General features: G+C 70.6%; 97 protein-coding genes, 1 tRNA gene and 2 pseudogenes. 47 read left to right on the top strand and 53 right to left on the bottom strand.

Annotated elements, in window-relative coordinates; all coding sequences use genetic code 11:
- Positions 1-536: 536 nt before the first annotated feature.
- A complete protein-coding gene (gene dapF / locus VEA62_RS02915; protein ID WP_324818161.1) occupies positions 537-1,379 on the bottom strand; it encodes a diaminopimelate epimerase in 843 nt (280 codons plus the stop codon).
- Positions 1,380-1,437: 58 nt separating this feature from the next.
- Here dapF and VEA62_RS02910 point away from each other — a divergent pair, with 58 nt between their 5' ends.
- The 3 genes from VEA62_RS02910 (at position 1,438) to VEA62_RS02900 (ending at position 7,001) form a co-directional block, all read left to right on the top strand.
- Positions 1,438-2,253, top strand: a complete 816-nt coding sequence (locus VEA62_RS02910) for a potassium channel family protein (protein WP_324818158.1) — start codon at positions 1,438-1,440, stop codon at positions 2,251-2,253.
- A 173-nt stretch (positions 2,254-2,426) separates the two neighbouring features.
- Positions 2,427-4,601 carry a prolyl oligopeptidase family serine peptidase gene (locus VEA62_RS02905; protein WP_324818156.1) on the top strand — a complete coding sequence of 725 codons (2,175 nt, stop codon included), beginning with the start codon at positions 2,427-2,429 and terminating at the stop codon, positions 4,599-4,601.
- A gap of 150 nt (positions 4,602-4,751) precedes the next feature.
- On the top strand, positions 4,752-7,001 hold the full coding sequence (locus VEA62_RS02900) for a prolyl oligopeptidase family serine peptidase (RefSeq protein ID WP_324818153.1): 2,250 nt from the start codon (positions 4,752-4,754) through the stop codon (positions 6,999-7,001).
- Between the two features lie 38 nt (positions 7,002-7,039).
- Here VEA62_RS02900 and VEA62_RS02895 read toward each other — a convergent pair whose 3' ends face one another.
- From VEA62_RS02895 to ftsY, 3 genes are all read right to left on the bottom strand, one after another.
- On the bottom strand, positions 7,040-7,612 hold the full coding sequence (locus VEA62_RS02895; RefSeq protein ID WP_324818150.1) for a MarR family transcriptional regulator: 573 nt from the start codon (positions 7,610-7,612) through the stop codon (positions 7,040-7,042).
- Between the two features lie 88 nt (positions 7,613-7,700).
- Complete coding sequence (locus VEA62_RS02890) at positions 7,701-8,396, bottom strand: inner membrane-spanning protein YciB (RefSeq protein ID WP_324818148.1); 696 nt, start codon at positions 8,394-8,396, stop codon at positions 7,701-7,703.
- 3 nt (positions 8,397-8,399) lie between these two features.
- Entirely contained in the window at positions 8,400-9,335 is a 936-nt protein-coding gene (gene ftsY, locus VEA62_RS02885) for a signal recognition particle-docking protein FtsY (protein WP_324818145.1), read from the bottom strand.
- Positions 9,336-9,603: 268 nt separating this feature from the next.
- Here ftsY and VEA62_RS02880 point away from each other — a divergent pair, with 268 nt between their 5' ends.
- Positions 9,604-11,658 carry an NAD(+) synthase gene (locus VEA62_RS02880; protein ID WP_324818143.1) on the top strand — a complete coding sequence of 685 codons (2,055 nt, stop codon included), beginning with the start codon at positions 9,604-9,606 and terminating at the stop codon, positions 11,656-11,658.
- 71 nt (positions 11,659-11,729) lie between these two features.
- On the opposite strand, the gene VEA62_RS02875 is transcribed toward VEA62_RS02880, so the two are convergent.
- Positions 11,730-12,605, bottom strand: coding sequence for an alpha/beta hydrolase (locus tag VEA62_RS02875; RefSeq protein WP_324818140.1), 876 nt, complete (start codon positions 12,603-12,605; stop codon positions 11,730-11,732).
- Positions 12,606-12,654: 49 nt separating this feature from the next.
- The gene (locus VEA62_RS02870; RefSeq protein WP_324818137.1) at positions 12,655-13,167 is read right to left on the bottom strand and encodes an HAD family hydrolase; all 513 of its coding nucleotides are present in this window, start codon (positions 13,165-13,167) and stop codon (positions 12,655-12,657) included.
- A 140-nt stretch (positions 13,168-13,307) separates the two neighbouring features.
- On the opposite strand from VEA62_RS02870, the gene VEA62_RS02865 reads away from it, so the two are divergent.
- The 4 genes from VEA62_RS02865 (at position 13,308) to VEA62_RS02850 (ending at position 17,318) form a co-directional block, all read left to right on the top strand.
- Complete coding sequence (locus VEA62_RS02865) at positions 13,308-14,468, top strand: DegT/DnrJ/EryC1/StrS aminotransferase family protein (RefSeq protein ID WP_324818134.1); 1,161 nt, start codon at positions 13,308-13,310, stop codon at positions 14,466-14,468.
- Between the two features lie 4 nt (positions 14,469-14,472).
- Positions 14,473-15,408 (top strand): Gfo/Idh/MocA family oxidoreductase, encoded by a 936-nt coding sequence (locus VEA62_RS02860; RefSeq protein WP_324818132.1) that lies wholly within the window; start codon positions 14,473-14,475, stop codon positions 15,406-15,408.
- A 540-nt stretch (positions 15,409-15,948) separates the two neighbouring features.
- Entirely contained in the window at positions 15,949-16,119 is a 171-nt protein-coding gene (locus VEA62_RS02855) for a hypothetical protein (RefSeq protein ID WP_324818130.1), read from the top strand.
- Positions 16,116-17,318: a cytochrome P450 gene (locus VEA62_RS02850; RefSeq protein ID WP_324818127.1), complete on the top strand. Its 1,203-nt coding sequence runs from the start codon at positions 16,116-16,118 to the stop codon at positions 17,316-17,318. Before VEA62_RS02855 ends, VEA62_RS02850 begins: the two co-directional genes overlap by 4 nt.
- 3 nt (positions 17,319-17,321) lie before the next feature.
- Here VEA62_RS02850 and VEA62_RS02845 read toward each other — a convergent pair whose 3' ends face one another.
- Both VEA62_RS02845 and VEA62_RS02840 read right to left on the bottom strand, forming a co-directional pair.
- Positions 17,322-17,801 (bottom strand): MaoC family dehydratase, encoded by a 480-nt coding sequence (locus VEA62_RS02845; protein ID WP_324818124.1) that lies wholly within the window; start codon positions 17,799-17,801, stop codon positions 17,322-17,324.
- Positions 17,798-18,802 carry a threonine/serine dehydratase gene (locus VEA62_RS02840; protein ID WP_324818121.1) on the bottom strand — a complete coding sequence of 335 codons (1,005 nt, stop codon included), beginning with the start codon at positions 18,800-18,802 and terminating at the stop codon, positions 17,798-17,800. Before VEA62_RS02840 ends, VEA62_RS02845 begins: the two co-directional genes overlap by 4 nt.
- A 45-nt stretch (positions 18,803-18,847) precedes the next feature.
- Between VEA62_RS02840 and glpK the strand changes: the two genes are divergently transcribed.
- Together glpK and VEA62_RS02830 are read left to right on the top strand one after the other, a co-directional pair.
- Positions 18,848-20,341 carry a glycerol kinase GlpK gene (glpK, locus tag VEA62_RS02835; protein ID WP_324818118.1) on the top strand — a complete coding sequence of 498 codons (1,494 nt, stop codon included), beginning with the start codon at positions 18,848-18,850 and terminating at the stop codon, positions 20,339-20,341.
- Positions 20,338-21,426: a phosphotransferase family protein gene (locus VEA62_RS02830; protein ID WP_324818116.1), complete on the top strand. Its 1,089-nt coding sequence runs from the start codon at positions 20,338-20,340 to the stop codon at positions 21,424-21,426. The genes glpK and VEA62_RS02830 overlap by 4 nt, the downstream gene beginning before the upstream one ends.
- Positions 21,427-21,429: 3 nt before the next feature.
- On the opposite strand, the gene VEA62_RS02825 is transcribed toward VEA62_RS02830, so the two are convergent.
- The 6 genes from VEA62_RS02825 to ccmC all read right to left on the bottom strand — a co-directional run bounded on the left by VEA62_RS02825 (position 21,430) and on the right by ccmC (position 25,008).
- Positions 21,430-22,320, bottom strand: a complete 891-nt coding sequence (locus tag VEA62_RS02825; protein WP_324818113.1) for a hypothetical protein — start codon at positions 22,318-22,320, stop codon at positions 21,430-21,432.
- A 91-nt stretch (positions 22,321-22,411) separates the two neighbouring features.
- The gene (locus VEA62_RS02820; RefSeq protein ID WP_324818111.1) at positions 22,412-23,164 is read right to left on the bottom strand and encodes a DUF1223 domain-containing protein; all 753 of its coding nucleotides are present in this window, start codon (positions 23,162-23,164) and stop codon (positions 22,412-22,414) included.
- A 56-nt stretch (positions 23,165-23,220) separates the two neighbouring features.
- Positions 23,221-23,466: a hypothetical protein gene (locus VEA62_RS02815; protein WP_324818108.1), complete on the bottom strand. Its 246-nt coding sequence runs from the start codon at positions 23,464-23,466 to the stop codon at positions 23,221-23,223.
- A 48-nt stretch (positions 23,467-23,514) separates the two neighbouring features.
- Positions 23,515-24,108, bottom strand: coding sequence for a DsbE family thiol:disulfide interchange protein (locus VEA62_RS02810; protein ID WP_324818105.1), 594 nt, complete (start codon positions 24,106-24,108; stop codon positions 23,515-23,517).
- Between the two features lie 3 nt (positions 24,109-24,111).
- Positions 24,112-24,273 (bottom strand): heme exporter protein CcmD, encoded by a 162-nt coding sequence (gene ccmD / locus VEA62_RS02805; protein ID WP_324818103.1) that lies wholly within the window; start codon positions 24,271-24,273, stop codon positions 24,112-24,114.
- Positions 24,274-24,285: 12 nt separating this feature from the next.
- Complete coding sequence (gene ccmC, locus VEA62_RS02800; protein WP_324818102.1) at positions 24,286-25,008, bottom strand: heme ABC transporter permease CcmC; 723 nt, start codon at positions 25,006-25,008, stop codon at positions 24,286-24,288.
- A gap of 134 nt (positions 25,009-25,142) precedes the next feature.
- On the opposite strand from ccmC, the gene VEA62_RS02795 reads away from it, so the two are divergent.
- Both VEA62_RS02795 and VEA62_RS02790 read left to right on the top strand, forming a co-directional pair.
- Positions 25,143-26,648, top strand: coding sequence for a S41 family peptidase (locus VEA62_RS02795; RefSeq protein WP_324818100.1), 1,506 nt, complete (start codon positions 25,143-25,145; stop codon positions 26,646-26,648).
- Positions 26,649-26,657: 9 nt separating this feature from the next.
- Positions 26,658-26,882: an alkylphosphonate utilization protein gene (locus tag VEA62_RS02790; protein ID WP_324818098.1), complete on the top strand. Its 225-nt coding sequence runs from the start codon at positions 26,658-26,660 to the stop codon at positions 26,880-26,882.
- A 155-nt stretch (positions 26,883-27,037) separates the two neighbouring features.
- On the opposite strand, the gene ccmB is transcribed toward VEA62_RS02790, so the two are convergent.
- Both ccmB and ccmA read right to left on the bottom strand, forming a co-directional pair.
- A complete protein-coding gene (gene ccmB, locus VEA62_RS02785) occupies positions 27,038-27,703 on the bottom strand; it encodes a heme exporter protein CcmB (RefSeq protein WP_324818096.1) in 666 nt (221 codons plus the stop codon).
- Positions 27,700-28,299, bottom strand: coding sequence for a heme ABC exporter ATP-binding protein CcmA (gene ccmA / locus VEA62_RS02780; protein WP_324818093.1), 600 nt, complete (start codon positions 28,297-28,299; stop codon positions 27,700-27,702). The genes ccmB and ccmA overlap by 4 nt, the downstream gene beginning before the upstream one ends.
- 201 nt (positions 28,300-28,500) lie before the next feature.
- Here ccmA and acnA point away from each other — a divergent pair, with 201 nt between their 5' ends.
- A complete protein-coding gene (gene acnA, locus VEA62_RS02775; RefSeq protein WP_324818091.1) occupies positions 28,501-31,218 on the top strand; it encodes an aconitate hydratase AcnA in 2,718 nt (905 codons plus the stop codon).
- A gap of 64 nt (positions 31,219-31,282) precedes the next feature.
- On the opposite strand, the gene VEA62_RS02770 is transcribed toward acnA, so the two are convergent.
- From VEA62_RS02770 to VEA62_RS02760, 3 genes are all read right to left on the bottom strand, one after another.
- Entirely contained in the window at positions 31,283-31,618 is a 336-nt protein-coding gene (locus tag VEA62_RS02770) for a hypothetical protein (RefSeq protein WP_324818088.1), read from the bottom strand.
- Between the two features lie 143 nt (positions 31,619-31,761).
- Entirely contained in the window at positions 31,762-32,292 is a 531-nt protein-coding gene (locus VEA62_RS02765; protein ID WP_324818086.1) for a hypothetical protein, read from the bottom strand.
- A 92-nt stretch (positions 32,293-32,384) separates the two neighbouring features.
- The gene (locus VEA62_RS02760) at positions 32,385-33,257 is read right to left on the bottom strand and encodes an isoaspartyl peptidase/L-asparaginase family protein (protein ID WP_324818082.1); all 873 of its coding nucleotides are present in this window, start codon (positions 33,255-33,257) and stop codon (positions 32,385-32,387) included.
- Positions 33,258-33,362: 105 nt separating this feature from the next.
- Here VEA62_RS02760 and VEA62_RS02755 point away from each other — a divergent pair, with 105 nt between their 5' ends.
- Entirely contained in the window at positions 33,363-34,364 is a 1,002-nt protein-coding gene (locus VEA62_RS02755) for an NADPH:quinone oxidoreductase family protein (RefSeq protein ID WP_324818079.1), read from the top strand.
- On the opposite strand, the gene VEA62_RS02750 is transcribed toward VEA62_RS02755, so the two are convergent.
- On the bottom strand, positions 34,361-34,759 hold the full coding sequence (locus tag VEA62_RS02750; RefSeq protein ID WP_324818076.1) for a YkvA family protein: 399 nt from the start codon (positions 34,757-34,759) through the stop codon (positions 34,361-34,363). The genes VEA62_RS02755 and VEA62_RS02750 overlap by 4 nt on opposite strands.
- Before the next feature lie 54 nt (positions 34,760-34,813).
- On the opposite strand from VEA62_RS02750, the gene VEA62_RS02745 reads away from it, so the two are divergent.
- From VEA62_RS02745 to lpdA, 5 genes are all read left to right on the top strand, one after another.
- A complete protein-coding gene (locus tag VEA62_RS02745) occupies positions 34,814-35,596 on the top strand; it encodes an SDR family NAD(P)-dependent oxidoreductase (protein WP_324818073.1) in 783 nt (260 codons plus the stop codon).
- 130 nt (positions 35,597-35,726) lie between these two features.
- A tRNA-Gly gene (locus VEA62_RS02740) sits at positions 35,727-35,801 on the top strand.
- 163 nt (positions 35,802-35,964) lie between these two features.
- Complete coding sequence (locus VEA62_RS02735; protein ID WP_324818071.1) at positions 35,965-37,794, top strand: PAS domain-containing sensor histidine kinase; 1,830 nt, start codon at positions 35,965-35,967, stop codon at positions 37,792-37,794.
- A 72-nt stretch (positions 37,795-37,866) separates the two neighbouring features.
- Entirely contained in the window at positions 37,867-38,349 is a 483-nt protein-coding gene (locus VEA62_RS02730; RefSeq protein ID WP_324818069.1) for a hypothetical protein, read from the top strand.
- A gap of 99 nt (positions 38,350-38,448) precedes the next feature.
- On the top strand, positions 38,449-39,867 hold the full coding sequence (lpdA, locus tag VEA62_RS02725; protein WP_324818066.1) for a dihydrolipoyl dehydrogenase: 1,419 nt from the start codon (positions 38,449-38,451) through the stop codon (positions 39,865-39,867).
- Here lpdA and VEA62_RS02720 read toward each other — a convergent pair.
- The 4 genes from VEA62_RS02720 to fsa all read right to left on the bottom strand — a co-directional run bounded on the left by VEA62_RS02720 (position 39,864) and on the right by fsa (position 43,139).
- A complete protein-coding gene (locus VEA62_RS02720) occupies positions 39,864-40,781 on the bottom strand; it encodes a retroviral-like aspartic protease family protein (RefSeq protein ID WP_324818062.1) in 918 nt (305 codons plus the stop codon). The genes lpdA and VEA62_RS02720 overlap by 4 nt on opposite strands.
- 69 nt (positions 40,782-40,850) lie before the next feature.
- Positions 40,851-41,780, bottom strand: a complete 930-nt coding sequence (locus tag VEA62_RS02715) for a tyrosine recombinase XerC (protein WP_324818060.1) — start codon at positions 41,778-41,780, stop codon at positions 40,851-40,853.
- Positions 41,762-42,463 (bottom strand): DUF484 family protein, encoded by a 702-nt coding sequence (locus VEA62_RS02710; protein WP_324818057.1) that lies wholly within the window; start codon positions 42,461-42,463, stop codon positions 41,762-41,764. The genes VEA62_RS02715 and VEA62_RS02710 overlap by 19 nt, the downstream gene beginning before the upstream one ends.
- A gap of 22 nt (positions 42,464-42,485) precedes the next feature.
- Complete coding sequence (gene fsa, locus VEA62_RS02705) at positions 42,486-43,139, bottom strand: fructose-6-phosphate aldolase (RefSeq protein ID WP_324818055.1); 654 nt, start codon at positions 43,137-43,139, stop codon at positions 42,486-42,488.
- 120 nt (positions 43,140-43,259) lie between these two features.
- Between fsa and VEA62_RS02700 the strand changes: the two genes are divergently transcribed.
- The gene (locus VEA62_RS02700) at positions 43,260-45,422 is read left to right on the top strand and encodes a primosomal protein N' (RefSeq protein WP_324818053.1); all 2,163 of its coding nucleotides are present in this window, start codon (positions 43,260-43,262) and stop codon (positions 45,420-45,422) included.
- Between the two features lie 330 nt (positions 45,423-45,752).
- Here VEA62_RS02700 and VEA62_RS02695 read toward each other — a convergent pair whose 3' ends face one another.
- The 3 genes from VEA62_RS02695 to VEA62_RS02685 all read right to left on the bottom strand — a co-directional run bounded on the left by VEA62_RS02695 (position 45,753) and on the right by VEA62_RS02685 (position 48,398).
- Positions 45,753-46,592 (bottom strand): glutaminyl-peptide cyclotransferase, encoded by an 840-nt coding sequence (locus VEA62_RS02695; protein WP_324818165.1) that lies wholly within the window; start codon positions 46,590-46,592, stop codon positions 45,753-45,755.
- Between the two features lie 2 nt (positions 46,593-46,594).
- Positions 46,595-47,437, bottom strand: a complete 843-nt coding sequence (locus VEA62_RS02690; RefSeq protein WP_324818052.1) for a TerC family protein — start codon at positions 47,435-47,437, stop codon at positions 46,595-46,597.
- Positions 47,438-47,531: 94 nt separating this feature from the next.
- Complete coding sequence (locus VEA62_RS02685) at positions 47,532-48,398, bottom strand: endonuclease/exonuclease/phosphatase family protein (protein WP_324818050.1); 867 nt, start codon at positions 48,396-48,398, stop codon at positions 47,532-47,534.
- A gap of 254 nt (positions 48,399-48,652) precedes the next feature.
- Here VEA62_RS02685 and VEA62_RS02680 point away from each other — a divergent pair, with 254 nt between their 5' ends.
- From VEA62_RS02680 to VEA62_RS02650, 7 genes are all read left to right on the top strand, one after another.
- Positions 48,653-49,207, top strand: a complete 555-nt coding sequence (locus VEA62_RS02680; protein ID WP_324818048.1) for a F0F1 ATP synthase subunit delta — start codon at positions 48,653-48,655, stop codon at positions 49,205-49,207.
- A gap of 59 nt (positions 49,208-49,266) precedes the next feature.
- On the top strand, positions 49,267-50,802 hold the full coding sequence (atpA, locus tag VEA62_RS02675; RefSeq protein WP_324818045.1) for a F0F1 ATP synthase subunit alpha: 1,536 nt from the start codon (positions 49,267-49,269) through the stop codon (positions 50,800-50,802).
- Positions 50,803-50,835: 33 nt separating this feature from the next.
- Positions 50,836-51,714: a F0F1 ATP synthase subunit gamma gene (locus VEA62_RS02670; protein ID WP_324818042.1), complete on the top strand. Its 879-nt coding sequence runs from the start codon at positions 50,836-50,838 to the stop codon at positions 51,712-51,714.
- A gap of 40 nt (positions 51,715-51,754) precedes the next feature.
- Positions 51,755-53,308 (top strand): F0F1 ATP synthase subunit beta, encoded by a 1,554-nt coding sequence (atpD, locus tag VEA62_RS02665; protein WP_324818039.1) that lies wholly within the window; start codon positions 51,755-51,757, stop codon positions 53,306-53,308.
- 2 nt (positions 53,309-53,310) lie between these two features.
- Positions 53,311-53,580, top strand: coding sequence for an ATP synthase F1 subunit epsilon (locus VEA62_RS02660; protein WP_324774559.1), 270 nt, complete (start codon positions 53,311-53,313; stop codon positions 53,578-53,580).
- A 203-nt stretch (positions 53,581-53,783) separates the two neighbouring features.
- A complete protein-coding gene (locus tag VEA62_RS02655) occupies positions 53,784-54,104 on the top strand; it encodes a multidrug efflux SMR transporter (protein ID WP_324818035.1) in 321 nt (106 codons plus the stop codon).
- A 28-nt stretch (positions 54,105-54,132) separates the two neighbouring features.
- Positions 54,133-54,378, top strand: coding sequence for a DUF1272 domain-containing protein (locus VEA62_RS02650; RefSeq protein ID WP_324818032.1), 246 nt, complete (start codon positions 54,133-54,135; stop codon positions 54,376-54,378).
- A gap of 181 nt (positions 54,379-54,559) precedes the next feature.
- On the opposite strand, the gene VEA62_RS02645 is transcribed toward VEA62_RS02650, so the two are convergent.
- The 10 genes from VEA62_RS02645 to ald all read right to left on the bottom strand — a co-directional run bounded on the left by VEA62_RS02645 (position 54,560) and on the right by ald (position 63,769).
- Positions 54,560-55,033, bottom strand: coding sequence for an RNA pyrophosphohydrolase (locus tag VEA62_RS02645; RefSeq protein WP_324818029.1), 474 nt, complete (start codon positions 55,031-55,033; stop codon positions 54,560-54,562).
- 97 nt (positions 55,034-55,130) lie between these two features.
- Positions 55,131-56,321 carry a divergent polysaccharide deacetylase family protein gene (locus VEA62_RS02640; protein WP_324818026.1) on the bottom strand — a complete coding sequence of 397 codons (1,191 nt, stop codon included), beginning with the start codon at positions 56,319-56,321 and terminating at the stop codon, positions 55,131-55,133.
- Between the two features lie 247 nt (positions 56,322-56,568).
- The gene (locus VEA62_RS02635) at positions 56,569-57,939 is read right to left on the bottom strand and encodes a S41 family peptidase (RefSeq protein ID WP_324818024.1); all 1,371 of its coding nucleotides are present in this window, start codon (positions 57,937-57,939) and stop codon (positions 56,569-56,571) included.
- Between the two features lie 295 nt (positions 57,940-58,234).
- Positions 58,235-59,320: a murein hydrolase activator EnvC family protein gene (locus VEA62_RS02630; protein ID WP_324818021.1), complete on the bottom strand. Its 1,086-nt coding sequence runs from the start codon at positions 59,318-59,320 to the stop codon at positions 58,235-58,237.
- A complete protein-coding gene (gene rlmH / locus VEA62_RS02625; RefSeq protein WP_324818017.1) occupies positions 59,320-59,784 on the bottom strand; it encodes a 23S rRNA (pseudouridine(1915)-N(3))-methyltransferase RlmH in 465 nt (154 codons plus the stop codon). Before rlmH ends, VEA62_RS02630 begins: the two co-directional genes overlap by 1 nt.
- 23 nt (positions 59,785-59,807) lie before the next feature.
- On the bottom strand, positions 59,808-60,227 hold the full coding sequence (gene rsfS / locus VEA62_RS02620) for a ribosome silencing factor (protein WP_324818014.1): 420 nt from the start codon (positions 60,225-60,227) through the stop codon (positions 59,808-59,810).
- Between the two features lie 116 nt (positions 60,228-60,343).
- Positions 60,344-61,036 (bottom strand): nicotinate-nucleotide adenylyltransferase, encoded by a 693-nt coding sequence (locus VEA62_RS02615; protein WP_324818012.1) that lies wholly within the window; start codon positions 61,034-61,036, stop codon positions 60,344-60,346.
- A 67-nt stretch (positions 61,037-61,103) separates the two neighbouring features.
- The gene (locus VEA62_RS02610; RefSeq protein WP_324818010.1) at positions 61,104-61,292 is read right to left on the bottom strand and encodes a hypothetical protein; all 189 of its coding nucleotides are present in this window, start codon (positions 61,290-61,292) and stop codon (positions 61,104-61,106) included.
- A gap of 45 nt (positions 61,293-61,337) precedes the next feature.
- A complete protein-coding gene (gene obgE, locus VEA62_RS02605; protein ID WP_324818009.1) occupies positions 61,338-62,396 on the bottom strand; it encodes a GTPase ObgE in 1,059 nt (352 codons plus the stop codon).
- A gap of 254 nt (positions 62,397-62,650) precedes the next feature.
- Positions 62,651-63,769 carry an alanine dehydrogenase gene (gene ald, locus VEA62_RS02600; protein WP_324818007.1) on the bottom strand — a complete coding sequence of 373 codons (1,119 nt, stop codon included), beginning with the start codon at positions 63,767-63,769 and terminating at the stop codon, positions 62,651-62,653.
- 146 nt (positions 63,770-63,915) lie between these two features.
- Between ald and VEA62_RS02595 the strand changes: the two genes are divergently transcribed.
- A complete protein-coding gene (locus VEA62_RS02595) occupies positions 63,916-64,392 on the top strand; it encodes an Lrp/AsnC family transcriptional regulator (RefSeq protein ID WP_324818004.1) in 477 nt (158 codons plus the stop codon).
- An 84-nt stretch (positions 64,393-64,476) separates the two neighbouring features.
- Positions 64,477-64,878, top strand: coding sequence for a hypothetical protein (locus VEA62_RS02590; protein WP_324818002.1), 402 nt, complete (start codon positions 64,477-64,479; stop codon positions 64,876-64,878).
- Positions 64,879-64,897: 19 nt separating this feature from the next.
- Here the strand turns inward: VEA62_RS02590 and VEA62_RS02585 are convergent, their stop codons facing one another.
- The gene (locus VEA62_RS02585; RefSeq protein WP_324818000.1) at positions 64,898-65,374 is read right to left on the bottom strand and encodes an SRPBCC family protein; all 477 of its coding nucleotides are present in this window, start codon (positions 65,372-65,374) and stop codon (positions 64,898-64,900) included.
- A 46-nt stretch (positions 65,375-65,420) separates the two neighbouring features.
- On the opposite strand from VEA62_RS02585, the gene VEA62_RS02580 reads away from it, so the two are divergent.
- Positions 65,421-65,744, top strand: coding sequence for an ArsR/SmtB family transcription factor (locus VEA62_RS02580; protein ID WP_324817998.1), 324 nt, complete (start codon positions 65,421-65,423; stop codon positions 65,742-65,744).
- A 3-nt stretch (positions 65,745-65,747) separates the two neighbouring features.
- On the opposite strand, the gene VEA62_RS02575 is transcribed toward VEA62_RS02580, so the two are convergent.
- The 6 genes from VEA62_RS02575 to VEA62_RS02550 all read right to left on the bottom strand — a co-directional run bounded on the left by VEA62_RS02575 (position 65,748) and on the right by VEA62_RS02550 (position 71,825).
- A complete protein-coding gene (locus tag VEA62_RS02575; RefSeq protein WP_324817995.1) occupies positions 65,748-67,202 on the bottom strand; it encodes an NAD-dependent succinate-semialdehyde dehydrogenase in 1,455 nt (484 codons plus the stop codon).
- Positions 67,203-67,239: 37 nt separating this feature from the next.
- Positions 67,240-68,901, bottom strand: a complete 1,662-nt coding sequence (locus VEA62_RS02570; protein ID WP_324817992.1) for an MFS transporter — start codon at positions 68,899-68,901, stop codon at positions 67,240-67,242.
- A 166-nt stretch (positions 68,902-69,067) separates the two neighbouring features.
- Positions 69,068-69,205 (bottom strand): entericidin EcnA/B family protein, encoded by a 138-nt coding sequence (locus VEA62_RS02565; RefSeq protein ID WP_324817989.1) that lies wholly within the window; start codon positions 69,203-69,205, stop codon positions 69,068-69,070.
- Positions 69,206-69,242: 37 nt separating this feature from the next.
- Positions 69,243-71,018 carry a sensor histidine kinase gene (locus VEA62_RS02560; protein WP_324817987.1) on the bottom strand — a complete coding sequence of 592 codons (1,776 nt, stop codon included), beginning with the start codon at positions 71,016-71,018 and terminating at the stop codon, positions 69,243-69,245.
- A 1-nt stretch (position 71,019) separates the two neighbouring features.
- Complete coding sequence (locus VEA62_RS02555; protein WP_324774601.1) at positions 71,020-71,628, bottom strand: sigma-70 family RNA polymerase sigma factor; 609 nt, start codon at positions 71,626-71,628, stop codon at positions 71,020-71,022.
- On the bottom strand, positions 71,625-71,825 hold the full coding sequence (locus VEA62_RS02550; RefSeq protein ID WP_324818164.1) for a NepR family anti-sigma factor: 201 nt from the start codon (positions 71,823-71,825) through the stop codon (positions 71,625-71,627). Before VEA62_RS02550 ends, VEA62_RS02555 begins: the two co-directional genes overlap by 4 nt.
- Positions 71,826-72,025: 200 nt before the next feature.
- Between VEA62_RS02550 and VEA62_RS02545 the strand changes: the two genes are divergently transcribed.
- Positions 72,026-72,820, top strand: a complete 795-nt coding sequence (locus tag VEA62_RS02545; RefSeq protein WP_324817984.1) for a response regulator — start codon at positions 72,026-72,028, stop codon at positions 72,818-72,820.
- Between the two features lie 61 nt (positions 72,821-72,881).
- On the opposite strand, the gene VEA62_RS02540 is transcribed toward VEA62_RS02545, so the two are convergent.
- Positions 72,882-73,247, bottom strand: coding sequence for a hypothetical protein (locus VEA62_RS02540; protein ID WP_324817982.1), 366 nt, complete (start codon positions 73,245-73,247; stop codon positions 72,882-72,884).
- Positions 73,248-73,603: 356 nt separating this feature from the next.
- Here VEA62_RS02540 and VEA62_RS02535 point away from each other — a divergent pair, with 356 nt between their 5' ends.
- Together VEA62_RS02535 and VEA62_RS02530 are read left to right on the top strand one after the other, a co-directional pair.
- Positions 73,604-74,626: an NADP-dependent oxidoreductase gene (locus VEA62_RS02535; RefSeq protein WP_324817979.1), complete on the top strand. Its 1,023-nt coding sequence runs from the start codon at positions 73,604-73,606 to the stop codon at positions 74,624-74,626.
- Between the two features lie 10 nt (positions 74,627-74,636).
- The gene (locus VEA62_RS02530) at positions 74,637-75,044 is read left to right on the top strand and encodes an acyl dehydratase (protein ID WP_324817976.1); all 408 of its coding nucleotides are present in this window, start codon (positions 74,637-74,639) and stop codon (positions 75,042-75,044) included.
- Between the two features lie 98 nt (positions 75,045-75,142).
- Here VEA62_RS02530 and VEA62_RS02525 read toward each other — a convergent pair whose 3' ends face one another.
- On the bottom strand, positions 75,143-75,937 hold the full coding sequence (locus VEA62_RS02525; protein ID WP_324817974.1) for a SapC family protein: 795 nt from the start codon (positions 75,935-75,937) through the stop codon (positions 75,143-75,145).
- Positions 75,938-76,034: 97 nt separating this feature from the next.
- A complete protein-coding gene (locus VEA62_RS02520) occupies positions 76,035-78,074 on the bottom strand; it encodes a TonB-dependent receptor domain-containing protein (protein WP_324817971.1) in 2,040 nt (679 codons plus the stop codon).
- An 80-nt stretch (positions 78,075-78,154) separates the two neighbouring features.
- On the opposite strand from VEA62_RS02520, the gene VEA62_RS02515 reads away from it, so the two are divergent.
- The 4 genes from VEA62_RS02515 to VEA62_RS02500 all read left to right on the top strand — a co-directional run bounded on the left by VEA62_RS02515 (position 78,155) and on the right by VEA62_RS02500 (position 82,138).
- On the top strand, positions 78,155-78,631 hold the full coding sequence (locus VEA62_RS02515; RefSeq protein WP_324817969.1) for a Fur family transcriptional regulator: 477 nt from the start codon (positions 78,155-78,157) through the stop codon (positions 78,629-78,631).
- Positions 78,632-78,671: 40 nt separating this feature from the next.
- Positions 78,672-79,562, top strand: coding sequence for an alpha/beta hydrolase (locus VEA62_RS02510; protein ID WP_324817966.1), 891 nt, complete (start codon positions 78,672-78,674; stop codon positions 79,560-79,562).
- A 95-nt stretch (positions 79,563-79,657) separates the two neighbouring features.
- Positions 79,658-81,160 carry a CoA-acylating methylmalonate-semialdehyde dehydrogenase gene (locus VEA62_RS02505; protein ID WP_324817964.1) on the top strand — a complete coding sequence of 501 codons (1,503 nt, stop codon included), beginning with the start codon at positions 79,658-79,660 and terminating at the stop codon, positions 81,158-81,160.
- A gap of 84 nt (positions 81,161-81,244) precedes the next feature.
- Positions 81,245-82,138 carry a hypothetical protein gene (locus VEA62_RS02500; RefSeq protein ID WP_324817962.1) on the top strand — a complete coding sequence of 298 codons (894 nt, stop codon included), beginning with the start codon at positions 81,245-81,247 and terminating at the stop codon, positions 82,136-82,138.
- 6 nt (positions 82,139-82,144) lie between these two features.
- Here VEA62_RS02500 and VEA62_RS02495 read toward each other — a convergent pair whose 3' ends face one another.
- Both VEA62_RS02495 and secA read right to left on the bottom strand, forming a co-directional pair.
- Entirely contained in the window at positions 82,145-83,323 is a 1,179-nt protein-coding gene (locus VEA62_RS02495) for an aminotransferase class V-fold PLP-dependent enzyme (RefSeq protein ID WP_324817959.1), read from the bottom strand.
- A gap of 114 nt (positions 83,324-83,437) precedes the next feature.
- On the bottom strand, positions 83,438-86,332 hold the full coding sequence (gene secA, locus VEA62_RS02490) for a preprotein translocase subunit SecA (protein ID WP_324817957.1): 2,895 nt from the start codon (positions 86,330-86,332) through the stop codon (positions 83,438-83,440).
- Positions 86,333-86,574: 242 nt separating this feature from the next.
- On the opposite strand from secA, the gene VEA62_RS02485 reads away from it, so the two are divergent.
- From VEA62_RS02485 to VEA62_RS02470, 4 genes are read left to right on the top strand one after another with little or no spacing between them, the layout of a single operon-like run.
- Positions 86,575-87,582: a peptidylprolyl isomerase gene (locus VEA62_RS02485; RefSeq protein ID WP_324817954.1), complete on the top strand. Its 1,008-nt coding sequence runs from the start codon at positions 86,575-86,577 to the stop codon at positions 87,580-87,582.
- On the top strand, positions 87,579-88,958 hold the full coding sequence (gene argJ, locus VEA62_RS02480) for a bifunctional glutamate N-acetyltransferase/amino-acid acetyltransferase ArgJ (protein ID WP_324817951.1): 1,380 nt from the start codon (positions 87,579-87,581) through the stop codon (positions 88,956-88,958). The genes VEA62_RS02485 and argJ overlap by 4 nt, the downstream gene beginning before the upstream one ends.
- A gap of 8 nt (positions 88,959-88,966) precedes the next feature.
- Positions 88,967-89,365 (top strand): (deoxy)nucleoside triphosphate pyrophosphohydrolase, encoded by a 399-nt coding sequence (locus VEA62_RS02475; RefSeq protein WP_324817948.1) that lies wholly within the window; start codon positions 88,967-88,969, stop codon positions 89,363-89,365.
- 19 nt (positions 89,366-89,384) lie between these two features.
- On the top strand, positions 89,385-89,567 hold the full coding sequence (locus VEA62_RS02470) for a Flp family type IVb pilin (RefSeq protein WP_324817945.1): 183 nt from the start codon (positions 89,385-89,387) through the stop codon (positions 89,565-89,567).
- 15 nt (positions 89,568-89,582) lie between these two features.
- Here VEA62_RS02470 and VEA62_RS02465 read toward each other — a convergent pair whose 3' ends face one another.
- Positions 89,583-90,470, bottom strand: coding sequence for a methyltransferase domain-containing protein (locus VEA62_RS02465; protein ID WP_324817943.1), 888 nt, complete (start codon positions 90,468-90,470; stop codon positions 89,583-89,585).
- Between VEA62_RS02465 and VEA62_RS02460 the strand changes: the two genes are divergently transcribed.
- Genes VEA62_RS02460 through VEA62_RS02440 form a run of 5 tightly spaced genes read left to right on the top strand, consistent with a single transcriptional unit; the run spans position 90,469 to position 93,353 of the window.
- Positions 90,469-91,275, top strand: a complete 807-nt coding sequence (locus VEA62_RS02460) for a ComF family protein (protein ID WP_324817940.1) — start codon at positions 90,469-90,471, stop codon at positions 91,273-91,275. The genes VEA62_RS02465 and VEA62_RS02460 overlap by 2 nt on opposite strands.
- Positions 91,276-91,298: 23 nt before the next feature.
- Entirely contained in the window at positions 91,299-91,556 is a 258-nt protein-coding gene (gene grxC / locus VEA62_RS02455; RefSeq protein ID WP_324817937.1) for a glutaredoxin 3, read from the top strand.
- Positions 91,556-92,404 (top strand): carbon-nitrogen hydrolase family protein, encoded by an 849-nt coding sequence (locus VEA62_RS02450; RefSeq protein WP_324817934.1) that lies wholly within the window; start codon positions 91,556-91,558, stop codon positions 92,402-92,404. Before grxC ends, VEA62_RS02450 begins: the two co-directional genes overlap by 1 nt.
- The gene (locus tag VEA62_RS02445; protein ID WP_324817932.1) at positions 92,401-92,832 is read left to right on the top strand and encodes a DUF1178 family protein; all 432 of its coding nucleotides are present in this window, start codon (positions 92,401-92,403) and stop codon (positions 92,830-92,832) included. Before VEA62_RS02450 ends, VEA62_RS02445 begins: the two co-directional genes overlap by 4 nt.
- 11 nt (positions 92,833-92,843) lie before the next feature.
- On the top strand, positions 92,844-93,353 hold the full coding sequence (locus tag VEA62_RS02440; protein WP_324817929.1) for a GNAT family N-acetyltransferase: 510 nt from the start codon (positions 92,844-92,846) through the stop codon (positions 93,351-93,353).
- On the opposite strand, the gene VEA62_RS02435 is transcribed toward VEA62_RS02440, so the two are convergent.
- A complete protein-coding gene (locus VEA62_RS02435) occupies positions 93,350-93,577 on the bottom strand; it encodes a hypothetical protein (protein ID WP_324817927.1) in 228 nt (75 codons plus the stop codon). The two genes, VEA62_RS02440 and VEA62_RS02435, sit on opposite strands and share 4 nt — an antisense overlap.
- Before the next feature lie 107 nt (positions 93,578-93,684).
- Positions 93,685-94,488 (bottom strand): bifunctional 2-polyprenyl-6-hydroxyphenol methylase/3-demethylubiquinol 3-O-methyltransferase UbiG, encoded by an 804-nt coding sequence (ubiG, locus tag VEA62_RS02430; RefSeq protein ID WP_324817924.1) that lies wholly within the window; start codon positions 94,486-94,488, stop codon positions 93,685-93,687.
- 55 nt (positions 94,489-94,543) lie between these two features.
- Here ubiG and VEA62_RS02425 point away from each other — a divergent pair.
- Positions 94,544-95,425, top strand: a pseudogene (locus tag VEA62_RS02425) (aspartate kinase); the annotation flags it as partial.
- Here VEA62_RS02425 and VEA62_RS02420 read toward each other — a convergent pair.
- A pseudogene (locus tag VEA62_RS02420) lies at positions 95,422-96,324 on the bottom strand (aspartate kinase); the annotation flags it as partial. The pseudogenes VEA62_RS02425 and VEA62_RS02420 sit on opposite strands and share 4 nt — an antisense overlap.
- Positions 96,325-96,497 lie beyond the last annotated feature (173 nt).

Here is a 96,497-nt window from a genome sequence, read left to right as displayed (position 1 = left end):
TTCGGGCCTTGCCGGATCACCGTCGGGGCCATTGCTGACCCCGACGCGGGGCGGACATGACGGCATGAAGCTGACGTCAGCAGTCCGCACTCCAACAGCGCGCGGCGAGCAAGCGGGCAGGATCCATCCCCGCCCTCGAGGCCCCCCGGACTTTCCGTCGTCCGGGCTTCATCGCTCGACCACAGCCCGCCGTCGTCGAGGAGCGTGGATCCGACGCCCTCCCCATCGACGGGATGGCCAATAGTATGGGCCGGGTTTTCACCAGGGCGGGTTCGTGACGCTGGCGCGGGGAGGATGCGCCGGGGAATCAGCGGGTTGGCTGTTCGAAGTATGGAGACAGAGGCGGGATTTGCAGCGCAGCAATTCCCGCTTTCGTCATCCCGGGGTCTGCGCGGCTGCGCCGCCTGCCCCGGGATGATGGAAGGAAAGGAGACCGGCGCTTCGCGCGGTCCCGTCGTCCGCCCGCCTCCGGCGACCGCTTCTCCACCCCGTCTGCGATGGCGAGGTGAGGGTGGGGTCACGGGGCGAGTACGGCCTCAGACCGGCGTCACGCCCGTCCCTTCCACCTCCACCGGCCCGGTCATGAACACGTGGCCGGTGGCCTCGTCCCAGTCGATGACCAGCTCGCCGCCGTCGGCTTCGATCACCGCCTGCCGGCCGGTCAGGCCGCGGCGGGCGGCGGCGACGAGGGCGGCGCAGGCGCCGGTGCCGCAGGCCTTCGTCAGGCCGGCGCCGCGTTCCCACACCCGCAGCCGGATGCGATCGGGGGCGAGGACATTGGCGAAGCCGACGTTGACGCCTTGCGGAAACAGCGGGTGGTGCTCGACCAGCGAACCGGAGCCGCGCACGAAGGCGTCGTCCTGGCGGTCGGTGAAGAAGACCACGTGCGGATTGCCCATCGAGACCGCGCCGGGGGTGTGCAGGAGGGGGGCGTCGATGGGGCCGACCTGAAGCTCGATGCCGCGGGTGTCCATCTCTTCGGCCAGCGGCACCTGCGTCCAGTCGAGGCCGGGCGCCCCCATGTCGACCCTGACGCGGCGGTGGCCGGCCCGCGTCGCCGTGGTCTGGCCGCCGAGGGTGTCGATGACGACGGAGTCCTTGCCGGTCGATTCCATCAGCAGCCAGCCGACGCAGCGCAGGGCGTTGCCGCAGGTCTCGACCTGGCCGCCGTCGGCGTTCCAGACGCGCATGAAGGCGTCGGCCCGGGGGCCGTCGGGTCGCGGCGGCTCGATGGCGATGAGCTGGTCGCAGCCCTGGCCCGCGTCGCGCCCGGCGATGGCGCGCACCTCCGCGGCCGTGGGCGCGAACGGCGTCTCCAGCGCATTGACCACGACGAAGTCGTTGCCGGCGCCGTTCATGCGGACATAGGGGCGGCTCATCACCGGCATATAGCGTTTGCCGGTTCCTTGCGCGAGCGACGCGCGTTATCGCTTGGGCATGAGCCGCGCCGACGCCGAGTCCGGAGACGAGCCGAACCGCCACGGCTGGCGGCTGCGGGCGCGGATGCGCTACCTCTATCACGGCTCCTCGCCGGCCGCGGTGCGCTTCCGGCTGGCGGTCATCGTGGTCGATTTCGCCATCATCGGCTTCTTCCTGGCCGCCCCGATCCTGCGCGAGGCGGGCTGGGCCTTCTACGTCGCCGACATCGTCGTGGCCCTGGTGCTGGCGGCCGACATGACCGCCCGGGCCCTGGCCTATACCGACATCAAGGACTGGCTGAAGAAGCCGTCGACGTGGATCGACCTGTTCATCCTGGCGACCCTCATGTTGCCGTACTGGCTCTACAATTTCGGCTTCCTGCGGATGCTGCGGCTGTGGACCCTGCTGAGCTCCGACTTCTTCTGGCGAACCGTGGGGCGCAGGTTCGACGACACGCGGGTGGAGGAGGTGACGCGGGCGCTGGCGGCGCTGGCCACCTTCGTCTTCGTGGCCACGGGCTTCGTCTACGCCACCTTCCGCGCCCGGCACGAGGACCTGCACGGCTATCTCGACGCCCTGTATTTCACCGTCGCCACCCTGACCACGACCGGCTTCGGCGACATCACCCTCCCGGGAAACTGGGGCCGGGTGCTGTCGATCATCATCATGCTGACCGGCATCACCCTGTTCCTGCGCCTGGCCCAGACCATCGTGCGGCCGCACAAGGTCAGATTCCCCTGCCCCGTCTGCGGCCTGCAGAAGCACGATCCGGACGCGGTGCACTGCAAGGCCTGCGGCGAGACGCTGTGCATTCCGGACGAGGGGAATCACTGAAGAGAGGCGACAGGCAGCAGGCAGCCGGCGCCTGACGCGACCGCCGGAGCGTCACGCCTGTCCTGTCGCCGGTCGCCTGCGAATGACAAAACCGTAACCTCGCCGCGCGCCGCCTTGTGACCCGGCCGCCGCCCGGTAAGGTGCCGCCCGACCAATGTCGGGGAACGACCACCATGATACGCACCGCCGCGCTCGCCGCGCTTCTCGTCTCCACCACCCTTTCGAGCGCCGCCATGGCCCAGACCACTCCCGTCCACGCGCCGAACGCGGCGTCCGGCGCCGGCTTCGCCACCTCGGACGCGACCGATCCGTATCTGTGGCTGGAGGAGGTCGAGGGCGAGCGGGCCATGGCCTGGGTCGAGGAACACAATGCGCGCTCGCTGGGCGTGCTGCGCGGCGACCCGCGCTTCGAGACCCTGCATCAGCAGGCGCTGGAGATCGTCCAGTCGCGCGACCGCATCCCCTCGCCGGGCTTCAACCACGACGGCACGGTCGACAATTTCTGGCAGGACGCGGAGCATGTGCGCGGCGTCTGGCGGACCACGACGCTGGACAGCTACCGCTCGGCCGAGCCGCAATGGGAGACGGTGCTGGACATCGACGCCCTGTCGGCGGCCGAGGGCAAGAACTGGGTCTGGAAGGGCGCCACCTGCCTGCCGCCGGAGGAGACGCGCTGCCTCGTCTCGCTGTCGGACGGCGGCAAGGACGCGGTGACGGTGCGCGAGTTCGACCGGGCGACGAAGACCTTCGTCGAGGGCGGCTTCGTGCTGCCGGAATCGAAGGGCGGGGCGTCGTGGGTCGACGCCGACACCCTGCTGGTGGCGCGCGACTTCGGACCCGGCTCGATGACCAGCTCGGGCTATCCGATGATCGTCAAGGTGCTGAAGCGGGGCCAGACGCTGGACCAGGCGCAGACGGTGTTCGCCGGCCAGCCGACCGATGTCTCGGTGTCGGGATATACGCTGCGTGACGCCGACGGGGCGATCCAGGCGACCCTGATCAACCGCGGCGTCAGCTTCTACGAAGGCGAGACGCACCGGCTGAACGCCGACGGCACGACGACGAAGCTGGAACTGCCGGCCAAGTCGAACATCAACGCCCTGGTGCAGGGGCAGCTGGTGGTGACGACGGACCAGGACTGGACCGCGCCGTCGGGGCAGGAATTCCGCACCGGCGACGTCATCGCCTGGGACCTCGACCGCTGGCTGGCCGATCCGGCGACGCCGGCTCAGCTGGTCATCCGGCCGGGCGAGCGCGAGGCCATCGAGGGCATCTCCAACACCCGCAACAAGCTGGTCGTGGCCCTGTACGAGAACGTGCGCGGCTCGGTCTATGTCTATGAGCCCAATCCGGCGGGCGAGTGGAGCCGCACCCGGCTGGGCCTGCCGCAGAACGTCACCGTCGGGGTGGGTTCGGCCAGCGAGCGCGACGACCAGGTCTTCGTCAGCGTGGCCGGCTATCTGAACCCTTCGAGCCTGTACCTGGCGGACGCCTCGGCGGGTTCGGCGGAGGTGGTCAAGTCGCTGCCGGCCAAGTTCGACGCCGAGGGCATGGTGGTCGAGCAGTTCGAGGCGACCTCGGCCGACGGCACGAGGATTCCGTATTTCGTGGTCCACAACGGCGACATGCCGATGGACGGGTCGAACCCGACGCTGTTGTACGGCTACGGCGGCTTCCAGTCGTCGCTGCTGCCCGGCTATTCGGCCACGGTCGGCAAGCTGTGGCTGGAGCGGGGCGGCGTCTATGTGGTGGCCAATACGCGCGGCGGCGGCGAGTTCGGGCCGCGCTGGCACCAGGCGGCGCTGCAGGAGAACCGGCAGCGGGCGCACGAGGACTTCCAGGCGGTGGCCCAGGATCTGATCGCGCGCAACATCACCAGCCAGCCGAAGCTGGGCATCATGGGCGGCTCGCAGGGCGGGCTGTTCATGGGGGCGATGCTGACCCAGCGGCCGGACCTGATCAACGCGGCGGTCATCCAGGTGCCGCTGTTCGACATGCTGCGCTTCCACAAACTGCTGGCGGGGGCCTCGTGGATGGCGGAGTACGGCAATCCGGACGTGCCGGAAGAGCGGGCCTGGATCGAGCGCTATTCGCCGTACCAGAACCTGCGCGCGGGCCAGCCCTACCCGGAGGTGTTCATCCACACCTCGACCAAGGACGACCGGGTGCATCCGGGCCATGCGCGCAAGGCGGCGGCGCGGCTTGAGGAGCTGGGCTATCCGGTGCTGTTCTACGAGAACACCGACGGGGGCCACGCGGCGGGCGCCAACCTGCGCGAGACGGCGCGGCGGATCGCGCTGGAATACACCTATCTGACCCGGCGGCTGATGGATCAGCCGGCGGACTGACTGCAACATTCCGCTCATCCCGGCAAAAGCCGGGACCCAGCGTGTTCGTTGAAGCGCCGGTGGTCGGGATGAGCGGATCGTGAACCCGGGCGGCGCCGGTCGTCCAAAGAACTGGGTCCCGGCTTTCGCCGGGATGAGCGGAGTTTATTGATGCGTCATCTGCTTCTGACCGCCGCCATTCCGGCGCTGCTTCTGGCGACCACGCCCGCCGCTGCTCAACAGGCCAACTCGCAGGAAGAGCGCCTCGCCACCGGGGTCACGACCGCCTGTGAAGACTGCGACGGGGCCGCGAACCCGCACTTCCCGGCGGACCTGAGCCCGGCCGGGGTGCGGGCCGCGGACGATCACCTGGCGCTGGAAGAGGTGAACGGGGCCGAGGCCATGGCGTTCGTCGCGTCGGAGAACGAGAAGAGCCTCGCGGCCCTGACCGGCGACCGGCGCTACGAGACCTTCCGTCAGCAGGCGTTCGACATCCTGTCGGCGACCGACCGGATTCCGGGGCCGAGCTTCCTCGGCGAAGGGATCGGCAATTTCTGGCAGGACGCCCGGAACCCGAAGGGGATCTGGCGGCGGACGACGCTGGACTCGTACCGGTCGGATAGCACGCAGTGGGAGACGCTGCTCGACATCGACGCCCTGGCGCGGGCCGAGGGCAAGGACTGGGTGTGGAAGGGCGCGGACTGCCTCGCGCCGGACGAGACGCGCTGTCTGGTGTCGCTGTCGGACGGCGGCAAGGACGCGGTGGTGGTGCGCGAGTTCGACACCGCGACGGGGCTGTGGGTCGAGGACGGCTTCGTGCTGCCGGAGGGCAAGCACCGCATCGAATGGCTGGACCGCGACACCCTGCTGGTGGCCACCGACTTCGGACCGGATACGCTGACGGAGAGCGGCTATCCCTTCATCGTCAAGGCGCTGAAGCGCGGCCAGACGCTGGCGGAGGCGACCGAGGTCTATCGCGGCGACATCGGCGACGGCGGATACGGGGTGAGCCCGGGCGTGTACCGGGACGGGGATGGCGAGATCCTAGCGGTGCTGATCAACCGGCCGCTGGACACCTTCCGCAGCGAGACGTGGTTGCTCAAGGATGGGCAGCCGGTGAAGCTGAATTTGCCGGAACGGGTCGGCGTTCAGGGCGTGCTCGGCGACCGGCTCATTCTCTCCAACGACGAGCCGTGGACCTTCCGCGGACGGGACTTCAGGCCGGGCTCCCTGCTTTCGATCGATCTGGCCCAGCTCGACGGTTCGGGCCCGTCGACCATATCGGTCGACAGCGACCAGGAACTGGTTTTCGAGCCGAACGATCGCCAGTCCCTTCAGCAGGTGGCCGTGCTCGGAGACTCGATCGTCGCCGCGATCTCGGACAACGTCGTCGGCAAGCTGGTCAGGTTCACGTTCGGCCCGGCCCCTTCGGCTCGTCTCGGCGCTTGGCATGCGACGGACATCCCGGTGGCCGCCAACAGCGATGTCGGGCTTGGGGATTCATCGAAGAAATCCGGCCGGGTGTTCGTCTCGTCGCAAGGCTTCCTGACGCCGATGACGCTGAGCCTTCTGGAGCCGACCGCATCGGCCCCGGAAACCCTGCGAACCGCCCCCGCCCGGTTCGACGCCTCGACCCATGTGGTCGAGCAGTTCGAGGCGACGTCGTCGGACGGGACGAAGATCCCGTATTTCGTCGTCCGGCCGCGCGATCTGGTCATGGACGGGCATGCGCCGACGATCATCTACGGCTATGGCGGGTTCCAGGTGTCGAAGCCGCCGGCCTACATCCCCGAGATGGGCAAGCTGTGGCTCGAGAACGGCGGCGTCTACGTCAACGCCAACATCCGCGGCGGCGGCGAATTCGGGCCGGAGTGGCATCAGTCGGTGCTGAAGGAGAACCGGCAGCTGGCCTTCGACGACTATGCGGCGGTCGCCCGCGACCTGCATGAGCGGGGCATCACCAGCCCGCGCCGCACCGGCATATACGGCCGCTCGAACGGCGGGGTGCTGACCTCGGTGGCGGTGACCCAGCATCCGGAGCTGATCAATGCGGCGGTGATCGAGAGCCCGCTGATCGACATGCTGCGCTATCACGAACTGCCGGCGGGGGCGTCGTGGATCGGCGAGTACGGCGATCCGCGCATCCCGGAGGAGGCGGCCTTCATCGCCCGCTACTCGGCCTATCAGAATCTTCGTCCGGATGCGGACTATCCGCGCGTCTACATCACCACCAACACGCGCGACGACCGGGTGCATCCGGGCCATGCCCGCAAATTCGCGGCGCGGCTGGGCGATATGGGCCACGACCACCTGTATTACGAAGAGACGTCGGGCGGGCATTCCAACGACGCCGACCCGGTGGCCAATGCGCGGCGCTGGGCGCGGCACTATGTGTACCTGGCGCAGCAGCTGATGGATTGATCGAGGGTTCCTTCTCCCCTGCGGGGGAAAAGGAAATCCTAGGCCGGTTCGACCAGCTTGAGCTTCGGGGCCTTCTTCGGCTTGTCGGCCCTGGCCGCCTTCTTCGCCAGCTTGGCGGCCTTCTTCGCGGCCTTGAGCTCGGCTCTGGCCTTCTCCGGCGCCGCGTCGGCCTCTCCGGCGAGATCGGCGAGAAGGGCGAGGAAGCCGTCGCGCTTGCCCTTGGGCAGCAGGGCGAGGATGCGCTTGTCGGCGGCCTCGACCCGCGGGCGGGCGGCCTCGAGCGCCGCGGCGCCGGCCTCGGAGAGGCGGACGGCCTTGGCGCGGGCGTCGACGACCGAGCGCTCCCGCGCCAGCAACCCCTTCGTGGTCATGCGTGCGACGAGGTCCGCCAGCGTCGACCGGTCGATGCCGGTGGCGCGGACGAGATCGGTCTGGGTCAGGCCGGACTTGTGCGACACGGCCTCGAGCACGGCGAACTGGCGCTGGGTCAGGCCGTCGGGGCCCGCCTCCTCGGCATAGATGTCGAGCGCCAGCTGCAGCACCCGGTGCATGAGGTGGCTGGGCGAGGCGGCGAGGCCGCCGCGTTTGGCTTTCGAACCCGACTTGACCATCGACCGTGTCCCCTCGACTGCACCGCATAGGTAGCAGCCGCGCTTTACGGTTTGACGACGGACGATCCGCAGGCGTCCGGAAGGCGGATCAGGGGGCGCGGTCGGGCTCGGCCGGGGCCATCGGATCGACCGGCTTGTCCGTCGAGGTCAGGTTGCGCAGGATCAGCGGCACCTGCGACAGGCCGAAGACCGACGAGGCGATCCACAGCACGCCGCGGAAGCTGACCCAGACGTCGGCCGGATCGACGTCGCCACGGCCCATGCCTTCGGCGGCCCAGACGACCAGCGCCTCGTTGCGCACCAGTTCGTTGACGATGGCGACGCAGAGGAAGAACAGGCCGTAACGGAAGGTCAGGATGCGCCAGGCCCGGTCGTTGATGGGGATGACCGAGCCGAGCAGGGCCCGCAAGGGCTGTTTGCCCAGCGCCAGTCCGCCCCACAGGGCGACGGCGAGGCAGCCGTTCAGGATGGTGACCTTCAGCTTGACCCACAGGCCGTCGCCGGTGAACAGGGTCAGCAGGCCGAAGACGAGCGCGAACCCGCCGACGATCAGGGGCAGCAGCGCCAGCCGCTTCTCGACGACGAGGCCGACTGCCACGGCGACCACGGAGCCGGCCACCAGGGCCCAGGTGGCCTGGACCAGCGCCTCGTCCCCGCTCACGCCGCGCAGCCGCAGAACGAGGAAGGCGAGGCCGAAGGCCAGCAGGCCGCCGAAATCGACCAGCTGACGCAGGTTCGACTCCCTTGGCGCGGCGGGCGGCGTCGGGGTTTGCGGCTCACTCATGCGTCAGTCCTCGAGTCCCACCAGCGAGCGTGAAAAGGCCCGGGCGTCGAAGGGTTGCAGGTCCTCGACCCCCTCGCCGACGCCGATCAGCTTTATCGGCGCGTCGGAGGCCTGGGCCACCGGCACCAGGACGCCGCCGCGGGCCGTGCCGTCCAGCTTGGTCATGACGATGCCGGAGACATAGGCGGTGCGGCCGAAGATCTTCTCCTGCTCCAGGGCGTTGCGACCGACGGTGGCGTCAAGCACCAGCAGGGTCTCGTGCGGGGCCTCGGGGTCGATCTTCTTCAGCACCCGGACGATCTTGAGCAGTTCGTCCATCAGGGCGGACTTGTTCTGCAGACGGCCGGCGGTGTCGATCAGGACCACGTCGAACCCTTCCGCCTTCGCGCGGCTGTAAGCGTCGAAGGCGAGGCCGGCGGGGTCGGCGCCGTCGCGGCGGCTCTCGAAGGTCGCCCCGGCGCGTTCGGCCCAGACCTTGAGCTGTTCGCGGGCGGCGGCGCGGAAGGTGTCGCAGGCCACGATCATCACCTTGGCGCCCTGGCCGGTCAGGTCGGCGGCGATCTTGCCGAGAGTGGTGGTCTTGCCCGAGCCATTGACCCCGACGAACAGGGTGACGAAGGGGCGGGGGCCGTCCAGCGGTTCGTAGCGTGCCTCGTGGTTGACCAGCTCCGAGGCCACCGCCTCGGCCAGCGCTTCCTTGACCTCGCGCTCGTTCGCGCCGGCCCCGAAGCGCAGCTCGCGGAAGCGGGCCACGATGCGGTCGGTGGCGGCGGGGCCGAGGTCGGATTCGAGCAGATGCTCCTCCAGCCCCTCGAGGGCCGCCTCGGACAGGGGCTCCTTGACGAAGGCGGCGACGACCTGCTCGGTCATCTGTTTGGAGGAGCGGGACAGACCCTGCGTCAGGCGGGACAGCCAGCCCTTTTTCGGCGCGTCGTTCATGGGTTGGCTTTAGCGGGGCGAAGCGGGCCAGTCACGCGCTGTCGCTTAAACCGTCATCCCCGGGCTTGACCCGAGGATCAGAGGGCGAGGCGGGCTGTGCGCTTTGGACGGCCTCGCGAGCGCTCCCGTGCATTCGTCGACGGAGCACCGGACGGTCTCGCCCTCGGGTCAAGCCCGAGGGTGACGACCGGGGAGGACGGTTCGGCAGCACCATCCGTGACCGCCGCGCGTTGTCACGCTAGAACGCCTTGAGCCAGGAACAACGCCTTTGCCCACGAGAGCCTTCCACTCCCCCACCACCCACGGCTTCGTCCGCGTCGCGGCGGCCACGCCGGTGGCGTACACGGCCGATCCGGCGGCCAACGCCGAAGAGCATATGGCCCTGATCCGGCAGGCCGGCGACCGCGGCGTCGACCTGCTGGTGTTCCCCGAACTGTCCCTGAGCGCCTACGCCATCGACGATCTGGTCATGCAGGGGGCCCTGCTCGACGAGGTGGAGCGGCAGGTGGCGCGGCTGGCGCCCCTGACCGCGGAGGGCGGCGTCGTGACGGTGGTCGGGGCCCCGCTGCGGCGCGAGGACCGGCTCTACAACTGCGCCGTGGTGCTGGGGAACGGCCGCATCCTCGGGGTCATCCCCAAGACCTATCTGCCCAACTACCGGGAATATTACGAGAAGCGCTGGTTCTCGGCGGGCGGCGACGTATCGAGCCGCGACGGGGACCTGACGCTGGCGGGCGAGGAGGTTCCGTTCGGAACCGATCTGGTGTTCGAGGCTCCCAACCGGCCCGGCTTCGTGTTCGGGGTGGAAATCTGCGAGGACTACTGGGCCCCGCTGCCGCCCTCGACGCGGCAGGCGATGTCGGGCGCGCGCATCCTGCTGAACCTGTCGGCGTCGAACATCGTCATCGGCAAGGCCGACGAGCGGGCCCTGCTGTGCGCCAGCCAGTCGGCGCGGGCCATGGCGGCCTATGTGTTCGCCGCCTCCGGATGGGGCGAGAGCACCACCGATCTGGCCTGGGACGGTCAGGCGACCATTCACGAACTCGGCGTGCGGCTGGCGGACGGCGAGCGGTTCGCCCTGGAAAGCCACCTGACGGTGGCCGACGTCGATGTGGAGCGGATCGGGCTGGACCGGCTGCGCAACGGCACCTTCGCCGACTGCGCCCGCGACGAGCTGGACGGCTATCTGTTCGAGCGGGTCCTGTTCGAGGCGCGCGAGGCGGCCGTCAGCGGCGACCTGATCCGACCCCTGGACCGGTTCCCGTTCGTGCCCGACGACGCGCGGCGACTGGACCAGGACTGCTTCGAGGCCTTCAACATCCAGGTTCAGGGGCTGATGCGGCGGCTGAAGGCGACAAATGGCGAGCGGATCGTCATCGGCGTCTCGGGCGGACTGGATTCGACCCACGCCCTGCTGGTGGCGTGCCGCGCCTTCGACCGGCTGGGCCTGCCGAGGTCGGGCATCCTCGGCTACACCATGCCCGGGTTCGCCACCTCGGAAGGGACGAAGTCGAACGCCTGGGCGCTGATGAAGGCGCTGGGCGTCACCGGGGCCGAAATCGACATACGGCCGACGGCGATGACCATGCTGGAGGGCATCGGCCATCCGTTCGCCCGCGGCGAACCGGTGCACGACATCACCTTCGAGAACGTGCAGGCGGGCCTGCGCACCGACTATCTGTTCCGGCTGGCCAACCAGAACGGCGCCTTCGTGCTGGGCACCGGCGACCTGTCGGAACTGGCGCTGGGCTGGGCCACCTATGGCGTCGGCGACCACATGAGCCACTACAATGTCAACGGCGGGGTGGCGAAGACGCTGATGCGCCATCTGATCCGCTGGGTCGCGGACCGGGCGGTGGTCGGCGAGGCGGTGGTTCCGATCCTGCGCGGCATCCTCGGAACGGAGATCTCGCCGGAGCTGGTGCCGGCGAAGGACGGACAGCTCCAGTCGACCGAGGGGACGGTCGGGCCCTATGCGCTGAACGACTTCTTCCTGTTCTACATCACCCGTTTCGGCCTGAAGCCGTCGAAGGTGGCGTATCTGGCGCATCAGGCGTGGAAGGACGCCTCGGTGGGAGAGTGGCCGGCCGGGACGCCGGAGGCCGAGAAGATCGAATACGACCTGGCGACGATCAAACACTGGCTGCGCAAGTTTCTGGTGCGGTTCTTCCAGACGGCGCAATTCAAGCGCTCGGCCCTGCCGAACGGGCCGAAGGTGGTCACCGGCGGTTCGCTGTCGCCACGCGGGGACTGGCGGGCGCCGTCCGACAGCACGGCGCGGGTGTGGCTGGACGAGCTTGAGGCGAACGTGCCGGACGCCTGATCAGGGCCAGCATTTTCTTTTCGTCATCCTCGGTCGCGGCGCTGAAGCGCCTTGCCGGAGGGTGACGAAAGTCAGGGAAGCTCCCCCAGGAACGGGAAGATCGCCGCCTTGGCCTCGGGCTCGTCGAGCATGGGGGCGTGGCCGACGCCGGGGACCTCGACGAAATCCATCTTCGGGGCGCGCTTGCGCATCTTCGCGGCGATGGCCTCGCTGAGCAGGTCCGAGGATTCACCGCGCACCAGCAGGACCGGCCGCGCCTTCGTCAGACGGGTGAACATGGGCCACAGATTCGGGACGAGGGCCCTGGCGCCGGCGGCGCGGATCGGGACGGCGATGTCGGGGTCGTAGTCGAGCACCGGCGACCCCTCCGTGCCGATGCGGAAGACGCGGCGGGCGAAGGCGTCCCAGTCGGCGTCGGTGTAGTGGGGGAAGGCGACGGCGTTGTGCTGCTTCACATAGGCGGCGGCCTCGGCCCAGCCGGGCGTGTCGACGGGCTGGCCGGAATAGGCGGCGATGCGGGCGAGGCCCTCCTTCGCCACCTCGGGGCCGACGTCGTTGATGATGGCGGCGGCGATGACCTTCGAGCGGATGGCGGCCAGGGCCATGGTGATCAGCCCGCCCATGGAGGTGCCGAGGAAGACGGCGCGGGCGATCCCGGCCTGATCCAGCAGGGCGAGGACGTCGTGGGCGTAGTTGACCGGCTGGTAGGTCATCGGGTCGGGGGCGCGGTCCGACTGGCCGCGGCCGCGCACATCGATGGCCAGCACGCGCCGGCCGCTCTGGGCGATCAGGGGGGCGATGGCCCCGAAGTCGGCGGAGTTGCGGGTCAGGCCGTGGATTGCGATGACCGGCAGCCTGGCCGGGCCGGAGGCGGCGGGGTAGTCGCGGGCGTAGAGGGAAAGCCCGTCGGGACTGGTCCAGCGGCGTTCGGCGAAAGTCTGGGTCATGGAGGGCTCCGGAGTCAGGCCGGAGTAATTCACCGCCGGACGAATTCCTTCAATGGCCGAGGAGGTCTTTTACGAAATGATCGAGGTTGCCGCCCTCGAAGCGGAAGCCCGGGATGCCGGCGCGGCGGGCCGCCTCGAGGTCCGAGGCCTGGTCGCCGATCAGGAAGGACCGGGCCGGATCGATGTGGTGGTCGGCGATGGCGCGCAGGATCATGCCGGGGTTGGGCTTGCGGTCGGGATGGTCGGGGTGGCGGTAGCGCTCGTCGAGGGCCTCGGCGTGGAAGGGGCAGGCGTAGACGGCGCCGATAACCGCCTGCTTCGCCGCCATGCGCCGCACCAGCAGGGCGTTGAAGGCCTTCATCCGGTCTTCGCTGAACAGGCCGCGGGCGACGCCGGACTGGTTGGTGACGACGACGCAGAGATAGCCGAGCTGGTTAAGGCGGCGCACGGCCTCGCAGGCGCCGGGGGTGAAGCGCAGATGCTCTTCCAGATGGGGGTAGCCGGAGTCCTCGATCAGGACGCCGTCGCGATCGAGGAAGACGGCGGGAACGCCGGATGTCATGATCCGCGCATACGGCGCCGTACGCGGTCGTTGCAACCCGTCACGGGAAGTGACTCGCCGCGATTTGGCGTGGCGGCGGACGATTTGGTAGGGAGCGCCACCCCGGCGCGGCCGAAACCGCGCGATCGGAGAGCTTCGGCATGACCATTCCGTTCATCGACCTTCAGGCCCAGCGGCTGCGGCTGGGCGGCGCCATCGAGGCCGCGGTGCAGCAGGCCGTGGTCGGCGGCGCCTGGGTGATGGGGCCGCAGGTGCGCCAGTTCGAGGCCGACCTGGCCGCCTTCGGCAAGGCGAAGCACGCCCTGGGCTGCGCCAACGGCACCGACGCCCTGGCCCTGCCGCTGATGGCCTGGGGGATCGGGCGCGGCGACGCGGTGTTCGTGCCGAGCTTCACCTTCGCGGCCACCGCCGAGATCGTGCCTTGGTTCGACGCCGAGCCGGTGTTCGTCGACGTCAACGCGACGACCTACAACATGGACCCGGGCCATCTGGAGGCGGCCATCGAGGCGACGCTGAAGGAAGGCCGGCTGAAGCCGCGCGTGGTCATCGCCGTCGACCTGTTCGGCCAGCCGGCGGACTATCCGGCCATCAGGGCGATCTGCGACCGGTACGGGCTGAAGCTGATCGCCGATTCGGCCCAGGGCTTCGGCTGCACCCTGAACGGCGAGCATCCGCTGAAGTGGGCCGACATCACCACCACCAGCTTCTTCCCGGCCAAGCCGCTGGGCTGCTACGGCGACGGCGGGGCGGTGCTGACCAATGACGACGACCTGGCCCAGCTGATCGACTCGATCCGGGTGCACGGCAAGGCGGTGGCGCTGGACCTGAAGGACCGCTCCTTCGACCACGACCCCAAATATCTGAACATGCGCATCGGGCTGAACAGCCGGCTGGACACCATCCAGGCGGCGGTGCTGATCGAGAAGCTGAAGGTGTTCGGTGAGGAGATCGAATGGCGCAACCGCATCGCCGCCCGCTACAACGAGGGCCTGCGCCCGCATGTGGCGGCGGTCCCGGACGTGCCGGAAGGCAATGTCTCCAACTGGGCCCAGTACACGATCGAGCACGAGGACCGGGACGGTCTGGCGGCGCACCTGAAAGAGCAGGGGGTGCCGACGGCGGTCTATTATCCGATCCCGCTGCACCTGCAGCCGGCCTACGACATGTATCCGCGCGGGCCGCAGGGGCTGCCGGTCACCGAACGGCTCAAGGACCGGGTCATCAGCCTGCCGATGCATTCCGACCTGGACGAGGCGACCCAGGACCGCATCATCGCCGCCGTCGCCAGCTTCAGGGCCTGATCCGATGACCACACACGAGCCTGTCCTGAAGTTCGGCGTCGCCGGCGCCGGCGTCATGGGGCGCAACCACGCCCGGGTGCTGACCGACATCCGCGACGTCGAGCTGACCCATGTCTTCGATCCCGACGCCGTGACCGCCGAGGGCGTGGCGGCCGCCTATGGCGCGGCGGCGATGACGACGGCCGAGGCCTTCGTCGGCGCGGGGCTGGACGCGGCCGTGGTGGCGACGCCGAACCGGCACCACGCCGACCTGTCGGTGGCCCTGCTGGAGAAGGGCGTCCATGTGCTGGTCGAGAAGCCGATCGCGGCGACCCTGGCGGACGCCCAGCGGATGATCGATGCGGCGAAGGCCAACGGCCGGGTGCTGATGGTCGGGCAGGTCGAGCGCTTCAACCCGGCGGTGGACGCGGTCAAGCGGGCCATCGACGGCGACGACATCATCTCGATCCAGATCACCCGGGTCGGCCCCTTCCCGCCGCGCATGGGAGAGGTCGGGGTGGTCATCGACCTGGCGGTGCACGACATCGACATCATCCGCCACCTGACCGACAGCGAGATCGTCGAGGTCCAGCCGCAGCTGGCCCGCACCCGGGCCGAGCGCGAGGACACCGCCCTGCTGCAGTTCCGGCTTGAGAACGGGGTCATCGCCCACATCACCACCAACTGGGTGACCCCCTACAAGGTGCGCACACTGCAGGTGGCGACGCGCAACAAATTCGTGGTCGCCGACCTGATCACCCGCCAGGTGACGGAGTATTTCGGCCAGCAGGCCGACGGCTCCTATCAGACCCGCGCCGTGAACAGCTGGCCCGCCGAGCCGCTGAAGAAGGAGCTGGAAGCCTTCGCCCACGCCATCCGCACCGGCGAGCCGGCGGCGGTGACGGGCGAGGACGGACTGCGCAATCTGGAAGTGGCGCTGAGGTGCCTCGGGGAGGGGTGACTGCGGCTGGCGGTCACATGTCGGCAGCCGAAGCGCGGCCTTAGGTTCCGGACTTGGGCGATCGCTCTGTCACAGGCCAGTTCGTCGGCACCGTCGGGGTTTTCAGCCTGCTGGGGCCTCTAGTCGGGACCGGGGTCGCGTGGATCGGACTGGCTTGGGTGCTGGTGACAGCCAGCAGTAACGTCGGCGCGTCCTTCGCAGACTATGTTCCGGAACTCCCCTTCGCAATACTTCTGTCAGTTGTCGTCGGCTACGTCGTGGGCGTCGTCCCCGCGGCCGTAACAGGCGTTGTCTGCCACCTATTCGCGCGCTCGATCCAGCCGAACTGGTTGTGGGTCAGCGCCTGCACACTTGTCGGTGCCTTATGCGGAGGCATGGCTCCGCTGGTGCTGGGACTAGTCGATCTCTGGACGAGTTTGACGTTTGGAGTTTGTGGAGCTGCAGGCGGAGCTGCTTGCGCCTGGAAGCTCCGTCGCGACCGCTGGCCTGCGCGCGCGGGGAAGCCCTGAACCTTGTCAGCGCCCGGTGCGTTACCGGCACATGACCGAGGTTCCCCTCACCCCCGCTCCCGGCGACGAGGCCGTGCCCGGCACGCCCGGGACCGGCGAGACTGTCTGCCCCGGCTGCAACGGCGCCGGCTATATCGGCGACCGGCCGTGCCCGACGTGCGAGGGCTCCGGCCGCGTCATCGAGGGCATCGGCGGGGAATGAGGGACCGAACGGCCGGCTATCTGAGCGACGGCTACGAATTCCTGACGCGGCGGATTCCGGCGTCCGGCTGGCTGGAGCTGCGGCTGGGCGGATTGCCCGCCGTGGCCATCGGCGGCGGGGATGCGCCAGAGGCCTTCTATACGCCGGGGCGGTTCACGCGGGCCGGGGCGATGCCGCCGACGACGCTGCGGCTGCTGCAGGACAAGGGCAGCGTCCAGAGCCTGGACGGCGAGGCGCACCGGCGGCGCAAGGGACAGTTCCTGGCGTTGATGACGTCGGCGTCCATCGCGCGCCTGACAAGCCTGTTCGAGGCGGCGTGGCGACGGCGGGTGGAGGACTGGCCCCGGGACGAGCCGTTCGTATTGCTGCGGCAGTCGGAGCGGATCCTGTGCGACGCGGTCTGCGCATGGGCGGGCGCGCCGCTCGACGGTCGCGCGGCGGCGATGCGGACGCACGAGTTCTCCGCCATGGTCGGACGGGCTGGCTCCATCGGGCCGGACGTCGCGGGCGCCCTGTTGCTGCGCAAGAGGAACGAGCGATGGGCGCGGCGCATGATCCGCGAGCAGCGCAGTGGGCGAGCCGGCGCTGCTTTTGGGGAACCCCTGGCCGAGGTGGCGTCGTGGACCGACGAGGCCGGCGACCGGTTGCCGGTCAAGGTGGCGGCGGTCGAGCTGATCAACCTGCTGCGGCCGACGGTGGCGGTGGCGCGGTTTATCGTCTTGGCCGCTATGGCGCTGCACCGGCGGCCGCGCTGGCGCGAGCGGCTGAGGGACGGCGATGATGCGGCGCTGGAGGCGTTCGCGCAGGAGGTGCGGCGCTATTTTCCGTTCTTCCCGGCCATCGCCGGGCGCGTGCTGCAGCCGTTCGAATGGCGCGGCCGCGGCTTCCGCACGGGCGAATGGGTGCTGGCTGATCTGCACGGCGCCAACCACGACCCGGCGCGCTGGGCGGATCCGATGCGGTTCGATCCGGAGCGGTTCCTGGGCGGAGCGTCGCCGGACCGGATCGCGGCGCAGGGCGCGGGCGACGCAGCGTTGGACCATCGCTGTCCGGGCGAACGGATCACGGTCGAATTGATCAAGCGGGCCGCGGCTCTGCTGGTCGGCATGGACCATGACGTGCCGCCACAGGATTTGAGGATGCGCATCAACCGGATGCCGACGGCGCCAGAGAGCGGGTTCGTGATGCGGCTGAGGTGAGGCTCAGCCCACCACCTGCATGCCCAGCCATTCGGCGATCAGGGCGGGCTTTTCGGCGCCGTCGATCTCGATCGTGACCTCGTGCTTGAGCAGCCAGCGGCCGCCGCCCTTGTCCTCGGCGGAGAGGAGTTTGAAGCGGCCGCGGACCTGCGAGCCGGACATCACCGGGGCGAGGAAGCGCAGTTTGTCGAAGCCGTAGTTGACGCCCATCACCACCCCCTCAAGCGGCGGCACGGCGTCATAGGTCATGGCCGAGAGCAGGCTGAGGGTCAGGAAGCCGTGGGCGATGGTCCCGCCGAACGGCGTCGCCTTCGCCGCCTCCGGATCGATGTGGATGAACTGGCGGTCCTCGGTGATATCGGCGAAGGCGTCTATGCGGGCCTGGTCGACGGTGATCCAGCGGCTGACGCCGACCTCCTGCCCCACCAGTCCGGGCAGGTCGGCGACGGGGGTGGGCGCGCCCCTGCGTTCGGTGCGGCTCATGCGGTCTTCCCCCAGGTTTCCGGATCGAAGCGATCCTCGATGATGGCCGCGTACAGGGCCGGGTCGACGTTGCCGCCGGACAGGACAAGGGCCGTGACGCGGCCCTTCGTCTGGACCTTGCCCGCCAGCAGGGCGGCCAGCGACACGGCGCCGCCGGGCTCGACCACCAGTTTGAGGACGCGGAAGGCGTAGCGCACGGCCTCGGCGACCTCGGCGTCGGAGACGGTTTCGACCCGGTCGACGCGGCGGTTGATCGGGAAGGTCAGCTCGCCCGGGCGATCGGTCATCAGGGCGTCGCAGATCGTGCCGGGGGCGGGCGGATGGGTGAGCCGCTCGCCGGCGGCGATCGACAGCTGCATGTCGTTGTAGTGTTTCGGCTCGACGGCGATCACCGGCGTGTGCGGCGACAGGGCCGCCATCGACAGGTTGATTCCGGCGATCAGTCCGCCGCCCGAGGCGCCGCACAACAGTTGATCGATGTGGGCGCCGGCGGCCTTGGCCTGGTCGATCATCTCCAGCCCGACGGTGCCCTGGCCCTCGATGACGAAGGGGTCGTCGAAGGGGCGAACCAGCACCGAGCCCCTCGAGGCCGAGATCTCCTCGCCGATGGCCTCGCGGCTCTCGCTGTAGCGGTCGTACATGCGGACCTCGCCGCCGAAGGACCGGACGCCCTCGACCTTCACCGAAGGGCTGTCGGCGGGCATGACGATGATGGCGCTGGTCCCCATCATCCGCGCCGCCGCCGCCACGGCCTGGGCGTGGTTGCCGGAGGAATAGGCGACGACGCCGCGCTTCAGCTCGTCGGGGGCCAGGCGGCTGATTCGATTCCAGGCGCCGCGAAATTTGAAGGCGCCCGCGACCTGCAGGGTCTCGGCCTTGAGCAGGACGCGACCGCCGACATGGGCGTTCAGGGCCGGACTCTCGATCAGCGGCGTGCGCACGGCGTGGCCGGCGATCTGGCGGGCGGCGTCCTGGACGCCGGCGAAGGAGGCGGTGTGCATGGAAGGCACTTAACCGCATCGCTTTGGCCTGCGTAAGATGGGGCGATGCAAAGTCTGATCCTCGCCATCGACCAGGGCACGACCTCGACCCGGGCCATCGCCTTCGAGTGCGCGCCGGAGGGGGGCTTGCGGCCCGTGGCGGTCAGCCAGATCGAGCTGGCGCAGCATTTTCCGAGGCCGGGCTGGGTCGAGCACGATGCGGCGGAGATCTGGACGGCGACGCTGCAGACCTGCCGCGAGGTCATCCGCAAGGCGGGGGGCGTGGGGCGGTTCGCGGCCATCGGCATCACCAACCAGCGCGAGACGTCGGTGATCTGGGACGCGGCGACGGGCGAGCCGCTGCACCGGGCCATCGTCTGGCAGGACCGGCGCACGGCGGACGCGACCGGGCGGCTGGCGGCGGCCGGGCATGAGCCGGCGGTGCAGGCGGCGACGGGACTGATCCTCGATCCCTATTTCTCGGCCTCGAAATTCGCCTGGCTGCTCGACGCCGTTCCGGGGGCGCGAGAACGGGCGGAGCGGGGCGAGGTCAAGCTGGGGACGATCGAGACCTGGCTGATCTGGAAGCTGACCGGCGGGACCAGCCACTTCACCGACGCGACCAACGCCAGCCGGACCTCGCTGATGGATCTGGCGACGCGCCAGTGGCGGCCGGACCTGGCGGCGCTGTTCAATGTCCCTATGGCGGGACTGCCTGAAATCCGGGGCTGCGCCGACCATATGGGCGACTGCGAGCCGACGCTGTTCGGCGCGGCTCTGCCGATCCACGGGGCGGCGGGGGATCAGCAGGCCGCGCTGGTGGGACATGGGGCGCTCAAGGCCGGGGACGCCAAGATCACCTATGGCACCGGAGCCTTTCTGGTCGCCAACGTCGGCCCGGCGCCGGTGGCCTCGACCAGCCGGCTGCTGGGCACGCTGGGCTATGCGGCCGACGGACAGGTCGCCTGGGCGCTGGAGGGCTCGATCTTCTCGGCCGGGTCGGCGATCCAGTGGCTGCGCGACGGGCTGAAGGTGATCAGCGAGTCGCGCCATTCGGAGGCCATGGCGCAGGGGCTGAGCGACAACGGCGGCGTCTATCTGGTGCCCGGCTTCACCGGCCTGGGCGCGCCGTGGTGGGAGCCGGAGGCGCGCGGGACGATCGTCGGCCTGACGCGGGACAGCGGTCCGGCGCAGATGGTGCGCGCGGCGCTGGAGGCGCTCGCCTACCAGACCCGGGACCTGCTCGACGCCCTGGCCAGGGACGGGGCGCCGAGGCTGAAGGTGCTCAAGGTCGACGGCGGGGTGACGGCCAACGCTTTCGCCATGCAGTTCGTCGCCGACATCTGCGAGGTGGTGGTCGAGCGGCCGGCCTTCCAGGAGATGACGGCGCTGGGGGCGGCCAAGCTGGCGGCGCTGGGCGTCGGCCTGATCGGCGATCTCGACGACCATCCGGTCGAGGCCCCGGCGCGGTGGGAGCCCCGGATGGACGTGGCCGGGCGCGAGCGGCTGCTGAAGGGCTGGCGCGGCGCGGTCAGGGCCGCCATCATCGCCGCGCAATGAGCCAGACCGACACCGCCGATCCGCAAGCCGACCCCCAGGCCACCTTTTCGGGCACGCGCGAGGTCGATCCCCGCCATGCCCTCGATGAGGCGCGGCTGGGCGAATGGCTGGCCGCCCATGTCGAGGGCTATGCCGGGCCGCTGACGATCCGCCAGTTCAGGGGCGGCCAGTCGAACCCGACCTATGAGTTGACCACGCCGGGCCGGGTCTATGTGCTGCGCCGCAAGCCGCCGGGGGCGCTGCTGGCCTCGGCCCACGCCGTCGACCGCGAGTTCACGGTGATCTCGGCCCTGCACGCCCAGGGCTATCCGGTGGCGCGGCCATGGGCCCTGTGCACCGACGAGACCGTGATCGGCTCGATGTTCTACGTCATGGACAAGGTCGAGGGCCGGGTGCTGTGGGACCTGAAGCTGCCGGGCATGACGCCGGACCAGCGGCGGGCGATCTACGACGCCCAGGTGGATGCGCTGGCGGCGCTGCACGCCTTCGATCCGGCGGCCATCGGCCTCGGCGACTACGGCCGGCCGGGCAACTATTTCGAACGCCAGGTCGGGCGCTGGACCAAACAGTATCGCGCCTCCGAGATCGAGCCGATCCCGGCCATGGACCGGCTGATCGAATTCCTGCCGGCGACCCTGCCGCCGGAGGGACCGACCAGGATCGTCCATGGCGATTTCCGGCTCGACAACCTGATCCTCGCCCCCGACGCACCCGAGGTGCGGGCGGTGCTGGACTGGGAGCTGTCGACCCTGGGCGATCCGATGGCCGACTTCTCCTACCTGCTGATCGCCTGGGTCATTCCGGCCACGGCGCGGAACGGACTGGCGGGGGCCGACATCGAGGCGCTGGGCATCCCATCGGTGGAGCAGATGGTGGAGCGCTACGCCAGGCTGACCGGGGCGCGGCCGGCCGATCTGGACTGGCTGTTCGCCTACAATCTGTTCCGGCTGGCCGCCATCTGCCAGGGCATCGCCGGGCGGGTGCGCGACGGCACCGCCGCCTCGAGCCATGCGAAGACGATGGCGGCGCAGGTTCCGATGCTGGCGGCGGGGGCCCTGTCGTTCGCCACGAAGGCCGGCGCCTGACCGCTAGTTGGTCAGGACCTGGACGCGGGTCCACAGGGCGCCGCGATTGACCACGTCGACGCGCAGCCGCGCCGGCGCGCCGGGGGCGAGGGTGCAGACGGGATAGTGGTCGCCGAGGCCGTCGGCGCACAGCACCTTGCCCGACGAGTCGCGGACGGTCAGGTCGACGTCGGTGTCGCCGTCGCCGATCGCGGCCACGCGCAGGATCTCGGCCCCGCGCGCATCGATCAGGAAGCTCCAGCTCTCGCGCGAGCCCAGCCGCTTGACGGTCGAGACCGGCCCCTCGCCGAACGGCGATGAGCGGACTCCGACCATGGGCGGCGGCGGCGGCGGCGGTGGCGGTGGCGGTGGCGGAGGGGGAGGCGGAGGCGGAGGGGGCGGAGCCGGCTGATAGGGCGGGGCCGGCTGGCGCTGGGCCGTCGCGGGCCGGGCGGCCGGGGGCGGAGGGGGAGGTGGGGGGGCCGTCAGGCCCTCCCGCCCGACCTCGACCCGGGGCGTCGGGCTCTCGACGTCGTCCCGGCGGATCCGCGAGCCGGTCACCACGATCTCGTCGACGGACGAACGGTCCTGCTCCAGCTCGGCCGCCTCCTGACGCAGTCCGGCCGCGGTGAGGACCGGAGCGGCGCCCGGATCGCCGCCGGAGCCGGCCCGCAGCGGCACCTCGTCGAGCATGCGGGCGGCGACCAGCAGGGCCTCGGCGTCGCCCCGCTCGCGCCCCCAGGCGGCGAGTTCGGCGGCGGTGACCATCTGGGCGACGGCGCGCGCCTCCGGGGTCTCGGCGACGGTCGGAACGGCTGACTGCGGGGACGGCTGCCGGGCGGCCGCGCACGCCGCAGGAGCGGCGCCGGCGAGCGCGAGGCAAAGGGTCGCGAGGAGACGGAGCGCCGGTTTCATGCGGTCACCTGTGTCGCCGCCCGGTCGCAGGCGGTCAAGCTCACTGTCCGCGCGGGGCGCGCCGGCAGGCCAGTGACGAAAGCTGACGGGATCAGCGCGGCGGCAGGACGGCGGCGTTGAGGATGCGCCGGTCGGCGCGGGCCTGGACCAGCACGGCGACGGCCTCGTCCGGCGCCAGGCCGGCGGGCAGGGCGTAGAGGGCGGGGCGGCCGGTCCAGGCGCCGAGGCTGCGGACCGAGCGGACCACATTGACGTGGCGCACCGTGCGGCCGCGATTGTCTCCGCTCGCGATCTCGACCGTCTGGGGACCGGGCCGATAGACGACCGCGACCACTTCGGCCCCGCCGGCGGGGGCGCGGCCCGAGCCGACGCCGACGCGGTCGCCGGTTTCGCGGAATTCGATCTCCGGCGGGAAGACGCGGCGGGCGGCCTCCTCCTCGACGGCGGTCTTGAGCGCGGCCTCCTGGGCGCCGGGAACCTGGCGGCGGCCGTCTATGACCACCTGCGGCGTACCGACGGCCCGCAGCTTGAGCGGCCGGCGGTAGGCGCGCTGGCGCTGGGCGAACTCGGGGCGGGCGAAGGTGTCCTCCCAGCCGAGATAGTCCCAGTAGTCGACGGCGTAGGTCAGGGCGATGACGCCCGGCTCGTCGGCCAGGGCCTCGACGCGGGCGTTGGCCTCGGGACAGCCGGCGCAGCCCTGGGCGGTGAACAGCTCGATGACCACCGGCTCGGGCGGGGCCTCGCCGCGCGGGGCGCGGGGCGCCGCCGGCTGGGCGCTGGACCCCGCCGCCATGGAGGCGGCCGCAAGGGCCGCCGCAGGGATGATCCAGCCCCTCGTGCGCATGGCGCGCACCTTAATCACGCCGGCGGGCGTGGCGCGCCTCATTTTCGCGTGAGCGCTCAGACCCGGATGTCGAGCAGGGATCCGGGCCGCTGCGGACGATCCCCGCCGTGGAAGGCTTCGGCCGGAGGGGCGGTCCGGAGGGAGGGCGCGGCCGCGGCGGACGCCGTTGCGGACGAGGCCGCGACCCCGTCCAGGGCGGCCCGGAAGAAGTCGGAGCGCGAGGCGCGGGCGGGCGAGAGGGGAATCCCCGGCGACTGGGTCGGGAACAGGGGCGAGGGTATGGGAGGACGAATCGCGCTCATGCCGACAGGGTTAACGAAATCCGTCGGAAAAGGGTTAATGCGGCGCGGTCACCGGCTTGTGGCGGTCGGAAGCGGGCGCGGCGGGGCCTGGATGGCGGCGACCAGGCGGTCGATCTCGTCCTGGTTGACGAGCGGGCCGGAGGCCTTGGCCACCACCCGGCCCATGGCGTCGACGGCGAAGGTCTCCGGCGCGCCGGTGATGCCCAGGTCGAGGCCGGCGCGGCCTTCGCGGTCGACCAGCACCATGGAATAGGGGTCGCCCAGCTCGTCGAGGAAGGCGCGGGTGTCGGCGGGGTCGTCCTTCCAGGCCACGCCGACGACGGCGACGCCACGCGCCTTCAGCGCCATCAGATTGGGGTGTTCGATGCGGCAGGGCGCGCACCAGCTGGCGAAGACGTTGATCAGCATCGGCTTGCCGACGCCGGCGGTCTTCAGATCGAGCACGCCCGGGCCCGCGGTCGCGCCGGTGAGCATGGGCAGCACGGTCTCGGGCACCGGCTGGCCGATCAGGGCGTCGGGCCGGTACTCGCTGGTCCGACCCTCGGCGACCGAGCGGCTGGTGAAATCGCCCAGGCGGATGGCGGCGAAGGCGACCAGGGCCACCAGGGCGACGAGGGGAATGACGGCGAACCAGCGGTTCATGGCTCAGTCCTTGGCGGGGCGTTCGGCTTCGAGCCGCCTGAGCTCGGCCGACCAGCGGCGGGCGGCGAGCAGGGCGCGGGCGGCGAGGGCGGCGAGCACCACGGCGCTGATCGCCCAGGCCGGCCAGACGAAGGCGGCGTAGCGGCCCATATCGAGGTCGAGCATACCGGGCCTCCCCTATGCTTCCAGGGCGCGGCGGGCGCGGATCGACAGCACGCGCCGGCGCACGATCTCGGTGCGGATGGCGGTCAACCAGACGGCGAGGAAGAGCAGACCCCAGGCCGCCATCATGGTCAGCAGGGGGGTCAGGAACACCGCCGGCATGGCCGGCCCGCCCGCCCGCAGCAACGAGGCGGGCTGGTGCAGGGTGTTCCACCAGTCGACCGAGAATTTGACGATGGGCAGGTTCACCAGGCCGACGAGGCCGAGCACGGCGGCGGCGCGGGCGGCCCTCGTCTCGTCGTCGATCGAGGCGCGCAGGGCCAGGTAGCCGACGTAGAACAGGAACAGGATCAGCACGGACATCAGGCGCGCGTCGCCCCAGGCCCACCAGGCGCCCCACATCGGCTTGCCCCACAGGCTGCCGGTGATCAGGGCCAGGGCGGTGAAGGCGGCGCCTGGCAGGGCGGCGGCGCGGGCGGCGGCGTCGGCCAGCGGATGGCGGAACACCAGGGCGAAGAAGCTGGAGACGCCCAGCGCGGCGTAGGCGGCGAGGCCGATCGAGGCGGCGGGCACATGGACGAACATGATCCGCACCGTGTCGCCCTGCTGGTAGTCCTCGGGCGCGGCGAAGGCGAACCAGGTCGCCACCGCCAGCAGCACGACGGCCAGCCCCCACACCACCGGCGTCAGCGGTCGGGTGAAGCGCAGGAAGCGGTCGGGGTTGGCGAGGCCGAACATGCCGCGCCGATTACGCTCCAGCCAGGCGCACGGCAAGCGGCGCACGGTCGCGGGCGCATTACCAAGGCTTAAGTGGCGCCGCGGCCAGCGTCGCCGTAGAGGCGATCATCCACTCGCCCCAACCCTGTCCCGCCATGTCACGCACCCTCGCCGCGGCCTCCGCCGCCGTCCTCGCCCTCGCCGCCGTCGCCGGCCCCGTCCTGGCCCAGGACGCCCCGCCCACGCCCGCGCCGGACGACTGGGGCGCCGCCCTGGGGCAGGACGCCAGGGCCTTCCATGACGTCATCGTCGACGGTCATCCGGGCCCGGTTGACGCCGAAAACCCGGGCTTCAATCCGCATCTGGAGGCCGGCCTCGCCCTGGCGCTGGAGCGGGCGCGGACCGCGGACAGCTACGAAGCCTGGTATTTCGCCCTGCAGGAATACGCCGCCTCCTTCGACGATGGGCATCTGGGGCTGAAGGACTGGGCCGGCATGGGGCACGCCTGGACCGCCCACTGGCCGGGTTTCCTGACCGGCCTGCGCACCGGACCGGACGGGGAACGCCACGAGGTGGTGTTCAGCCGCGATCCCGCCGCTCCGCCCGAGGGCGCGATCCTGGTCGGCTGCGACGGCCGCCCCGCCGCGGCGCTGGCCGCCGAGGTCGTCGGCCGCGGCGCGGGGCGCTGGTCGCTGCCGTCGCGCCGCGCGATCTACGCCTCCACCCTGTTCGTGGATCAGCACAATCCGTGGGTCCGCCGCGCCGAACAGTGCGAGTTCCGCGTCGGTAACGAAGTCCGCCGCTACGACCTGACGTGGCGCGAGCTGCCGGACGCCGTCCGCGACGAGGGCTTCGCCGCGGCGCGCAGCCCCCGCTTCAAGGCCCCCATCGAGCTCCGCCGGTGGAGCGGCGGCCAGTGGATCGGGCTCGGCGGCTTCGACGGCGATCCGGCCAGCGAGGACGGCGTCGCCCTGACGGCCCTGCAGGCCGCTGTCGAGGCCCGGGCTGACGAGATCCGCCAGGCCCCGGCGGTGGTCTTCGACCTGCGCGGCAACGGCGGCGGGTCTTCGGCCTGGATCAACGCCCTGGCGGCGGCCCTGTGGGGCGAGGCCGAGGTCAGGGCCCGGGCCCCCCGGTCCGGGGCGGTGGACTGGCGTACGTCCGAAAAGAACATCGCCCTGATCGAGGAGTACAAGGGCCTGCTGGGGTCGAACCCCGAGGTGCTGGCCTGGCTGACCACGGCCGCCGACGGCATGCGCGCCGCGCGCGCCGAAGGCCGGCCGCTCTGGCGCGAGCCCGAGGAAGAGGCCGTGACGGCCGCCGCCCTCGCCGGAGCGGCCCCGATGAAGGCCCGGACCTGGGTGCTGACCGACGCCGGCTGCGCCTCGGCCTGCCTCGACGCCGTCGATCTGCTGAAGGCGCTCGGCGCGATCCAGGTTGGCCAGGAGACCTCGGGCGACACGGCCTATATGGAAATCCGCGAGGAGCCGCTGCCGGGCGGCCGGGTCGTCGCCCGTATCCCGATGAAGGTCTATCGCGACCGGCCGCGCGGCGACAACGAGACTCATGTCCCCGTCCACGAATGGACCGGCGCCCTCGGCGACACCGCCGGGATCGAGGCCTGGCTGGCCGGACTCGACGCGGCGGCGGCCAGGCGTTAGGCGGGTTCCATGACCGACGATCCGACAAAAGACAGCAACGGCAACCTCCTCGCCGACGGCGACAGCGTGACCCTGATCAAGGACCTCAAGGTCAAGGGCTCGGGCGGGGTGACGCTGAAGCGCGGGACCCTGGTCAAGAACATCCGCCTGACCGGCGATCCGGACGAGATCGAGGCCAATGTCGAGAAGGTGCGCGGGCTGGTGCTCCGGACCGAGTTCGTCAAGAAGGCCTGAGACCCCAAAGTCCGCTCATCCCGGCGAAAGCCGGGACCCCAGGCTGTCCAGCTTGACGCCGGCGCTTCAGGATCGGGAGCGCGGGGACTTGCCGCAAGCCATCTTCCAAAGCACTGGGTCCCGGCTTTCGCCGGGATGAGCGGAGGGGTTGTGCCTCAGCCCTGAGCATTGCGGATCGCCGCCGCGCCGGCGAAGGGCGTGACGACGGCGGCGAAGAGGACGTAGGCCAGAAGGAAGGCCAGGGCGGGCGCCGGCGACAGGCCGTTGACCGACCGCTCCAGGGCGCCGGCGCCGAACACCACCGGGGGTATGAACAGCGGCAGGACGACGACGGCGATCAGCAGGCCGCCGCGCTTCGATCCCAGGGCCAGCGCCGCGCCGAGCGCCCCGGTCAGGGCGAAGCCGAGGGCGCCGATCAGGGCGGAGAAGGCGACCAGCGGGGCCTGCGCGGGCGGCAGACCGAGGGTGATGGCGGCGACCGGGGCGGTGACGGCCAGCGGGACGCCGACGGCGAGCCACTGGGCCTTGGCCTTGGCCAGCACGGTCAGCTCGAGCGGAACCGGGCCGAGGGCGATCAGATCGAGGGCGCCGTCCTCGAGGTCGCGCTCGAACAGCCGCTCCAGCGACAGGATCGAGGACAGGGCCAGCGCCAGCCAGGCGATTCCGCCCGCCACGGGCCTGAGCCCCGCCGGATCGCCGCCGGCCGCCAGCGGCACGAGCACCGTCAGACAGAGGAAGAAGCCGCAGGCCAGCAGGGGACCGCCGCCGCCGGCCCAGGCCAGGGCCAGTTCGCGCCGCCAAAGGATCAGCAGGGCCTTCACCGTCCGGCTCCGATGTCGATGGCGCGCGCGGCGACCGGCAGCGGGTCGTGGACGGCGGCGAGAATGGCGCCGCCCTTGTCGATGTGGGCCTGCATCAGCAGGCCCAGGGCCGCGCGCCAGCGCGCGTCGAGCGGGGCGAAAGGCTCGTCGAGCAGCCAGATCGGCCGCGGCGCGGCGATCAGCCGGGCGAAGGCGAGGCGGCGGCGCTGGCCCGCCGACAGCTGGCGCACCTCGAGGTCGAGCAGCGGCTCCAGCGCCAGCACATCGACGGCGGCGGCGACGCCTTCCGGCGCGGCGCCCAGCCACCGGCACTGGAAATCGAGTTCGTCGCGGGCCCGCCGGGCGCCCTTCAGGCCGTCCAGATGGCCCAGCCAATGAAGGTGGCGGCGCCGCGCCTCGGCGGGGTCCACGTCGGCGAAGGCGATACTGCCGGCGTCGGGCCGCAGGAAGCCCGCGAGCGCCCGCAGCAGGCTGGTCTTGCCCGCGCCGTTGGCTCCGGTCAGGGCCACCGCCTCGCCGGAGGCGAGCGACAGCGACAGGTCGCGGAACAGCACGCGCTCGCCGCGGGAGAGGGTGAGGCCGGCGACGGTCAGCATCCGCAGCCGCTCCAGTTGCGAACACCTATCAATACCCGCGTCGGGGTCGTGGATACATGGACGCCCGTCGGAACCACCGCTATATCCGGCCTCGCCGCAGCAGGCGTTCGCCGCGCGCGGCGGGGACCTGTGCGCCCCGCCGTCTGTCGCGCGATCGCGCAACCGGATGTCCGGGCGGCTTGAACCAGAGGAACCTCTCCCATGCCGTCGATCGACAGCTTCAAGACCCGTCAGGATCTCTCCGTCGGGCGCAAGAAATACGCCTATTACAGCCTTCCGGCCGCCGAGGAAGCGGGCCTGGCCGGGATTTCCCGCCTGCCGCGCTCGATGAAGGTGCTGCTGGAGAACCTGCTGCGCAACGAGGACGGCGTCTCGGTCACCGAGGCCGACCTGCGCGCCGTCGCCGCCTGGATCGACAACAAGGGCTCGGTCGAGCACGAGATCGCCTTCCGCCCGGCCCGCGTGCTGATGCAGGACTTCACCGGCGTGCCGGCGGTGGTCGACCTGGCCGCCATGCGCGACGCCATGTCGAAGCTCGGCGCCGATCCGTCGAAGATCAACCCGCTGAACCCGGTCGACCTGGTCATCGACCACTCGGTCATGGTCGACCATTTCGGCGACGGCAAGTCGTTCGAGCGCAATGTCGAGCGCGAATACGAGCGCAACATCGAGCGCTACAACTTCCTGCGCTGGGGCTCGTCGGCCTTCAACAACTTCCGCGTCGTGCCCCCGGGCACCGGCATCTGCCACCAGGTCAACCTTGAGAACCTGGCCCAGACCGTCTGGACCGCGGCCGAGGGCAAGGCCACCCTGGCCTACCCCGACACCGTGGTCGGCACCGACAGCCACACGACCATGATCAACGGCCTGGCCGTTCTCGGTTGGGGCGTCGGCGGCATCGAGGCCGAGGCGGCCATGCTGGGCCAGCCGATCCCGATGCTGATTCCGGAAGTCATCGGCTTCCGTCTGACCGGCGCCCTGCCGGAAGGCGCCACCGCCACCGACCTGGTGCTGACCGTCACCCAGATGCTGCGCAAGAAGGGCGTGGTCGGGAAATTCGTCGAGTTCTTCGGCCCGGGCGTGACCAGCCTGACCATCGAGGACCAGGCCACCATCGCCAACATGGCCCCGGAATACGGCGCCACCTGCGGCTTCTTCCCGGTCTCGGCGGCGACGATCTCGTATCTGACCGCCACGGGCCGGGACAAGGCGCGGGTCGCCCTCGTCGAGGCCTATGCGAAGGCGCAGGGTCTGTGGATCGACGAGAGCTCGGAAGACCCGGTCTTCACCGACGTGCTCGAGCTGGACATGGCCGCCGTCGTGCCGTCGCTGGCCGGTCCCAAGCGACCGCAGGACAAGGTCGAGCTGACCGTCGCCGCGCCATCGTTCGAGACGGCCCTCACCGAGGTGTTCAACCGTCCGGTCGACGCCCCCCGCGTCGCCGTGGAAGGCGAAACGTTCGATCTCGGCGACGGCGACGTGGTCATCGCGGCCATCACCAGCTGCACCAACACCTCCAACCCGTCGGTGCTGATCGCCGCCGGCCTGGTGGCGCGCAAGGCCCACAAGCTGGGCATGAAGGTCAAGCCGTGGGTCAAGACCTCGCTGGCCCCCGGCTCGCAGGTGGTCACCGACTATCTGACCGCCGCCGGCCTGCAGGACGACCTGGACGCCCTGGGCTTCAACCTGGTCGGCTACGGCTGCACCACCTGCATCGGCAACTCGGGCCCGCTGGCCGAGACCATTTCGAAGGCGATCAACGACAACGGCCTGGTCGCCACCAGCGTGCTTTCGGGCAACCGCAATTTCGAGGGCCGGGTGAATCCGGACGTCCAGGCCAACTATCTGGCCTCGCCGCCGCTGGTCGTGGCCTACGCCCTGGCCGGTTCGATGCGGATCGACATCTCCAGGGATCCGGTCGGCAAGGACAAGAAGGGCAAGGACGTCTTCCTGAAGGACATCTGGCCGACCTCGGCCGAGATCGCCGCCATCCAGAAGAAGTCGGTCACCCCGGCCATGTTCGCCAAGCGCTACGCCGACGTCTTCAAGGGCGACAAGCACTGGCAGGGCATCAAGGTCGAAGGCGGCCAGACCTACGCCTGGGACGACGCCTCGACCTATGTGCAGAACCCGCCGTACTTCGAAGGCATGTCGATGGAGCCGGCCCCGGTCGCCGACATCGTCGAGGCCCGGGTGCTGGCCATCTTCGGCGACTCGATCACCACCGACCACATCAGCCCGGCCGGTTCGATCAAGAAGACCTCTCCTGCGGGCCATTATCTGACCGAACACGGCGTCGATGCGCTGGACTTCAACTCCTACGGCGCGCGTCGCGGGAACCACGAAGTGATGATGCGCGGCACCTTCGCCAATATCCGCATCCGCAACCGGATCACGCCGGACATCGAGGGCGGGGTGACGAAACATTTCCCGTCGCAGGACGTCATGTCGATCTACGATGCCGCGATGAGGTACCAGTCCGAGGGCCGGCCGCTGGTGGTGTTCGCGGGCAAGGAATACGGCACCGGCTCGTCGCGCGACTGGGCGGCCAAGGGCACCCGCCTGCTGGGCGTCCGCGCGGTCATCGCCGAGAGCTACGAGCGCATCCACCGCTCCAACCTGGTCGGGATGGGCGTCGTGCCGCTGCAGTTCAAGGCCGAGGGCTGGACCCGGCTGGGCCTGACCGGCGAGGAGATCGTCACCATCCGCGGCCTGTCGGACGCCAATGTCGGCCGGCTGCGTCCGCGTCAGGACCTGTGGGTCGAGCTGTTCCGCCCGTCGGACGGCAAGATGGCCCGCTTCCCGGTCCGGTGCCGCATCGATAACGCCACAGAGATGGACTACTTCAAGGCCGGCGGCGTCATGCCCTATGTGCTGCGCAACCTGGCCCGCGGGCCGGAGGCGATCGCCGCGGAGTAGGACTGTCGCGGGACGAGACGATTGGGGCCGGCGGAGCGATCCGCCGGCCCTTTTCATGGCGCGGTCAGCGGGCCGCGATCACCCGATCGCACAGCCGTTCGCCGAAGGTCTCGGCGGCCGCGGTGCGGCGGTCGGTCAGGTCGTCGCCGGTCAAGGGCAGGTCGGCGCGGATGGGGTAGCGGGCGATGACCCGGCCGCGAGCGTCGTGCAGGTCGACGGAGCCAGGCAGGCGCACCCGGCCGTCGTCGGCGATCAGGTCGCCGTTGCGGTCGAGGGCGTGGATGAAGACGACGGCCTTGACCGGCCGGCGCCCGTCGAAGCATGCGGCCGCGCCGTTGCGGAAGGCGGGGACGAAGGCGTCGGAGAAGGCGTCCGGCGGATTGTAGAAGGCGCTGCGCACCTCCACCGCGTCGATGAAAAGATCACCGGCGAGGGCGGGATCGAGGGCGATCTCCGTCGGCGGATCCCCAGAAGTCGGCGGCGCAGGCGGTCAGGCCGAAGCCCGACAGGATCGCGGCGAGGGCGAGCAGACGGGCCTTCAACTCAGCCCTCCGTCGCGTTGTGCGGGCCCCGGTCGCGCGGGTTGCGGCCGAAGGCCTGTTCGCAGACCGAGCGGCCAAACTCCTCCGACGCCATCATCTGCCGGTCGCCGAACAGGCCGGCGATGCGGCCGCCGGCGGTGGTCGCCACGGTGATCGGGAAGCGGCCGACGACGAGATTGCCGCGGCCCGGATCGACGAATTCGACGGTACCCTCAAGCGTGTGCATGCCCTGGCCGTTCAGCAGCATCTCGACGCGGCCGGCGCGGTCGAGGCGGTCGACGTGAATGCGAACGTCGATCGGGGCCGTGCCGTACATGCAGCGGCTGAGTTCCTCGCGGACCTCCTCGGAGAAGGTGTCGGAGAAGTCCTCTTCCGCGTCCAGCCAGCCGCTCGACACGGTAATCGAGCCGACCTGGGCGGTTTCCTGCAGGCCCGGCGGCAGATCGATCGGGGGACCGCCCTCGATGACCGGAGCGCAGGCCGAGACGGCGACCAGGGCGGCGGCGGCCGCGGCGGCGAATAGCGACTTCATCGGCGGGTTCCCTCTTGTTCCCGTGACGCTTAAGCCAGCGCCGCCGTGAACGCTGGATGAACCAGGTTCTCCCGAAGATTAATTCGGCGCAATCAGCGGCCGAACACCTCGACCCCGATGTCGCCGGCGGGGGTGAGCCAGGCGCGCTTCATGCCCTGGCTGTTGTAGGGCTGGGCGATGTTTCCCTCGCGGTCGAGCGCGATCAGCCCGCCGTCGCCGCCCATGCCGCCGATATCGTCGATGACCGCCTGCGCCGCCTCCGCCAGCGATTGTCCGGCCTCCACCCGCCACGCGACGCGGGCGCAAGCCACGGCGCGGATGAAGTATTCGCCGGTGCCGGTGGCCGACGCCGCGACCCGTCCATCGGCCCAGCAGCCCGCGCCCGGGAGGGGCGTGTCGCCGACCCGGCCGGGCATCTTGCCGAACACGCCGGCGGTCGAGGTGGCGGCGGCCAGCCGGCCCTGGCTGTCGAGGGCGCAGCAGCCGACGGTGCCGTGCGACAGCCTGCCCTTCGGCGGGTGATTGTCGTCGCTCTGGCCGGCATGGGTGAACCAGGCCGGTTCGTCGCCGATGGCGTCCATGCCCTGGTCGGCGGCGAACAGGGCCGCGCCCTCGCCGGCCAGCATGACGTGCGGGGTGTGCTCCATCACCGCCCGCGCCACCCGGACCGGATTGCGGAAGCCCTGCAGGGCGGCGACGGCGCCGGCGGCGCGCGTCGTCCCGTCCATCAGGCTGGCGTCCAGCTCATAGGCGCCGGCCAGATTGGGGCTGGCGCCGCGCCCGGCGACATAGAGGCCCGAGTCCTCAAGCATGACGGTCGCCTCGACCACGACGTCGAGGGCGGAGGCGCCCGCGTCGAGCCGGGCCTTCATCGCCTCCACCACCTCGCGCATGTGCGCGGCCTCGCGGCTGTAGTCCGTGCCGCGACGGGCGCCGGCGCCGCCGTGAAGGATGAGGGCCGTCATGCGTGGTTGGTCTCCGGATCACCCTTCCAAAGGGGCGTGGGGCTGATTAGCGTCAGACACGAACGCGCGCCACGGGGGCGGCGGTCCCGACGGAAAGAAGTTTTCATGCGCGCAGTCCTGTCCAGGGCCCCCGGCGGCCCCGAAACCCTGGTGGTCGAGGAGGTGCTCGATCCGCGCCCGATGAAGGGCGAGGTGGTCATCGAGGTGAAGGCCGTGGGGGTCAACTTCCCCGACACCCTGATCATCGAGGACAAATATCAGTTCAGGCCGCAGCGCCCCTTCTCGCCCGGCGGCGAGGTGGCCGGCGTGGTCGAGGCGCTGGGCGAGGGCGTCACCAACCTCCGCAAGGGCGACCGCGTCATCGCCGTGCCCGGCTGGGGCGGCATGGTCGAGCGGCTGGCGGTTCCGGCCAACTCCGCGATGAAGATTCCCGACGAGATGGATTTCAACACCGCCGCTGCCCTCGTCATGACCTATGGCACCTCCTACTACGCGCTGAAGGACCGGGCCCAGCTGAAGGCGGGCGAGAGCCTGCTGGTGCTGGGCGCGGCGGGCGGCGTGGGCGTCGCCGCGGTCGAGCTGGGCAAGGCCATGGGGGCGCATGTGATCGCCGCCGCCTCGACCAACGACAAGGTCCAGTTCGCGCTGGAGGCCGGGGCCGACAACGGTCTGATCTATCCGTCCGGCAAGATGGACAGGGCGGCGCAGAAGGAGCTGTCGGGCGAGTTCAAGCTGGCCTCGGGCCGCGACGGCCCCGATGTGGTCTATGACGCGGTCGGTGGCGACTATTGCGAGCCGGCGCTCCGGGCGATGGACTGGAACGGCCGCTATCTGGTGGTCGGCTTCCCGGCCGGCATTCCGTCGTTGCCGCTGAACCTGACCCTGCTGAAGTCGGTGTCGGTGATCGGGGTGTTCTGGGGCGCGGCGGTGATGCGCGATCCGGCCGCCCACGCCGCCAACATGGCCGACCTGTTCCGCTTCTGGAGCGAGGGGAAGATCAAACCCCGCGTCAGCCGCACCTTCCCGCTGGAGCGCGCCCACGAGGCCATCCAGGCGCTGGGCGACCGGGCGGTGATGGGCAAGGTGGTGGTGACCGTCGAGAGCTAGTCCTGGCGCAGCCGTTCCAGAGCCTGCGCCGCCTGATCCTTGTGGCGGCGCTTGATGTTGGCCCCGAGGGTGGCGATGAGGGCGGTGATGACGGCGGCGTCGTCGGTGAAGCCGATGCCGGCGAAGATGTCGGGGATGGCGTCGATGGGCAGGACGAAATAGGCCAGCGCCCCCAGCATGACGCCCTTGGCCGCGGCGGGGGTCTCCGGATCGCGGGCGGCGAACCACACGGACAGGGCTTGTCCCGCGAACGGTATCCGCGACGCCGTACGCCGTATTTTGGGCCAGAAGCCCTTCTGGACGCGCACCTCGTTGACCTTCTGAACCGACGGCACGACGGCGCGCGAGGGGTCGAGGGCCTCGTCGGGCGTGATCGGTTTGGCTTTGACGGACATGGCGGCTAAACCCCCGGCCGAAACTCAGGTTCAGACAAGATAGGGGCTCGCGCCATGAAACTCGACAGCAGCATCGCCGCAGTGGTCACCGGCGGCGCCTCCGGCCTCGGCGAAGGCACGGCGCGGGCGATCGCGGCCACCGGCGCCAAGGTGGCCCTGTTCGACCTCAACGAGGAGGCCGGCGAGCGCATCGCGGCCGAGATCGGCGGCGTCTTCTGCAAGGTCGACGTCACCGACGACGCCTCCGTCGCGGCCGGTTTCGAGAGGGCCCGCGCCGCGCACGGCCAGGAGCGGCTGACCGTCAACTGCGCCGGCATCGCCACGGGCCAGAAAACCGTCTCGCGCAAGAAGGACACCGGCGAGATCCGCGCCCACGACATGGCCGCCTTCGAGCGCACCGTGCGGGTCAACCTGTTCGGCACCTTCCGCGTTCTGTCGCAGTCGGCGGCGGGCATGGTCACGCTGGAGCCCATGGCCGACGGCGAGCGCGGCCTGATCGTCAACACCGCCTCGGTGGCGGCCCAGGACGGCCAGATCGGCCAGGCCGCCTATTCGGCCTCCAAGGGCGGCGTCTACGCCATGACCCTGCCGATCGCCCGCGATCTCGCCCAGGAGGGCGTCCGCTGCAACACCATCCTGCCCGGCATCATGTGGACGCCGATGATGGCCGGCATGGACCAGAAGATCCAGGACGCCCTGGCCGCCGCCATCCCGTTCCCGAGCCGCCTCGGCACGCCCGCCGACTACGCCTCGCTGGTGCTGGAGCTGGTCCGCAACGTCTACATCAATGGCGAATGCATCCGGCTTGACGGCGCGATCAGACTGGCGCCGCGCTGACGCGCGGGTGGGCTGCGCGCAGGCGCTATGGCTCGCGACGCGGTCGCTCGCCGCCTGAGCGCCGATTTTTGCGACGGGGGGCTTGCGAGGGATCGGGCCTTCCCGCTATACGCCCGCCTCCGACTGAAGTGCGGGCGTAGCTCAGTGGTAGAGCACAACCTTGCCAAGGTTGGGGTCGAGAGTTCGAATCTCTTCGCCCGCTCCAGTCGACCCAGGAAGCCCGGTCCCCGCGACCGGGCTTTCTTGCTTTCCGGCCCCTTCCGTTCCGCCAGTCGCCTTGCCGGGGAAAGGGGGCTGTTCCGGTTCGCCGTTTGCAGGGTATCCGGAGAACGGCGCCACGGGGCGCCAGAACGGGACAGTCGGGGCGCATGTTTCTGGAAGGCCAGGTCAACTGGGTGTGGGTTCTGGGCGGTCTGGCGGCCGTCGGATGGGTCGTCGGCCTGATCGGCCTGTGGCTGGCCGCAACCAACCGCTCGCGGCACGTCAACGCCTCGGACCAGCTGGATCTGGTGCAGCGCGTGGCCGAGGATTCGCAGAAGCGGCTGTTCGAAACGCTCAACGCCATTCCGGTGGCCCTCGTCGAGACCGACCGGCAGGGCAAGTTCGTCTTCGCCAACCGCGCCGCCCACCAGCTGCTGGGCCGCCGCGACGCCGAGCTGATCGGCCTGCGTTTCCATTCCGCGACCTGGGGCATCACCTTTCCCGACGGCCGGCCGATCCCGCCCGACCTGCTGCCCAGCGCCCGCGCCCTGCGCGGCCAGACGGTGAAGGGGTTCCAGCACCTGCTGGCCAACCCGGCCTCGCGCCGCAAGATGCTGGTCTCGGTCACGGCCATGCCGATCGAGAACGAACTGGGCCAGATCACCGGCTCGACCGCCGCCATCGTCGAGACCGAGGGGCTGATGACGCCGGAGCCGGCGGCGCCCGAGCCCGCCTCGCCGGGCGACGAGCTGACCCGCCGGGTGTTCGACGCCGCCTCCAGCGCCCTGGTCGTGGTCGGCGCCGACGGGCGCGTGCGCGAGGCCAACCGGACGGCCCTGCTGGTGCTGGGCCGGGAGACGGCGGACGGCGACTTCGCCGATCTGTTCCTGGACGAGGACGAGCGGTCCGAAGGCCGCCAGGCCCTGCGCGCGGGCCTCGCCGCGCCCGCCGGAGAAGCCGAACCGATCGTGTCGCGCCGCGGCGCCGCCGAAGGCATCCGCTGGTCGATGCTGCCGCTGACGGACGCCGACGGACGGATCGACGCCCTGCTGCTGGCCGGCGAGCGCGCCGATTCCGCGCCCGCCGTGGTCGAGGTCGCGGACCCGGCGGCGATCCACGCCGCTGAGGGCCGGGCCCCTGACGCGGCGCCCCCCAACGCCGTGACGCCCGACGCCGTGACCGACGACTCCCTGCGCGAGGAGGCGGAGGCCGCCCGCGCCGCGGCCGCCGAGGCGCTGGCCGCCGCGGCCGCCGCCCGCGCCGAGGCCGAACAGGCCCGCGCCGCCGCCGAACGCGTCCGCGCCGAGGCCGAGGCCGAACTCCAGGGCGGGCGGCGGATGGAGAGCGTCGGCCGGCTCACCGGCGGGCTGGCGCACGATTTCAACGCCGTGCTGGGCGTGATGACCGGGGCGCTGGACATGATGCTGAGGCAGGCCGACGACCCCGCGCGGGTGCGGCGCATCGGCCAGGCGGCCCTGGCGGCGGGGCAGAAGGGCGAACTGCTGACGCGGCGCCTGACCGCCTTCTCGCAGGGCGACGACGAGCCGGTGCTGCGGATCATGGACGCGGGCGTGCTGCTGCGCGGCCTGGAGAGCCGCCTGCGCGAGCTGGCCGGGCCCGGCGTCGACCTGATGATCGAGGGGCCGGCCGAGGCGGCGCCGGCGCGCCTCGATCCCGTGGCGTTCGAGGGCGCGGTCAAGGCGCTGACCCGCAACGCGGTCGAGGCCGTCGAGGGCCAGGGCTCGGTCGCGGTCCGCCTCGAGGCCCTGCTGGAAGGGGGCCTGCGCCTCAGTGTCCGCGACAGCGGTCCGGGCATGGATCGCGACCTCGCGGCGCGGGCCGTGGAGCCCTTCTTCACCACCCGGGAGGGTGCGGCCGGGCTGGGCCTGTCGCAGGCCTACGCCTTCGCCCGCCAGGCCGGCGGGGTTCTGTCGATCGACAGCCAGGCCGGCCAGGGCGCCGAGGTATCCATCACCCTGCCCGCCGCGACCGCCTGACCGTCCGGACTCCGAGCGCTGGCGCCGCCAGCGCAGCGGTGTAGAATGGTTAACGGCTGTGGGAGGTCGATCATGAAGCTGTTGCGGTTCATCGTGGTGCTGGCGGTCCTGGCCTACGCCGGCTGGCTGGCGTGGCCCTTCCTGTCGCCGTTCATCGAAGGCGCGTCGTCGGGCGCCGCGACCCTGCGCGCCGGCGCGCAGGCCCAGGGCGGCGGCGAGCTGTTCGGATTCCTTCCGGCCTGGGCGCTGTGGGCCGGGGCCATCGGCCTGTACGTGATCTCCGCCCTGATGCTGGGGGCGGGCAATTCGAAGGCCGTCGTGGCCTATTTCCTGGCCTTCCTCGCCGACGCCGCGCTCCGTCTGGCGCTGGACCAGCAGGGCGAGGCCGCCGCCCGCGCCGGGCCGGCCACCCTGTCCGCGCCGGAAGCCGCCTCGGGATTGCCGATGGACCCGCTGTGGCTGACGCTCGGCGTGCTCCTGGTGCTGGGCGTGCTGGTGATGGTCGCCGGTCGCCGCATCCGCCGCGCGCGCATTCCCGGGCAGTTCGCCTACTAGGGCGAGCCGGAGCGCCTATATCGGTTCCGACGGTTGACGCGCCCCGGCGCGCCGCTAGGTTCCGCGCGCTCCCCCGCGCCCAGATGAACGAGAGACCCCATGGCCGAAGCCGCATCCCCCAGCGCCGCGTATGACGTCGTCATCATCGGCGGCGGGCCGGGCGGCTACAACGCCGCCATCCGGGCCGGCCAGCTGGGACTGAAGGCCGCCTGCGTCGAGATGCGCGACACCCTGGGCGGCACCTGCCTGAACGTCGGCTGCATGCCGTCGAAGGCCCTGCTGCACGCGTCGGAACTCTACGAGATGGCGGGCAAGGGATTCGCCGGTCTCGGCATCGAGGTCGGGACGCCGAAGCTGAACCTGGCCCAGATGATGGGTCAGAAGGCGGACAGCGTCGGGGCCCTGACCAAGGGCATCGAGTTCCTGTTCAAGAAGAACAAGGTCGAGTGGGTGAAGGGCCGCGGGCGGATCGCCGGGCCCGGGCAGGTCGAGGTGACCGCCGCCGACGGCTCGAAGAGTCTTCTGGCCGCGAAGAACATCGTCATCGCCACCGGCTCCGAGCCCACCCCGCTGCCGGGCGTCGCCTTCGCGGACGGCAAGGTGGTGGATTCCACCGGCGCCCTGTCGCTGCCGGCCGTGCCGAAACAGCTGATCGTGGTCGGGGCGGGCATCATCGGCCTGGAGCTCGGCTCGGTGTGGCGCCGGCTGGGGGCGCAGGTGACGGTGGTCGAATACCTCGACCGGATCACGCCCGGGATGGACGCCGAGGTGGCCAAGGCCTTCCAGCGCGCCCTGACCAAACAGGGCATGGTTTTCAAGCTCGGCTCGAAGGTGACCGGGGCGAAGACCTCGAAGGAGGGCGTCGATCTGACCATCGAGCCGGCCGCCGGCGGCGCGGCCGAGACGCTGAAGGGCGACGTGGTGCTGGTCGCCATCGGCCGCCGTCCCTACACCGAGGGACTGGGACTGGAGACGGTCGGCGTCCAGACGGACAAGCGCGGCTTCGTCGCAGGCGATCACTTCAAGGTGGCGGACGGCGTCTGGGTGATCGGCGATGTGACCCATGGCCCGATGCTGGCGCACAAGGCCGAAGAGGATGCGGTGGCGGTGATCGAGCTGATCGCCGGCAAGGCCGGGCACGTCGACTACGATCTGGTGCCGAGCGTGGTCTACACCACGCCGGAGGTGGCCTGGGTCGGCAGGACCGAGGACCAGCTGAAGGAGTCGGGCGTCGCCTACCGGAGCGGAAAATTCCCGTTCACGGCCAACAGCCGGGCCAAGATCAACCACGAGACCGAAGGCTTCGTGAAGGTGCTGGCCGACGCGGCCACCGACCGTATTCTGGGCGTCCACATCCTCGGTCCGCAGGCGGGCGAGATGATTGGCGAGGCCTGCGTGGCCATGGCCTTCGGCGGCTCGTCCGAGGACATCGCCCGCATCTGCCATCCGCACCCGACCCGCTCGGAGGCTGTCAAACAGGCGGCGATGGGCGTCGACAACTGGACGATGCAGGCCTAGGCGGGAGCCGGGGCGGCGGGCCTCCGCAGGCCGCGGAAGGCCATGCGGGAGCGGCCGTAGTCGAGCGTCACCTCGCGGAAGCGATAGAGAAGGTCCGCGCCGATCAGCAGGGCCGGCCGCTCGATCAGCTCCAGCACCTGGAAGGCGTGCAGGTCGGCGAACAGCAGGGGGGTCGGCCCGAGCCGGTGCGGGCCCAGCCGCAGGTCGCGGACCCGGCCGCTGGCGGCGGCGAGAATCTGGCCGGTAACGCCGTAGACGGTGGTCCGCTCCAGCCCGGCCGGATCGCCCCCGACGGCGGCGAGCAAGGCCAGGTTGCCGATCGAATACTGGGCCCCGGTATCGACGAAGACGTCGATCTCGCGGTCTTCCGCGAAGCCGGTCAGGATCAGGGCGCCGTAGCGGCCATGCCGGGCCGGGCGCTCCTGGCTGCGCAGCCGCGTCGCGCGATGGCCGGCCGAGCCGACCGCCACCACGTCCGGGCCGGAGGGCGTCAGCTGAACCCGGCGGGCGGCGATGTCGAGGTCGAGGCGGAAGCGGCCCAGCACGTCCAGACCCAGCAGACCGTCGGCGGCGAGCACCGACCGGGGAAACACCGGCGCCTGGAGATCCTCGATCCTGCGGCGGCCGACGCCGAGGCGTTCGATGTGCACGGACGGGGCGAGCTGGGCCGCAGTCAGGCCGTGAACCAGCAGCGGCGGTCGCGCCGGCAGGTTCCAGGCTTGGGCGAGGTCCTCGGAAATGACGGTGCGGCCGGCGCCGGTGTCGAGCACGAAGACCGCGCCTCTGCGGCCGTTTATGGTCACGCGCAGGGCCATGCGGGTCAGCAGGTTGGCCAGCAACCGGGGCTCGGCCTCCCCGGACTCCTGGCTCAGGGCCGGCCCGGCGGCCAGCAGGCCGGCCAGGCCCAGCATCATGCCGCGCCGGTCCAGAAAAGCGATCGAACCGTCCGTCAGAGCCGCCTCCCCGCGTTCCGCCGGGCCAGTCTAGGCGCGGGGATGGGCCGATGCATAGGCGTCGAGCAGGCGGGCGGCGTCGACGGCGGTGTATTTCTGGGTGGTCGACAGGCTGGCGTGGCCGAGCAGTTCCTGAATCGAGCGCAGGTCGGCGCCCGCGCCGAGCAGGTGGGTGGCGAAGCTGTGGCGCAGGGCATGCGGCGTGGCGCTGGCGGGCAGGCCGAGCCGGCCACGCAGCCGCTGCACCGTGGCCTGGACGTGGCGGGGACTGAGAGGCCCGCCGCGGCGGGCGCGGAACAGGGCGTCGCCCGGCTCAAGCGGGAAGGGCTGGAGGGCGAGGTAGGCGTCGACGGCCTCGCGCACCGCGGGCAGCACCGGGGCCAGACGGGTCTTGCCGCCCTTGCCGGCGATGCGCAGGGCCTCGGGCAGGGGGGCGTCGGCGCGGGTCAGGGACAGACCCTCGGAGATGCGCAGGCCGCAGCCGTAGAGCAGGGTCAGGACGGCGCGGTCGCGGGCCGCCTCCCACGGCTCGGCATCGGGGTCGGCGCCGGGCTCGTGCATCAGGCCGCGGGCCTGATCCTCGCTGACGGGGCGGGGCAGGGAAGGTTTGACCCGCGGGCCTCTGACCAGGGCGAGCTGGGGCGCGGGCACGCCGCAGCGGCGGTCGAGGAAGGCGTGGAAGGTGCGGACCGCCGACAGGGTCTGGCTGATCGAGCGAGCGTTCAGCGGCCTGTCGCCGGAGCGGCGTTCGGCGAGGTGGGCGCGCAGTTCGGCGGGGGTGACGGTTCCCAGCCCCGCCATGGTCGGGGCCTCGCCCCGGTGATGCTGCAGGAAGGCGAGGTAGTGGCGACCGATGTGGCCATAGGCCTCGATGGTGCGGGGCGACAGGCGTCGCTCGTGGGCCAGGTGCTCCAGCCAGGCGGCCAGCGCCTCGTCTGCGGTCAGCTGAGGATGGGCCATCGTTCGGCCGTGCGCTCGACCACCCGGGCGATGAAGGCGACTAGTTCGCAGCCCATGGTCGGGGTGAAGCCATCCTCCTCGGGCGAGCCGAAGGTGCACAGGGCGGGTCGGGCGCCGGCGTCGTCGCCGGGAAAAACGGGGGTCATGCGGATCAGGGCGACGGACTTCACCTCGTCCTCGACCGCGCCGAACAGGTTCAGGCCGTCGAAATTGGGGCCGAGCCAGGTCAGGCCGTGCTCGCCGAGCAGCTTGTCCACTCCGCCGGCTTCGAGCGACTTCCAGCCGAACGGCACGGTTCCCGGCTTCTCCAGGGCGATGGCGGCGCCGGCGAGGCCGAAACGGCCCTGGGCCACGGCGTCGAGGCGGCGGGCGAGGTCGGAGGGGTTGCGCGCCTCCATCAGGTCCAGCGCGGCGACGTGGGTCTGGGTCTGGGCGGCGAAATTGGCGCGGGCGACGGCCTCGATGCGCTTGCGGGCGTCGGCCTCGCGCTCGGCGGCGGCCTCAAGCCGCGTCAGGGCGGCGCGGCCGAACTCGACCACGTTGCGGCCGTGCGGCTTGAGGCCGATCTCCTCCAGCAGGGAGCGATCGTCGAGCAGGGTCTGGGGGTGGGCCTGCAGCCAGGCGCGGATTTCGGGCCAGTGAGGCTCGGAGGGCTCCGAAGAGAGGTCAGGCGATACGCTCACAGACCTCTCCTCGAGGCGTCATTCAGAGAATGGACTGGCCGGTCTTGCCCCAGTCCGCCAGGAAGGCATCAAGCCCCTTGTCGGTTAACGGGTGCTTGACCAGGGCCTTGAAAACGTCGGCCGGGATGGTCGAGGCGTCGGCGCCGGCGACGGCGGCGGCGGAGACGTGGCCCGGATTGCGCAGGCTGGCGGCGAGGATCGCCGTATCGAAGCCGTGCACGTCGTACAGCACCCGGATCTCCTCCAGCAGCGCGACGCCATCGGCGCCGACATCTTCGAGGCGGCCGACGAAGGGCGAGACGAAGGTGGCGCCGGCCTTGGCCGCCAGCATGGCCTGGGCGGCGGAGAAGCACAGGGTGACGTTGGTCTTGATCCCCTTGTCGGCGAAGGCGCGGGTGGCGCGCAGGCCGTCCCAGGTCAGGGGCAGTTTGACCACGACGTTGGGGGCGATGGCGGCGAGCTTGTCGCCTTCCTTGACCATGGTCTCGAAATCGGTGGCGACGGCCTCGGCGGAGATCGGACCCTCGACGAGGGCGCAAATCTCGGCGATGACCTCGGCTATGTTGCGACCGGATTTGGCGATCAGCGAGGGATTGGTGGTGACGCCGTCCACCATTCCGGTGGGGACCATGTCCTTGATGACGGCGACGTCGGCGGTGTCGAGGAAGAGTTTCATGGCGGGGGTGTTTAAAGGGCTTGGAGGCGAAGCGCGAGCCCCTAACCCCTCCACCATCCATCGCCTGCGGCTCCGGATGGTCCCCCTCCCCATTCCTTCGGAACGGGGAGGAGACGCGGAATGAAAGTCGCCTCCGTTCTGATTCCGCTGCCGGTGCCGGAGGCCTTCGACTACGAGGTTCCGGAGGCGATGGCGCTGGCGCGGGGCGATCAGGTGGCCGTGCCGCTGGGGCCGAGGCTTATGCGGGGCGTGGTCGCCGAGGTGCGCGAGACGACGGGCTCGAACCGGCGGCTGAAGGCGGTGGAGCAGGTGCTGGACGATCCGCGCCTGCCCGAGCGGACCGTGGACTTCGTGGAATGGGCCGCGCGGTGGACGCTGAGCGCCCCGGGGGAGATGGCCTCGGCGGCGCTGAAGGGCCTGCGGGCGCCGCGGCCCCGGCCCGAGCGGCGGGTGCGGCGGGTCGGGGAGCGGGTTCCGGCCAAACTGACGGCGGCGCGGGCGGCGGTGCTGGAGGCGCTGGGTGATCGGGCCATGTCGGGGCCCGATCTGGCGCGGGCGGCGGGGGTCTCGTCGGGGGTGGTCAAGGGGCTGGTCGAGGAGGGCGTGCTGGAGACGGTGGAGATCGAGGCGGTCGCCGCCTTCGACCCGCCCGACCCGGATCATGCGCCGGCGACGCTGAACGCGGACCAGGCCGCGGCGGCGGAGGCGATCGCGGCGGCGACGGCGAAGGGCGGGTTCGCGCCCTTCCTGCTGGACGGGGTGACGGGGTCGGGCAAGACCGAGGCCTATCTGGAGGCGGCGGCGCGGACGCTGAAGGCCGATCCGGCGGCCCAGATCCTGATCCTGCTGCCCGAGATCGCCCTGACCCAGGCCCTGATCGAGCGGATCGCGGCGCGGTTCGGGGCGGCGCCGGCGGAGTGGCATTCGGGGGTCGCCCCGCCGCGGCGGCGGCAGGTCTGGGAGGCGGTGGTCGCCGGGCGCTGCAACATCGTGGTCGGGGCGCGGTCGGCCCTGTTCCTGCCCTACGCCAACCTGCGGCTGCTGGTGGTCGACGAGGAGCACGACGGCTCGTTCAAACAGGAGGAGGGGCTGGTCTATCACGGCCGCGACCTGGCCGTGGCGCGGGCGCGGATCGAGGGGGCGACGGTGGTGCTGGCCTCGGCCACGCCGTCGCTGGAGACGTTGTGGAACGCCCAGCTGGGCCGCTACGGCTGGCTGAAGCTGGAGGCGCGGCACGGGGCGGCGGTGCTGCCGCAGATCGCCCTGCTGGACCTGAGGCAGAGCCCGCCCGATCCGCAGACCTGGCTGTCGCAGCCGCTGCGGGAGGCGATCGGGGAGACGCTGGCCCGGGGCGAGCAGACCCTGCTGTTCCTGAACCGGCGGGGCTATGCGCCGGTGGTGCTGTGCCGCGCCTGCGGACACCGGCTGACGGCGCCGGACACCGACAGCTGGCTGGTCGAGCACCGCTACACCGGGCGGCTGGTCTGCCACCTGACCGGCTTCACCATGCAGCGGCCGAAGCACTGCCCGTCGTGCGGGGCGGAGGACTCGCTGGTCTCGGTCGGGCCGGGGGTGGAGCGGGTCGAGGAGGAGGTGCGGCAGCTGTTTCCGCAGGCCCGGACGGCGGTGTTCAGCTCGGACACCGTGCCCGACGGCAAGTCGGCGCGGGCGCTGATCCAGCGGATGGCCGACGGGGAGATCGACATCCTGGTGGCCACCCAGGCGGCGGCCAAGGGGCACAACTTCCCGCACCTGACCCTGGTCGGGGTGGTCGACGCCGACCTCGGCCTGAGGGGCGGCGACCTGCGGGCGGCCGAGCGCACCTTTCAGCTGCTGACCCAGGCGACGGGCCGGGCGGGGCGGGCGGACAAGCCGGGGCGGGCGATCCTGCAGACCTGGACGCCGGAGCATCCGGTGCTGCAGGCGCTGGCGGCGGGGGACCGGGACGCCTTCGTCGAGGCCGAGATGGCCGAGCGCGAGGCGGCCTCCCTGCCGCCGCACGGCCGGCTGGCGGCGATCATCCTGTCGGGCGAGAACGCGGCGGCGGTGGAGAAGGTGGCCCGCGAACTGGCCGGGTCGATCCCCAATGCCGAGCGGCTGGAGGTCTATGGGCCGGCCGACGCGCCGCTGGCCCTGGTGCGGGGGCGGCGGCGCAAGCGGCTGCTGGTCCGGGCCGACCGCGATGTGGACCTGCAGGGCTTTCTGCGGGCCTGGCTGTCGCGGGTGAAGGTCCCGGCGAGCGTGCGGCTGAACGTGGACGTGGATCCGTACAGCTTCCTGTAAGGCGGGGTTCCGCCCGGGCGAAATCCTGAAAAACAGGGTGGCGGAGTCGGCGGAGTCGTCAGGGTCTCCGAAAACAAGCGGGGGCGGAGTCGGCAGAGTCGGCATCGGAGCCGGCGCGGCGAGCCGGACCCGCCTTTGGCGGCGGGGCGGCGGGATGCGATTGTCAAAGACCGGCCACAGAGCGCGAACGGGACCATTATGCGCCCGCGGGAAGGCGTGCGCAGAAGATGGCTGTGAGAAAAGGGGATGTGGCTGAAAGGGCCGGAGGTTTTCCGTCGAACCCGACTATGATTCCGCGGATTGCCAGCACAGCGTCATGGCGACGGACGCTCAGTGCGGCCCGGTCAGGCGGATCTCGAACAGGCTGGGCCAGTTCTTGCCGGTGACGAACAGGCGGCGGCCGTCCGGGTCCCAGGCGATGCCGTTGAGGACGTCGTCCACCGGGTCCAGGCCGGTGCGGTCAGGAAGGAGGCCGGTCAGGTCGACGACGCCGGTGACCACGCCGGTCGCGGGATCGATGCGGACGATGGCGTCCTGGGTCCAGACATTGGCCCAGACCTCGCCGTCGATCCATTCCAGCTCGTTGAGCCGGGGCAGGGGCCGGCCCCGGAAGGTGACCTGGACGCGGCCGGTCTCGGCCAGGGTCGCCGGGTCGAGGAAGCGGAGGGTCGGCGTGCCGTCCGACATGATCAGCCGGGTTCCGTCGTCGGTCAAACCCCAGCCCTCGCCCCGCAGCGGGAACTCGCCGAGTTGCGACAGGTCGGCGGCGTTCCAGACGAAGCCCTTGCCGTTCATCCAGGTGAGGGTGAACAGTCGACCGCCGATCTCGGTCAGCCCCTCGCCGAACAGATCGGGAGCGAGGTCGACGCGCTGCAGCACGGCGCCGTCGTCGAGGCGCACGCGGCGGACCGTCGAGGGATGGCGGCCGGTGCTCTCGAAGAGGACGCCGTCCACATAGGCCAGGCCCTGGGTGAAGGCGCCGCGATCGTGCGGCAGGACGCGCACCACCTCGAAGCCGTGAAAGACCGGCTCGACGAACGCGGCGGGCGCCGCGGGGGGCGAGGTCTGGCCTGCCGTGGTCTGGGCCGACGGGGTCTGCGCCCATGAGGTCTGGGCGACGGCGGCGGTCGCCGTCAGCAGCAGGGCCGCGAGCGCCGCCGCCCGACGCATGGTCACACCCCCGGTTCGGCGGTTTCGGCCTTGTTGAGTTCGGCCCGGCGGGCCTCCAGGGCGGCCGCCTTCTTCGCCGCCGAGCGCCGGCCCATCATGTTGAGGCCCTCGACCAGGCCGGAGAAGGCCATGGCGGTGTAGATATAACCCTTGGGAACATGGACGCCGAAGCCGTCGGCGATCAGGACCATGCCGATCATCAGCAGGAAGCCGAGGGCCAGCATGACCACGGTCGGGTTCTTCTCGATGAAATTGGCCAGCGGATTGGCCGCCAGCAGCATGACGGTCACCGCCGCGACCACCGCGACCATCATGATCGGCACGTGATCGGTCATGCCGACGGCGGTCAGGATGGAGTCCACCGAGAAGACCAGGTCGAGCAGGATGATCTGGAAGATCGCGGCGCCGGCGTTGTTGATGACCACCGCCTTCTTGTCGAGCAGGTCGTGGTCCGACGGCGTCGGGTCGACCGTGTGGTGGATCTCCTTGGTGGCCTTCCACAGCAGGAACAGGCCGCCGGCGATCAGGATCAGGTCGCGCCAGCTGAACGAGGTCTCGAACAGGGGCGCGCCGTGCTCGATCGGCCCCTGCAGGCCGAGATCGAACACCGGATTGGTCAGGGCGACGATGACGCCGATCAGCGACAGCAGGGCGAGGCGCATGATCAGGGCCAGGCCGATGCCGATGCGGCGCACGCGGGCGCGCTGTTCGACCGGCAGCTTGTTCGACAGGATCGAGATGAAGACGAGGTTGTCGATGCCGAGCACGACTTCCATGACCACGAGCGTCACGAGCGCGAGCCAGGCGGCGGGGTCGGACAACAGGGGAATGATGGAGTCGAACATGGCGGATCCCGATCGGAAAGCTTGAGCGGAAAGCGCTAAGGGCGCGCAGCGTTCCAGGCAAGCGCCGGATGCGTCGAACCGCCGCCCTGCGACGTCAGGGCCCGACCGGAACCAGGTCCGCCACGACCGGGAAATGGTCCGAGATGACCCGGCCGCCGAAGGAGTCGGTGGGGACGGCGAACCGCTCGACCGCCAGTCCGGGACCGATGAAGACGTGGTCGATGGCGACGCCTTCGTTGTCGCTGGCGATGTCGAAGGCGTTGAAGGTGCCGGCGGGTCCGAAGTCCAGCGGGCTGACGGCGCGGGCGTCGCGCAGGCCGGAGGCGACGATGCGCGCATAGGGCGGCGTGCCGGGGCCGGTGTTGAAGTCGCCCATCAGCACCACCTCGGCGGCGGCCGCGCCCTCGACCTCGGCCGGGGCGAGGCCGGAGACCAGTTCGGCGCACTGTTCGCGGGCGACGACGCCGACGTGGTCGAAATGGGTGTTGCGGACGTCGAGCGGCCGGCCGTCACGGCGGTCGCGCAGCAGCACCCGGGTGACGGTGCGGGGGTAGGCGGCGTCCCAGCCCTTCGACGGCCGGTCGGGGGTGGGGGAGCACCAGAAGGTCTCGGCCCGCAGCCGCTCGTAGCGGTCGCGCCGCCAGAACAGGGCGGCGCTCTCGCCGGCGAGGCCGTCGTCGCGGCCGAGGCCGTAGTGGTCGTAGCCCGGAAGCCGCTCCGCCAGATACCCGACCTGATGCGGCAGCGCCTCCTGCAGGCCGAGCAGGTCCGGGTCGAGGAAGGCGATCTGCGCCGCCATGTGCGGACGGCGCTCCAGCCATGTCGGGTTGTCGGTCGGACCGTCGAAACGGATGTTGTAGCTCATCACCCGGAAGGCGGCGGGATCGTGGGCCAGGGCCGCCGGGGCGGCCGACAGGGCGGCGACGGCGGTCAGGATGGAGAGGGCGCGGGGAAGGGTCATGCCGCGATCTTCGCCTCCGCGGGCCGGCGGGCCACGTCAATTCGCGTTACGCGCCGACGGCGACGCGGGGCGTCTGCGGCGGACCGCCTCGGTTGCGGTCGGGGGGTTACGGTGCTATCAGGCGCCCGGCTGAGCCGGAGGGCGCGTCGCAAGACGTTTCACCGGCGTGCTTTCTTCAAGCATTTCAGGCCTTTGACCGGCGCGCACTCCGCCGCCGGTCGCCAACCCGAACGCTAACCCGCGCGGACCATACAGTGGCTGACGATTACAGGACGACGGAAGTCGGCGAGCGCTATGCACAGGCGCTGTTCGACCTCGCTGACGAGACGGGCGTCCTCGACGCCGTGCGCGCCGATCTGAAGTCGCTGCGCGCCGCGTGGAACGACAGCGCGGACCTGCGCCGCCTGGCCACCTCGCCGGTGATCGCGGCCGAGGACCAGCAGAAGGGTCTGGTGGCCATCGCCGACGCGGCGAAGTTCAGCGGCGTGACGCGCAACTTCCTAGGCCTGCTGGGCCAGAACGGCCGTTCGCGCGACCTGCCGGGGGTGATCGCCGGCTTCGAGGCGCTGTATGCGAAGAAGACCGGCGTGGTCGCCGCCGAGGTGGTCTCGGCCCAGGCGTTGAGCGCCGCCCAGATGAAATCCATCCAGTCCGCCCTGCGCGCCTCGCTGGGCAAGGATCCGGAAATGACCGCCCGCGTCGATCCGTCGATCCTGGGCGGTCTCAAGGTCAAGGTGGGGTCGAAGCTGTTCGACGCCTCGCTGAAGACCAAGCTCGACCAGATGAAATTCGCGCTCAAGCGCGCCTGACCCAACCCTGCGCGGTCCCGACGGGGTCGCGCTGACAAGACGATAACAGAGAGCCTGTCATGGACATCCGCGCCGCCGAAATCTCGGCCATCCTCAAGTCGCAGATCGCCAATTTCGGCGTTGAAGCCGACGTGTCCGACGTCGGCCAGGTGCTGTCGGTCGGCGACGGCATCGCGCGCATCCACGGTCTGGACAACGTCCAGGCCGGCGAGATGATCGAATTCCCGAAGGCGGGCGTGAAGGGCATGGCCCTGAACCTCGAGCGCGACAACGTCGGCGCCGTGATCTTCGGCCAGGACAACCAGATCGCCGAGGGCGACGAGGTCCGCCGTCTGGGCGAGATCGTGGACGTGCCGGTCGGCAAGGGCCTGCTGGGCCGCGTCGTCAACCCGCTGGGCGAGCCGATCGACGGCAAGGGTCCGATCCAGTTCACCGAGCGCCGCCGCGTCGACGTCAAGGCCCCGGGCATCATCCCGCGGAAGTCGGTGCACGAGCCGATGCAGACCGGCCTGAAGGCCATCGACACCCTGATCCCGATCGGCCGCGGCCAGCGCGAGCTGATCATCGGCGACCGCCAGGTCGGCAAGACCGCCGTCGCCGTCGACACCATCCTGAACCAGAAGGCCACCAACGCGGCTGCGACGTCGGAAGGCGAGAAGCTGTACTGCATCTACGTCGCCATCGGCCAGAAGCGCTCGACCGTGGCCCAGATCGTCAAGACGCTCGAGGAGCGCGGCGCCCTGGACTACACCATCGTCGTCGCCGCCACCGCCTCGGAGCCGGCCCCGCTGCAGTTCCTGGCCCCGTTCTCGGGCACGGCCATGGGCGAGTTCTTCCGCGACAACGGCATGCACGCCCTGATCGTCTATGACGATCTGTCGAAGCAGGCCGTGGCCTATCGCCAGATGTCGCTGCTGCTGCGCCGCCCGCCGGGCCGCGAAGCCTATCCGGGCGACGTCTTCTACCTGCACTCGCGCCTGCTGGAGCGTTCGGCCAAGCTGAACGAGGACAACGGCGCCGGCTCTATGACCGCCCTGCCGCTGATCGAGACCCAGGCCAACGACGTGTCGGCCTACATCCCGACCAACGTCATCTCGATCACCGACGGCCAGATCTTCCTCGAGTCCGACCTGTTCTACCAGGGCATCCGCCCGGCCGTGAACGTCGGCATCTCGGTGTCGCGCGTGGGCTCCTCGGCGCAGATCAAGGCGATGAAGCAGGTCGCCGGCTCGATCAAGGGCGAGCTGGCCCAGTACCGGGAAATGGCCGCCTTCGCGAAGTTCGGTTCGGACCTCGACGCCTCGACCCAGAAGCTGCTGGCCCGCGGCGCGCGCCTGACCGAGCTGCTGAAGCAGCCGCAATACTCGCCGCTGACGGTCGAGGAGCAGGTCGTCTCGGTCTACGCCGGCACGCGCGGCTATCTCGACAACGTGGCCATCGGCGACATCCAGCGCTTCGAGAGCGAGCTGCTGGCCCGCCTGCACTCGGCGCACGCCTCGATCCTGGACGGCATCCGCACCAAGAAGGCGCTGACGCCCGAGCTGGAAGCCGAGCTGAAGGCCGCCATCGAAGCCTTCGCCAAGACCTTCGCCTGACCTGACCTGTAGGGACTAGAAAGAGCAGCCCGAATGGCCAGCCTCAAGGAAATGCGCAATCGGATCGGAAGCGTGAAAGCCACGCAGAAGATCACGAAAGCCATGCAGATGGTCGCCGCGGCCAAGCTGAAGCGCGCCCAGGACCAGGCCGTCGCGGCCCGGCCCTACGCCGCGCGCATGGCGGCCGTCATCGCCAACCTGGCGGCCGGCGTCTCGGGCGAGGGCGCGCCGAAGCTCCTCGCCGGCACCGGCTCGGACCAGCGCCACCTGATCGTGGTGGCCTCGTCCGACAAGGGCCTGGCCGGCGGCTTCTCGTCGAACATCATCCGCGCCGCCCGCGATCGCATCAACAGCCTGATCAGCGCCGGCAAGGACGTTCGCGTCATCGCCGTCGGCCGCAAGTCGCGCGACCAGCTGACCCGGATGTACGGCGACCGGATCGTGCGGACGTTCGAGCTGTCGGAGCACAAGACCCTCGGCCTGCCCTCGGCCCAGCCGATCGCCGAGCTGATCGCCGACGAGTTCGAGAACGGCCGCGCCGACGTGGTCACCCTGTTCTACAGCCAGTTCAAGTCGGTGATCTCGCAGGTCCCGACCGCCAAGCAGCTGATCCCGGCGGTGGTGGAAGGCGGGGCCGAGCCGATCAATCTGAACGGCGCGGTCTACGACTACGAGCCGTCCGAGGAGGAGATCCTCGACACCCTGCTGCCGCGCAACATCACCACCCAGATCCTGGCTTCGCTCTACGAGAACCAGGCCGGCTTCTACGGGGCCCAGATGGGCGCCATGGACGCGGCCACGCGCAACGCCGGCGACATGATTTCCGCCCTCACCCTGCAATACAACCGATCCCGCCAGGCGCAGATCACCAAGGAGCTGATCGAGATCATCTCCGGCGCCGAAGCCCTCTGATCTGATCCTGAACGCACACGACGACAACGGACCCGCACCGATGACCGACACCACCGCTCCCAAGAAGACCGCGACCCGCAAGCCGGCCGCGCCCAAGGCTTCCAAGCCCGCCGCCGCCACCGGCAACGCCGTGGTCACCGCCGGCACCGGCGTGGGCAAGATCGCCCAGGTCATCGGCGCCGTCGTCGACGTCGAGTTCGACGGCGAACTGCCGGCGATCCTGAACGCGCTGGAGACGACCAACGTCGACCAGAAGACGGGCGAGCCCTTCCGCCTGGTGCTGGAAGTCGCCCAGCACCTGGGTGAGAACATGGTCCGCACCATCGCCATGGACACCACCGAGGGCCTGACGCGCGGCCAGGCCGTGACCGACACCGGCACCTCGATCCTGGCCCCGGTCGGACCGGGCACGCTCGGCCGCATCATGAACGTCGTCGGCGCGCCGATCGACGAGGCCGGCCCGATCAAGACCCAGATGTACCGCCCGATCCACCGCGAGGCGCCTTCGTTCGAAGAGCAGTCGACCTCGTCGGAAATCCTCGTCACCGGGATCAAGGTCATCGACCTGATCTGCCCCTACACCAAGGGCGGCAAGATCGGCCTGTTCGGCGGCGCCGGCGTGGGCAAGACCGTGACCATGCAGGAGCTGATCAACAACATCGCCAAGGCGTACGGCGGTTACTCGGTGCTGGCCGGCGTGGGCGAGCGCACCCGCGAGGGCAACGACCTGTATCACGAGATGATCGAGTCCAACGTCAACGTGGACCCGTCGAAGAACAACGGCTCGACCGAAGGCTCGAAATGCGCCCTCGTCTACGGCCAGATGAACGAACCGCCCGGCGCCCGCGCCCGCGTCGCCCTGACCGGACTGGCCCAGGCCGAATACTTCCGCGACGAGGAAGGCAAGGACGTGCTGCTGTTCGTCGACAACATCTTCCGCTTCACCCAGGCGGGTTCGGAAGTGTCGGCGCTGCTGGGCCGCATCCCCTCGGCCGTGGGCTATCAGCCGACGCTGGCCACGGAGATGGGCAACCTGCAGGAGCGCATCACCTCGACCAAGAAGGGCTCGATCACCTCGGTCCAGGCCATCTATGTGCCGGCCGACGACCTGACCGACCCGGCCCCGGCCGCCTCGTTCGCCCACCTCGACGCCACCACCGTGCTGTCGCGTGACATCGCCGCCCAGGCCATCTTCCCGGCCGTGGACCCGCTGGACTCGACCTCGCGGATCATGGACCCGCTGGTCATCGGGGATGAGCACTACCAGGTCGCCCGTTCGGTCCAGGAAGTGCTGCAGCAGTACAAGGCGCTGAAGGACATCATCGCGATCCTGGGCATGGATGAGCTGTCGGAAGAGGACAAGCTGGTCGTGGCCCGCGCCCGCAAGATCCAGCGCTTCCTGTCGCAGCCGTTCTTCGTGGCCGAGCAGTTCACCAACTCGCCGGGCAAATTCGTCTCGCTTGAAGACACCATCCGCTCGTTCAAGGGCATCGTCGCCGGCGAATACGACCACCTGCCGGAGGCCGCCTTCTACATGGTCGGCGCCATCGAGGAAGCCGTCGAGAAGGCCCAGAAGCTGGCCGAGGCGGCGTAAGCATGGCCGGCAAGCTCAGCTTCTCGCTGGTGTCGCCTGAGCGCGAGGTCTTCACCGGCCTCGTCGATCAGGTCGACGCGCCGGGCGTCGAGGGCGATTTCGGCGTCCTGGCCGACCACGCGCCGTTCATGACCGCCCTGCGCGAGGGCGTGGTCACGGTCATCGACGGCGGCTCGCGCCGCCAGTTCGAGGTGCACGGCGGCTTCGCCGACGTCACCCCGGCCGGCCTGACCATCCTGGCCGAACAGGCCTCGGAAGTGGCCGCGGCGTAAGGCTAGCCGTCAATGGAAACCTGAAAGCCGGCGCCGCGATGCGGTCGCCGGCTTTTTGTTGTGCGCCGGCGGCGCTTGACCCCCGCGCCGCAGGTTCTAGATAGCCCTTCGCAAGACGAGGCCACGTCCTCGCTCCCGCGCCTGATGCTGCATCGGCGGGACCAAGTCCGGGACGGCCCGGCCCTTTGCGAGGAGGGCCGCGCGTGGCCTGGACGTATCTGATCATCGCCGGACTGCTGGAAATCGTCTGGGCCTATTTCATGAAACAGTCGGCGGGGTTCACCCGCCTGTGGCCGAGCGTGGCGACGCTGGCTTTCATGGGGGTCAGCTTCGGCCTGCTGTCGCTGGCCATGAAGTCGCTGCCTATGGGCACGGCCTATGTCGTCTGGACCGGCATCGGGGCGGTCGGGGCCTTCATTGTCGGGGTGGTCTTCCTGCAGGAGCACCTGAGTCCCCTGCGGGTGCTGGCGGCCGTGCTGGTGCTGACGGGACTGGTGCTGTTCCGGCTGGCGCCGTCACAGTGACGGTGTAGCTTCGGGGCAGGAGGCGGACATGCTCGAACTGAGACCCAACTGCGAATGCTGCGACCGCGACCTGCCGTATGACAGCGCCGAGGCGCGCATCTGCACCTTCGAATGCACCTTCTGCGCGCCTTGCGTGGACGGTCCCCTGAAGGGCGTCTGCCCCAACTGCGGCGGCGGCTTCGCGCCGCGGCCGATCCGGCCGGCGCGGCTGATGGCGAAATATCCGGCCTCGACGAAACGGGTGCTCAAGGCGGAGGGGTGCGGGGCGGCGTAGAATGGCGGGCGTGCCCCTTACCGCCGTCATCCTCGGGCTTGACCCGAGGATCAGATGTGAGGGCGGGCTGCGCCGTATGGGCGGCCCGGCGAGGGTGACCGCAAGCTTTTCGACGGAGCACCGGAGGGTCTGATCCCCGGGTCAAGCCCGAGGATGACGGGGCTGGTTGGGACTGACCGAGCTAGACCACCAGCGGGGCGAAAAGGGCCACCACCTGTTCGTAGGCCTCGCGCTTGAAGGGGACGATCAGGTCGGGGGCCTCATGCAGAGAACCCCAGCGCCAGGCGTCGAACTCGATCTCTCCGTGAGCCTCGAGGTCGATCTCGGACTCGTCGCCGGTGAAGCGGAAGGCGAACCATTTCTGCTTCTGGCCGGCGAAGCCGCGCGCCTGCTTGCTGCCGCCGTAGTCGGCCGGAAAGGCGTAGGCGATCCACTCCTCGGTCCTGGCCAGCAGTTCGGCGGAGACGACGCCGGTCTCCTCGGCCAGCTCGCGGCGGGCGGCGGCCTCGAAATCCTCGCCCTCGTCGACCCCGCCCTGCGGGAACTGCCAGTTGTGGGGCCCGGCGGTGTTGGCGCGGCGCCCGTACCAGACCCGGCCGTCCGGGTGGAACAGCACGACGCCGACGTTGGGGCGGTAGAGCGAGAGGTCGGTCATGGGGGCAGGGTCTAGGGGCTAGGGGTCAGGGAGGAAAGAGGCGCAGGTGTCGCGAGTGGCCTTCCAGCCCCAGCCCCCAGCCCCTGGACCCTAGTCCCTACCGCCCCGGCCGGTTCGCCAGAGCCGAGGCCGGGGCCAGTTGCAGGCCGCGGGCCTCGAGGCCGGCGGTCCAGCGGGCGGCGGCCTCGACGGTGACCGGATAGCTGAAGCCCGTGCCGAGGGCCGAGCCACGGGCCTTGGCGAGGGCCTCGAGCGCGTTGAGCTGGCCCATGATGGCGGTCGGGGTCTGCTGCTCGTCGACGATGCGATTGGCGCTGGCGCGGGCCCATGCGCCGGGCCGGCGGCTCATCGAGCCGTCGTCGAGGAAGGCGACGCCGCGCTGGCGCAACACGCCCATGAAGGCGGTCATGCCCTCCTCGGAGGTGGCGAAGCGGTCGCCGAGGTAGTTGGTGACGCCGAAATAGCCGGTCGCGCGGCCCAGCAGCCAGTTCATCTTCGCCTGGATGTCGGCGGCGTCGGCGCTAGCCAGCAGGGTGTAGGGGCCGGGGTCGTTGTTCGGATAGCCGGTCGGCTCCATGGGCATTTCGAGCATGACCTCGTGGCCCTGGGCCCGCGCGAGGTCGATCCAGCCCTGCAGGCCCTCGGCGTAGGGCACGAAGCTGAGTGTGACCTCGGCCGGCAGGCGCTCGATGGCGGCGCGGGTGGTGACGGCGTTGAGGCCGAGACCGCCGACGATCAGGGCGACGCGGGGCTTGCCGTTGGAGACGAAGGGACGGGCGTAGGCGACCGCAGCGACGCGGCCGTCCGGGGCGATGCGCGGCAGGGGGCCGTCGGGGCCCGGCTGGCTGAGGCCGGCGATCGGCGCGGCGGGCAGGGGGCGAGCGGCGACCCGCGGGGCGGTGACCGGTGCGCCCTCGCCGGAGACGGTGGCGCCGTCGGGCAGGGTGATGACGGCCTCGCCCATCAGGGCGGGATCGCCGCCGGCGGCCAGATCCTGGTAGACGCCCGACCCGTCGAGCGAAAAGGCCTCCAGGCCGGTGGGGACGGGCGCCGGCGCGGCGGCCGGGCGGTTGAGCGCCACCCGGGCCGAGGGGGCCCCGGCGCGCGGGTCGCCCAGCACGGTGACGAACAGGGCGGCGGCGGCGAGCAGCAGCACTCCGGCTCCGGCGACCGCGACCGGCGGCTTCCTCAGCACGCGCAGGACGGGGGCGAAGGTTTCGGACACGGAGCGGCGGGCGGGCGGAGCGCCCGCGGTGGCGGCGAGAACGGACTGGCGCTTGGCGAACATGGGCAAGAAATCGGGCGCTCGAACCGGGGTCCGCGGGACGGACTCCTTCAAGGCCCACATTGGCCGTGCGTCGGTTAAGAAAGCCTAACGCGGTGTTAGGCATCCGGGGGGGAGGCAGTAGGCAGCAGGCAGTAGGCGGCCGGGAGTTAGGGAGCGACGGGTGACAGGGGCATGCTCCGGCCCGCGCGGCAGGCCGTCCCTACTGCCTACTGCCTACTGCCTACTGCCTATTGCCTGCTGTCTCGCTTCAGGGCGTTTCGTCCGTCTCCGGCTCGACGGCGGCCATGGCCGTGCCCGGGGGGGTGACGACGATGCCTTCGGGGGCGGCCGCCAGCTGGGTCAGGTTTCCGCCGGCGCGGAGCACGTCGAACGCCCGCTCCAGCTGGTAGTCCTTGTCCTTGTCCCAGGCCTCGCCCGGCGCTTCGTGCGGCGTGTGCGGCCCCTTGCGCTCGGCCCCGATCGAGGCGTCCAGCGCCGTGGCGTAGGCGGCCTCGGAATAGATGAAGTTGGAGCGCGACACGATGCGGGCCTCGGCCTCCGAACGGGCCACCTCAAGGTCCGGCTCGATGCCGATCTTCTGGATCGAGGCGCCGGACGGGGTGTAGTAGCGCGCCGTGGTGATCGACAGGGCGCCGTCGGCGCCGCCGCGGAGCGGGATGACGCTCTGCACCGAGCCCTTGCCGAAGCTGGTCAGGCCGACGATCGTGGCGCGCTGGTGGTCCTTCAGGGCGCCGGCGACGATCTCGGAGGCCGAGGCGGAGCCGTAGTTGATCAGCACCACCACCGGCAGTCCGCCGGTCAGGTCGCCCGGACGGGCGGCGTAGCGGATGATCTGCTCGGGCGAGCGGCCGCGCTGGCTGACGATCTCGCCGCGCTCGAGGAAGGCGTCCGAGACGGCGATCGCCGCGTCGAGCAGCCCGCCGCCGTTGTTGCGCAGGTCGAGAACATAGCCCTTGAGGGCCGGGTTCTCGGTCTTGAGCCGGGTGATGGTCTCGGTCAGTTCGCGGCCGGTGTTCTCGTTGAAGGTCGAGATGCGCAGGACGCCGAAGTCGCCCTCGACGCGGCCGGTGACGGAGTCGATCTTGATGATCTCGCGCGTCAGGACGACCTCGCGCGGCTCCTCGCCGTCGCGCAGGAAGGTGACCTTGACCGAGGTGCCGGGAGCGCCGCGCAGCTTTTCCGAGACCTGGCTGACGGTCAGGCCCGACGAGTTCTGGCCCTCGATGGAGGAGATGACGTCGCCGGCCTGGACGCCGGCGCGGGCGGCGGGGCCGCCGTCCATCGGCGAGATGATCTTCACCAGGCCGCCCTCGGACGAGATGGTCAGGCCGACGCCGGAATACTGGCCCTCGGTGCGCTCGCGCAGCTCGGTGTAGCCCTTGAGCGGCAGGTAGGAGGAGTGCGGGTCCAGGGCGCCCATCATGCCCTGCAGGGCGGCCTCGATCAGCTTCTTGTCGTCGACGGGCACGACATAGTCGCGCTCGACCGTGGCGAGGGCGTCGCCGAACAGGCCGATCAGGCGGAACGCCTCGTTGCGCGGCGTCTGTCCGGCGGTCGTGGCGGCGCCCAGGCCGACCACGGTGGCGGCGGCGGCGCCGATCATCAGCAACTTGCGCATAGGCTCTTCTTCCAGCGGGCCGGGGAGGCGGCCTGAACATCATGAGTTATGAGGCCTGCGGCGACCAAATCGTGGCCGATCCTCGGTCTGCCGATAAAATCAGCGTCATCGGTGGATGGGAAGGGCGCGCGCGCAGCGGGCGAGGAATTAGGCAGGAGGCAGGAGGCAACAGGCAGGAGGCAGGAGGCAGGAGGCAACAGGCGCCAGGCGCCAGGCCAGGCAGCAGGGACACCGAGCGAGGGGGCGGGAACCGCCCGGCCATTCTTCTACTGCCTACTGCCTACTCCCTACTGCCTCACCTGAGCCACGGCGCCGGATCGACCGGGCGTTCCTCGCGGCGGAGTTCGAAGGCGATCTCGCCGTCCGGGGCGGCGCGGCCCAGCGCCTGGCCGTCGGCGACCCGGGCGCCGGTTTCGACCGCCACCTCGTCGAGGCCGGAGACGACCGCGCGCCAGCCGGGGCCGAGGTCGAGGATGACCACCTGGCCCCAGCCCTCCAGCGGCCCGGTCCAGGCCACGCGGCCGGCGGCGGGGGCGCGCGCCTCGCCGCCGTCGGCCCGCCAGCGCCAGCCGCTCGAGCCGCCGCCGAAGCGCACCGAGGGCGCGCCCTCGACGGGCGGGGTCAGGCGGTCGCGGCCGGCGGGGCGGCGGGCTGTGGCGTCCGGCGCGTCGGCGTCGACGGCGGGCACGGTCGAGCCGAGCGCGCGCAGCCGGGCCTCGAGGGCGCGCGCGGCCCGTTCGGCGGTCTCGGCCTCGGCGCGCAGGACGGCGCGAAGCCGGGTCTGGCGGGCGGCGAGGGCCTCGGCGCGGGCGCGGCGGTCGCCCTGGGCGCTCTCGGCGGTGAACAGGGCCTCGCTGTTCAGGGCGGCCAGGCGGCGGACGCGGATGATTTCCGCCTGCTGGTCGGCCAGCACCCTCGCCCGGGTCTGGAGCTCCGGGGCCATGGCCTTCATCAGTATGGCGGCGCGGACGGTGTCGACGGCCTTGTCAGCCGGGACCAGCAGGGGCGGCGGCGGGCGCCGGCTCATCATCTGCAGGGCGGACAGCAGCCGGGCCTGCCGGCCGCGGGCCTGCGACAGCCGGGCGACGAGGGCGGCCTCGCGCTCGCTGAGCGCCTTCAGACGGGCGCGCTGGGCGGAGATGGTGCGGTCCCCGGCGGCGACGTCGGCGCCGAGGGCGGCCAGCTCCCGCTCCAGCCGCGCGATCCCGGCGGCGGCGTCGGCGGCCTCGGCGCGCAGCCGCCGGGCGCGGGCCTGCTCGTCGCGGAACTCGGCGCGCAGCTGGCCGATCTCGGCCGCCCTCTCCTGTGTGCCCCGGGGCGCGGCGGCGGCCACCGGCAGGGCGGCGAGGACGAGCAGCAGGGCGAGGGGCGCGTGACGCATCAGTCCCTATGATAGGGCGATCCGGCCAGGATGGTCACGGCGCGATACAGCTGTTCCGCCAGCATGGCCCGGGCGAGGGCGTGGGGCCAGGTCTGGGGGCCGAAGGCGAGGGTCGAGGCGGCGGCGGCGCGGACGCTGGCGTCCAGCCCGTCGGCCCCGCCGATGGCGAAGGCCAGCCGCCGCTCGCCGCGGTCGCGCAGCGTGGCGATGTGGTCGGCGAAGGCGCGGCTGGAGAAGGTCGTGCCGCGCTCGTCGCAGGCGATCAGGTGGGCGCCCTCGGCGGCCTTGAGGATAAGTTCGGCCTCGGCCGCCTTGCCGGGCTTGCGCGCTTCGAGGTCGATCAGGTCGAGGGGGCCAAGGCCGAGCGCCCGTCCCGCCAGGGTGGCGCGTTCGGCGTAGTCGGCGGCCAGGGTCGCCTCGGGGCCGCGCCCCGGCTTGCCGATGGCGATGACGGCCAGCTTCATTGGCCAAACACCCTGAAAGCGGTCTAGGCGCGGGCGTCGACGCGGTGGCCGCTGTCGACCGACCAGATCTTCTCGATATTGTAGAAGGCGCGGACTTCCGGGCGGAACAGGTGGACGATGACGTCGCCGGCGTCGAGCAGCACCCAGTCGCAGTGCGGCAGACCGGAGACCTTGACCTTGCCGAGGCCCTGTTCCTTCAGCGTGCGCTGCAGGTGGTCGGCGAGGGCGCCGACGTGGCGGTGCGAACGGCCGGAGGCGATGATCATGGTGTCGGCCATGGGGCTCTTGCCCTTGAGGTCGATCAGGACGATGTCCTGCGCCTTGTCCTCGTCGAGGCGCGACAGGATGGCCTGTTCCAGCACCGTGGAGCCGACGGGAAGGGGAGCCTGGTGACCGTTATCCGGGGGACCGTCTTCGGAATGGATGGGCGCGATGGGGTCCATCTCGTGCGCCGTGTTGGAAACGGCGCTGTCTTGCGCATCGTGCGCGGGCGAGGGGGTCAGCGGAAGGCTCCAGGGAGATTACTAAAGCGGCAGTCTAGCACGGACGGGCCGGGGCGTCACGCCTTGCGCCGGGCCGTGTCGGCGTCGGCCCTGGCCCGGGCCCTCAGGGCGGTCGAGGAGCGGGGGTTCAGCGGGGCCGTGAGATAGGTCCAGGCGGGCGCCTCCAGACCGGGCAGCAGCCGGGCTTTCGAGGCCGGGACGCGGGCGGCGGCGAAGCGGGCGGCGGCGGGGGCGGTGCGGCTGTCCAGTTCCGAGCCCGGCCGGGCGATCACCGCCACGGGCATCATCCGCATGATGTCGGTCCAGCCGCGCCAGCGGTGGAAGGTGGCGAGGTTGTCCGAGCCCATCAGCCAGACGAAGCGCACCCCGGGATGGCGCGCGGTCAGGGCGCGCAGGGTGTCGACCGTCCACCGTGTGCCGACGCGGGTCTCGAAATCCGAGACGACCATGGCCGGCCCGGCGGCGGCGTGGGCGGCGGCGGCGCGGGCGGAGGCCATGCGGTCGGCCAGCGGGGCGCTGTCGCGGGCGTCCTTCAGGGGGTTCTGCGGCGACACCAGCCAGACGACCCGGTCCAGGCCGAGACGGCGCAGGGCGGTCTCCGCGACATGGGCGTGGCCGTCGTGGGCCGGATTGAACGAGCCGCCGAACAGCCCGACCTTCATGCCCGGCCGGAGATCGAGCCCGTCGCGCAGCGCCCCCCGTCGGGGACCGGAGACTCGCGGGGCGGGGCCGGCGTGGAAGAAGGGCAAGGCGGGCTCGCGCGGGGCTTATGCTCAGCGGCGCCATAACACGCCCGGCGCAGGGTGTCGCCTCTGCTCAGCCCGGCCGCTTCCTGAAGGTGTCGCCGACCTCCGTGGCGTCGGGACCATCGGGGCCGGCGGTCTGTTTTTCGCGCTCGGCGTTGCGCTTGACCGCGGCGTCGGAGGTCGAGGCGTCTGGCCGGCCGAGCGGAATGGCGCCGTTGTCGTCGCGGCCTTCGGTCTGGATGGGCTTCTGATCGGTCATGGCGGGCTCCTTTCGTGAAGAAGCGACGCCGGCGGCCCGGGTTCCCTAGGGCGCCCAGCCGCCGGGGGTCTCCACCACGGTCTCGTCCGTTTCGGCCGGGGCGATCTCGCCGCGGTTCTTGCGGACCTCGGTCCAGGCGGCGCGGAGAAGTTCGGTGACGCCTTCGCCGGAGACGCCGGAGACCAGCATCGGGCGCTTGCCGGCGACTGCTTCGAGCTCGGCGGCCCTGGCCTCGCGGGTCTCGGGATCGAGGGCGTCGATCTTGTTGAGGGCCAGCACCTCGGGCTTGTCGGCGAGGCCGGCGCCATAGGCCTCGAGCTCGTGGCGGATGATGCGGTACGCCTTGCCGACGTCCTCTTGGGTTCCGTCGATCAGATGGATCAGACAGCCGGAGCGTTCGACGTGGCCGAGGAAGCGGGTGCCGATGCCGGCGCCCTCGTGGGCGCCCTCGATCAGGCCGGGGATGTCGGCGATGACGAACCGCTCGGTGGGCGACAGGTCGACCACGCCGAGGTTTGGCACCAGCGTCGTGAAGGGGTAGTCGGCGATCTTGGGCCGCGCGGCGCTGGCGGCGGCGAGGAAGGTCGACTTGCCGGCGTTGGGCAGGCCGGCGAGGCCGACGTCGGCGATCAGCTTCAGCCGCAGCCAGATCCAGCGCTCCTGACCTTCCTGGCCGGGGTTGGCGTAGGCGGGGGCCTGGTTTGAGGGGCCCTTGAAGCGGACGTTGCCCCAGCCGCCGTTGCCGCCCTTCAGAAGCAGCTCGGTCTTGCCGGCGACGTCCATGTCGAGCAGCACGGTCTCCTTGTCCTCGTCCAGCACCTGGGTGCCGACCGGGACCTTGAGGATGACGTCCTCGCCCTTGGCCCCGTGCATCTGGCGACCCATGCCATGGACGCCGGTCTGGGCCTTGAAATGCTGCTGGTAGCGGTAGTCGATCAGGGTGTTCAGCCCCTCGACCGCGGTGATCCAGACGTTGCCGCCATTGCCGCCGTCGCCGCCGTCAGGGCCGCCGTTGGGAATGAACTTTTCGCGCCGGAACGAAACGGCGCCCGCGCCGCCGTTGCCGGAGCGGATATAGATCTTGGCCTGGTCGAGGAACTTCATCGCGGGACTTCTTCGGTGCGCTACCGCTCGCGACGCGGTCGCTCGCTGCTTGAGCGCGGCTTATGCCGGAAGAGAGCGGCGAATTACAGGCACCCACCGTCCTTCTCCCCTTGCGGGAGAAGGTGGCTCGCGAAGCGAGACGGATGAGGGGTCGCTCCGGATGCAGTGCGAGGCCCCTCACCCGACCGCACAAGGACGACGGCTGCGCCGCCGTGCGCGGTCTCCCTCTCCCGCAAGGGGAGAGGGACGCGTTCTCAGCCCTTGGCCCAGACGCCGAAGGGATCGCTCCACGGCATGTCCAGGGCCTCGGCCACCGCGGGATAGGTCAACTCGCCCTTGAGGACGTTCAGGCCGCGGGCGAGGTGCGGGTTCTGCTTCAGCGCCTCCAGCCCCTTGTCGGCGAGGGCCAGGCCGAAGGGCAGGGTGGCGTTGTTGAGGGCTTCCGACGAGGTGCGCGGGGCCGCGCCCGGCATGTTGGCGACGCAGTAGTGGACCACGCCGTCGATGACATAGGTCGGGTCCTCGTGGGTCGTGGCGTGGCTGGTCTCGAAACAGCCGCCCTGGTCGATGGCGACGTCGACCAGAACCGAGCCGGGCTTCATCTGCTTGAGGTGTTCGCGCTTGATCAGCTTGGGCGCCTCGGCCCCGGGGACCAGAACGGCGCCGATGATGACGTCGGCCTTGACCATCTCCTCCTCGATCGCGCCGATCGAGGAATAGCGGGTGATGACGCGGCCGTTGGTGACCTCGTCGATATAGGCCATGCGCGGGATCGAGCGTTCCAGCACGACCACCTCGGCGCCCAGGCCCATGGCCATGCGGGCCGCGTTGAGGCCGACGACGCCGCCGCCCAGCACCAGCACGCGAGCCGGGGCCACGCCGGGGACGCCGCAGAACAGCAGGCCCATGCCGCCGTTGTGCTTGAGCAGGGTCTCGGCGGCCGAGAAGACGGCGATGCGGCCGGCGACTTCCGACATCGGGGCCAGCAGCGGGAGCCCGCCCTGGGCGTTGGTCACGGTCTCATAGGCGATGGCGGCGCATTTCGAGGCGATCAGCCCCTTCGTCTGCTCGGGATCCGGCGCGAGGTGCAGGTAGGTGAAGAGGATCTGGTCCTCGCGGAGCATCTCCCACTCGACCTTCTGCGGCTCCTTGACCTTCACGATCATGTCGTTGTCGGCGAAGATGGTCTTCGCATCGGCGACGATCTGCGCGCCGGCCTTCTTGTAGTCGGCGTCGGTGAAGCCGGCGCCGAGGCCCGCTCCGGTCTCGATCGAGACGGTGTGGCCGTGGGCCACGTATTCGCGCACGGCGGTCGGCGTCAGGCCGATGCGGTGCTCGTTCTTCTTGATTTCCTTGGGGACGCCGACGCGCATGGGAGGTTCCTCTTCCGACGGGGTGCGGGCGCGCTCTGCGGCGGCCTCGCGTCGGGCGGCAATCTAGCGAGGGAGGGCGCGCAGGTTCCTGTTCTTTTCGGCGACTGAACGGCGTACATTCGCAGAATCTGCGAACGAGGCCGACTTTGAAGACCATTTCCGCCGTCGCGCTCGATGACACCGACCGCAAGATGATCCGCGCCCTGCAGGGGGACGGACGGATGACCAACGCCGACCTGGCGCGGACCGTGAACCTGTCGGAGAGCGCCTGCCTGCGGCGGCTTCGGGCGCTGGAGGCGGCCGAGGTGATCAGCCGCTACGCCGCCATCGTCAACGAGCGCGCGGTGGGGCTGCCGATCAGCGTCTTCGTCACGGTGACCCTGTCGTCGCAGTCGGAAGCGGCCCTGACCGCCTTCGAAACAGCCATCGCGACGGTGCCGGAGGTGGTCGAGTGCTATCTGATGACCGGCGGCTCGGACTATCTGCTGCGGCTGGTGGTGCGAGACGTCGACGACCTGGAGCGGGTGCACTCGAGGGAGCTGACGCGGATCCCGGGGGTGACGCGGGTGTCGTCCAGCGTGGCCATGCGGACGGTGGTCAAGCGCGGGGCGCTGCCGGTTTGAGCGGGCATCCGCCGACCCCGACGCGTTCGGGTTGAACGCGTTTGACACCATGAGGCCGAAGGGCGCTCTATCGATGGCGTGACGATGCACGAGAACATCGCTGTCTGGAGCGATCGCGAGCCCACGCTCGACGAGGAGCTCAGTGCGCTCGGCGAAGAAGACATCTTCGACATGGCGAACCTCGGAGAGGCCCAGACCGGGGTCCCGGGTGTGATCCTCATCTCGACCGCCATGGGCTCCCACGGCCCGCGCGTGAAATACTATCTGAAGGCAGGACGTCATCAGCCAAGCTTCTCCGTCGCCGTCAGCCCTGAACCGAGAGTGGTCGCCAACAGCCTGCCCGAACGGGACCTCGCGCGCATGGCTGCACCCGTGATCGCGTGGGTGGCCGCCAACCATGATGCGTTGGCTCGGTTCTGGTGGGACGGACCCGACTGGATGAACGACGAGGTTCAGGGCTTCATCGCCGGGCTGAAGAAGGTCTGAGCTCGGCCGCTGTGTGGTCTCAGACGTAGAAGCCCTCGCGCAGGTTGATCCCGTGTTCGACCCAGGCCTTGAGGGCGGCGAGCATCTGCGACCAGCCCTGACAGTTGCCGAAAGCCGCCTTGAGGCCCGTGGGCGTCTCGCGCCAGCCGCCTTCCTCGATGGTGACCAGGGTGCGGCCGTCGTCGAGAGGCTCGAAGGTGAAGACCACGGTGGTCATATAGGCGGCGCGGACGACCGGGTCGCCGTCCTCGGGCGGACCCTCGTTGGCCTCCCATTTCAGGACGATGCGGCGGTTCGGTTCGACCTCGACGACCTCGACCGGAAAGGCGCCGGGGAAGTCCGCGAACTCCCACTGAACGGTCTTGCCCGTCTCCAGCCGGCCGACGGCCCCGCCGGTGGTGAAATAGGCGGACAGTCTCGCCGGATCGGCGACCGCTTCGAACACCTCTTCTACGGGGCGGCCGATGCGGCCCGACACCTTGAACCTGAGATCCATCGGTCTTGCTCCTTGTTCGCGGGCCATAATGTTATATTCTTATAACATGTCAAGCGAGGCGAATCAGGACCGGGTTTTCAAGGCGTTGTCCGCGGGAGTGCGGCGGGCCCTGCTGGACGCGCTGAAGGACGCGCCGCAGACCACGGGCGCGCTGTGCGAGCGCTTCCAGCCGCTGGACCGATGCACGGTGATGCAGCATCTCAAGGTGCTGGAAGGGGCCGAGCTGATCATCGTCCAGCGCAAGGGGCGCGAGCGGTGGAACCACCTCAATCCCCTGCCGATCAAACAGGTCCACGACCGCTGGATCGGTCCGCACGCCGCCCGCGCGGTCGAGGTGCTGGATCGGTTGAAGACCGACCTCGAGGGCTGATCCCTAGCGCAGCGCCAGGGTGACCTGTTTGATGTCGACGTATTCGTCGATGCCGTGGATCGAGCCCTCGCGGCCGTAGCCGGACTGTTTGACGCCGCCGAAGGGGGCGACGGCGGTGGAGATGATGCCGGTGTTGACGCCGCACATGCCGGCCTCGATGCGGCGGCCGATGTGCATGGCGCGGTCGAGGTCGCGGGTGAAGACGTAGGAGGCGAGGCCGAACTCGCTGTCGTTGGCCTTGTCGAGAACCTCGTCCTCGCTGTCGAAGGCGAAGACGGGGATCAGCGGGCCGAAGGTCTCCTCGCGGCGGAACAGGGCGTCGTCGCCGCCGAGGGTCACCGTCGGCTGGAAGAAACGGCCGCCCAGCGCATGAGGCTCGCCGCCGGTCAGCACCTCTCCGCCCGCGGCCCTGGTCAGGGCGAGGTGGTCCTGGACCTTGCGGACAGCCTTGTCCTCGATCAGCGGGCCGACCTTGACGCCGGGTTCGAAGGCGCCGCCGACGGGGATCTGCGCCACCGCCTCCGCCAGTTTGCGGGCGTAGGCGTCGGCCACGGAACGCTCCACATAGACGCGGTTGGGACAGACGCAGGTCTGGCCCGAGTTGCGGAACTTGCCCCGGATGGTCTCGGCCACGGCGAGGTCGAGGTCGGCGTCGGCGAAGACGATCAGGGGCGCGGCGCCGCCCAGCTCCATCGACACCCGCTTCAGGGTCGGGGCGCACTGTTCGGCCAGCAGCCGGCCGACCGGGGTCGAGCCGGTGAAGCTGAGCTTGCGGATCAGGGGGGAGGCGGTCAGCACGCCGCCGATGGTCGCCGCGTCGCCGGTGACGACGCTGAGCACGCCCTTGGGCAGGCCGGCCTGATACGCCAGTTCGGCCAGGGCGATGGCGGTGAAGGGGGTCTGGCTGGCGGGCTTGACCACGGCGGTGCAGCCGGCGGCGAGGGCGGGCCCCAGCTTGCGGGTCAGCATGGCCGCCGGGAAGTTCCACGGGGTGATGAAGGCGCAGGGTCCGACCGCCTCGCGGAAGGTCAGGATGACATGGCCCAGCGGGCTGTCCTGCGTCTCGCCGATCAGGCGCTCGGCCTCGCCGGCGAACCATTTGATGAAGCTGTTGGCGTAGGCGACCTCGCCCCTGGCCTCCTCGAACGGCTTGCCGTTCTCGAGCGCCATCAGGGCCCCGAGCCCCTCCGCATTGTCGTCGATCAGCCGGGCCCAGTCGCGCAGGAAGGCGGCCCGCTTGTGCGGATCGGAGCGGGACCAGGCGGGGAAGGCGTCGTGCGCGGCCTGGATGGCGCGTTCGGTGTCGGCGGCCCCGAGGTCGGGCACGTGGCCGATGATCTGGCCCGTAGCGGGGTCGTCGACGGCGATACGGGTCTCCGAGGTGACCGGCTCGCCCGCGATGAGGGCGTGCTGGCGCATCAGGTCGAGGCCGGCGGCGCGGCCCTTGGCGTCTGGCATGGTCTTCGTCCGGCTGGGGAGGCGTGGAAGCAACGCCTCAGGTCTGGATCGTGTTCAGATCCCGGCCCCGCGTCTCCGGCAGCCAGAGCAGGCTGACGACGACGGCGAGCAGGGTGAAGGCCACCGAATACCACAGGCCGAAGTAGATGTTTCCCGACGCCGCCACCAGGGCGAAGCTGGCGGCGGGCAGCAGGCCTCCGACCCAGCCGGTGCCGACGTTGTAGGGCAGGCTCATGGCGGTGTAGCGCACCCGCGTGGGGAACAGCTCGACCAGGGCGGCGGCCTGCGGGCCGTACAGGGCCGTGGCGGCGACGATGAAGACCATCAGGATGGCGAACATCAGGGGCAGGTTCATGCGGGCGGGGTCGGCGCGTTCGGGGTAGCCGGCGGCGACGAGGGCCGCCTTGACGCGGGTCTCGACGTCGGCGCGGGCCGCCTTGAGCGCGGCGGGCGCGAGGCCCTCGCCCTCGACCGAGGCGATTTCGGCCCCTCCGACCCGGACGGTGGCGACGCTGCCCGCCGGGGCGCTGACGTTGGCGTAGGAGACGCCGGCGTTGGACAGAACGCTCTTGGCGATGTCGCACGAACTGGCGAAGGCGGCCTTGCCGACCGGGTCGAACTGCAGGGCGCAGGAGGCCGGATCGGCCACCACGGTCACCGGGGCCGAGGCCTGGGCCGCGACCAGCGCCGGATTGGCCGCCCTGGCGAGGGCGTGGAAGCCGGGGAAGAAGGCGATCAGGGCCAGCAGCATGCCGAACAGCATCACCGGCTTGCGGCCCACCCGGTCCGACAGCCAGCCGAAGAAGACATAGAGGGCGGCGGACACCACGGTCAGCCAGAACATGATCATGTCGACCGTGGCGACCTCCACCTTCAGGAATCGCTCCATGAAGGTGCGGGTGTAGAAATAGCCGCAGTACCAGACCGCGCCCTGGGCGATCATGATCCCGAACAGGGCCAGCAGCACGAAGCGGCCGTTGTTCCACTGCAGGAAGGCCTCGCGCCAGGGCGCGCGCCGTTCGCCGCCCTCGGCCTCCATGCGGCGGAAGGCGGGGCTTTCGCCGAGCCGCAGGCGGATCCACAGCGAGATGGCCAGCAGCAAGGCCGACAGCAGGAAGGGTATGCGCCAGCCCCATTCGTCGAAGGCCTCGGCCCCGACGATCTGGCGGGTGACGACGATGACGCCCAGGGCGCCGATCAGGCCAAGCGCCGCGGTGGTCTGGATCCAGCCGGTCAGGAAGCCGCGCCTTTCGGCCGGGGCGTGTTCGGCGACATAGATGGCGGCGCCGCCGTATTCGCCGCCGAGGGCGAAGCCCTGCAGGACGCGCATCAGGATCAGCAGGATCGGGGCCGCGACGCCGATCTGGTCATAGCCGGGCAGCAGGCCGATAGCGACGGTCGCCACGCCCATGATGGTGATGGTCACCAGGAAGGTGGCCTTGCGTCCCGTCCGGTCGCCGAACCAGCCGAACACCAGGGCGCCGAGCGGCCGCACCACGAAGCCGACGCCGAAGGTCAGCAGGGCCAGGATGTAGCCGGTCGTCTCGCCGACCTCGGCGTAGAAATGCCGGGCGATGACCGCAGGCAGCGATCCGAAGATGAAGAAGTCGTACCATTCGAAGGCGGTGCCGGCGGCCGAGGCGGACACCACGGTCTTCAGGCCGGGCCCCGACGCGGTCGCGGCGGTCTGGTCGGTCATGGTCGCATTCCCCCGCATCGTCCCCGGCGGGGATGCTAGCGCCGCGGCGGCGGCGTGCAAGCGCGCGCGGCGTCAGACAAGCGAAGGCCCGCCGGCGGGGGGGAGCCAGGCGGGCCTTCTTCGACCGAACCGCGTGTCGGGGGAGAGCCGCGGCCGGGAACCGAACTCAGGTCTTGGCGTCTTCCGCCGCACCCGTCACGGCGTCGCCAGCCGCGGAGGCGTCGCGGCCCACGCCCGAAATGGTGTTGCAGGCGGCGGTGGTGAGGGCCGCCGCGGCGGCGAACAGAACAAATATCTTCCGCATGTTGCGATCTCCTGGCGCCCGGGGAGCGGCGTACGCATCAAGAACGTCGGGGCGCGGGGCGGGTTCCAAGATCGGCGGGGTCCGTCGGCGTCACGGCCTCGGGCGTGGCGAAGGTCATGCGGGCGATGGTCCCGCCGCCCGGGGCCGGGACCAGCTCGACCTCGCCGCGCAGCTGTTTGGCGAAGGCGCCCATCAGGGTGCGGCCGACGCCGGCGCGGAAGGTCTCGCTGACGCCCGGTCCGTCGTCCTCGACCTCGAGGACGCTCGTCTCGCCCTCGACGCGGAACCGCACCTTCAGCGCGCCGCCGCGGCCGGCGAAGGCGTGCTTCTGGGCGTTGGTCACCGCCTCGACGAGCCACAGGGCGAGGGGCGCGAGCTTGTCCGGATCGACGACGAGGGAGTCGGCCTCGACCGACGAGGTGACCACCGCACCGCGGCCGGTTTCGCTGGCCACCAGCTGTCCGACCAGTTCGGTCAGAAAGATGCGGGCGTCGGCGTAGCGCAGGTCGGCGCTCTGGTAGAGGGTGCGATAGATCAGGGCGAGCGCGGAGATGCGCTGGCGGGTGTCGCCGACGGCGGCCTTGGCCTGCGCGTCCGAAAGGGCGCGCTGCTGCATCGACAACAGCGACGAGATGATCTGGAGGTTGTTCTTCACCCGGTGATGGATCTCGCGCATCAGCGCGTCCTTCTCCTCGAGCGAGGCGTTCAGGGCGGCGTCGCGGGTGGTGATGGTTTCGGCCAGATCGTCAAGGGTGCGGGCGAGCACGCGGATTTCCGCCGGCGCGTTCATCGCCTGGACAGGCCGCACCGAGAAGCGGCCGCGCGCATAGATGGCGGCCACCCGCTCCAGATAGACCAGCCAGCGCACGACGATGCGCTCGGACACCCACATCACTGACAGGAAGGCGATCAGCCACGCCAGCAGCGGGACCATGAACGCCCCGACGGGGTTCAGCCGCGCCCAGGAGAGCAGGCCCGGCGCGGGAGCGGACAGCAGGGCGTAGACATCGCGCCCGGCCAGTGCGGCCCCGGCGAAGACGCGACGGCGGCCGTCGGCGTCGTCCGCCTCGAAGATCGCCGAAGCGTCGCGCCGGGCCCGGTCGACCCAGCCTGTGACGCCGCCGCCGCCCGCCAGGGTGAAGGCTTCCACATCCGTCGCGGTCAGGATCCGCCCCTCGCCGTCGGTCAGCGCCGCCTGCGAGCCTTCGGGCAGGGCCCGGTCGGCAATGTCCGGCTGCAGGGCGGACAGCGGGATGACAGCGATCATGGCGCCGTCGAAGGCGCCGAGCGGCCGCTCCAGCCGGATGGCCACGATCAGGCCGGGCGCCTCTCCGGCGCGGACCGGCGCGCGCGCCAGCACCGTGTCCTCGCCCTCCATGAGCCGCTGGAACCAGGGCGAGGCGCGCGCGCCGGTCAGCCAGGCCGGCGAGGGGGCCGTCAGCCCCTGGGAGGCGCAGGCGGTCTGCCCCGTGGGTGTGAGCCGGGCCAGACCTTCCAGTCCGTCGATGCGCTGCACCAGGGAGGTGAGCCGCGGCTCGCAGAACAGCTCGAGGGCCTCGGGCCGAAGCGCCTGGAGCAGTACGGAGGTGCTGTCCAGCCGGCCCTTGACGTTGGCCGCCGTCCGCTCGGCGGCCAGCTGCAGGTCGTCGCGCCGCTGCTGGTCCTGGACGCGGAACTGGGCGTCGGCCTGGAAGGCCCCGAGCGCGAGCACCGGCAGGAGGGCGAAGGCGAGCGCGGCTCCGAGCCTGAAGCGGATGCCCTGGAATTGGGGGGGAGCCAGACCCCGGCCGAGCGCTCGCCCGAGACGGACCACTTCAGCCCCGGACGCTGCTCAGGCGATCGGCGTCGGCAAGTATGGAACGCATGGCGTCGCCGGCGGCGCGGCCGTCGCGCGCATATCCGCCGCGCTCCAGCGTGGCCTGAAGCGCCTTGCGGGCGCGGGAGACGCGGCTCTTCACGGTGCCGACGGCGCACTGGCAGATCTCGGCCGCCTCTTCGTAGGCGAAGCCGCCCGCGCCGACGAGGATCAGGGCCTCGCGCTGTTCTTCCGGCAGGGTCGCCAGGGCGAGGCGCAATTCGTCGAGGGCGACGGGGGATTCCGGATCGTCGACGGCGACCAGCGTGCGCTCGGCGGCCTCCTGGTCCAGCTGCGACTGGCGCCACGAACGGCGCTTTTCGGAATAGAACTGGTTGCGCAGGATCATGAAGGTCCAGGCCTTCATATTGGTGCCCATCTGATAGCTGGCGCGGGCGTCCCACGCCTTCATCATGGCGTCCTGGGCCAGGTCGTCGGCCGCCGTGGGGTCGCCCGTCAGGGTGCGCGCGAACGCCCGCAGATGCGGGATCAGCGCGACCAATTCCCTCTTGAAGGCGTTGTCGTCGGCGGAGGGGGGCTTGGGCGGCGGTGTCGAGGCGCCGCTCATGCGCCGCTCCCGCCCGACGAGCGCTCGTCGGCCCGGCGGAGGATGTCCAGGAACTCGTCCGGGACGGGTTCGTTGACGACCTCGTCGAACATGTGCCGGAGCTTGACCCCGATCGCCTGCTGACGAAGGCGTGCTTCCTCCAGTGCGGGCCCGCCCGGGGGCGCCGCCTTGCGGGAAGGGTTCGAATTGTCTGTCATTGAATGAACGGCCGCCACCCTGACGCTATTGCTGCGATTGCCGAAAACGCCAGCGTCGAAGGAGGGTTCCTAGGTTACGCAGGATTAATGCTCAAGCTTTGATCGCCCGGCTGGAACCGTGGCCGATTTGATACGTTGACGAGGACTGCCGAGGTTCCACCTTTGTGAGGGACCGCCACTTTTTTGTCGGGGAAGATTTCATGAGCCTGCTGGCCCGTCTCGCGCCGCATTTGCCCTATGTGCGTCGCTACGCCCGTGCGTTGACCGGCGACCAGACCACCGGCGACAACTACGTCCGCGTCGCGCTGGAAGCGCTGGCCGCGGGCGAGCGCCAGCTGCCGCCGGAAATGACCCCGCGGGTCGCCCTCTACCATGTGTTCCACGCCATCTGGGCCTCGACCGGCGCCCAGCTGGAGGACAAGAGCGGGCTGGAAGGGCGCGACGACGCCTCGCGCCGCCTGATGCAGATCGCCCCGCGCTCGCGGCAGGCTTTCCTGCTCACCGCCCTCGAGGGCTTCACCCCGTCCGAGGCGGCCCAGATCCTCGACGCCGACGCCAACGATGTGGAGCGGCTGATCGCCGAGGCGCAGTCGGACATCGACGCTGAACTGGCCACCGACGTGCTGATCATCGAGGACGAGGCGATCATCTCGGCCGACATCGAGAGCCTGGTGAAGGAACTGGGCCATCGCGTCACCGGCACCGCCACCACCCATGACGAGGCGGTCGACGCCGTCGCCCGCCACCGTCCGGGCCTGGTTCTGGCCGACATCCAGCTGGCCGACGGCTCTTCGGGCATCGACGCGGTCAAGGACATCCTGAAGCGGATCGACGTGCCGGTGATCTTCATCACCGCCTTCCCCGAGCGTCTGCTGACCGGCGAGCGGCCCGAGCCGACCTTCCTGATCACCAAGCCGTTCCAGCCGGAGACGGTGAAGGCGGCGATCAGCCAGGCGCTGTTCTTCCACCCGTCGCGCCAGCGCGAAGCGGCCTGATCCCTTCTCTCAGGCCCGTGAAAAGCCCCGGTCGCAGGACCGGGGCTTTTTGCATGGGCCGCTATCGGGCGGAGGAAGGTTGGGCCGATACCGTGGGGGCGTTCCGGTTCGGGGCTTCCCCCGTCGGCGGGTTGGTCGGCTCGCCGGTCGCGGTGGTCGGCGCGTCGGCGGCGGGGATCTCCACCGGATCGGTCTGGAAGGCCGCGGCGTCGACGGCCTGATCGCCGTCGTTGGCATTGGTCTTCGAGAACCCGCCCTGGCTGACGAACCACATGCCGAGCAGCAGGATGGCGACGGCGGCCAGGGAAACGAGCAGCAGGGTCAGGATGCGGACCCCGCCGCGGCCGCCGCGAACATACTGGGCCTCGACCGGCCGGCCTTCATGGACCGCGTCCGCGGCCTTGTCGTGGGGGGATTGATGGGTCATGGGCGGGCCTCCGACGGCGATTGCGCTGTGACCCGACAACGCCCCTGCCAGCGGCGCCGTTCCGACTTTCGCCAGACGGGCGAAAAAACTTCGCGGGCGGTGGAACCGCGCAGGGGGCGCTTCGTTATCGGTCTGCGGAGGCGGCGACGCCCCCCCGACTTGAGACTGGTGAAAACCAGTCTGTCGCCTCCGCGCCTCATTCTCGATGATGCCACTTCAGGCGGGCCCTCAGCGGCCCGCCTTTTTCTTTGCGCCGCGCTGGACAGGCCGCGCGGCCCGGTCATGATGGCGCGTCCTGAAAGAAAACGTGCGCTCAAGCAGCCCAGAGGGCGATAGCGCCAGACAAGGAGACGGCCATGGCTCGCGTCAATCGTCAGTGGGTGCTGCGCCAGCGTCCCCGCGGTCTCGTCCAGCCGGGCGACCTGGAGCTGGTCGAGGCGCCTGTGCCGGCGCTGAACGAGTCCGAGGTTCTGGTCCGCACCGTCTACCTGTCGCTGGACCCGACCAACCGGACCTGGATGAACGACGCGGAGGGCTATCTGCCGCCGGTGCCGCTGGGCGGGGTGATGCGCGGCCTGACCCTGGGCGTCGTCGAGGAGAGCCGGTCGAGCCGCTTCCGCGTCGGCGACATCGTCACGCCCCTGTCCGGCGGCTGGGCCGACTATGCGGTCGTGCCCGAGATGCAGCTGCGCCAGGTCCATCGCGCTCCGGGTCTGCCGCTGACGGCCAACCTGTCGGTGCTCGGCATGACCGGCATGACCGCCTATTTCGGCGTCACCGATGTGCTCAAGGCCCAGGCCGGGGAGACCCTGGTGATCTCGGCGGCGGCCGGCGCGGTCGGCTCGATCGCGGGCCAGGTGGCCAAGGCGCGCGGGGCGCGGGTCATCGGCATCGCGGGCGGGCCCGACAAATGCCGCTGGCTGACCGAGGATCTCGGTTTCGACGCCGCCATCGACTACAAGAACGAGGATGTCGGCGAGGCTCTGGACCGGCTCGCGCCCGACGGTGTCGACCTCAATTTCGAAAACGTCGGCGGCGACATCATGATCGCCGTATTCAACCGGCTGAAGACCCACGGCCGGATGGCCGTCTGCGGCCTGATCTCGGCCTATAATGCGACGAAGGCGCCCCCGTCGCCGAACTTCGCCCGGATCATCACCCATCGGCTGACGGTGCAGGGTTTCCTGGTGCTGGACTACGCCCACCGCGGCCGCGAGATGGCCGCCGAGATGGGGCCGTGGCTGAACGACGGCGCCATCAAGTGGAAGGTCCACGTCGATGACGGCCTGGAGAACGCGCTGGATTCGCTGAACCGCTTGTTCACCGGCGACCACGACGGCAAGCTTCTGGTGCGGGTGTCCGAAGAGCCCGCCGGCTGAGGGCTTTCCGATGAGCGAACCGCTCCACGTCCATTTCGAGGATCTGGCCGTGGGCGAGGTCGTGCCGCTCGGCGCGTGCATGGTCGACCCGGCGGCGATGGACGCTTTCGTCGAACGCTTCTCGCCGGGCTGGGACGTCTCCTATGGCGCGCCGGACGCCATGGTCTACGCCCTGTGGAGCCGGCTGTTCGCCGACAAGGTGTCGGGCTGGGCCCAGTCCAAGGTGCTGGCCGTCGACGGCCTGCGCTACCTGCGCAATCCGCCGTCGGGGGAGCTGATGCGCGGCCGCATGACGGTGATGGGCAAGGATCCCGTCGGCGACGAGAAGGGCATCGTCATCGCCCAGCACGACCTGCTCGACGAGGCCGGACGGCTGGTCTTCTCCTGCCTGACCCGGGCGCTGCTGGCCCGAAGGTAGCACGCAGGCAGCAGGCAGCAGGCAGGCGGTGCATAGCGAAAGGGCGGCCCGCCGAAACGGGCCGCCCTGATGCCTGCTGCCTGGCGCCTGCTGCCTTCCTAGGCGTTGCCGGCGGCGCCCTGGGCCTCGGCGGCCCTCTGGAAGGCCATGGCGATCAGGCGGTCCCAGCCCAGCAGCGACACCAGATGGGCGTAGATCTGGCCCAGGGCGCCGTTGTCGCGCAGTTCGGCGAGCTTGTCGGCCGGCAGGGCCTTCAGCTTGTCTTCCGAGACCGCGAAATACTCGGCGATCTTCTGCGGCGTGCCGGCGGCGCCGTCCGGGTTGCGCGGGGTGAAGACAGCCTCGCGGGTCTCGAGCAGGTCGAGGTCGGTCAGCAGCTTGACGAAGGCCTCGGTGCGCAGCCGCTCCTGCTCGAAATTGTTGCAGAACTCCATCGCCTGCTGCGTGTAGGGCGAGGGCTGACCATCGACGAACAGCGGGTTGGCGCCGCCTTCCTTGATGAAGGGCGCGTCGCGGTCGACGCACAGGATCAGGCGCTTCTGAACCTCGTCGTTGGCGAACACGAAGGGGTAGCGGCGCACATAGGCCGGGATGTAGGCCTCGGCCCTGAAGGCGCCGGCGTCGCTGACGAACAGGTTCTCGCCCTGGCGCAGACCCATGACGGCGACCGGCTGTTTCGCCTCGCCGACGAAGATCACCGGATAGGTCAGGGCGGCGGGCGCGAACTCGGTGACCGTGACCGGGACGATATTGGTGCTGGCCACGAAGGCGTAGGGCTGCTCGACGCCCTCGACGCCCAGGGTGCCGTGCGCCTCGAGCGAAAGCGGCTCCGGCTTGCCGTAGAACAGGACATTGCCCGAGAGCGGGGCGGCGTTGGCGGTGGTGTCGGTCATGGACGCGAAACGTGCTCTGGATGAAAAGAGGGAAGCGCGCTTCTAGCCCAGACGGCGCCGGGCGGCAAACGGGGTTCCCCTGCCCGTTGCAGGAGGATCAGAAGCGCCAGGTGATCCCGGCGCGCAGACTGCGTCCCGGCATCGGCGCGATGTCCTTCTGGAAGCTGGCGTGTTCGCGCGCCTCGGCGTCGGTCAGGTTGGACGCCTCCGCGAAGAGGGTGACGTTGCGGTCGACGAACGGCCGCACCGCGCCCTTCAGGCTGACGAGGGTGTAGCTGTCGGTCGGGCGTTCGAAGGCGGCGGTGCGGTCCTGCTCCCCGACATGACGCACCTCCAGACCGGCGTCGTAGCGCCTCGACGCCCATTCGAGCCCGGCGGTGATGGACCAGGGCGGGATGCGCGCGGCGGGCCCCAGATCGGTCGTGGCCCTGACCCAGTCGGCGGCCCCGGTGAGATCCAGGCTGCGGTCGCCGCTCTCCCAGAGCCGGTACTCGGCCTCGGCCTCGAAGCCCCGGAATTCCGCGCCGGTCTGCACATATTCGAAGATCGGCAGGCCGGAATCGACGTCGTCCACGCCGGTGGGCCGCAGGTCGATGAAGCCGTCATAGTCCGCCGCATAGGCGTGCAGATCGGCCTGCAAGGCGCCCCGGGCGAAATGCAGGGTCGCCTCGACCGAGGTCGCCACCTCGGAGTCGAGGTCGATGTTCCCGACCTCGAAGGCGCCGGTGGCGACATGGGCGCCCTCGGCGAACAGCTCGACCTCGCTGGGCGCGCGCTCGTTGCGGGCGATGCTCAGGCCGAGGAACAGGGGCGCAGACGGGCGGAAGAACAGGCCGGCCGAGGCGGAGACGTTGGTGAAGTCGCGATCGCCCGCCAGGCTCTCCAGCGAACGCTTGTCGAGACGCAGGCCGCCCTCGAAGCCGAGGCCGCCGCGGTCGAAGCGCTGGACGGTGTAGAGGCCCTGCTCGCTGATGTCGGTGCGCGGCACATAGGCCTCGTCCCCGATGGCGTCGAAGGTGCGGTCGAGCAGCTGGGCGCCGATGACGCCCTGCCACCCGTTGCGTTCGCGCTGGATCAGTTCGAAGCGGCCCTCGACGCCCTCCGAGAAGAACTGGGTGCCGACCTCATCGCCCTCGAACTCGGTATGGGCGTAGTCGGCCCAGCCGGCCGACAGGCGGGCGGCGCTGAACGGACCGGCGTCGAAGGTCAGTTCGCCACGCACGTCGTAGCGGGTCTGTTCCAGCCCGATCGAGACGTGTTCCTCCTCCGCGTCCGGATCCAGCGGATCCGGCTCATGCGCGTGGCCGGGTACGCCATAGGTCGTGTCGACATGCTTGAGCGAGGCGCCGATATAGCCGCGCGGGCCGATCCAGCTGACGCCGGCCCCGTACTGGTCCAGCTGGACGAAGGAGTTGCCGACGGTGCGCTCCGGCCCGGGCGTCTCGCCCTCCTCGTCGAGCAGGCGCCGCGACTCCGCGAAGACCGGAATGTCGTAGTCCGAGGCGTCGCGGGTGAAGCCGTCGACGGTCAGGACCAGGGGCCCGGCATTGGCCTTCAGCCGAGCGCCGAAGCTCGCGCCGTCGTCGACCGTCGAGGCCTGGGCCGAGACGTGGCCGTCCAGGCCCTCGGGCCGCTCGGTGGGAATCCGGTCGTCGATGATGTTGACCACGCCGCCGATGGCCGAGCCGCCGAACACCAGGGTCGAGGGGCCGCGAACGATCTCGATGCGCCGGGCCTCGCCGGGATCCACCGCCACCTGGTGGTCGGGCGAGACCGAACTGGCGTCGATCATGCCGAGGCCGTTGGTCAGGACCTGGACGCGCGGCCCCGACAGGCCGCGGATCACCGGGCGGCTCGCTCCCGGCGCGAAATTGGTGCTGCGCACGCCGGGCAGGCCATTGACCAGGTCGCCCAGGGTGGCGGCCGGGGCCACGGCCAGGTCCTCCTCGTCCAGCACGTCGACCGCCAGCAGGCTGGCCCGGTCGGTGACGCCGAAGGGCGTGCCGGTGACGATGACGTCGTCGACCCGGACCTGCGGTGGTTCGGACGCCTCCGGCGAGGCGGTCTGCGCGACCGCGGCTCCGCCGAAGGCGGTCGAGGCGGCGGCGGCGAGGAGGAGGGAGCGGTGCGATGTCATGGGCAGACTGTTATGAAATAACATCACAGGTCGTCAAGCCCGCCGTTGCGGCGCGCCGGCCGAGCGATTAGCTGTGACCCATGGGCGACGCCTGCCACCATCACCATGCCGACGGCCCGCCCGGCGAGGCGGAGGTCGAACGCGCCCTTGCGGCCGCCGACGATCGCCTGACCGCCGAGGGCGAGCGGATGACGGCCGCCCGCCTGCGGGTGCTGACCCTGCTGCTCGAGGCCGGGGAGCCGGTGAAGGCCTATGACCTGATCGCCCGCTTCGGCGAGGACGGCCAGCCGGCCAAGCCGCCGACGGTGTACCGCGCCCTGGAGTTTCTCGAGCGCAAGGGGCTGGCCCACCGCATCGCCTCGATCAGCGCCTATGTGGCCTGTACTTCGGCCGGGCGGGACCACGCCGCGGCCTTCCTGATCTGCGACTGCTGCGGAGCCACCGAAGAGGTGTCGTCGCCCGTCGCGGGCGACCTCGGCCGGGCCGCCGAGGCGGCTGGCTACGCCATCGAGCGCACCACGATCGAGGCGCACGGGCGCTGCCCCGCCTGCCAGTAGGCGGCTGGCGCTCGCCTGTCCCAGCGCCTATCTGAAAGCCATGGACGCGATCCGGATTTCCCCGCCTCGTCGCCTGAGACTGCCGGTGGCCAACCGGTGGGGCGCGGGCGATATGAACGTGCTGGATTTCGGCGACGCCAAGCGGCCGGTCGACCTGGTCTTCGTCCACGCCAACGGCTTCAACGCCATGACCTACCGGACGCTGCTGGCCCCGCTTTCGGGATCGTTGCGGATCTGGGCGCCCGACCTGCGGGGCCATGGGCTGACCACCCTGCCGGCCGATCCGGCGGGTCGGCGCGGCTGGCACGACCACCGCGACGACCTGGTCGCCCTGCTCGATGCGCTGGAGGGTCCGCCGCCGGTGCTGGCCGGGCATTCCATGGGCGGCACGGCGGCGCTGCTGGCCGCCGCCGAACGCCCCGCCCGGGCCGCGAAACTGGTCCTGCTCGATCCCGTGATCTGGCGCCGCTGGACCGTCATGGCCTTCCATCTGCCGTTGCTGGACCGGATCGCTTCGCGAATCCCGCTGGTGAAGAGCGCCCGCCGCCGCCGCGCGGTCTTCGACAGCCGCGAACAGGCGATGGCCGCCTATGCGGGCCGCGGCGCCTTCCGCGGCTGGCCCGAGATCATGCTCGCCGACTATCTGGCCGACGGCCTCGTCGAGACGCCCCGGGGCCTGACCCTGGCCTGTCCCCCCGACTGGGAAGCGTCGAACTACGCGGCCCAGAGCCACGATCCGTGGCGCGCGCTGAAGCGGCTGGACCGGCCGGTGCGCATCCTGAAGGCCGAGGCGGGCTCGACCTGCCATGTGCCGGACCGGCCGCGCGGCATGCCGCACGTCACGGTCGAGACCGTCGAGGGCGGCACCCATTTCTTCCCGATGCTGAAGGCCGACGTCGCCCGCGACGCCCTGTTCGACGCGGCGGTCTGACACGGCCGATCCTCGCGGGCGGGCACTGGCGCGGGCAGGATCATCGGTCTAAACCGCCGCCAACCACAATAAACCAGCCTGGGAACCGCTTCAGCATGCGCGAGATCAACCATTTCATCGGCGGCGCCTCCTTCACCGGCGCCTCGGGCCGCTTCTCGGACGTGTTCAATCCGAACACGGGCGAGGTGCAGGCGCGGGTGCAGCTGGCCACGGCCGCTGAGATGGACCGCGCCGTGCAGACGGCCCAGGACGCCTTCGACGGCTGGTCCTCGACCAATCCCCAGCGCCGCGCGCGGGTGATGTTCGAGTTCAAGCGCCTGGTCGAGGCCAATATGGATGAACTGGCCGCGATGCTGTCGGCCGAACACGGCAAGGTGATCGCCGACGCCAAGGGCGACGTGATGCGCGGCCTCGACGTGATCGAGTTCGCCTGCGGCATCCCGCACGCGCTGAAGGGCGAATACACCTGGGGCGCGGGCCCCGGCATCGACGTCTATTCGATGCGCCAGCCGCTGGGCGTGGTCGCGGGCATCACCCCGTTCAACTTCCCGGCCATGATCCCGATGTGGATGTTCGGCGTCGCCATCGCCGTCGGCAACACCTTCATCCTCAAGCCGTCGGAGCGCGATCCGTCGGTGCCGGTCCGCCTCGGTGAGCTGATGATTGAGGCCGGCGCTCCGGCCGGGGTGCTGAACGTGGTGCACGGCGACAAGACCGCCGTCGACGCCATCCTGACCCATCCGAAGGTCCACGCGGTCAGCTTCGTCGGCAGCTCTGACATCGCCCATTACGTCTACCAGATGGGCGCCCAGCACGGGAAACGCGTTCAGGCCATGGGCGGCGCCAAGAACCACGGCATCGTCCTGCCCGACGCCGACATGGACCAGGTCATCAAGGACCTGTCGGGCGCGGCCTTCGGAAGCGCCGGCGAGCGCTGCATGGCCCTGCCTGTGGTGGTGCCGGTCGGCAAGAGAACCGCCGACGAACTGCGCGAGCGCATGGTCGCCGAGATCCCGCGCCTGAAGGTCGGCGTCTCGACGGATCCCGACGCCCACTACGGCCCCGTGGTCACCGCCGCCCATCGCGCCAAGGTCGCCGGCTGGATCGAGAAGGGCGTGCAGGAGGGGGCCGAACTGGTCGTCGACGGCCGCGACTTCAGTCTGCAGGGCCATGAGAACGGCTACTTCATGGGCCCGTCGCTGTTCGACAATGTCACGCCGGAGATGGAGTCCTACAAGGAGGAGATCTTCGGCCCGGTGCTGCAGATCGTCCGGGCCGCCAGCTTCGAGGAGGCCCTGCACCTGCCGTCGAGGCACCAGTACGGCAACGGCGTGGCCATCTTCACCCAGAACGGCCGCGCGGCCCGCGACTTCGCGGCCCGGGTCAATGTCGGCATGGTCGGCATCAATGTGCCGATCCCGGTGCCGGTCGCCTATCACACCTTCGGCGGCTGGAAGCGCTCGGCCTTCGGCGACACCAACCAGCACGGCATGGAGGGCGTGAAGTTCTGGACCAAGGTCAAGACCGTCACCGCCCGCTGGCCCGACAGCGAGCTCGAGCACGCGGACTCCAGCTTCGTCATCCCGACGATGCAGTAGGTTCGCCTGACGGGCGTGCGCCGCATCGCAATTCAGTGCTAGGCGTTAAGCTGTGTGAACAGTGAAGCTGGAGCGCTCCCCCGCATGCGTCGCTTTTTCGTCTGGTCTGCCCTGGCGGCCCTGATCGGCCTGGTCCTCGCGATCGCCGGCGTCTGGGCCTACCAGCATTTCTACGCCCGCTTCCAGCCGGTGACGGTGACCCAGAACCAGGGCGCGATCCAGAATCTGCTCGACGAGTCCTCGTGGCTGTCGTCGGGGGGCGGGGGCGAGCCGCTCTACATCATCGGCTACCGCGACTCGGCGGCCATGCAGCGCTACGAGCAGGAGGAGGCGCCCAAGCTGCGCGCCGCCGGGGTCGAGGTGCGAATCGTGGTCTTCGCCCGCCCCGACCGCGAGGGGCTGAGCCAGTCGACGGCGGCGGAACGGGCCACCGTGGCCGAGCTCTGGCTGACGCGCGACTGGACCCTGTACCAGCGCTGGACCGCGACGCCCTCGAACAACTGGACCGCGGCGGGCATCCCCGCGGCCGACGGCAGCCTGGCCCGGACCGCCGTGGTCGACGCGGGCCGCGCCTTCGCCGCGCAGTTGAGCGAATACCTCGGCGGCGCCGGCCTGCGGACGCGCTACCCGCTGATCATCTGGCGCGACCGCGAGGGTTTCATGAAGGCCTGCGCCTGCTCCGACAGCCGCTCCTGGGCCTTCGTGCGCGATGATCTCGGCGCCCCCGACCGGGTTGAGCCGCCATCGGTGGCCGTGGACGGCGTGCCTCCGCCGGTGGCGTATCCCGGCGACGGCAGCCCCGAGAGCCTGCCCTATCCGACCCTGCCGCCGGTCCCGTCCGTCAGCGGCCAGCCCCTTCCGGCGCCGGGCGTGACGCCGGCGCCGGAAGTCACGCCCGCGCCCGCTCGCCCGGCCGCGCCGCCGGCGCCGCGCAAGGCCCCCGAGCCGAAGAAGTCGGAAGACACGACCTTCTTCTGAGGCCGCTCAGAGCACCCGCTGGCAGACCTCGGCCAGGCGCTTCACGTCCGCCTCGTCCTGATAGAGGCCGAAGCCGAAGCGGATGGTGTCGTCGCGCACGTCGGCGACCACGTTGGCCGCCAGCAGCTGCGCCCGCCACGCCTGGGCGTCGGGGTGGCGGAAGGCGAGGAAGCGCGCCCGCGCGGACCCGTCGACGACCGGGTTGATCAGTTCGGCCCCGGCCAGCCGGCCGGCGTCTCCCGCCGCGATCGCATCCTGGAACTGCTGCATCAGGCCGCGGGCGTGATCGGCGACGACGGCGGTGGTCAGGCCCGCTTCGTCCAGCGTCCGGCGCACGCCGTTGAAGCGGTACAGGGCGCTGGAGTCGAAGGTGGCTCCCCAGAACCGGCCGCCGTCGGTGCGGTACTGGACGCCGCCGGGCGGTCCCTCCAGATCGCCGAACTCGGCGAACCAGCCGGTGATCGTCGGGCGCGGACAGAAGCCGGGCGGCGCGTGCAGGAAGCAGACGCCCTCGCCCGACATGGCGTATTTGTAGCCGCCGGCGACATAGAAGATGCGATCGGCCACCGCCGACAGATCGGTCGGCGTGGCCATGAAGCCGTGATAGCCGTCGAGGATCACCCATGGCCCGGCCGGGTCGGCCAGGGCGGCCAGGTCCCCGATGCGGTCGAACAACTGGCCGGTCCGGAAGAACACCTGGCTGACCACGATCAGGTCGAATCCGCCCCCGTCCTGACCCGCTCGGGCGGCCTCGACCAAGCGCTCCCCGAAGGTATCGAAAGGCTGCAGGGGCACGCGGGTGACCACGGCCTCTCCGGCCTCTTCCCAGCGCTGGGACTGGCGGCGGAAGGAGTGGAACTCGCCGTCGGTGGACAGGATGCGGGCGGGCCTGCGTTCCAGCCCGGAGACGATGCGCAGCAACAGTTCGTGGGTGTTGGGCGCGAACACCACCGAGTCCGGCGACGGCAGGTTCAGCTCGCGGGCCACGTGACCCTGGGCCTCCGGCACGATCTCGCCGAAGATCAGGTCCCATTTGCGGTCGGCGAATTGGTTGGCCTCCACCCAGGCCCGCACCTGGCCGTCGAAGCTGGCGTCCGGCCACAGGTGATGGCTGTGGGCCGCGAAATGCAGCCGCTCGGGGTCGAGCGACAGGGCGCGGGAGAAGAGGTCCTTGCGGGCGGCCATCAGTCTCTCCCGTTGGCGAACAGCTCCGTCGGTCGATAGCGGGGCGCGGCAAGGCGCTCAAGCAGCGAGCGGCCGCAGATCCTCCCCGACGAGGCGGTACGCGAGCGTGGCGCCCTAGATCAGGCTTCCGTGGCAGTGCTTGAACTTGCGGCCCGAGCCGCAGGGGCAGTCGGCGTTGCGCGGCGTCCGCTCCCAGCCCGCGGGCAGCATCTCGACCGGCAGGCGCGCGCGATCCTCGCCCTGCAGCATGCCCTCGGGCAGCTGGGCCATCGGATCGGCCATCTCGTTCTCGCCGGTGCCGGGGTTCAGGTGAATTTCCTGGAACTCCGGCAGCTCCATCGGCGGCGCGGTCTCGAAGCGGAACTCGACCGTCATCAGCCACTGGGTGACCTTGTGGCGCAGTTCGTAGAGCAGCGTCTCGAACAGGTTGAAGGCCTCGGTCTTGTACTCGTTCAGCGGATCGCGCTGGCCGTAGCCGCGCAGGCCGATGACCCCACGCAGGTGGTCGAGGTGCACCAGGTGCTCGCGCCACTGCATGTCGATCATCTGCAGCATGAACTGCTTCTCGAGGCCGCGCGTCTGCTCCGCCCCGATCAACTCCAGCCGTTCGGCCGCGCGGGCGTCGGCGGCGGCGATCAGCCGCTCCTCGACCTCCTCGTTCGAGACGCCTTCCTCGGCGGCCCATTCGTGCAGCGGCAGGTCGAGCCCGAGGGTCGACTTCACCTTCTCGCTCAGGCCGTCGATGTCCCACTGCTCGGCATAGGCCTTGGGCGGCATGTGTCTGTCGATCAGGTCGCTGATCACGTCGTTGCGGAACTCGGCGACCAATTCGGACAGATCCGTCGCGTCCATGAACTCCTGGCGCTGCTCGAACACGGCCTTGCGCTGGTCGTTCACGACGTCGTCGTACTTCAGCAGGTTCTTGCGGATGTCGTAGTTGCGCGCCTCGACGCGCTTCTGGGCGGTCTCGACGGCGCGGTTCAGCCACGGGTGGCTGATGGCCTCGCCCTCGGCGACGCCGAAGCTGCGCATGATGGCGTCCAAACGGTCGCCGGCGAAGATGCGCAGCAGGTCGTCCTCGCAGGACAGGAAGAATTTCGACGTGCCCGGGTCGCCCTGACGGCCCGTGCGGCCGCGCAGCTGGTTGTCGATGCGGCGGCTCTCGTGGCGTTCGGTGCCGAGCACGAACAGGCCGCCGGCGGCCAGGGACTTCGCCTTCTGGACGGCGATCTCGGCCTTGAACTCGGTCTCGATGGCCGCTTCCATTTCGGGCGTGACCTCGACGCCCATGTTGCGCTGGTCCTGGCGCCACTTCTGCAGCTTCATTTCCAGGTTGCCGCCAAGCTGGATGTCGGTGCCGCGGCCGGCCATGTTGGTGGCGATGGTGACCGCGCCCGGCAGGCCGGCCTCGGCGACGATATAGGCTTCCTGCTCGTGCTGGCGGGCGTTCAGGACGCTGTGCGGAATGCCCTTGCCGCGCTTGACCTCGATGTCGAAGTCCTCGTCCTTCAGGGCCTGGTAGGCCTTCTTCGCCTCGCGCCGGACCTTGTCGTCGTCGCTCGCGACCTTGTCCAGCAGGTGCTGGTGCTGCGGCTTCAGCGTCTTGACCGTGACCTCGTACTCGAAGGTCTTGAGCAGGTCCGACAGGGTTTCCGACTTCTCGATAGAGACCGTGCCGACGAGGATCGGCTGACCCCTGACGTGGCATTCGGCGATCAGGCCCGCAATGGCCATGTTCTTCTCGGCCGCGGTGCGGAAGATCTCGTCGTCGTGGTCGATCCGCTTGACGGGCCGGTTGGTCGGCACCTCGAGCACGTCCATCTTGTAGATGTCGAGGAATTCCTGGGCCTCGGTCGCGGCCGTGCCGGTCATGCCCGACAGCTTTTCGTAGAGGCGGAAATAGTTCTGGATGGTGACCGAGGCCAGGGTCTGGTTCTCGGGCTGGATCTTGACGCCTTCCTTGGCCTCGATGGCCTGGTGCAGGCCCTCGGACAGCCGGCGGCCCTGCATCATGCGGCCGGTGAACTCGTCGATGAGCATCACCTCGCCGGCCTTGATGATGTAGTCCTTGTCCTTCTGGTACAGGGTGTTGGCGCGCAGCGCCTGGTTGATGTGGTGCACCAGGCTGATGTTGGCGGCGTCGTAGAGGCCGGTGGTGTCGGCGGCGAACAGGCCGCGCGCCTCCATGATCTCCTCGATCTTCTCGGAGCCTTCCTCGGTCAGCAGGGCCTGGCGCTGCTTCTCGTCGAGGTCGTAGGTCGACTTGTCCTGGATCAGTTCCTTGATGATCCCGTCGACCGTCAGATACAGGTCCGAGCGGTCCTCCGTCGGGCCCGAGATGATCAGCGGGGTGCGCGCCTCGTCGATCAGGATGGAGTCGACCTCGTCGACGATGGCGAAATGGTGCGGGCGCTGGACCATCTCGCGCCGGTCATAGACCAGGTTGTCGCGCAGATAGTCGAAGCCGAACTCGTTGTTGGTGCCGTAGGTGATGTCGGCGGCGTAGGCCGCCTGGCGCTGGCCCGACGACAGGCCGTTGACGATGACGCCGACGTCCATGCCGAGGAAGCGGTAGACGCGGCCCATCCACTCGGCGTCGCGCTTTGCCAGATAGTCGTTGACGGTGATGACGTGCACGCCCTTGCCGGCGAGGGCGTTGAGGTAGACCGGGGCCACGGCGACCAGGGTCTTGCCTTCGCCGGTCCGCATCTCGGCGATGCCGCCGTCGTGCAGGATCATGCCGCCGGTGAGCTGGACGTCGTACTGCCGCTGCCCGAGAACCCGCTTGGAGGCCTCGCGGGCGACGGCGAAGGCTTCGTTGAGGAGCTTGTCGAGCGTCTCGCCGGCCGCGAGGCGGTCGCGGAAGGCGTCGGTCATCATGCGCAGCTCGTCGTCCGACAGGGCGGCGTATTTGGCCTCAAGCGCATTGATCTTCTGCACCCGGCCCATGAATTCCTTGACCTTGCGGTCGTTGGAGGAACCGAAAATCTTCTTGGCGATGCCGAGCATGAATGATCCGAAGGCGGGCGAGCGGCTGGGGCTCTGGTACTGGAACGGTCCCGAAGGAGCGGCGGCGGCGGCGCCCGGGGCGAGGCCTCGGCGGCGGCGGCCCGGTGCGCCTGTCTCAGGCGCGCGCAAGGGTCGCGCGAACGTTCGAAAACCCCTCGACTTGGGCGCAGGCGGGACTTAAGCACCGGCCTTATCCCTGTCAACGCGAGGGCCTTTGCCGCCCGTGACGGAGCACGCCCGAAATGCACGCCATCCAGCCCCGGATTCTGGCCCGCGCCCTGTTCCCGGCGCTCCTCGCGGCGGTTCTCATGGCGGCCGCCTGCAGTGGCGGCGGCGGCTCCGACCGCCCGCCCGAGCCGGGCGACCGCGCGGTGGCCAGGGTGCAGGACGAGACCATCTGGGCTTCCGACGTCAAGCGTGAGGCCGTGGCCCAGGGCCTCGTCGGCGAGGGCGAGCCGCTGGACGTCACCTCCGACCTGTTCCGCCGGGTGCTGGACGAGGTCATCGACCAGAAGCTTCTGGCCCGCGAGGCCGAGCGCCGCGGCCTGGACAATTCCGCCATCGCCCAGCGGCGGCTGGCGGCGACGCGCGAGCGCATCCTCGGCGACATGCTGGTTGAGACGGTGGTGAACGGCGAGATCACCGACCGCAAGGTCGCCGAACTCTACCAGGAGCAGCTGCGCCTGGCCGAGACCTCCGAGGAGATCCGCACCCGCTTGATCCTGTCGCGCACCCGCGAGGAGGCCGAGGCCGTGGTCGGCATCCTCGCCCAGGGCGCGGCCTTCGAGGCGGTGGCGGCCCAGAGCTCGATCGACGACGCCACCCGCTATTCCGGCGGCGACCTCGGCTATCGCACCCTGGACGTCATGCCCGAGGCCTACGCCAACGCCCTGCGCGACAAGCCGGCCGGCTCGACGGTCGGACCGTTCCAGACCGAGGGCGGCTGGGCCGTGCTGCGGGTCGAGGACCGGCGCAAGGAAACGCCGCCCACCCTGGAGCAGGCGCGGCCGCAGATCGTCCGCTACCTGACCTATGAGGGGGTCCGCGCCCTGCTGGAACAGCTTCGCGGCAAGGCCGAGGTCGAGGTCCTGCTGAACGGAGACTCCGCTTCGCAGGAGCCCGCCTCCGCCCCGGCGAGACCTCCGGCCGCCGCGCAGGCGCCCGCCGCGGCCACCCCGCCGGCCGCCACCCCGCCGGCCGCCGGCCCGGCGCGCGCCGCCCCGGCTCCCGCTCCGGCGAAGGCTTCATGAGCCGCGCGCCCGACGCCGGCCGGGGCTCGACCGGCCAGAAGATCGAGCAGGCGCTGGAGAAGGCGCTGGATCCCCTGGCCACGGCCCTGAAGCGCGCCACCGCGCCGGCCCGTCCCCCGGCCGCCCCGGGCAAGCCGGGCCTGCAGGTGTCGCCGCTGGCGGTGAGCTTCCCGAACATCCCGCCGATCGCCGGCGTCGAGATCGCCACCGCCCGGGCCGGCTTCTACAAGCACGAGCGCGACGATCTGGTGGTGTTCCGCTTCGCGCCCGGCACGACCTGCGCCGGCGTCTTCACCCGGCACAAGGTGGGGTCCGCGCCTGTCGACTGGTGCCGCCGTCATCTCGACGCCGAGGGCGGCGGTTCCGACGTGCGGGCGCTGGTCGTCAACGCCGGTTGCGCCAACGCCTTCACCGGCAAGGCGGGGGCCGACGCCGCCCGCCGCACCGCCTCCGAGGTGGCCAAACGCTTCGGCTGCCGTCAGCGCGACGTGATGCTGGCTTCGACGGGCGTGATCGGCGTGGTGCTGGACGACCGCAAGATCGCGGCGCGGCTGAACGACGTCGAGACCGGGCTGAGCGCCGACGCCTGGCTGCGCGCCGGCCAGGGCATCATGACCACCGACACCTTCCCCAAGGGCTCGTTCGCCGAATGCGAGATCGACGGGCACAGGGTCCGGATCGCCGGCATCGCCAAGGGCTCGGGCATGATCGCGCCGGACATGGCGACCATGCTGGCCTTCATCGTCACCGACGCCGACATCCATCCCAATGTGCTGAGGGCCATGCTGGGCCTGCACGTGCGCACCACCTTCAACAGCGTGACGGTGGATGGAGACACCTCGACCAACGACACCTGCCTGCTGTTCGCCACCGGGGCGTCGGGCGCGCCGCGCATCGGCCGGGTCGGCGACCGGCGGCTGAAGGACTTCTCCCGCGCCCTCGACAGGGTCATGCTCGACCTCGCCCACCAGCTGGTCCGCGACGGCGAGGGGGCGACGAAATTCGTCAAGATCACCGTCGACGGCGCCGCCAGCCCGGCCTCGGCCCGCAAGCTGGCCAAGTCGATCGCCGACAGCCCCCTGGTCAAGACCGCCCTCGCCGGCGAGGACGCCAACTGGGGCCGGGTGGTCATGGCCGTCGGCAAGACCGAGGAACCGGTCGACCGCGACCGTCTGGCCATCCGCTTCGGCCCCCACGTCGCCGCGATCGAAGGCGCGCCGTCGCCCCACTACGACGAGGCGAGGATGAGCGCCTATATGAAGAACGCCGAGATCGACATCACTGTCGACGTGGGTTCGGGGCGGGCGTCGGCCACCGTCTGGACCTGCGACCTGACCAAGCGCTACGTCGAGATCAACGGCGATTACCGCTCGTGAGCGAGGGCTTGCCGACCGTTCTGGTGGTGGCCGTCGCCCTTATCGACGCCGACGGGCGGGTGCTGATCGCCCAACGGCCCGAGGGCAAGCAGCTGGCCGGACTGTGGGAATTCCCCGGCGGCAAGGTCGAGTCCGGCGAGCGGCCCGAGGCGGCGCTGATCCGGGAATTGAAGGAAGAACTGGACATCGATGTGAACGAGGCCTGCCTGGCGCCGTTCGTCTTCACCAGTCACGCTTACGATTCCTTTCACCTTCTCATGCCCTTGTACCTGTGCCGACGCTGGTCGGGGGTGGTTCGGAACCGCGAGCACGCGGCTCTGAAGTGGGTGCGGCCTGCCCAGCTGGCCGACTACCCGATGCCTCCGGCCGACGAACCCCTGGTCGCCTGGCTGCGCGACCTGCTCTAGCCGCCGAAGGAGGGGGCCCATGCGTGCTCTGCTCTCCCGGTTCCGGACCGATGAAGGCGGCGCGACCGCGATCGAATACGGCCTGATCATCGCCCTGGTGTTCCTGGTGGCCCTGGCGGGCATTTCCGCCTTCGCCGGCGCCGGCACGGGCACGTTCAACGAGGCGATGGGCAAGCTGGCGGCGGCGATCGGCGCGAACTGAGGCGGCCCCGCCCGGTCAGTCTTCCTCGCCCGTCCACTCCCTGACGCCCAGGGCGTCCGCCAGCCGGACCCTGGCCGAGCCTCGCGGCAGCGGCTTCTGCTGGCTTTCGTGCGGGGCCCAGCCGGCCAGGTGGACGATCTCGAAGGTCGCCCGGATCCGTCCGTCGGCGTCGGCGAAACGCTCGGCATAGAGTTCCGCCGTCCGCGCCAGCAGGCCCCGGGTCATCGGCCGGATCGGGCCGGCCAGCGCATTGGTCTCGCCCATGGCCCGCAGGTCGCGCACCAGGGCGTAGAGGTCCGGGTAGCGCACCGTCAGCCGGTCGACGTCCGAGACGGGCAGGGCGAACCCCGCCCGCTGCAGCAGGGCCGCGCCGTCGAAGCCGTCGGCGAAGGGCGAGACCCGGGCCTGGGCTCCGCCGCGCACCTCCAGCTCCGCCTCGGTCAGCACCGCGCGCAGCTCCTTCAGCGTGCCCGCCCCGAGCAGGGTGCCGACAAACAGACCGTCGGGCCGCAGGGCGCGGCGTATCTGGGCCAGCGCCCCGGGCAGGTCGTTGGCCCAGTGCAGGCTCATCAGGGAGACGATCAGGTCCTGCGACTGGTCGGCCAGACCCAGAGGCGCCGCGCCGGGGGCGGCGCGGGCCGCCTCGTCGCCGGGAACCCGGACCGGACCGACCCGCCCGGCCGCGGCGCTGTCGGCCAGCAGGCGCGCGAACGGCCCGGGCCGGGCCGACAGGTCGACGGCGTCCGGAAAGTCGCGCAGGATGACCTCCAGGCTGTTCACCGCGTTCTCGGCGGCCCGCACGTGCAGGAAGTCGGCGGCGGGGAAAGCCTCCTGCCCCCGTGCAAGCTTCGCCGCGCGGCGTCGGCTGTCGAAAATCTCGGGGGGACCGGGGGAGGCGTTCATGGCCCATCAGGATGGGGGTTGGCGCGACCGATTGGAAGCGGGCCGGGCGCGGGTCGCTTTGGGGCTGCGCGCGCTGGGCCGGGCCGCGGCCGACCTGCTGATGCCGCCCCTGGCCCACGACAGCCCCGAGGCCACCGCCTCCGCGGGCCTGACGCCGGACGCCTGGAGCCGGGTGGCCTTCCTCGAGGATCCGGTCTGCGACGGCTGCGGCGCCGGCTTCGAGATGGACGGCGGCGTCTTCGCCGCGCCGCGCTGCGCCGCCTGCCTGGCCCAGCCCTACGCCTTCGCCCGCGCCCGGGCCGCCTGCGTCTACGACGAGGCGTCGCGAGGCCTGATCCTGAAGTTCAAGCACGGCGATCACCAGCCGTTCGCGCCGCTGTTCGCCCGCTGGCTGAGTCGCTCGGCCGCCCCGCTGCTGGACGAGGCCGACGCGGTGGTTCCCGTCCCACTGCACCGGTTCCGGCTGTTGTCGCGCCGCTTCAACCAGGCCGCCGAGATCGCCCGGCCGCTGGCCCGCGGCGCCGGACTGGACTACCTGCCGGACGCCCTGGTCCGGCAGACCCACACGACCAGCCAGGGCGGCAAATCGGCGCGGGGACGGCGGCTCAACGTCAGGAAGGCCTTCGCCGTCAGCGAGGAGGGCCGCCGGAGGGTCAGGGGCCGCCGCATCCTTCTGGTCGACGATGTGTTGACCACGGGCGCCACCGCCGAGGCCTGCGCCCGGGCGCTGATCGAGGCCGGCGCCCGCGCCGTCGACCTGGCCGTCATCGCCCGGGTGCGGACTGCGCGGGAGTTGCCTACATAGCGGTTACAGAATCGGAGACCCCCTTGGCCGACATCGTCATCTACACCAAACCCGGCTGCGGCTACTGCTACGCCGCCAAGGCCCTGCTCGACGGCAAGGGCGCCGAATACACCGAGATCGTCGCCTCGAACGACCCGGCGAAGAAGCAGGAGATGATCCAGCGCTCGGGCGGGCGCATGACCTTCCCGCAGATCTTCATCGGCGGAAAGCACGTCGGCGGCTCCGACGACCTGCACGCGCTTGACCGCAAGGGCGAGCTGGACGCATTGCTCGCGGCCTGATGACAAGCGTCGCCGTCGCCCTGATCCAGACCCGCACGCCCGCCGGCCCGGCGGCGGCCCTCGCGCATGTGGAGCCGATGATCCGCCAGGCTGCGGCCGGCGGGGCGAAGCTGATCCTGACGCCCGAGGCGACCAATTTCCTGATCCAGGACCGGGCGGCGCGCGAGGCGGTTCTGGAGACGCAGGAGCGCGACACGGTGGTTGCCGGACTGCGGGCTCTGGCCCGCGAACTGGGCGTCTGGTTGCTGATCGGCTCCGCCATCGTGCGGTCGGGTCACCCGGGCGACGACCGGGCCGCCAACCGCTCGCTGCTGATCGACGCCGACGGCGGGGTCGTGGCGACCTATGACAAGCTGCACGTCTACGATGTCGACCTGCCGACCGGCGAGCGCTGGCGCGAGAGCGCCTCCATCCGGCCCGGCGACGGCGCGGTGGTCGCCGACACGCCGTGGGGCGGTCTGGGCCTGACCATCTGCTACGACATCCGCTTCCCGCAGCTGCACCGGGCGCTCGCCAAGGCCGGGGCGGCGATGATCGCCGTGCCCGCCGCCTTCACCGTGCCGACCGGCGAGGCGCACTGGGAGACGCTGCTGCGCGCCCGGGCCATCGAAACCGGCTGCTATGTCCTGGCCCCGGCCCAGGCGGGCGAGCACGAGGACGGCCGCCGCACCTGGGGCCATTCGATGGTCGTGGCGCCGTGGGGCGAGGTGGTGGCGAGGCTCGACCACGACGAGCCGGGCGTACTGTCCGCCATCCTGGACCTGGACGCGGTGACGCGGGCGCGGAACGCCGTGCCCCAGCTGACCCATGACCGCGATTTCGCGCCCCCGGCTATCCCCGCGTCATGATCCGCTACGCCCTCCAGTGCGACGGCGGCCACGGCTTCGACGCCTGGTTCGGGACCTCGGCCGACTACGACGACCAGTCGGCGCGCGGGCTGGTCGAATGCCCCCTCTGCGGTTCTCGATCGGTCAGCAAGCAGATCATGGCCCCGGCTGTGACGGGGACGCGCAAGGCCGCAGCGGCGCCGGACCCGGCCAGGATGCAGGGCATGATGATGCAGATGGCCCGCGAGGTCCGCAGCCATGTCGAGCAGAATTTCGACTATGTCGGCGACGCCTTCGCCCGCGAGGCGCGGGACATCCACGAGGGCCGCTCGGAGAAGCGCGAGATCTATGGCGAGGCCACCCCCGCCGAGGTGAAGAAGCTGAGGGAGGACGGCGTGCCCTGCGCGCCCCTGCCGCCCCTGCCGCCCGATCCGGCCAAGCTGAACTGAGGCGGGCCTCGATGGAGCCGCTGTCCCGCCCGGGCTGGCGGCCGATGAGTCCGGGCGATCTCGATGCGGTGGCGGAGATCGCCCTCGTCGCCTTCCCGGACCATTTCGAGGGCCGCGCCTGTTTCGACAACCGGCTGGCCCTGAACCCGTCGGGCTGTTTCGTGCTGGCGGACCGGGATGATGCGCCGAAGGGCTATCTCGTCGCCTATCCGTGGCGCGAGAACGAGGCGCCGGCGCTGAACACCCTGATCGAGGCGATCCCCGACGACGCCGGGGTCATGTATCTGCACGACCTCGCCCTGCACCCGGACATCCGGGGGCAGGGATGGTCGGAGCCGATCGTCGAACGGCTGGCCGCGGACGCGAGGGCCGCCGGCTGGCCGGCGCTGGCGCTGGTGGCGGTGAACGGCGCCGCGCCCTTCTGGGAAGGGCGCGGCTTCGTGGTCGTCGACAGCCCGGCGATGCGGGCGAAGCTGGCCGCCTACGGGCCGGACGCCCGCTACATGGCCCGCGCGCTTTAGTGCTCGCCGCGGGTCCAGCCCTTTTCCGCCATGCAGGCGGCGAAGGCGTCGCTGTGCTCGTTGCGGCCGGTGCGGGCGCGGCAGTCCTCGCGGGCGCCGTCGAAGGGTTGGGCGTTCTGGCCGTGCCAGCCGACGTGATCGTCGCTGTCGGCGTCGATGACGGTGATGCAGGCCGAGGCCATCAGGCTGGCGGAGACGGCGGCGAGGACGATGAGGCGTTTCATGGATGAGCTCCGGGGAGGGAGTTGAAGGGGAGCCCCTTCATCTCACCGCCAAGCTTGGCTGTCCCGTTACTTCGAGGTCAGGTCCATGAACGCCGGATGAACCGGGTTCAGTCGCGCGTGGCGACCATCATGTAGTTGACGCCGGCGTCGTCGCTCTCGCTCCAGCGGTCGGTCAGGGGATTGTAGATGAGGCCGTACGGGCCGCTGACGGCCAGCGGTTCTTCGGACAGCATCAGCCGGATCTCGTCGGGCTTGAGGAACTGGCGCCAGTCGTGGGTGCCGGCGGGAACCCAGCGCAGCACATACTCGGCCGCGACCTTGCCGAGGGCGAGCGACTTCAGCGTCCGGTTCAGGGTGGCGACCACCATCATCCCGCCGGGCTTCACCAGTCGCGCGCAGGTGCGCACGAAGGCCTCGGGGTCGGCGACGTGCTCGATGACCTCCATCGTCAGGACGACGTCGAAGGGGCCGGAGCCCCCGGCCTCCAGCTGTTCGACGGTGGCGGCGCGATACCCGATGTCAAGGCCCTGCTGCTCCGCATGGATACGGGCCGTGCCGATGTTCTCGGACGAGGCGTCGATCGCCGTCACCTCGAAACCCAGCCGCCGCATCGGCTCGGCGATCAGGCCTCCGCCGCAGCCGACGTCGAGCAGGCTCAGGCCGGCGAACGGCGCGTGGCCGCGGATGTCCCGTCCGAACCGTTCGGCGGCGCGGTCGCGCACGAAGGCGAGGCGGGCCGGATTGAACCTGTGCAGGGGCGCGAACGGGCCGCGGGCGTCCCACCATTCCGCCGCCTGGGCCGAGAAACGCGCCACGTCGGCCGGGTCGATCGAGGGCCCTTCGGCGCGGTCGTTCGAATCCCCGCCGCTTTGGGGTTTGCGCGCCGACAGCGTCTCGTTAGAAGCGACCATGGGCCGAGGGATGAACCCGGACGGTTCTCCTTGCAAGACGGAGCGCTACGCCACGATGACGCGGCCAGGGTCTGATCGGCTGGTGATGAAGTTCGGCGGCACCTCGATGGGCGACCTCGAGCGCATCCGCCGCGCCGCCCGCATTGTCGCCGCCGAGGCCGCCTCGGGCAAGAAGGTGGCGGTGGTGGTCTCGGCCATGGCGGGCAAGACCAACGAGCTTGTCGCCTGGACCGACGGAGCCGGGCGGCCCGCGCAGGGGATTGAGCTCTCGGACGACGAATACGACGTGGTGGTGGCCTCGGGCGAGCAGGTGACCTCGGGCCTGCTGGCCCTGACCCTGCGCAACATGGGCCTGAACGCCCGCAGTTGGATGGGCTGGCAGATCCCGATCCTGACCGACGACGCGCACGGCCGCGCTCGCATCGAGGACGTGCCGGGCGAGGTGCTGGGCGCCGCCCTCGATCGGGGCGAGATCGCCGTGGTGCCGGGCTTCCAGGGCGTCACCCGCGACGGCCGGATCACCACCCTGGGCCGGGGCGGCTCCGACACCTCGGCGGTGGCCGTGGCCGCGGCCCTGGGCTGCGCCTGCGACATCTACACCGACGTCGACGGCGTCTACACCACCGACCCGCGCATCGAATCCAAGGCGAAGCGCCTGGCCAAGATCTCCTACGAGGAGATGCTGGAGATGGCCTCGCTCGGCGCCAAGGTGCTGCAGACCCGCTCGGTCGAGCTGGCCATGAGCCAGCGGGTGCCGGTGCGCGTGCTGTCCAGTTTTGTCGAACCCGGAGAGGCGCCCGGCCAGGGCACCATCGTCTGCGACGAGGAGGAGATCGTGGAGAAGCGCATCGTGAGCGGCGTGGCCTACAGCCGCGACGAGGCCAAGATCAGCCTCTTCGGCCTGCCCGACCATCCGGGGGTCTCCTCGGAGATGTTCTGGACGATCATGTCCACGTTGACGGCGGCGTCGGTCAGCGGGCCGAAGATGGCCGCCGCCACGCCCGGGCGGTCTTCCACGCCGATCAGCGTGATCTTCGCTTCGTCGCGGCTGTAGGCGATGCCGCTCACGACTTCCTTTTCCACGATCTCGTCCTCGTCAACAACCAGAGTTCCGGGAAGGGCGCTGCCCTCAGCCGCTTCGAAGCTGGACAGCACCTGCACGCGCACACGATGGTTCATCGCCATCTCGACCGAACGGGTCTGCAGGACCTTGGCGCCCTGCGAGGCCAGCTCCAGCATCTCCTCGTAGGTGATCTTGGAGAGCTTCCTGGCCTTGGTCACGATGCGCGGGTCGGTGGTGTAGACGCCGTCCACGTCGGTGTAGATGTCGCAGCGGTCGGCCTTCAGCGCCGCCGCCAGCGCCACCGCCGAGGTGTCGGAGCCGCCGCGGCCCAGCGTCGTGACGCGGCCGTTCGGCGCGACGCCCTGGAAGCCGGCGACCACGGCGACCTCGCCCTCGGCCATCCGCTTCTCGACCTCGGTGGTGTCGATGGAGACGATGCGCGCCTTGGAGTGCGTGTCGTCCGTGCGGATGGGGAGCTGCCAGCCGTGCCACGAGCGGGCCGGAATGCCGATCGACTGCAGCGCGATCGCCAGCAGCCCGGTGGTCACCTGCTCGCCGGTGGCGACGACGGCGTCGTACTCGCGCGCGTCGTGCAGCTTGTCGATGTCGTTGCAGTACTTGACGAGCTGGTTGGTCACGCCGGACATCGCCGACACGACGACGGCCACCTGGTGGCCCGCCTTCACTTCCTGCTCGACCTTGCGGGCGACGTTCTTGATCCGGTCGATGTCGCCGACCGACGTGCCGCCGAACTTGAGGACGATCCGCGCCATAAATCACACCACATCTTGACGCCGACGCCCAAGGCGCGGCATGCCGATCCTCCCGCTCCACCGTTGCCGGCGCGGGGCGGCGTATCCATACTCCGTTCGGGCGAGGCGAGCAAGGTTGCCCCGCACTTGTTTTGGCTTGAGAGCGCAAAGGACACAGCCCATGACCCCCACCG

The organism is Brevundimonas sp. (assembly GCF_035627475.1).
Taxonomy (GTDB): domain Bacteria; phylum Pseudomonadota; class Alphaproteobacteria; order Caulobacterales; family Caulobacteraceae; genus Brevundimonas.
The sequence above is the reverse complement of the archived record's forward strand: the minus strand, read 5'-3'. Positions and strand labels throughout refer to the sequence as shown.

Bases quoted from the DNA above. Each gene is read 5' to 3' on its own strand.
- dapF (WP_324818161.1), bottom strand. From the start codon at position 1,379: ATGAGCCGCCCCTATGTCCGCATGAACGGCGCCGGCAACGACTTCGTC.
- VEA62_RS02910 (WP_324818158.1), top strand. From the start codon at position 1,438: ATGAGCCGCGCCGACGCCGAGTCCGGAGACGAGCCGAACCGCCACGGC.
- VEA62_RS02905 (WP_324818156.1), top strand. From the start codon at position 2,427: ATGATACGCACCGCCGCGCTCGCCGCGCTTCTCGTCTCCACCACCCTT.
- VEA62_RS02900 (WP_324818153.1), top strand. From the start codon at position 4,752: ATGCGTCATCTGCTTCTGACCGCCGCCATTCCGGCGCTGCTTCTGGCG.
- VEA62_RS02895 (WP_324818150.1), bottom strand. From the start codon at position 7,612: ATGGTCAAGTCGGGTTCGAAAGCCAAACGCGGCGGCCTCGCCGCCTCG.
- VEA62_RS02890 (WP_324818148.1), bottom strand. From the start codon at position 8,396: ATGAGTGAGCCGCAAACCCCGACGCCGCCCGCCGCGCCAAGGGAGTCG.
- ftsY (WP_324818145.1), bottom strand. From the start codon at position 9,335: ATGAACGACGCGCCGAAAAAGGGCTGGCTGTCCCGCCTGACGCAGGGT.
- VEA62_RS02875 (WP_324818140.1), bottom strand. From the start codon at position 12,605: ATGACCCAGACTTTCGCCGAACGCCGCTGGACCAGTCCCGACGGGCTT.
- VEA62_RS02870 (WP_324818137.1), bottom strand. From the start codon at position 13,167: ATGACATCCGGCGTTCCCGCCGTCTTCCTCGATCGCGACGGCGTCCTG.
- VEA62_RS02865 (WP_324818134.1), top strand. From the start codon at position 13,308: ATGACCATTCCGTTCATCGACCTTCAGGCCCAGCGGCTGCGGCTGGGC.
- VEA62_RS02860 (WP_324818132.1), top strand. From the start codon at position 14,473: ATGACCACACACGAGCCTGTCCTGAAGTTCGGCGTCGCCGGCGCCGGC.
- VEA62_RS02855 (WP_324818130.1), top strand. From the start codon at position 15,949: ATGACCGAGGTTCCCCTCACCCCCGCTCCCGGCGACGAGGCCGTGCCC.
- VEA62_RS02850 (WP_324818127.1), top strand. From the start codon at position 16,116: ATGAGGGACCGAACGGCCGGCTATCTGAGCGACGGCTACGAATTCCTG.
- VEA62_RS02845 (WP_324818124.1), bottom strand. From the start codon at position 17,801: ATGAGCCGCACCGAACGCAGGGGCGCGCCCACCCCCGTCGCCGACCTG.
- VEA62_RS02840 (WP_324818121.1), bottom strand. From the start codon at position 18,802: ATGCACACCGCCTCCTTCGCCGGCGTCCAGGACGCCGCCCGCCAGATC.
- glpK (WP_324818118.1), top strand. From the start codon at position 18,848: ATGCAAAGTCTGATCCTCGCCATCGACCAGGGCACGACCTCGACCCGG.
- VEA62_RS02830 (WP_324818116.1), top strand. From the start codon at position 20,338: ATGAGCCAGACCGACACCGCCGATCCGCAAGCCGACCCCCAGGCCACC.
- VEA62_RS02825 (WP_324818113.1), bottom strand. From the start codon at position 22,320: ATGAAACCGGCGCTCCGTCTCCTCGCGACCCTTTGCCTCGCGCTCGCC.
- VEA62_RS02820 (WP_324818111.1), bottom strand. From the start codon at position 23,164: ATGCGCACGAGGGGCTGGATCATCCCTGCGGCGGCCCTTGCGGCCGCC.
- VEA62_RS02815 (WP_324818108.1), bottom strand. From the start codon at position 23,466: ATGAGCGCGATTCGTCCTCCCATACCCTCGCCCCTGTTCCCGACCCAG.
- VEA62_RS02810 (WP_324818105.1), bottom strand. From the start codon at position 24,108: ATGAACCGCTGGTTCGCCGTCATTCCCCTCGTCGCCCTGGTGGCCCTG.
- ccmD (WP_324818103.1), bottom strand. From the start codon at position 24,273: ATGCTCGACCTCGATATGGGCCGCTACGCCGCCTTCGTCTGGCCGGCC.
- ccmC (WP_324818102.1), bottom strand. From the start codon at position 25,008: ATGTTCGGCCTCGCCAACCCCGACCGCTTCCTGCGCTTCACCCGACCG.
- VEA62_RS02795 (WP_324818100.1), top strand. From the start codon at position 25,143: ATGTCACGCACCCTCGCCGCGGCCTCCGCCGCCGTCCTCGCCCTCGCC.
- VEA62_RS02790 (WP_324818098.1), top strand. From the start codon at position 26,658: ATGACCGACGATCCGACAAAAGACAGCAACGGCAACCTCCTCGCCGAC.
- ccmA (WP_324818093.1), bottom strand. From the start codon at position 28,299: ATGCTGACCGTCGCCGGCCTCACCCTCTCCCGCGGCGAGCGCGTGCTG.
- acnA (WP_324818091.1), top strand. From the start codon at position 28,501: ATGCCGTCGATCGACAGCTTCAAGACCCGTCAGGATCTCTCCGTCGGG.
- VEA62_RS02765 (WP_324818086.1), bottom strand. From the start codon at position 32,292: ATGAAGTCGCTATTCGCCGCCGCGGCCGCCGCCGCCCTGGTCGCCGTC.
- VEA62_RS02760 (WP_324818082.1), bottom strand. From the start codon at position 33,257: ATGACGGCCCTCATCCTTCACGGCGGCGCCGGCGCCCGTCGCGGCACG.
- VEA62_RS02755 (WP_324818079.1), top strand. From the start codon at position 33,363: ATGCGCGCAGTCCTGTCCAGGGCCCCCGGCGGCCCCGAAACCCTGGTG.
- VEA62_RS02750 (WP_324818076.1), bottom strand. From the start codon at position 34,759: ATGTCCGTCAAAGCCAAACCGATCACGCCCGACGAGGCCCTCGACCCC.
- VEA62_RS02745 (WP_324818073.1), top strand. From the start codon at position 34,814: ATGAAACTCGACAGCAGCATCGCCGCAGTGGTCACCGGCGGCGCCTCC.
- VEA62_RS02735 (WP_324818071.1), top strand. From the start codon at position 35,965: ATGTTTCTGGAAGGCCAGGTCAACTGGGTGTGGGTTCTGGGCGGTCTG.
- VEA62_RS02730 (WP_324818069.1), top strand. From the start codon at position 37,867: ATGAAGCTGTTGCGGTTCATCGTGGTGCTGGCGGTCCTGGCCTACGCC.
- lpdA (WP_324818066.1), top strand. From the start codon at position 38,449: ATGGCCGAAGCCGCATCCCCCAGCGCCGCGTATGACGTCGTCATCATC.
- VEA62_RS02720 (WP_324818062.1), bottom strand. From the start codon at position 40,781: ATGATGCTGGGCCTGGCCGGCCTGCTGGCCGCCGGGCCGGCCCTGAGC.
- VEA62_RS02715 (WP_324818060.1), bottom strand. From the start codon at position 41,780: ATGGCCCATCCTCAGCTGACCGCAGACGAGGCGCTGGCCGCCTGGCTG.
- fsa (WP_324818055.1), bottom strand. From the start codon at position 43,139: ATGAAACTCTTCCTCGACACCGCCGACGTCGCCGTCATCAAGGACATG.
- VEA62_RS02700 (WP_324818053.1), top strand. From the start codon at position 43,260: ATGAAAGTCGCCTCCGTTCTGATTCCGCTGCCGGTGCCGGAGGCCTTC.
- VEA62_RS02695 (WP_324818165.1), bottom strand. From the start codon at position 46,592: ATGCGTCGGGCGGCGGCGCTCGCGGCCCTGCTGCTGACGGCGACCGCC.
- VEA62_RS02690 (WP_324818052.1), bottom strand. From the start codon at position 47,437: ATGTTCGACTCCATCATTCCCCTGTTGTCCGACCCCGCCGCCTGGCTC.
- VEA62_RS02685 (WP_324818050.1), bottom strand. From the start codon at position 48,398: ATGACCCTTCCCCGCGCCCTCTCCATCCTGACCGCCGTCGCCGCCCTG.
- atpA (WP_324818045.1), top strand. From the start codon at position 49,267: ATGGACATCCGCGCCGCCGAAATCTCGGCCATCCTCAAGTCGCAGATC.
- VEA62_RS02670 (WP_324818042.1), top strand. From the start codon at position 50,836: ATGGCCAGCCTCAAGGAAATGCGCAATCGGATCGGAAGCGTGAAAGCC.
- atpD (WP_324818039.1), top strand. From the start codon at position 51,755: ATGACCGACACCACCGCTCCCAAGAAGACCGCGACCCGCAAGCCGGCC.
- VEA62_RS02660 (WP_324774559.1), top strand. From the start codon at position 53,311: ATGGCCGGCAAGCTCAGCTTCTCGCTGGTGTCGCCTGAGCGCGAGGTC.
- VEA62_RS02650 (WP_324818032.1), top strand. From the start codon at position 54,133: ATGCTCGAACTGAGACCCAACTGCGAATGCTGCGACCGCGACCTGCCG.
- VEA62_RS02645 (WP_324818029.1), bottom strand. From the start codon at position 55,033: ATGACCGACCTCTCGCTCTACCGCCCCAACGTCGGCGTCGTGCTGTTC.
- VEA62_RS02640 (WP_324818026.1), bottom strand. From the start codon at position 56,321: ATGTTCGCCAAGCGCCAGTCCGTTCTCGCCGCCACCGCGGGCGCTCCG.
- VEA62_RS02635 (WP_324818024.1), bottom strand. From the start codon at position 57,939: ATGCGCAAGTTGCTGATGATCGGCGCCGCCGCCGCCACCGTGGTCGGC.
- VEA62_RS02630 (WP_324818021.1), bottom strand. From the start codon at position 59,320: ATGCGTCACGCGCCCCTCGCCCTGCTGCTCGTCCTCGCCGCCCTGCCG.
- rlmH (WP_324818017.1), bottom strand. From the start codon at position 59,784: ATGAAGCTGGCCGTCATCGCCATCGGCAAGCCGGGGCGCGGCCCCGAG.
- rsfS (WP_324818014.1), bottom strand. From the start codon at position 60,227: ATGGACCCCATCGCGCCCATCCATTCCGAAGACGGTCCCCCGGATAAC.
- VEA62_RS02610 (WP_324818010.1), bottom strand. From the start codon at position 61,292: ATGACCGATCAGAAGCCCATCCAGACCGAAGGCCGCGACGACAACGGC.
- obgE (WP_324818009.1), bottom strand. From the start codon at position 62,396: ATGAAGTTCCTCGACCAGGCCAAGATCTATATCCGCTCCGGCAACGGC.
- ald (WP_324818007.1), bottom strand. From the start codon at position 63,769: ATGCGCGTCGGCGTCCCCAAGGAAATCAAGAAGAACGAGCACCGCATC.
- VEA62_RS02590 (WP_324818002.1), top strand. From the start codon at position 64,477: ATGCACGAGAACATCGCTGTCTGGAGCGATCGCGAGCCCACGCTCGAC.
- VEA62_RS02585 (WP_324818000.1), bottom strand. From the start codon at position 65,374: ATGGATCTCAGGTTCAAGGTGTCGGGCCGCATCGGCCGCCCCGTAGAA.
- VEA62_RS02580 (WP_324817998.1), top strand. From the start codon at position 65,421: ATGTCAAGCGAGGCGAATCAGGACCGGGTTTTCAAGGCGTTGTCCGCG.
- VEA62_RS02575 (WP_324817995.1), bottom strand. From the start codon at position 67,202: ATGCCAGACGCCAAGGGCCGCGCCGCCGGCCTCGACCTGATGCGCCAG.
- VEA62_RS02570 (WP_324817992.1), bottom strand. From the start codon at position 68,901: ATGACCGACCAGACCGCCGCGACCGCGTCGGGGCCCGGCCTGAAGACC.
- VEA62_RS02565 (WP_324817989.1), bottom strand. From the start codon at position 69,205: ATGCGGAAGATATTTGTTCTGTTCGCCGCCGCGGCGGCCCTCACCACC.
- VEA62_RS02555 (WP_324774601.1), bottom strand. From the start codon at position 71,628: ATGAGCGGCGCCTCGACACCGCCGCCCAAGCCCCCCTCCGCCGACGAC.
- VEA62_RS02550 (WP_324818164.1), bottom strand. From the start codon at position 71,825: ATGACAGACAATTCGAACCCTTCCCGCAAGGCGGCGCCCCCGGGCGGG.
- VEA62_RS02545 (WP_324817984.1), top strand. From the start codon at position 72,026: ATGAGCCTGCTGGCCCGTCTCGCGCCGCATTTGCCCTATGTGCGTCGC.
- VEA62_RS02540 (WP_324817982.1), bottom strand. From the start codon at position 73,247: ATGACCCATCAATCCCCCCACGACAAGGCCGCGGACGCGGTCCATGAA.
- VEA62_RS02535 (WP_324817979.1), top strand. From the start codon at position 73,604: ATGGCTCGCGTCAATCGTCAGTGGGTGCTGCGCCAGCGTCCCCGCGGT.
- VEA62_RS02530 (WP_324817976.1), top strand. From the start codon at position 74,637: ATGAGCGAACCGCTCCACGTCCATTTCGAGGATCTGGCCGTGGGCGAG.
- VEA62_RS02525 (WP_324817974.1), bottom strand. From the start codon at position 75,937: ATGACCGACACCACCGCCAACGCCGCCCCGCTCTCGGGCAATGTCCTG.
- VEA62_RS02520 (WP_324817971.1), bottom strand. From the start codon at position 78,074: ATGACATCGCACCGCTCCCTCCTCCTCGCCGCCGCCGCCTCGACCGCC.
- VEA62_RS02515 (WP_324817969.1), top strand. From the start codon at position 78,155: ATGGGCGACGCCTGCCACCATCACCATGCCGACGGCCCGCCCGGCGAG.
- VEA62_RS02510 (WP_324817966.1), top strand. From the start codon at position 78,672: ATGGACGCGATCCGGATTTCCCCGCCTCGTCGCCTGAGACTGCCGGTG.
- VEA62_RS02505 (WP_324817964.1), top strand. From the start codon at position 79,658: ATGCGCGAGATCAACCATTTCATCGGCGGCGCCTCCTTCACCGGCGCC.
- VEA62_RS02500 (WP_324817962.1), top strand. From the start codon at position 81,245: ATGCGTCGCTTTTTCGTCTGGTCTGCCCTGGCGGCCCTGATCGGCCTG.
- VEA62_RS02495 (WP_324817959.1), bottom strand. From the start codon at position 83,323: ATGGCCGCCCGCAAGGACCTCTTCTCCCGCGCCCTGTCGCTCGACCCC.
- secA (WP_324817957.1), bottom strand. From the start codon at position 86,332: ATGCTCGGCATCGCCAAGAAGATTTTCGGTTCCTCCAACGACCGCAAG.
- VEA62_RS02485 (WP_324817954.1), top strand. From the start codon at position 86,575: ATGCACGCCATCCAGCCCCGGATTCTGGCCCGCGCCCTGTTCCCGGCG.
- argJ (WP_324817951.1), top strand. From the start codon at position 87,579: ATGAGCCGCGCGCCCGACGCCGGCCGGGGCTCGACCGGCCAGAAGATC.
- VEA62_RS02470 (WP_324817945.1), top strand. From the start codon at position 89,385: ATGCGTGCTCTGCTCTCCCGGTTCCGGACCGATGAAGGCGGCGCGACC.
- VEA62_RS02460 (WP_324817940.1), top strand. From the start codon at position 90,469: ATGGCCCATCAGGATGGGGGTTGGCGCGACCGATTGGAAGCGGGCCGG.
- VEA62_RS02465 (WP_324817943.1), bottom strand. From the start codon at position 90,470: ATGAACGCCTCCCCCGGTCCCCCCGAGATTTTCGACAGCCGACGCCGC.
- VEA62_RS02450 (WP_324817934.1), top strand. From the start codon at position 91,556: ATGACAAGCGTCGCCGTCGCCCTGATCCAGACCCGCACGCCCGCCGGC.
- VEA62_RS02445 (WP_324817932.1), top strand. From the start codon at position 92,401: ATGATCCGCTACGCCCTCCAGTGCGACGGCGGCCACGGCTTCGACGCC.
- VEA62_RS02440 (WP_324817929.1), top strand. From the start codon at position 92,844: ATGGAGCCGCTGTCCCGCCCGGGCTGGCGGCCGATGAGTCCGGGCGAT.
- VEA62_RS02435 (WP_324817927.1), bottom strand. From the start codon at position 93,577: ATGAAACGCCTCATCGTCCTCGCCGCCGTCTCCGCCAGCCTGATGGCC.
- ubiG (WP_324817924.1), bottom strand. From the start codon at position 94,488: ATGGTCGCTTCTAACGAGACGCTGTCGGCGCGCAAACCCCAAAGCGGC.